The following is a 115343-nucleotide window of genomic DNA, read 5'->3' on the forward strand; positions in this document are numbered from 1 at the left end:
CATCCCTATTATTCCATGATTCGCGGCATTGTATTTCTGAATTATTTAAAAAACCACACCGCTTACCAAAATTATGTGACTGATTTTTTACGTAAACATGGCAAAGCAACCACTTTGAACTATGTTTTCGATATCTTTCGAATCTTAGAGGTCGGCTTCCGATCGTTGCAAAACCAACAACGAGAATTCGTATCGTTCACAGTAGGTCAGTCGGCTGGTTTTGAAACTCTATTTGAACAATTCAGCTTAAACATCACTGCTTATCGCGAAAAATATTCGGTAAAAAAAGAGAATTACGCTGGTATCAAAGCCTGTCCGCTATTGAAATTGAACGACGAGACCTGGCTCGTGCTTAACTGGAGTTTCTTGAGCCATAAACTCTACGATGGCCTCATTTTCGATTTCTATTCAACCTCTGGTATCTCAGCCGAAAAGGAACTTAGCTCATTTTTAAAATTCAAAAAACTCATCGGCGAACAGATTACCGAAAAATATCTTTTCAAATTACTGGCAAAAGCTTGTTGGACAAAAAAGAGCGACACTTTATTATTTGACGAAGGTACAACCCAGGGTTTCCCTGACGTTTATTATCGCACCGGCAACAAATTATTCATCTTCGAAATTAAGGATGCATTCTTCTCATCGGCTGCAATAAATTCATTTTCGTATGAAGCAATTAAATCAGAGATCGATCTCAAACTCAACAGCGCTGAAAAAGGGACTGGTCAATTGATAAAACAGCTTAGAAGCCTTAAAGAGAAACCGTTCGAGTACCCGCAGCGTTACAAAAAGGCCGCCAATTTAGAAATCTACCCCATAATTATTTTTACCGATATCCATTTTAATATGCCGGGTGTCAGTGAATACGTAGGACGCAGTTTCGATCAAATGTTAACAGCCGCTGATCTTAGGCCATCCTTCCGGAAGATATGGCCGCTAACCATGATCAACATTAATTACCTGATTGGCCATTTCAACCTCTTGCAACACCGTAGCACCTCACTGGATAAATTCATCGAATTTTTCCATCAAAAGATCGCCTGCCGCATCAAAAAACATAAACGACTTCAAAAAATAGAATATCATCAGAATATCTATGATTTCTTTGAAAACATTACCAAAGCACTAGTCTCTACTCGGGAAGAAAAGCATTTCATTCAATGGACTTATGATGCCTTAAATCTCAAAGAGGGTTTAATCGACGAGCAAGACAATGCAAGTATTTAATAATCAATAAATTACGTTATAAATATCACAATTTGTTTTATTAACATTTCGCAAAGGGTAAAAATTCATAATTTGTTTGAATCACATAAACGGGCAAAAAGTTGACTACAGCGTATATAAACGCTGATTTCAGCGTAAAAGGAAAATTTCAGAAATTCACAATTCGTTTGAACCGACTCACGATCTAAATAAATCGTAAAAAATCTAACCGAAATCCTCTAACTGTGTACAGTATGAGTTTGGCAAAAATTCAGCATATTATTAAATACATTGAAGAGAATTATCATCAAGATATTTCAGTTCAAAAATTAGAGCAACTATCTAATTATTCTTACAGAAATATCCAGCGCGTATTTAAAAATATCTTCCATGAATCATTAGGGATATTTCAAAAAAGATTAAAGCTTGAAAATGCCTATAAAAAGTTAATTTATACCAGCGATTCCATTACCAATATTTCTTACTCGGTGGGTTTTGACAGCTTACAATCTTTTTCTAAATCATTTAAAAAACAGTTTAATGTTTCACCTGCTAATGCCAGGAAAAAAAGAATACACGTTTTCGAAAGTTTTATCAATAACTGCCTTGAAAAAAATAAAAATATAGATCACGAAATAGTCTTTTTAAAAACAGTTAAAGTGTTTTATATCGGAACTAAAACAAAAAACTATAATAACACCGAAATTGAGTTATTGTGGGATAAAGTTGATGCCGTTTTTGAAGAGAATATTACAGCAGCATATTATGGGATCATAGTTGATCAACCGTTGATTACGGATAAATTAAAATGCAGATATGAGGCGTGCGTTGATAAAAATCCTGCAAATAAAGAATTCTGTTCAACCTATATTTTGGGTGGCAAATACGCTAAATATATTCATGAAGGAAGTTATAGTTTAATAGAAGATACATACAGACGTATTTATATAGATTGGCTTTTTAAATCTAAGCTGGAATTTGATAACTCTCCAATTATAGAACATTATGTAAAAAATGAATTTAACGCAGCAAATACGAATGATTATATCACCGAAATTCTTGTACCGATCAAGAAAAAATAGTTGTCAATTTTGGACAACATACTGATCCGTTATATCCCGTTTTTTGTAAAAAATTAACGGGTAAAATTTAAAATGATAAACAAAATGCAATTCTTAATGATATCACTACTAACTATTTTTTCTTCTTGTCAAAAAGCCGAAAAAAATATTCAACCGGCAGACACTACAGTTGTGTATACCATGCCCGAGGAATCGGCACCGCATGAAGGCACCTGGCTTCAATGGCCGCATGAATATCAGTATGGTGTTACCTATCGTAATAGGCTAGATGCCACCTGGGTGAAAATGACACAGGCGCTGATAGAAGGCGAAAAAGCTCATATTATTGCCTATGATGAAGCAGAAAAGACCAGAATTACAAACTTGCTCCTTAAAGCTGGTATCCCTTTGGCTAATGTAGATTTTAAAATTCGCCCAACTGATGATGTTTGGGTAAGGGATAACGGCCCAATTTATGTTAAAGACAAGAAAGGGCAACTAGTTATAGAAGATTGGGGTTTTAATGGATGGGGTAAAAAAGCAGATTATCAAAATTGTAATCTTATCCCCACAAAAATTGCTGCCGACCAGCATATGGCAAAAGTTGATCTGAATGCCGTTATGATAAATGAGGGCGGTGCTGTTGAAATTGACGGAAGTGGTACTTTACTGGCAACCAAAAGCGCCATACTGAATAATAATAGAAACCCTGGTATGACACAGGCACAGGCGGAAGCTATTTTTACCAAATACCTGGGGGTAACCAAATTTATCTGGCTAAAAGGAAAAGCCGGTTTAGAAATTACCGACATGCATATAGACGGGTTTGCACGGTTTGCTAATGCAAGCACCCTGGTAACGATGGACTATGATGATTTATTAGATTGGCAGGTTCCTGAAGACGATATTAATACACTTTATGCGGCCACTAATAAAAATGGCACACCTTACCATATAGTGAAGCTTCCATTAACCCAAAACAATGTTGAAACAACTTATGGCAAAAAACTGGATTACAAAGGCTCCTATGTAAATTATTATATAGGAAATAAAAAAGTGCTGGTTCCTAATTATAATGACGCCAATGATGCGGTAGCAAACAGGATTATACAAAGTTTATACCCTAACAGAACTGTAGTTGGAATAGACGTAAGAAACTTGTATGCCAATGGCGGAATGATACATTGTGTAACACAGCAACAACCCCGCTAAAATAGTGGAATGAGCCAGTCGACCGTTTTTAAAGGCTGTTTGAGCCTGCTCATTCCATCATAATAAATCTTATTCAACATTTATTTTACACAGCAAAGAAATACTTTAAATCAATTACGCTGTATATTTCAGGCAATTGATAATATATCGTTTCATTCCCCTCATTGGGCATAGAAACAAAAAAGGTAGGTGTAAATTCTATTCCTGTCGTATCACACCAATTTTTCATAGCCTCAACTTTAGCATCCTGCTGTCTCAATTCTCCATTCATCGGATATTTGGCAGCAAATACTTCGTAGTCTTTCTTTTCGGCCAGATACCAGTCATCCAATGCCTGTTTTATAACAGGCTCTTCATTTTTCTCAGCGATGGCTAACAAGTGTTTTACGGGAGGAGCCTTCGTGTCTCCTTCCTGGTTTGTAGCCGTAAATAATATCTGTATCTGAACATCCGGGTTATTTTCTAACAGATCCTCCATTGGCTGGTGGGCTTTAGCGCAGGGGCCACAATAAGGATTACATACTTTGATCAATTTATAAATACCATCAGGGTTACCCAATGTTATGCCAAGTCCAGCGGGAATATTAACTACCCGCTTTTGTTTTTCAAGCAATGCTTCAAATATCTGCCTGTTATGTTTTAGTTTTTGTAGTTCAGTATTAATCTGTTTACTTCCTTTAGCTTTTTGAAAAGCCGGTATTAATAAAGTTGCGGCGATAAACGGAATAACAAGAGCCGTTAAAACTGGTATGATCAATCCAGGTTCAATAACATTAAATGATAGTAAAGTATGCCAACTGCCTAAAAGGGCAGTTGCCAGCTGCAGCACTAATAAACCCTGCACACATAAACACAATACACACCACTGTTTGGCTACACGCCACTGATAGTAAACAGAGAAGATCACATACGGTACGGCTATTACATTTAACCAGGATACAGCAAACAAAGCAGAGGGATTGGTGATACCCGAAAATAACAACAACAGCAATATACCCATGAAATAACTAAAGCCTAAAGCGCTCCAGCTAATACCTCCAATTTTTGCGGCTTTGGATTGTAATATAGCTCCGCAGTTTACTTTTTTACCGGCATTGCAAATCTGCTGCAATACAGGGTTATGCTGATCGATCTCGTACCAAAGCAATAAAGCCCCGGTAATGGCACCCGCAAGCGTTAACAAAGTAAAAATAACCGGCAGTAAAGCATTTACACCCACTTGCGCCAAGGTCAATAGCCCCGCAATAATGGCTATAGCAGGGATACAAAAGGCTATTAGATACTGAATGATACTTTTTCTGTTTTCTTCCTTTGCCTTTTTACCATAATCCTTTTCACCGGCATCATCTTTAGCTTCGGCTAACAAAGCAAAGCCCGACCACCCTTTTAAAAAACTCTGCTTATCAAGAGAAGTCCACCGATGTTTTTCCGGGTCAAAAAAATGGATGGTATTTTCGTCCACGTCTTTTACAACTGTAAAAAGGTTTGCGGGCTTCTTTCCCCACCTTATTTGCGTAATATACGGACAGGGAAGTTCCGTAAATTTATCAGGATCAACCCTTATCCCCATATTTTCAACGCCGTGATTGTTTAACACATCACTTATACTCAACAAGCTGGGGTAATCAGGATGCTCTTCTATTTCCCGGATTAGTGTTGTTGCCGTAACTTTAACATTCAAAATGTCAAGCAGGATTTTTGCCGCCTTGGGGCCGTTAGTTTTAGATTCAAAAAAAGAAAGCATAGGTAGGGTATGTTATTCGGTTTCAGGCTCAATTATTTAATTGCCATGTATTAAATATGTAAAATACATATCAAATATATAAACAAACGCTTGCGTTTTTTATTAAATAATTTACTATTAAAATGAAGTTTCGATTAGCCATATCATGGCTCAATTTGTTTGGGAAACAGGTGCACTTCCACCTCAAAACAAACAGAACGCATCCAATCAAGGACAAAGTGCGATGTTTATAAAAGACTAGCTAAAATGCTGCTTACTACAGAAAATCAGATCAGGTCAATAAATTTATATTTAATTTAAGCTGCAACCAATGTTTTTGCGCGTGGTTTCTTTTTCTTTGTACGATTTAGCCACATCATTACCCCGGTTACCGGGAATATGAGCGATAATGCACAAACCACAAAACTGAGTATTTTAGTAGGTAAGCCATATACGGCACCTGTATGAACCGGTTTCACATATGCCCTTACCCGTTGCCCTAAACTTTTAGAGGCAAAGGTTTGAGAACCAGCTAAGCCGCCACTATACTGATCTATATAATAGATATCCGCAGTGGTTTCGATAGCGCCTTCCGGCCAAACATTTACGGTATAAGTAGCAGACGAATCGCGTGGCAACCGAACGCTATAATATTCAGCGGTAGTAATTGTTTTACCCATATCGGCTAAAATCGCATCAGCAGATAAAGCCTCCGCATCCGGTTTGTATACAGACAATGGGGCTTTGGATTGTTCTTTAACAGGTGGTTTTGAACCCGTAATGGCAAACAATGCCACATTAGCCCACTTAAAGGTCATGATTAGCCCGGTTAGTACTACGACGATCAAAAATACCGAAGTATAAAACCCGGTGACTATATGAAGGTCATGTGTTAATCTTTTAGCACTGCCATCCCACTTAATTTTAAGGCGTTGCCTCATGATGGCTTTTGTTTTAGGCCACCATAGTATCACCCCGGTGATCAATATAAACAGAAAAATAAGCGTAGATAATGATATGATCCAATCGCCAAGACTATTCTTCGCGCCCAGCAAAAAGCGGTGAAACATCTCCACCTTATACATAAAAGTTTGGCGGCGGTTAAACTGCTCTATCACCTCACCTGTATAGGGATTTACAAAAAGGGTAATGTTTGGTTTCTCGTCGACTTTTGGCTTCTTGTCTTTATGGTCATGACCATGATCCTTTTTGCCTTTTCCGGCTTTCTGGGCCGGTTGCTCAGCATCATTCTTTTTCTTCTCAGGAATGATTACCGCTAATTCTGTAGCCCGCCCAGGGTCGTTATATACCATAACCGATGAGAGCTTAGCTTTAGGCACCTGTTTTAGAGCTATTGGAACCAGATTTGCCAAAGCCATTCTGTTCTGTTCTGGTTTTATAGCATAACGTTGCGGATGAAGCGCATGCTGTATCTCTTTTTCAAATACCAGCATGGTACCTGTAAAACACGAGCAAAAAATAACAATACCAGCCACAAGGCTCAGGTAAAGATGTATGGTGCGAAAAAAAACCTTCATTGCCGCTGTATCAGTAAAAACCGTAATATTTTCAATAGCCTAACCAAGCGCAAAAGTAATAACGCGAACTCAATCCACAAACATTATTTAGAATTAGTTTAAATTAATAAAAACTATCTACATACTTCCTAACTATTTCGTTACAAAGCGATTAATAAACCCATATCTTTCCTCACCGTGATTATATTAGCTACATAAACCTTTTTATAATGAAAAAACTGTTCTTGCCAGTTATTGTCGCCCTACTTTTGAGTCCGTTAGCGAAAGCCCAACCAGGTAAAACTCAGGTAACCAAATGGCAATACGGCCGTAACGGGGCGGTATCTATTACCTGGGATGATGGCTCCATTAACCAGTTTAAAGTGGCCCTGCCTATCCTCAACAGACTACAGCTACCTGCTACATTTTTTATTATCACCGGGCAAATACCGGGTTCACAATATCATGGCCGGTTCATTGGTCGCCCGGTAAAAGATATCATCAGGGAAACAGCTACCATACCTACTAATAAGGATAATTTCTTTGAGCGTGCTTCGGCAGCCGGGTATCTTGGGCTGATCGGTCCGCTGGATTATCATTACAAGGCGGGTTCATTAATAGATGCAGGCAAACCCGAAGCAGCTTATAAAGCCATTGATGAGTGTTACGCCAAAGTACGAAATGGCGAATTTAAACCCGGTGTACAACATAACGACGAATATAAAGATGCCCATGGCACTACCTGGGCACAGATTAAAGCCTATGCCGCGCAAGGCCACGAATTTGCCAGCCATATGGTAACGCATCCCCGTCTGGCAGCCCTTGACGAAACCAATTTAATGTACGAAGCCGAAAAAAGCCGGCTGGATGTTTTAAACCACCTGGGCCTTCCATACACCTTTAGTGCCGAGGGGCCATTTGGTACCGAGAATGAACGTGCCGTTGCTTACCTGGCCAAAGTATATCCTGCCCTGCGTAACCGTATGCCCGAACCCTGGCTCAAAGAAATAAGCCGCAGCAGCCGGGATACTCCCGGCAATACCAACAAGGAGTATGTTCAATACCAGCGCGGTGCAACAACCCAAACACCATTGCCCATGATGAAAGCCTGGATTGATACCACCATGAACAGGAAGGATACCTGGCTGGTACTTACCCATCATGGTGTGGATGGTATTGGCTGGGAAGCCCTGCCTCACCAGGAACTGGATCAGTATTTTACTTATATTAAAAACCACCAGGACAAGCTTTGGGTGGCTACTTTTGGCGATGTAACCAAGTACATGCGCGAAAGGCAAAGCGCCAAATTACAAAGCAGCTTGAAAGGCCATCAGGTAACCGTAACTATCAACCACCCGCTTAGCAAAGTTTTTTATAATATCCCGCTTACGCTTAAAACCTATGTACCCGCCGGCTGGAAAAATGTAAATGTTGTACAAGGCAATAAAAAGCAAACCATTACGACTACCATCGATACAAAGGGCACTTATGTACTATATCAGGTTTTACCAAACAGGAACCCGGTGATTTTAACAGGGATATAATTCCACTACTTTTTCTAGGGTTTACTGTTCAGGTATTTCTCTGAAAACTCACCGGTTATTTGTTTTGTTCTCAGATTGTTAACAGCCCAATCTTCTACATCAGTTTCTTTAATGCTGATCTTATCGCCAAGCTTAATATTTTTAAGCATAAATGGCGAATCGATGAATATGGCTTTAAAAAAACCATTGCTATAACCTACTACTTCCGACCACATATGCTCATGGGTATCGCCCTCCACAAAATCAGATTTTACTACAAACCTGTAGCCCTGGGTATCGCTCCCATGTTTTTGCAGGCTATCAATAAACTGGGATATATATTTCTGAGCCGTACGCTTTAAAGCCAGAAACCGGGCATCATCCTTTGGTAATGTTACAGATTTATATAACACATTATTTTCAACCTTAGTTTGCTGACCATAAGCGCCTGTTATAGCAAACAGCAACAAAATAAACAGTAGATTTTTCATGCACTTTTTCACTGATAAAGTTGGGATCTTCAGGTTTTAACTCCAAAACTATAGTTTAACGCAAATCTGGCATTACACCACAACCGTTATTTTTATCCCAGCCCCTTATTGATGCACCGGCAACAAAAACTTTTTAAAGTTTTATTTTAACACTTTTCTGCTCAAAAACAGGGCAAAAACACATCAAAAACTGCTTAAAATTCACTCAAAACCATCGATTTTAACACTTTTTAACAAATTTTAGATGAGTTTTGAGAGGTTTAAAAAGTGTTAATTTTCTGAATATCAAATAACTACCTGCAAAACAGTTGATTTTTGGGCTTATTTTTCCCTTAACCAAACAGCCCGGTTTCTCTCTTTTTCGGAGAAACCGGGCTGCTTGTACTAAGATACAAAATCCTGACCGGTAATACAAGAAAAATCAGCATGATTACACGCTTTACCCCTTATAGTTTCTGTCTGTTGGCACATCAAATCTTTTTGGGATGCCGACTATTTTATATGGTTAATTTGTTTAAATTTAGCTATATGAAAAAAGTAACCGGCATAGGCGGCATCTTCTTTAAATGTAATGATCCGCAGAAAATGAAGGACTGGTATTCTCAAAATCTGGGACTGCCTGTTGAGCAATATGGCACCATGTTTAGATGGAGAGATGCAGATGATCCCGATAAAGAGGGCACTACTGTTTGGAGCCCTTTTGCAAAAGACACTAAATATTTTGAACCTTCGAAAAAGGACTTCATGATCAATTACCGGGTCGAGAACATCGAAGCGTTGGTAGAGCAGCTAAAAAATGATGGCGTAACCATTATTGATGAAATAGCTACTTATGATTACGGCAAATTTGTTCACATCCTTGATCCCGAAGGAAACAGTATTGAGCTTTGGGAAGATATTTAATTTAGCCCATTATCGTTTCTGTTTGCTGGTGCTCAATAGTAAGGTTTACGGATCTTTCCCCTCCGGGACGGGTACGGTGACGCATGTTCTTAGGAATGGTTAACAATTGCCCGGGTTGTAATTCGATAGTCCCGGTCTCCAGGTCGATGAGCAGGGTGCCTTCCAGTACCAGGAAAGTTTCGTCGGAGTTGGGATGCAGGTGCCAGAAATAAGGTTCGGTCATGATCCCTATCCGCACGATATGATCATTCACGCTGCTCAGAATGGTATTAAAATAATCCTGCGGATGTTCTGCCGAGATCACTTTTGTGTCGATAACAGTTGGTTGTAAAAACTCCATATGTAATAAAACAGATTTTATACAAAAATACAATAGTAATCTAACAAGGGACCCATATTATTCATCCTCCTGCGCTTCTTTTTCCCGGCTATCGCTTATCTGTAAATATTTGTTTGCCGGGAACCAGGAATCATGCAGCGGGTAAACATGGTACTTTTTGGCTTCAATCTCAAACCAGGTCCGCAATTCTTTTACCTTTTCGGGATATTTTGCGGCCAGGTTAAAATGCTCATTAAAATCGTGCTGCATATCATATAGTTCCCAGGTATCTTTCAGGTACGATTGCCCCTGGTGATGATAAGCCTCTACTTTCCATCCATCCTTATACAAAGCCCTGGAAGCCCCGCTTTCATAGTATTGCAGCGTGTGCCTGTCTTTAGCAGCAGGATCATTCAGCGTATATACAAAACTTGTTCCTTCCACAGGTGCCTGTTGGTAACCATTGACCGATGCCGGAACCTTCGCCTTTATAAGCTCCATCACCGTTGGCCATACATCAATCAAGTGTACGTATTGATTGCGGATGCCTCCGTTTTCTTTTATAAAACCCGGAGCATACAGGATCATGGGATTGTGCGTTCCCCCTTCCGCATTAGCATCACCTTTCCAGAGTTTAAAGGGAGCATTGGTGGCTTGTGTCCAGCCCAGGGGTATATCACCCTTAAAATTCTTTCTGCCTATTTGATCTATGTTTTCCAATGCCGCTTTCACCCGCTCTTCATGGCTGGCCTTCTCCATTCCTTCGGGCACACCGGGTATGTCGGCGGTATATTTGGTAGCGCCATTATCGCCGATGATGACCATCACCACACTGTTTTCCAATTGCCCGATTTGTTTTAAATAATTAATCACCCGGCCTATCTCGTGATCGGTTTGCGATAAAAAGCCGGCATGTGCTTCCATGGCCCGGGCCATTACCTTTTTTTCATCAGCCGAAAGACTTTCCCAGGGCGCTATTTTTTCATTACGGGGCGGCAGGGTAACGTAGGCAGGTACCACACCCAGGCGTTTTTGATTGGCCAGCACCAACTCGCGGTATTTATCCCAGCCCATATCAAATTTGCCTTTGTATTTATCTATCCATTGCTTATCCGTTTGTAAGGGCGAATGCACCGCACCCGGTGTAAAATACAGGAAAAACGGTTTCTGCGGATTTGCTTTGTGCTGATTGCGAATATAATCAATAGCCCTGTCGGCCAGCATCGTAGTTAAATGCGTCCCTTTCCCGGTATCTACCCGCGCCCGGGTTATGCCTTCCCAAAGTACCGGGTAGTACTGATCGGTCGCCGATTCCAGGAAACCATAAAAACGATCAAAACCGCGCCCCGTAGGCCAGCGATTGAAAGGACCAGCCGCGGTTCTGTCGGCCAATGGGGTTAAGTGCCATTTGCCTACAGCAAAAGTGTTATAGCCGTTTTCGCGCAATACTTCGGCTATGGTGGCTTTTTCAAAGGGCATATAGCTATCGTAACCGGCCGCATCAAAAGCGGTTTCGGTAAAATGCCCCATGTGTACAGAATGATGATTACGCCCGGTTAAAAGCGCGGCACGCGAAGGCGCACACAAGGCTGTTGTATGGAAATTGGTATATTTTAATCCGTTTTTGGCCAGGCTGTCAAACACCGGTGTTTCTGCCAACCCCCCAAAACTGCCGGCGGTACTAAAACCCACATCATCCAGCATAATAATCACGATGTTCGGCGCTTTTACCGGTGCCTTAGGAAGGTAAGCGGTTTTGAAAAGCTTGGTGGTGGTATCATATTTTACCGGGTCCTGTTGATATTTTTTTTCGGGGCTGTGCTGGCCATAGCTTAGTAAAGGGCACAGGAGAATTACCACTGCGGTACAAACTAATTTAGGGATGTAGCTTATTGTTCTCATCGGTATTTATGAGTGATACGATGAAAACACCGACCACAGGTTAAAGTGGGTTTACATGGTTTACACTTTTTATGGTTAACATACATTTAACAAATTGAAGGTGAATGTATTATGAAAAAAATCATCACAATTCACCAGATTTTATGTAAACCCAGATAAAGATACTAAAACCAACTAAAGGCTAAAAAAGGGACTGTCACCCTGAGCCCCGTCGAAGGGTTAAGCGCAGAGGCCCGCCCACCATGCTTCGACAGAGCTCAGCATGACAGCCTTTTAACACGGTCGATAGTTTGCCCTATTCCATTCCCCCTTCCCCAGGGAAGGAATCGCACTATCCTTCACTTTTTAATACCGGATGCTGAATGATAAAATCTTCAGCGTTCAACATTCAGCATCCGGTGTTCGATATTTACATGCTATTCCATCACCCTTACTTTCAAAAAGCTTGGGCTATCTTTTGAGGTATAAACCCGGTGGGTTGCTTTTTTAAAGTCGGTGTCTTTTGCTTTCATAATGTCCTGGAACTGCTGGGTATTCCTGTCAATCAGCGGGAACCAGGTGCTTTGTACCTGCACCATTAATCGGTGACCTTTTTTAAAGGTGTGCAGCACATCCTGCAGTTCAAAATTAACCGGTGTTACCTGGCCTGGTACAAATGGCTCGGGTTTACTAAAATCATTGCGGTATTTGCCACGGATAGCTTCACTGCGTACCATTTGCTGATAGCCCGACAGGTAAACATCCTTGCCTGTCCACTTATTATTTCTAGTCGAATCGGGATAAACATCAATCACTTTAACTACCCAATCGGCATCGGTGCCTGTAGTGGATACTTTTAAATTGGCCCATATATTACCGGCCAATGTCACGTCCTTATCCAGCACATCAGTTGCATAGGTGAGTACATCCGGTCGTTGCGCGGCAAAACGCTGGTCGCCGGTCATGTACTCCCGCTTCATATCCATAGTTGTGCTATTGATAAAAGGCACCGGTTTGTTTGGGTCTGATATAAACTCATCAAAGCTGCCTGCTGTAGCTGCCGGTGCATCAAAAGACAGTTTACCGCCGGGCAGTAGGTACAGTTTCTTTTCAACAGCCTCTTTTGCGGGCCAGGTATTATAGGTTTTCCATTGATTGGTACCTGTTTCAAATGCAGATACCGGCGCCAGGTTCAGATCGGTACCTTTGAGATAATGACTAAAAAAGGCAAACTCAATCTTTTCGCGATAGAATGGCCCGGTTGGCCCACCAAAATCCACATCGCCTAAATGGTCGCCATCACCGCGGGCCCAGCCGCCATGTACCCAGGGACCCATGGTAAAGTAAATGGGTGTTTTAGGATTTTCTTTCACCAGTGTTTTATAGGTATTGATAGCGCCGTACAAATCCTCAGCATCGTACCAACCGCCGGTAACCAGTACGGCGGTTTTAATATCATGCAGGTGGGTCAGCACGTTACGGTCTTTCCAGTGCTGGTCATAGTCGGGATGATCCAGCATCTCGTTCCACAGGCGTATAGTATCTTTATAAAACTTATCGTTGGTATTTTTTACCGATCCCATTCTCAGGAAAAAATCATAGCCATCTTCGGTTCCGGTATTAAGCCCAGGCGACCGGCGTTGCGTAGGTTTATCATCCTGGCGATTGGTAAAAAATGGGTAAAAGCCAAAGTTAGCTACCAGCATAAAGGCGCCGTTATGAAAAGCATCATCGCGATACAGATCGGCCATGGGAGCTTGTGGCGATGCAGCAACCAGCGCCGGATGGCGGCTCAGCAATGAGGCCGTAGTATAAAAGCCAGGATATGATATACCCCATACGCCTACTTTACCATTATTATTGGGCAGGTTTTTCAACAGCCAGTTGATGGTATCATAAGTATCCGTGCCTTCGTCAACATCGTTTTTGGTTTTATGAACCTCTTTTTCGGGTGTCATTTCTTCAAAAATACCTTCGCTCATCCAGCGGCCGCGAACGTCCTGGTAAACAAAAATAAACCCGTCATGCACAAATAACGACGATGGACCCAGACCGCCTTTATACACATCTGTTCCATACGGCGCAACGCTGTATGGTGTGCGGTCCATCATGATAGGATACTTTTTCGACTGGTCTTTGGGTACATATACCGAGGTAAACAGCTTTTTACCATCGCGCATGGGTATCTGGTATTCGTATTTCTGATAATTAGCCTTGATGTACTCGGCATCAGGCGCCTGGGGTTGAGCGTAACCGCTGATGGCCGCTATCGTCAGCCATAAACAGATAAATAATGTTTTTTTCATTTAATAAGTCAATCAAGCGATAAATGTACCTGAATAAAATATAAGAGGCAACTGGTGGAGGGTCTTAAGTTTGGAATGAGCAGTAAGGTATTCCTCCCCTGCGGATTCTTTTCAAGAGACGCTTCATCCCCTTGGAGTTTCCTGAAAGGGACCGGGCTTTCCATTGTTGTAGCCAATAACTCAGGGTCTCTTGCAGCGGACCTTGAGTAGACAACAAGTTAACCCACAAAACTTACCAGCCTAAAATTTCAACAGGAGGCTCCTACGGAGCCAAAAAACATGCTTTTTAGGCCTATAAACACGTGGCCCCGCTGGGGCCGGCAATGCTTTATATGATAACCAGTTAACTTACAAAACTCCCTGACCTAAAACTTCAACAGGAGGCACCTATGAGGCCAAAAAACGTGTTTTTTAGAACTATAACACGCCCCCCTAGGGCCGACAAAGCTTTATACTATAACCAATTAACTTACAAACTCCCCAACATAAAATTTCAACTGGAGGCACCTACGGGGCCAAAAAACGTGCCTTTTAGGCCTATAAATACGTGGCCTGGCTGGGGCCGGCAATGCTTTATATGATAATCAGTATACCTGGTCTGCCGTTCGGCCTCAGAGAGGTCACCTGTTTATAGATAAAAATTAAAGAAATTTGGACTCCTGCGGAGTCTCCTAATCGAGAACCTGCTTTCCGGATGCTCCTTAGTTTAGATGGGGTAACTTAAATATTTAGGAGCCTCTGAGTAAACAACAAACAAAAAGCCCTTAGTTTTATGACCAAGGGCTTGAAGGGGGGAATAATATGGGGATAATAATAAACTTTTTATTAAAATCCGCTCTCCGTAAGCAATAACGCGTGTGTTGCGCGCCTTATCAGTTGCATGGAGTTTTTAACCTCCATTTTTTCAAGCATGTGACGCCTGTGTGTCTCCACGGTGTTAATACTGATAAATAATTTCCCAGCGATCTGCTTGGAGGAAAATCCTTCTCCAATCAAATCGAGCACTTCCATTTCTCTTTTTGTGAATGTTCTAACTTTTTCTGTGTACATACGATTGTCCGTTTCAGGGAATAAAACGTTCTACCTATGTGCTGTGCTGGGCTGATTAGTATTTGTTGTCTTCCCTCGTTATAAAAAATGTGAGCTGCAAAATTGCAGTACCGGCAAGAAAAAGCAGACGGGATATTTACGCGATCGGCATCGTGATTTTACGTTGAATACATCGCGTAAAATCCATCAGGGCTGCGGGGTTTTCACGGATTGTCAGATGCACATTCTTGCGGATGCCGTTGCTATGGAATGAGCATCTGCGAAGACAATTTTAAAAATAGTTTCCCGTTAATAATAAGCCCTTTACCAATACCAAACATCAATTTATCACAATGAAAATAAAACACACCTATCCCGTCCTGATCCTGGTGCTTTTACGGTCGGTATCCATGGCACAGGTAAATTCTTTTACTATCGACAGCAGTAAATTCAACAAACCGGTAATGCTCATGCTGGATACCATTTATAAGGACGACCAGGGAGGCAGGATCAGAATGGGTGAAATTTCGAAAAGTAAGGCCAGCGAAACCCGGATCGATTCTGCAAGAAAAGCATTACGGGCCATCGATGCTAAAAATTTAGTTAAAGTAAAGGGTATCATCAACAAATATGGCTGGCTTGGCCCGCAGGATGTAGGTATGAATAGCAGCCAGGGCTTGTTTTTAGTGATACAGCATGCCGATCTTGCCACGCAGGAAGAATATCTGCCCATGGTAAGGAAAGCGGTAATGGATGGCAAAACACTCTCGAGCAATTTAGCACTGTTAGAAGACCGTGTTGCCATGCGACAGGGCAAAAAGCAGATTTACGGCAGTCAGCTATTCAACAACAAAACAACCGGCAAATTATGCTTTTATCCGATAGAAGATCCCGACCATGTGGACGAAAGACGCAAAGCTGTGGATCTGCAACCTATTGCAGCGTATGCCAAACTATTTAACTTAACCTGGGATATAACAGCCTATAAAAACTCGCTCCCTGAAATTGAAAAGGCAGCCAAAGAACAGAAATTGTAAGTTAGTTGTTCCGGCACAATTTTCCTCGAAAGGGGTGTCATGCTGAGCCTGTCGAAGTATGGCGGGCAGGCCTCTGCGCTCTACCCTTCGACGGAGCTCAGGGTGACAACCGCTTTTAAGATATTATATATTAAATCACCCGCTTAATTAATTCCACAGGATTAAAAAAATGATTCAGCGGGCCATTCCCCTTGCCCATTTGTCCATCTTTCCCGTTCAATATGGCCAGGTGTACGTATTGTTGCGCAAGGGTCACCGCATCTGGCAGTGATCTGCCTATAGCCAGGTAAGCGGCTATGGCCGATGACAGGGCGCATCCTGTACCACGGGTGTTTGGGGTATCGATTTTTTCAAACTTGTATTCCTGTATATTGCCGTCGTTTGTAAAATACAAGGAGGTTAATTGTGCGGCATCCAGGTGACCGCCCTTGAGCAGGACAGATCTTACTCCCAACTCCATGATCCTTTTACCGGCTATTCGCATATCCGCTACAGTATGTACAGACATCCCGGTTAAAACCGCAGCTTCATCTAAATTAGGGGTAACAATAGTGGTTATGGGGAATAATTTTTTAACGATGATTTCCACCGTACTATCTTCCAGGAGCCGGTGCCCGCTGGTTGATACCATGACCGGGTCAAATACCACCGGAACTTTAGGATACTGTTGTAAAGTATTTACAATGACCTCAACCACATCAGCAGAATGCACCATGCCTATTTTGATAGCATCCGGAAAAACATCATCCAATAAGGCTTGCAACTGAGCTTCGACAATAGTGGCGGGTATAGGATAAATGGACCTTACCCCGCAAGTATTTTGAACCGGGAGCGCAGTGAGCACCGAGGTAGCATAGCAGCCCAGTGCCGAGATGGTTTTGATATCGCCCTGCATACCGGCACCGCCGCTACCATCGAATCCTGCAATTGTTAAAACGGATGGATAGCCTTGTGTTTTTTTACTCATCGTTGATCTTTTGATAAAAATTAGGCTTATGGGCTCAGGACTGAGCGGTGTGGATAAAATAAATCCAAACTTTTCCCTCCGCCGGTATCAGCCGGATCAGGTTCAAAGGGTTTATCTCAATTCTTTGCAGAATACCCCTAAAGCCATGGCAAATGTAGTTTTTTTCCTGATGGCATATTACCGGTTACTGCGCCAAATGAGACTATTAAACCATATATGGCGATAATATAGATATTAATATAATTAAATTTTAAATGCTTGTAGGCAATTGTTATTTATTACTTGTCTATATAGCTGTAAACCAATTAAATCATTACGCATATAAACCCATTAATATATGCTCATCAATTTACCGGACATTAAAAAATATTTAACATTTCTTAGTTATTTAACTAAACATATTATAATGCTAAATCGTTTAATACCCTACCCTCCTTATTAATTTATCTCCAATTATCTCTTTATGCCACCAATAAAAAGCCGATATGCCTATGGATAAAACACCGCTTTTGAGCTTACAACCGATCAAAAATTTATAAACCAATTTAAAAACCGACAATGAGAAAAACATCCAATTCAATTACCAAAGCATCTATTGCTTTATTAGGCTTTTCACTGCTGTTTACAGCGGCCTGTAAAAAAGACCTTTCACCCACCCCGCAAGCCGACAACGCCTCATCAAAATTAAATACCAGCGCCATTGGCGTTAGCGGTCCTAAAGGCGTTTGCTACGTAGAGGTTAACAGTAACGATATCCGTAACGTGGGCAAGTATACCCTATCAACCGGGCAGCAGCTGTTTGATATTGCCATTATCTTCGCGGCTAATATCAATTATAACACCACCACCAAAAAGGCCGAGTTATTTTTTAATCCGCAGGTAACTAATGTATTGAGCAACAAAGCTACTTACATACAAACACTGCAGGCCAAAGGCATTAAAGTAATGCTTTCTATTTTGGGCAATCACCAGGGTGCGGGTATCTCTAATTTCCCGAGCCAGCAGGCTGCCCAGGATTTTGCCCAGCTGCTCAGCAACGCCGTTACCACTTACGGCCTTGACGGTATCGACTTTGACGATGAGTATGCCGATTATGGCACCAACGGAACCGGACAACCTAATTCCAGTTCATTTGTTTACCTGGTAACCGCCTTGCGTCAGCTGATGCCAAACAAACTCATTTCTTTCTATTTTTATGGCCCTGCAGCATCGCGCTTAAGCTATAACGGTGTAACCGTAGGCTCAAAAGTTAATTACAGCTGGAATGCTATTTATGGCTCTTATTCGGTACCAAACGTTCCGGGATTAGCTAAAAGCAATTTGGGTCCTGCGGCTATCGATATCCAAAGCACCAGCTCATCAACCGCGGCTTCACTGGCTACACAAACTGTTAATAACAGCTACGGTATTTACCTGTATTATAACCTGCCTAATACAGATGTACATACTTACTTAACCAGCGTTTCCAATGCGCTATATGGTAAAGCTACCGTGAAACAGCCCTAAAGTTTACCCTTGAAAAACTAATAGAAACCGACATGAAAACATCTATCAACTTATTCTTTAACAGGACAGCCATTGCTTTATTAAGCTTTAGCCTGATGTTTACAGCAGCCTGTAAAAAAGACCTTACTCCTACTGCAAAAACAAACACCGCTTCCTCAAAACTGGGCACCAATGCTATTGGCGTTAGTGGCCCTAAAGGCGTTTGTTATGTGGAAGTGAACAATAACGATATCCTTAATGTAGGCAATTATACCCTGTCAACCGGGGAGCAGCTTTTTGATATCGGTATCATATTCGCGGCCAATATTAATTATAACACCACTACCCAAAAGGCCGAGTTGTTTTTTAACCCGCAGGTAACCGCTGTATTAAATAATGCAGCCACCAAAATACAGCCATTACAGGCCAAAGGGATTAAGGTAATGCTGTCCATCCTGGGCAATCACCAGGGTGCCGGTATCTCTAACTTCCCGAGTCAGCAAGCCGCGCAGGATTTTGCACAATTATTAGCCAACGCAGTAACAACTTATGGTCTTGACGGTATTGACTTTGATGATGAATACGCCGATTATGGTACCAACAATACCGGACAACCCAACTCCAGTTCGTTTGTTTACCTGGTAACCGCACTACGCCAGCTGATGCCTAATAAGCTGATCTCCTTTTACTTTATTGGCCCTGCTGCATCAAACTTAAGTTACAACGGTGTAACCGTAGGCTCAAAAATTGATTATAGCTGGCAAGCTTACTATGGCAGCTATGGTGCCCCTAACGTACCGGGCCTGGCTAAAAGCAATTTAGGTCCTGCTGCTATTGATATCCAAAGCACCAGCGCATCAACTGCTGCATCATTGGCTACACAAACGGTTAGTGATGGTTATGGCATCTACCTGTACTATAACCTGCCTAATGCCGATTCGCACACTTACCTGAGCAATGTATCTAACGCGCTATATGGTAAAGCAACGGTGTTTGGCAGCGGCGGCACTACACCACCGGCTACCGGTGTTACTTTTTACCAGGATATCAATTATGGTGGAACCGCCACCAGCACTATAGCCAAAGGCAATTATACCTTATCACAGTTGCAGGCTTTAGGCTTTGTGAACGACTGGGCATCATCGGTAAAAATACCTTCGGGATGGACAGTGACCATGTACAGCGATGATAATTTTACCGGTACATCCTGGACGTTAACCGCCAACACTGCCAATTTCACCACCTTGTCGCCCAATGCTAACGATGTGGTAAGTTCTGTTAAAATTCAATAATCGAATAAGAATTAAGAGTCAAGAATCAAGACATAAGTGAAATGATGTATGATCATTTTCCAGGGCTCTCGATTCTTGACTCTATCAACGCTCTATTTAACTGTTATTAAAAAACCTATTATGAAAAAAAATGCTTTTTTAACGAGGGTAGGGTTGCCTATGCTCTGTATGTTGGCTCTTGCCTTTACTTCGTCCTGCAAAAAGGATAGTGGAAATTCCGCCGAAAAACTACAAACACTTGGCGCCTCCAAGAATAGTTTAAAAACACAGGCGGTCACTTCCAATGCCGACTTAATTGCTTACAAAAACAGTGTACATAAAATATTTGTAGGCTTTTTGGTAGGTGATGGTGCCGATCCTGCAGCCAGTTATAACCCAGCCAATGCACCGGACAGTACCGACTTTTTGGAGTTTTTTGCCGGGAATGATGCCACACGATCACACTGGCGCGCTGCTCAGGCCAAGGGAACCAGGATAGTGGTGTGCCACTTTCTGCAGGATGCCTATTTTGATGGCTCTTCCAAGGATCCGGCTACGCCAACTTCAACCAAGACTGTTGCCAGTTCAACCAGCACTTATGATCATTGGTCGCAGGCGATGTATAACCAGCATATTGTAGCCGACTCTTTAGATGGGATAGACCTGGATATAGAATCCGGAACTATCGACAATAAAAATGTAACCAGCAGCAGTTACCCCAATTTATTAAAATCGGTAGCCAAATGGTTCGGGCCAAACTCTACCTCGGCAGTTACCAAAAGCATGGGCAAAAAACCGGTATTTTTTTATGATACCGACGGATCTCTGGATAATAACAGTTTAACCGGCACCAAAAGCAATTATGACTATATATTATTCCAGTCTTATACTACCGGAAGCCATTACTGGAGCAGCAGTTCCTTCCCACTATCTTCGATAGCTTCTACTTATGGATCGGATAAAACTATTTTGCTGGTTAACGGCGATAGCTTTAAACATGCCGATGGCACTGAAGATCAATCAGGCGGCGATGCTCAGGCAACATCCGATCTATACAATTATGCCACTAATTGGGCCAAAACCAACAAGGTTGCCGGTGTTGGCGCATATCGTATGAGCCGCGATTATAACCACACCCCGCCATTCATCGTTTCGAGGAACGCCATTCAACTGATGAACGGCAGCGGCAGCACCACGCCAACTACAGGAGTAACTTTTTATCAGAATACCAATTATGGCGGTACGGCTACCAGCCTGATACCTAAAGGTACCTATACCTTATCCCAATTACAGGCTTATGGTTTTGTGGATAACTGGGCATCATCGGTAAAAGTGCCATCGGGATGGACAGTGATCATGTATACCAACGATAATTTTGGTGGTACATCCTGGACACGTACAGCAAACACGCCAGATTTCACCACCTTGTCGCCAAATGCCAATGATGTGGTAACCTCGGTTAAAATTCAGTGATCTGAACTCTTTTTTGAGAATAAGGATCTACGAAATAAATAATTAGCTAAAGAAGGAGTCTCACCCTTCTTTGTGTTAAAATTCAATGATCTGAACTCCTCTTTGGGAGTAAAGATCTACGAAATAAATAATGGCCAAAGAAGGAGTCTCACCCTTCTTTGGCTAATTATTCTTTTGGAAAAAGTTCCTATACAATCTGCCTGTTAATATTTATGAATCAATTTTATTAAACATAAACCCTTTAAAAGCCCTCATTATGAAAAAAAAGTTATTCTCCCTTAAAACCGGTCTTTTTATGCTCGGCATATCGGCCCTTGCTTGTACCCAATCCTGTAAAAAAGATAATAGCGGTAACGCGGCTTCCAAATTACAAACGGCAGCAGTATCCAAAAACAACCTCAGTACGCAGGCTACTTCAAATGCCGATTTAATTGCTTATAAAAACAGCGCCCACGAGATTACAGCCGGCTTTTTCAGAACCTGGCGCGACAGAACCGTTTCCGGGAATGCCAATGACCCGATCATGACCGACCTGCCCGACAGCCTGGATATAGCTATTGTTTTTACTGATTATACCCCTCCCAGCTCCCCTTACTGGACAGCTTTAAAAAATACTTACATACCGGCCTTACACGCTAAGGGCACCAAAGTACTTTATACCGGTAGCCTCGCTATCCCTGCAGGGGTAACCCATGATGCTGCGGGTTATGCCACTACAGCAAAAATGATCATGGATAGTACCATTAATAAATATGGTTTAGATGGGTATGATATCGACATTGAAAGCAACCCGTCCGGAACTACCTTAACAGATATGGCAGGCGTTTATAATGCGCTTTCTGCCTACCTCGGTCCAAAATCCGGAACCGGCAAGCTGCTCACCTTTGATACCAACCAAACAGGCAGCAATAGCCTTTTCCAACAGGTATATGCCGATATAAGCTACGTTTTCCTGCAGGCATATGGCAGGGGCGCAAGTACCTTGCAAAGTACCTGGAGTACTTTTTCGTCGCGAATCAGCTCTACACAATTTGTGGTTGGGTTTTCATTTTATGAAGAAAACGGTTACCCAAGCAATTACTGGGATGATGTTATTTATCCGCAAAATGGAACAGGTCGCGCTTATGATTATGCCCGTTGGGAACCTACCTCAGGTAAAAAAGGAGGAACCTTTGGTTACGCCATTGACCGCGATGCGCCACTTACATCACAACATGACAATACCATTAGAACACCAAATTTCAGAGTAACCAATGACCTCATCAAGATCATGAATCCCGTTGCTGGTGGCGGGACCACTACAGGTGTAGTTTTTTACCAGAATTCGAGCTATGGCGGCACGGCTACCCAAAAAATAGCCAAAGGCACTTATACCCTGGCACAACTGCAGGCCAAAGGCTTTGTAGACAATTGGGCATCATCGGTACAAATACCATCCGGCTGGACGGTGATCATGTATGCCAATGACAATTTTGGTGGTACCTCCTGGACGCTTACTGCCAATAACAGTTGGTTTGGTGCCCTATCGCCAAGTGCCAATGATGTAGTGACCTCTGTTAAAATTCAATAATCAATAATTTATTATCCGACACGGTTAAACAACTTATAAGAACTCACCTTCGGGTGGGTTCTTATGAAAACGATTAGTGCACTAAAACTCCAATTACTATTTACCCATCTATCAAAAATCTATGAAAATGAATTCAGTAAAAAAGTTAAACCAGGCTTGTAAACCAGGCCTTGTATTAGCAGGCCTGGCGTTGCTATTTTCTGCCGGTTGTAAAAAATCAGAACAGTTATCCCCGGCATCCGGTAATTCAAACACTACTGTAGCACGTGCTGTTAATTCAACGGCCGTTACTGCCGGTCCTCCTTACAAGGTTGCTTATTACGCTTTTGATAACGGCAGTGTTTCGTTACTGCAGTGTACGCAAAGCGCCAATGTGATGGTATTGTTTGAGGGTACCCCATGGCAAATTGCCGATTCAACCCATTATGATCCCAACCATAACGGCATCATGCTGAGCAACACTTACAAATCATACAAAGCCATTATGGCCGATGTAAGAACGCTGCAAGGCAGAGGCGTTAAGGTACTGATGAATATTGATGATGCGGCCTCATGGAGCACCACAACACCCTTTACCAATAGCGCCGGTACTAAATTAACCTATACTCAATTTGCAGCGTTTGTTAAACAAATTGTAATTGACTCATTGCATCTTGACGGCATTGCTTTGGATATAGAACACGGTGCAACAGTAAATACAAACTATACCAATATGCTGAAAGCTCTCGGCGGATACTTCGGGCCAAAATCATCAAACACCGCTACCATCTACACAGCAGCCATATACAGCGGAGCGCCAGAAGGTAATGCCATAGGCCAAAGCGCCAGCATGGCGGCCTACTTTAATTTTGTGGAGGATATGGGCTATTTCTCTGATAACACATCAAGGTTTAATCAATGGGCCAAATACATAGGCAATGCCAAAACAATGATTGGCGTATCATCCCAATATAACACCTTGACCAATGCCGAAGCAGCAGCCGCATGGCAGCCTAAAACAGGCGGTGCTAAAGCAGGAATTATGGTTTATGCGGCAAATGGTGCGGGTCAGGCTTATACCGATTCTGTTTTTGCCCATCTGAGCCCTATTAAACCTTAATAAGCAGCTTTTATATCAGGGCTCTTTTCAGAAAGTGCCCTGATACATTATAAAACAATAAAACAAATTCACCAAATATAAACCCTTCAAAAAACCAAATTATGAAAAGAAACACATCTTCATTAAAAGCCGGTCTTTTGCTGATTGGCCTTTCAGCTCTGTTCGCAACCCAGGCTTGTAAAAAGAATTCTGGAAACACTGTCTCAAAATCACCAACTACAGGTGCATCTAAAAATGGGCTTACAACCATGGCTTCAAACGCCGACCTGATTGCTTATAAAGCCACAAAACACGAAATTAGCGCAGGCTTTTACCGTGTACAGGGCCCTTGTTATGGGCCTGGCGTAAATGGCTCTAACTTTTCATTGGTACCCGATAGTCTCGACGTACTTATCCTTTTTTGTTTTGACAAAACATCGCCTATTGCCAGCAGCGTCCCGGCATGGGTTAGCTCGTTACATGCCAAAGGCACCAAAGTAATTGTCACAGGCAACCTGAATATTCCGTCGGGCGTACCACATACTACCGCAGGGTACCAAACAACCGCTAAAATGATCATGGATAGTGTGGTTAACAAATACGGTTTGGATGGCTATGATATTGATGTGGAAAGCAACCCATCGGGCACAACCCTCACCGACATGGCTGGGGTTTACACTGCGCTTTCGGCTTACCTGGGTCCAAAATCGGGCACCGGAAAACTGCTTACCTTTGATACCAACCAAACCGGCACCAACAGTCTTTTCAGAAAAGTGTATACCCTGATCGACTTTGTTTGGTTACAGGCTTATGGCAGAGGCTCATCTACCTTACAAGGCACATGGAACACGTTTAAATCTTATATTGCTTCAACTCAGTTTGTACCCGGATTTTCATTTTATGAAGAAAACGGTTACCCAAGCAATTATTGGGATGATGTTACCTACCCGGAAAATGGTACAGGTCGAGCCTATGATTATGCCCGTTGGGAGCCAACAACTGGCAAAAAAGGCGGAGTATTTGGTTATGCTATTGACCGCGACGCGCCGCTAACCTCGATGCATGACAACACACTCCGTGTTCCTGATTACAAAGTAACCAAAGATCTGATCAAGATCATGAACCCATAATTGAGTAAGTTCATAAGCTAAAAAGCTCCCCGAAAAATCGGGGAGCTTTTTAGCTTATGGTCGGTGTTATCCCAGCACCATACTTTTCAATAAACGTAAATAGTGGTACGGTGATAACACCGACCACAGGCTGAATGATTCCTAATGAGGGATGTCACCCTGAGCCCGTCGAAGGGTAGAGCGCAGAGGTCTACACACCATGCTTCGACGGAGCTCAGCATGACATCCCGCAAACCCTACAAAAAACAAAAGCTCCCCGAAAAATCGGAGAGCTTTTGTTTTTATAAAAGATATTTTATTTAGTCGTTGATAGCTTTTACGCCTGGTAATTCTTTACCTTCCATATATTCCAGCAAAGCACCGCCACCGGTTGATACATAACTCACCTCATGGGTAAGGTTAAACTTAGCTACCGCAGCAGCCGAATCGCCACCACCTATCAGGGAGAAAGCGCCATTTTCGGTTGCTTTAACTACTGCCTCGGCAATAGCTTTGGTACCTACTAAAAATGTTTCCATTTCAAAAACACCCATCGGGCCGTTCCATAAAATGGTTTTTGATTCTTCAACCACTTTGCTGAATAAAGCAACGGTTTCAGGACCGATATCTAATCCCATCCAGTTGTCGGGAATTTCGCCGGTTTTAGCAACGCCGGTTTTGGCATCGTTAGCAAACGCATCGGCAATAACGTTATCAACTGGTAAATACAATTTTACGCCTTTATCTTTGGCTTTTTGTTTCAGGCTGATGGCCAGATCCAATTTATCGGCTTCAACCAGCGACGTACCGATGTTACCACCATCTGCTTTAGCAAAGGTATAAGCCATACCACCGCCGATGATCAGGTTATCCACCTTATCCAGCAGTTTTTCGATCAATTCGATCTTATCAGAAACCTTTGAACCACCCATAATAGCAGTGAAAGGTTTAGCAGCACCGTTAAGTATCTTTTCGGCATTGTTTAATTCGGCAGCCATCAGGTAACCAAAATATTTGGCATCAGGGAAAAACTGCGCGATAACTGCTGTAGAAGCGTGCGCACGGTGAGCGGTACCAAAAGCATCGTTCACGTAGATATCACCTAATTTAGAAAGCTTTTCGGCAAAAGCTACATCACCTTTTTCTTCTTCTTTATAAAAACGCAGGTTCTCTAATAAAAGCACCTCGCCTTGTCCTAATTTTTGTGATTTTTCAAGTGCATCGGCACCAATACAATCATCAGCAAATTGTACCTGCTGACCCAGCAGATCTGATAAATGCGAAACAACATGTTTTAAAGAATCCTTTTCGTTGGGACCATCTTTTGGTCGGCCCAGGTGCGACATCAGGATAACCTTACCGCCATCTTTTAAAATCTTTTTTATAGTTGGCAAAGCAGCCGTCATCCGGTTATCATCAGTAATGTTGTAATCCTTATCCAAAGGCACATTAAAATCAACCCTGATCAGGGCTCTTTTGCCTGCAAAACTTATTTGATCTACTGTTTTCATATTAATTATATGGGTCATTTACTGTAAGGCGCGCAAATTCAACATTTTATTCTTAATTCTTAACGAAAAAGTAAAAAAGGTGTTTGAAAACGCCCCAAACTTCATCTTATTTTAACATACATCACATAATGCGGCCCAATTCCGGGCACTTCAAACTCCGGCGAAATGATCTCGAAACCGGCATTGTGATAAAACGGCACTGCCTTTTTACGCGCGTTGCACCAAACGTAATTGGCTTTTTGCCCGCGCAGATAAACCAGGGCAAAATTAACCAGCTGGTTTCCCAGTCCTTTACCTCTGTATTTTTCGGTAGTAGCCATGCCCCTCAACTGGTAAGCTTTGCCCGCAAAGCCTTCATAATTTTGAGGATGAAATGAGGCTATACAGGCCAGCTCTTCGTTCTGGTAATAACCTAAGTGAAATGCCCCTTCTATTTTATCCGTTGGGAAAATACATTCATCCAGGGTGAGTTTCCCTTCACGCAGCACTTCGTTGCGGATAGGCAATAACTCTTCTACAGTTATAAATTTGATCATAGTTTTTTATGAGAAGCAAGAATTAAGAGTTAGGAATCAAGAAAGAACCATTAGCGTATTAGCGATTATTTTCCATTCTTGATTCTAATATCTTGATTCTATTCTTTGGGTTCTATTCCGTTGGCTCTAACGCAGCTATTTCCTCCACCAGATCGGCCAGGCGGCTGCTGTAGCCCATTTCATTATCGTACCAGCCAACCACTTTCACCAGTCCGCCTACAATAGAGGTGAGCTGTGCATCGAAAATACAACTGTGCGGATTATCCAGTATATCTGTTGATACGATAGGATCTTCCGTGTATTCCAGTACATTTTTCATAGGCCCATCGGCAGCCTGTTTAAATGCAGCGTTAATTTCCTGAATAGTGGGTAGCTTTTTAAGGCTGCAGGTAAAATCTGTTAAGGAACCATTGAGCACCGGTACGCGAATACCAGCCCCACCCAAACGGCCTTCCAGATGCGGAAATATAGCGGTAATAGCTTTGGCAGCACCTGTAGTAGTGGGTATAATAGAAGCCGAAGCTGCCCTTGCCCGGCGCAGGTCTTTATGCGGTGCATCATGCAAACTTTGGTCGCCGGTCATGGAGTGAACAGTGGTGATGTAACCATCAATAATCCCCCAGTTCTCATCCAATATTTTCACCATGGCTGCCACATTATTGGTGGTACAGGAAGCATTTGATAATACGGGTGACCGCAAATCAACCAGACCATCGTTAACAGCCAGTACAACAGTGGGTACATTTTTATCAATTGAAGGGGCAGAGATAATTACCTGTTTGGCACCGGCCGCCAAATGCAGTTCGGCACCTTGTCGGGAGGTAAATTTTCCGGTTGATTCAATTACCAGGTCAATACCCAATGTGCCCCATGGCAAGGCTTGCGGATCGCGCTCGGCAAATACTTTTATCTGATGTCCATTAACGTAAAGATTATTGGCATCATGTTCAACCGTTCCTTTAAAGCCGCGGTGAACCGAATCATATTTAAATAAATGAGCAAGCGTTTGTGTATCCGTGAGGTCATTGATAGCCACCACCTCAATACCAGCTTTAGCTAAAATATTTCTTAAAAAAATACGACCAATACGGCCAAATCCATTGATAGCAATCTTCATTCTCTCTGTTTTAAAAACAGGTCAAAGTTAATAATTAAGTCATTGAGGTATTGAGTCATTGGGTCATTTTAATTACATAATGCCCTAATGACTACAAAGTAAATGACCTGATGCCTTAATGAATTTTACACAAATAAGTTTCGTAAAGCTACCTGTTCGCGCTCTTTGGAACGGATGCAGAAAGTGATCATCCAGTTAAAAATAATGGGAATCAACAGGATCACCGAAATCAAAAAGGTATTACTCAGGTCGCTGAAAAGTAATACAAAACCTATAGCGCCCAGGTTCATACCCGCCAGCAACAGCGTGGCCTGTAAATGAGTAAGCCCCAGCTTCAGCATACGGTGGTGCATATGGTTGCGGTCGGCATCAAAGGGTGATACCCCTTTTAATATCCGCAGGGTGAATACCCGCAGCGTATCAAAAACAGGTCCTATCAATATAGCTACCGTAAGCGCAGGGGCGGTAAACAAATGCGGTACATCGGATATGCTGACCTTACTGATCTCGGTATATTTAATAGCCATTACTGCCGATACCAAACCGATGAGTAAAGCCCCCGTATCTCCCATAAATATTTTGGCCGGGGTGATGTTATAGCGTAAAAATCCCGCTACCGCCCCTACCATCGCCAGGCAAATAGCAGCCAGTTCATACTGTTTTACCGACATCAGCATCAAGGCCAGGGTACCATTAACAATCAGTCCGGTGGTGGCGGCAAGGCCATCTATCCCATCTATCAAATTAAAGGAGTTTACAATCAGCATGATCAACAGGATAGAGAAGACAGCGCTGGGGACATAGGGCAAATTAAAAATACCGAATATGCCATACATGCTGGTGATCCGGATATCGCCCGGCAATACCAGGATGGCCGCCACAATAAACTGGATCAGGAATTTGGTACTGGAGTTTACACCCGAAAGATCGTCCTTTAAACCCATGGCAAATAAAATGATACAGGCTATCAGCAAATAACTAATGGGCAGGGCCTTATCTATAATACTGAATAACAGGGTGGTAATAATAAAGCTTACAAATATGGCCACACCACCCAGGCGGGGTATGCCATGGTCATGCTGTTTGCGGAAATGCCCTACATCATCATATAAATGACGCGCCCGTGCCACATGTAAAATGGACGGTATGGCTAACCAAGTTATAAGAGTTGATATTACAAGTATTAAAACCTGATATCCAAAATTGTTAGGATGCAATAGTTCTATCATGTAAGCGCTTTTATAATGTTAGCGGGGGCTATCTTATAAAAACAGTGTAAATTATTCACTCCTTATACGAGTATCAATAATTTAAGTTTAAGTTGAAATTAAAGAAATTGAACTATTTTTCGGAGGGGCTTTAAAACCAGGGTTAGTACAGGAAACGGGATTCTATTTTGACGCATAGCCAGCAAATCAAATTGCCAGGCCTTTACCCTGTTCTTTAAGTTTTTGCTACTAATGCCACCGGCACGCATGTTAACCATTACCATTTTTAAATGATAACTCCTGATCTGATGCCGGTACATCAACCGGAGCATCAATTCATAATCAGCCGCCGATCCATGATCAAGACTGTAGAAGCCAAATTGGTCAAATAAACTACGCCTGCAATAAAAGGTGGGATGCGGCGGCATAAATCCCAGCTTAAAAGAGTTATGGTTACATGTACCGGAGCGCCATTTACGGATAATCTGCCGGTGCTGATCAACAATATCCAGATCGCCATATAATGCTTCTATGTGGTGCTGCGCAAACGCATCTGCTATTGAATGTAAAACATGTTCATCGGCAAAATGATCGTCGGCATTTAGCATACCCACTACATCGCCGGTGGCCAGCCGGATACCTTTATTCATGGCGTCATATATGCCCTTATCCGGTTCTGAAATTAAAATTTGGATATGCTCACGATATTCATCGATGATCTGAAGCGTATGGTCTGTGGAGCCGCCGTCAACAATAATATACTCCAAATTGGGGTAGTTTTGGCTGATGACGGATTGGATACATTGCCTGATGGTATCCTGAGCATTATAAACTACTGTAACCAGGGAGAGCTTCAAAACGTACAAATGGGAAAAGAATTACCGATATATATACCCGCAAATTATGTATTTTTGAAATCAATCCCTAATTATATAGTTATTTAGCTTCTACACGTTTCTATGCGCAATTGTACCCTTACTCTTTTATTTCTCGGGATAATTTTTGTTTTAACCTCCTGTTCCAGCAAACAATACCAATTGCTTTTTGAACAAAAAACCGCCAGCCCGGATAGCAGTTCGGTACAAAAAAATACGGCTGTAACCATGGCTACCTATCGTATAAAACCCCAGGATATACTACAGATCAGGAACCTGCAAAATGTGAAGTATATTGTGGATGATGCTCCGACTGGCAATACCACTTCCGGTGGAAGCACAGGCAACAGTACAGGGCAAACCTTCCAGGTTGATGATGATGGTACCGTAGCCCTGCCCGTTATTGGCCATGTAGCAGTAGCTGGCCTTACCCGGTCTGAAGCGGCTAAACACATAGAAGAACTTTATCGTAAAAGCCTGCTCAAAGACCCTATCATTGAACTAAAAATTGTAAACCTGAAGGTTACATTATTGGGCGAAATTAAAGGACAGGGAAATTATCCGCTAACCAAAGACAGGACCACCCTCGTAGAGATGATTGGCGCGGCTGGTGGTCTTACAGATAAAGCCAATGAAACCAATATTCAAATTATACGGGGCGACCAGCTAAATCCGCAGGTAACAGTTATTAACCTCCGGAATATCCAATCTATCAATGATTCCCGCGCCATTCTTCAAAATGGAGATATTATTTATATTGCCCAAAACAAACGCGCTGTAAGGAACGAGAATCTGCAAAATATATCCGTGATCAGTCAACCGGTGTTGCTTTTGTTGAATACAGCTCTAATTATTTTCACGCTTTCCCATCGCTAATGGAAGAAACAGAAAAAATTCAGCGAAAACTGCCCAACCAGGAAATTGACTATTTTAAGATCGGTAAAATATTGTTGAGCCGCTGGTATTGGATAGCGGCTTCCGTGGGCATACTTGTGCTTATTTCTTATACTTATCTATGGTATACTCCCAAAACCTATTCATCATCAGGAACATTAAAAATTGAAGAAAAAAAATCGGAAATATCGGACCTGGTAACTGTAATGGCTGTTCCCGAACGCGGGCCATCAAAAATACAAAGTATTACCTCCGTACTGCAAAGCCGCAACCTCATCCTCAGCGCTATAAAACACCTGGATTACAGGATAAGCTTTTATATCATGGGGCGGGTACGTACTTCGGAAATCTATCCTTCAAAGCCATTGAACATTGAGCTGATCAGGTTTGATAGCTTAAATTTTTATCATGATCAAATAGGCTTTAAAGCGCTTAATAACAAATCATTTGAGCTCTCCTACAAAATTGCCGGCAAAGAGGTTCAAAATACGTTTAGATATGATACTCCCGTAAATATAGGCCCTACCAGTTTCACCATAAAATACCCGGGAATGCTGAGTAAAAACACCGTTTATCTATTTAAATTCAATATCCCTGAAGATTATATAGACCGTGTAAAAGGAGGTTTATACACTGGCGAAACATCAAAAAACTCCAATATTATCGGCCTGCAGGAAATTGACTCTAACCCTCAGTTTGCCGCCGATATTATCAATAGTATCATGAATGAGTATGTTTCTTTTGATCGTAATCAAAAGGCACAATCGGCTTCGCAAATGATCGACTTTATTGATAGCCAACTGGCTTTTTTGTCAACAGAAGTTAAAGGTTCGGAAAACTCCATTGAAAAATACAAGCAAAAATCAAAGATCCTGGATGTAAGTTCGGCTTCCACCACATCGGTTACAAAAGCAGCCGAAATTGAATCAAACAAGTCGCTGTTAAAAATTCAGTTAATGGCTCTTGATCAACTCAAAGACCAGATCACCAGGGAAAAAGACAATGTCAATTTAAATTTTACCACTGCCGGGGCCGACAATCATTTACTGCAGGCCATGGTTGAAAAACTGGATGCCCTGATACAGGAACGGAACGCATTATTAAAAACTTATAATAATGATTCGCAACCTATCCGCGATATCAACCAGCAAGTATTACAAATAAAGCTGAATGCCCTGAATAATATCAAGATTTTACGTTCAGGAATTGAAAAAAACATTGCTTTTTTAGACAGTCAGCTTTCGCAGATTAATCAAACTATCATGACATTGCCTGCAGCTCAACGCGACCTGGTGAGTTTGCAGCGGGATTTTGAGATCAACGATAAGGTGTATTCATTTTTATCAGAAAAAAAGCTGGAGGCACAAATAAGCAGGGCGGGAATATTGCCGGGGGCTACCATTATTGAACCTGCGCAGCCTAATTTTAATCCAGTAACACCAGATGAGCATAATATTCATCGCTCGGCCATTATCCTGGGTTTAGTTATTGGTTTGGGTCTTATTATTGTTGTGCGGATCATGAACCCTTACATTTACGATAAAGAAACTATCGAAAGTCTTACCTCTGTACCTATATTGGGCATCATCCGCAAATTCCCGGAACCCATTGACGAAAACAACGGACAAATTCTGGCGCTCGTTAAACCCAAATCTATCTTTGCAGAATCGGTGCGTTCTGTTCGTACCAATTTAAGCTTCCTGGCATCCGATAAACAAAACAAAGTTATTTGTATTACATCAGAAGTAGCCGGCGAAGGAAAATCATTTGTGGCCGTTAACTTGTCCAGCACGCTTTCACTTATCGACAAAAAGGTTGTACTTATCGGGGCCGATCTTCGCCGGTCACGCATACACAAGATATTTAATGTATCTAATGATATTGGCCTGAGTAATTACCTGGCCCATCAAAAAGAGCTGGATGATATTATTTTTCATTCGGAACAGGAAAATCTTGATTTTATAATTTCCGGTCCCGTACCACCCAACCCCTCCGAATTGCTGCATAGCGAGCGGATGAAGGTTTTAATAGCCCAGTTAAAAACCAGGTACGATATTGTGATGATTGATACTGCTCCTATAGGCCTGGTGTCTGATGCTATTCCGCTTATCCGGATGAGCGACATCAATGTTTTTGTGATTCGGTCAGGGAGGTCAAAGTTTTATGCGGCTACCGTACCACAGCGCGTAGCGCAGGAGTACCAGCTTAATAACACGGTAATAGTGCTGAATGCCTTTGAAGAAGAGCCTCTGCACTCCAGGTATTATACTACCAAATTTACCGGCGATAGTTCGGGCGTACATTATTACTATTATGCCGATTACAATGGTTATGAAGATTCGGGTTATTATTTGGATGATAACAAAACCAAATGGTGGAATATCAGACGATGGTTTAAATATTAAGTTTTTAATATAATGGACCTGCTAACGAGTGACGCGAAGAACAAATGGTATCCGGTTTATACACATGCACGGGCCGAAAAAAAAGCATACGAGGCGCTTACCAATAAAGGAATTTTAGCTTATCTGCCACTATACCGGCAACTTAGGCAATGGAGTGACCGTAAAAAGTGGGTCGAGGAACCCTTTATCAAATCATACGTATTTGTTAACATCGCCGAACATGCGCAGGCCGAGGTACTGATGACTAAAGGGATATCCCGCTTTTTATATTTTTCGGGCAAACCGGCCACTATGCCCGACCGCCAGATCAATGAGCTAAAGTTATTAATGACAAGTTCAATCGACCTGGAAATTACGGAAGAAGATCTGCAGCCTGGGGAAAAGATTATTATAAAAGCGGGACCTTTAAAGGGAATGACCGGCGAGGTGGTAGTATACCGGTCGCAAAAGCAATTGATATTAAGGCTTGAAAGTATAGGGCGCTCCATTATTGTACATGTTGCAGCCTCCTATATTGAGCGCTTTTAATCAGGATATTATTTTTAACATCAAAGAAAATACAACAAATTACGAGTCAGGAAATCAATAGTCAAGAATCAAGAAAAATAGTGAAAAGCGGTACCTGAATATTTCTTTTGGGGCCGGATATTATTCCATATTGAATTATTTTCTTGCTTCTAGCCCCTTGATTTCTTGACCATTTTAAATAACTGTAAATTAATAAGTTACAAAATAAAATTGTGACTTACGGGGCGAAGCTGTGAAGATATACCAACCATGTGCCGGATAGCAGGAATAGTTGATAAAAGCCTATCGGCCGATGAGATACATCAAAAAATAAAAACCATGTGCCAGGTACTGCAGCATGGCGGCCCAGATGATGAGGGTCTGTTTTTTGACGAAAGCAACAGCATTGGGCTTGGGCACCGTCGCTTATCCATCATCGACCTCAGCAGCAACGGGCACCAGCCCATGACCGATGCCGGGCAAAAGATATGGATAACCTTTAATGGCGAGCTTTATAATTACCAGGAGTTAAAAACAGAATTGTTAACGTTAGGGGCACAATTCAAATCGGTGACCGATACCGAGGTTATCTTATTATCGTACCAGCAATGGGGAACGGCCGCTTTCTCCAAATTCCGGGGAATGTTTGCTTTTGCTTTGTATGATACTGATAAGCATCTTGTTTACCTAGTACGTGATAGCGCAGGTATCAAACCCATATATTATTATGCCCAACACGGAGCCTTAAGCTTCGCCTCAGAAATAAGAGCTTTTACTGCTGCAAATATTATTACAGAAAAAGATCCCAATTGGCCTGTAAGGTTTTTGGCCTTTGGCCATATCCCGGAACCATACACTACTTTAAAAAATGTCTTTAGTTTACCGAAGGGGCATTTCTTACGCTGGGATATTACATCATCTTCCTATAACATCAATCCGTACTATGAAACACCGGTGCGGGAACAGATTACTGATGTAAACGAAGTCCGCGCATTGATCAAAGAAACATTGATAAAAAGTGTGAACCGGCAACTGATAGCCGACGCAACTATCGGTGTATTTTTAAGTGGAGGTATTGATTCCAGTTTACTCACCTTACTGGCAAATCTTAAAAAAGAGCAACAGTTAAAAACGGTATCCATTTACTTTAACGAGCAAAATTATAACGAACAAAACTATCAGCGGGTAATTTTAGATAAGTTACGTGGTCAAAGCTTTTCGCACCTGGTGCAGCAACATGATTTTGATACGTTTTTGCCACAAATTATTGCCGCCATGGACATGCCAACTACCGATGGCATCAATAGCTGGTTTATTAGTAAATACGCTCATGAGGATGGCTTAAAAGCAGTGCTATCGGGTATTGGCGCAGATGAACTTTTTGGTGGTTATCCATCTTTCAAGCGGATAAAATATTTGAAGCATCTCCGAAAAATTAATCCATCATTATTTTCGGCTATTGCCAGATTTTTACCTGATCAGTACAAAAAACTGACATTTTTAGCTAACGACCATTATTTGGCAGATTACCTTCTGCTAAGAGGCTTCTTTTCTCCTTTGGAAATAGCTAAATTTTTGGATACCGACAGTGAGCGGGTAATGGAGATACTTTTTGACACCAGCCATCCCACCAGCCCAAACAGTTACAATGAAGAACATGCCTCCTGGCTCGAAACCAATTTGTATATGCAGAATCAGTTACTCAGGGATACCGATGTGATGAGCATGAATCATGGGCTGGAAGTTAGGGTTCCTTTTTTAGATGAGGACTTTACAAGCATCATCAATCGTATTGCTCCATCTATCCGGTTTGCCAGCAACCCATCTAAAAAATTACTGATTGATAGCTTTGGAGATCTGCTGCCTCCGCAAATATGGAACCGCCCAAAAATGGGTTTTTCCTTTCCGTTGCAGCAATGGATGACGGCCCACCCGCAAATAAGTAACAGTGAATATTACAAAGGAAAAGCGGCTCAGTCAATGATTAAAAAATTTAAACATAAGGGTATGCACTGGTCAAAAGCGTTTGCACTTTATCAGATACAAGGCCATGTCTAAAAAAGTACTCCTGCTTACTTTACAAACGTTTAGCACTACTGGCGGCATCCAAAAAATGACTCGCACCTTAGGCTATACTTTGAACCGGATAGCGCAGAACAATAAATGGAACTTCGAATTATGGTCGGCCTATGACCATACCAGCGATCTGATGCCGGAATACCTGCCGGTCTCAAATTTTAAAGGATTTGGCATTAATAAATTAAGCTTTGCTTTAAAAACATTAAGTAAAAGGTTCTCTTTTCAGGATGTGGTTATACTAAGTCATATTAACCTGGCAGTAATTGGGTTGATCATCAAGGTCATGAATCCCAAATGTCAGGTTTGGTTGATAGCTCACGGCATTGAGGTGTGGAGACCTTTTTCATTCGTAAAAAAACGTTTCCTTAAAAACTGCGACAGAATAATTTGTGTAAGCAATTTCACCCGGCAACAAATGCTTCACTGGCACCATATTGATAAAGACATCTGTACGGTGTTGAATAATGCCATCGACCCATTGATGCAACTGCCCTTCACCTTTTCAAAGCCAACAAGTTTGCTTAATCGTTACCGGCTTAAAAATAGCTATCCCATTGTATTTACGTTAACCCGCATGGCTTCTACCGAAAAGTACAAAGGCCATGAGTTGGTGATTGAAGCTATAGGAAAGTTGAAAAACAAATTTCCGCACATCAAGTACATCTTGTCAGGAAAATATGATGAGCTGGAAGATGTAAGGATCAATAAATTAATAGCCAATCATGATGTGAGCGATCAGATCATTTTAACAGGCTTTATTGATGAAGCCGAATTGACCGACCATTTTTTACTAGCCGATCTGTTTGTTTTACCCAGTAAAAAAGAAGGCTTTGGGATTGTGTTCATAGAAGCTATGGCCTGCGGGCTACCAGTTATCTGTGGTAATGCCGACGGTAGTGTTGATGCCATCCGCAATGGCGAATTAGGTAAATCTGTTAACACAGATAATTCTACCGAATTATATGATTGCATTACCGAATCATTAGCTCAACCGCTAACAGACACTCGTCGCGAGCAATTACAAAAACATAGTTTACGTTACTTTAATCAACCCGATTATGAACACAAACTGCAGGAATTATTAAGCGAATAAGCATGTTGGAAAACGAAGACTGGGACATCAAAATAACCGCACAAAACAGCATTTTCGACCTAAAGCTTAAGGATGTATGGCATTACCGCGATCTGCTATTGTTATTGGTAAGGCGCGATTTTGTTTCATTTTATAAGCAGACCATCCTGGGCCCCATCTGGTTTTTTATACAACCGGCTATCACCATTTTATTTTACACCCTGGTTTTTGGTAACCTGGCCGGGATACCGGTTGATGGCCTGCCAAAGCCCTTATTTTATTTGGCAGGAACCATCGTATGGAATTATTTTGCCGAATGTCTTATCAAAACATCAACCGTTTTTAGGGACAACGCTGCATTATTAGGGAAGGTTTATTTTCCCCGGCTAATTATGCCGCTGAGCATTGTATTATCCAACCTCATCAGGTTTGGTGTACAGTTTTTACTTTTTATGATCCTTTATATGGTGTATCTGTTTAAAGGGAGTGTTATTGTTCCGAATGCTTTTTTATTGCTGTTACCTTTACTCATCATCATGATAGCAGCTCTGGGTTTAGGTCTGGGAATGATCATATCAGCGGTAACAACCAAATATCGCGACCTGGCTTTTATCGTATCATTTGGGGTACCTTTATTAATGTATACAACAACGGTAATTTTCCCTCTGTCGGTAGCCGAAACCAGATATCCGGCTTATAGCTGGCTGGTAAAATTTAACCCGGTAACGGCTATCATTGAAACTTTCAGATATGGATTTTTGGGGCGCGGAAGTTTTAGCTGGGAGCTGATGGGCTATAGCTTAGCAACCACTATTATCATTCTGTTGCTTGGTACTATTATATTTAACCGGGTTGAAAAAACATTTGTCGATACTGTATAAATGAGCACCGTAATTAAAGTTGAAAATCTGTCAAAAGCCTACCAACTGGGCGATTTTGGTACCGGCACTATTTCCCGCGATCTGGAACGTTACTGGGCCAGGATACGTGGCAAAGAAGATCCTTTTTTAAAAATAGGCGAAACCAATGATCGCACAACCAAAGGCGGAAGTGATGTGGTTTGGAGTTTACGTGATATTAATTTTGATATTGAACAAGGTGATGCCGTAGGCATTATTGGCCGTAATGGTGCCGGCAAAAGCACTTTACTTAAAATATTAAGCCGGGTTACTTCGCCCACCGCCGGCTCGGTAAAGGTAAAAGGACGCATAGCCAGTTTACTCGAAGTAGGTACCGGCTTTCATCCCGAATTAACCGGAAAGGAAAATATCTTTTTAAATGGCGCTATTCTCGGGATGCGCAAAACCGAGATCAAACGAAAGTTTGATGAAATTGTAGATTTCTCAGGTGTTGAACGCTATATTGATACACCGGTAAAAAGGTACTCATCGGGCATGTATGTGCGCCTGGCTTTCGCGGTGGCGGCGCACCTGGAATCGGAGATATTAATTATTGATGAAGTGTTAGCTGTTGGCGATGCTGAGTTCCAGAAAAAATGCCTGGGCAAAATAGGCGATGTAAGCAAAGGCGAAGGACGAACCGTTTTGTTTGTTTCGCACAACATGGGCGCCGTTCAGAAACTATGTAATAACGCTATATTGCTTCACAATGGAATAGTTAATGCGATAGGTAACAGCCGATCTATTATCAGTTCCTACTTAACTAATTCAGCACTCAATGAATCTGTCTATGACCTAACCGATCACTTGAAAACGAATGATCTTCCGGGTTATGCTTACCGGCTGCAAATAGAAGATACCAATGCAAATATTATCAATGAGATAGCCGCCGGACAGCCCTGGCAGGTAAGGGTTTACTTTACAATAAATAAAAGAACCGATCATTTTATCATCGCTTTGAACCTGATGAACGCTATGGATGTAAATTTAAGAACAACATGGAGCAAAGAGACCGATCTTGAAAAAGGCAATTATGAAGCAGTTTTTACAGAAGATACATTGATGTTCTCTGCCGGCACTTATAACCTTACATTGGGTTTGTCATCCTATGAAAAATCATTTCAATATATCGAAAATGTAGCCTCCTTTACCATCTCGCAATTAGCACATGAAAGCCTGGATAAAAGCATCATACGTTTAACTGATGCCGGCATACTCATAAATCAAATGAACATTAAAATAACACACTCGGTATAATCATGTTTAACCGTCAGGAAATATTAAATACGGATGTACCCATCAAAAAGGATTTGCTCCGTATTTTTAAGAAAACTGAAAAGCTCCTGATATTTGATATTGGCAGTTGTGAAGGTGAGGATTCAATCAGGTATGCCAAGCTTTTTCCAAACGCTTCCGTTTTTGCATTTGAACCATTACCCAAAAATCAACAGCTCATTCTGGATAATATTACACGCCATCAAGCTTCCCGGGTTCAGCTTTTTAAAATGGCTCTTTCTAAAACAGAAGGATGGCAGGATTTTTATGTATCATCGGGACAACCAGACGGTGCAGACACTTCAAACAATTGGGACTTTGGTAACAAATCAAGTTCATTACTGGCACCAAACCAAGTTTTAGATACTGTAAAATGGCTAAAGTTTGACACCACGATATCGGTTTACACCAACACTTTAAACAACTTCATGATTGAGCATCAAATAAAGGCAATTGACTTTATTCATATGGATGTACAGGGGGCCGAGCTTGATGTATTAACCGGGGCAGGTAAATACCTTCAGAATATAAAAGCAATCTGGCTTGAAATTGCTGAAACGCCCTTATACCGCGAGCAACCTTTACGAACTGATGTAGAAAAATTCATGAATGTTAATTCATTTAAACTCATTAAAACACAAATTGAAAATGAGGTTGGCGATCAGTTATATATAAACACCCGATACTTTAGCGAACGTAGTTTTTTAGGATTAAAAAGATTTAAACAAATACATCCTGATATACATGCATAAACTTTTTAATTAATCAAGTGCCTTTTTTCAAAAACCGTAAAATAAAACAGTGGCGTAAATTATCCTACTCCCAATCTGGCGAGGATCTGATCATCAGGTTTATTTTTGATGAGTTACAGATAAAAAAACCATCCTATATTGACGTGGGCGCCCATCACCCTTTCTATTTAAGTAATACGGCCTTGTTCTATGAGTCAGGAAGTAAGGGGATAAATATTGAACCCGACCCTTTACTCTTTAAACCATTTACCCAATACCGTAAAAGGGATATCAATTTAAACATCGGCATTGGTGAAAATAAGGGAGAAGCGGATTTTTACATTATTTCATCGCCTACATTAAATACGTTTTCAAAACAGGAGGCCGAAAACTATAGCAGTGAGGGCGACTATAAAATTGTGAGGGTTATTAAAACGCCCGTTAATTCCATTGCAAACGTAATACAGGAAAGCAACAACGGCGTTTTTCCGCAGCTTTTAAATCTTGACGCCGAAGGTATTGATGAATTGATTATCAGATCTATTGATTATACAAAAAGCTATCCTCTGGTGATATGTATCGAAACTATATCGTTTTCTACATCGGGGAATGGCATTAAAAATACGGAGATCATCAATTTTATTTTAAGCATGGGATATATCCTTTATGCAGATACTTACATCAACTCCATTTTTGTTAAAAAAGATATCTGGCACAGAAAAGTCCAATGATCATCAGTAAACTGCAGGGAGGATTGGGGAACCAAATGTTTCAGTACGCCGCGGCAAGAAATCTATCGCCCAATAAGCCGGTATACCTTGATTTATCGTTTTTAGAAAAACACACTATATCAACTGACTCGTTTACTCCAAGAGAATTTGGCTTATCTATTTTTAAAAATATTGCCGCAAGCACCATTAGTAAATTGCGTTCCAACGTCATATTAAACCCTACATTGTTTAATCGTTTACTTAAAAAAGTACTATTCCCTAACATACACATAGTTCATGAGAATAATCAGCAAATAAATCTGGATCAAAATATCATTGATCGCAAAGTAATTTACCTCGACGGCTATTTTCAGCACGAAGATTACTTTAAAAATATACGAAGCCAGCTATTAAAAGAATTTACTTTCCCTGCATTAATGGGTGAGGCAAAATCATATGCTGATACAATTTCGCAACTGCCCAATAGCGTAAGTATACATGTACGTCGTGCCGATTATTTAAAAGCGGCCATTGCTGCATATCATGGTGTTTTGCCCCTCTCTTATTATAAAAATGCAGTTGAGCTTATTCATAAGAGTATTTCAAATGCCCATTATTTTATTTTTTCTGACGATACGGCATGGTGCCGGAATAACTTTGATTTTTTGAGTGACACTGCAACCATAATAGATATCAATAATCAGGATTGGATGGATATGGCTTTAATGAGCAATTGTAAACATCACATTATCGCAAACAGCTCATTTAGCTGGTGGGCTGCCTGGTTAAATCCGTCGACAAATAAAATGGTGATTGCGCCAAGAAACTGGTATGCCCATCAGGAAAAAACGGATGGTAACCATCATTTAATCCCCAAAGATTGGATAAGGGTTTAACAAAAAATAATGTTTTAATAAGCGTGTTAATGCCTGCTTATAACGCAGCGGCATTTTTGGCACAATCCATTAATTCCGTACTGGCACAATCGTATAAAGATTTAGAGCTTATCGTTATTGACGATGGCTCAACGGATAACACCGCGGCAATAGTTAAACAATGGCAAAATAATGATAAGCGCATCGTTTATCATTTCCAAAGCAATAAAGGTTTGGGGGCAGCGCGTAATAGCGGCCTTAAATTAGCTAAAGGGCAATGGGTGGCATTTTTAGACTCCGACGATCTTTGGGCAGAAGATAAACTCCGGCTTCAACTGAATGCCGCAATCGATAAAAACGCGGATGTAGTTTTTACCAACGGTTATTATTTAAATAATGATGAGTTAAAAGTGTATGAAAGTTTAACAGGATTCTATTCCGGACATCAACTTTATAAACTGCTTTTGACTCATAACCATATACCAGTTTTGTCGGTATGTATAAAAAAAACGTTGATCGACACCATCGGGTTTATGGATACAATGCCATTAGCCTATGGAAACGAAGACTGGGATTATTGGTTAAGGGCCTGCAAAGCCAACGTCTGCTTTTTGGGTATGGAAGAGAAGCTGTTCCAATACCGTTTACATGATAACAATATGTCAAAAAACAAGTCCAGAATGCTTGGTGGCAGTTATTATGTGATCAGCAAAAACTATGACCGTTCTTTGCTAAACAATGAAGAACAGGTTTATCAAAAATCAAAGCTTTTATCGGCTATACCCTACATCACAAAACAAATATTTAAAAAGCCAGCAAAAGCAGGTATAAGGTATGCGGTTTTAATTTTTAAAATCCTTTTCATTTCCAGATCGGTTATACCGGTCTTTGTTTATAACCTGATTAAAAACGGGCTAAAGAAAACACCACAGCTCAGCAACAATTCTTGAGTAACGATAAAAAGAAATATATCGCTTACAGTTTATGGGGCGATAAGCCCATTTACAATGTGGGTATCATTAAAAATATTGAGCAGGCCAAAACCATATATCCTAACTGGCAGGTAATTGTTTATCATGATCAAACCGTACCGCAGCAAACCATCAATAACATCAAAAAATCAGGAGCTCTGCCGGTGCATGTAACAGGAGATGTTTACGGCATGTTTTGGCGATTTTTCGCAGCTGATTTAAATGACTGCAGCCATGTCATATTCAGAGACAGCGACTCCCGCTTGTCCGTCAGAGAAAAACTGGCCGTTGACGAATGGATCGATAGCGATAATACCATTCACATTATGCGGGATCACCCTTATCATCTGGATCCGGTAGATGGTATAAAACATTATATACTGGGAGGCATGTGGGGAATAAAAGGTAACTCCGTGAATATGCATACCTTGATTGCCAAATACTGTGACAAAAAAGTATTGGGATATGGAAGCGATCAGATTTTTTTAAATGATATCTATGAGCAGTTTAAAGCCTCGGCAACCATTCACGACGAGTTTTTTTCTGGCGCCCCGTTTCCGGTCAAAAGAACAGGGTATCGCTTTATTGGCGAACGTATTGACGAACAAGAAAAACCTATGGGTGATGACTGGAAAGTGATAAAAGATTTTTACACGGCAAAAAAACCGATGAACCGGATTTTAGGAAAAATCAAAAAAGCTATTCGCAGCGCATTACGATAAATACCTTAAAGTTAACCATTGACATTTTCTAAAATATCTGTTATTACACCTTCCTATAATCAGGGTAGGTTTATTGAACAAACTATACTTTCGGTTATCGGGCAGCAATACCCCAACATAGAATATATTATTATTGATGGCGGAAGTACCGATGAAACCCTTGATATTATCAGGAAGTACGAAAACCATATCACTTACTGGATTAGCGAAGCCGATCAGGGGCAAAGCCACGCTATCAATAAAGGTTTTGCTCAAGCTACAGGCGATATTTTATGCTGGTTAAATTCCGACGATTATTATTTGCCCGGCACCTTGCTCGAAGTAAACCAGGTATTATCAAATAGGCGACCGGAGTTGTTGTTCGGCAATAGTATCCATTTAAATGAGGCTACCCATTTTGTACATGGCAGTTATTTCAACCCCTTAAAAAACTGGGACATTAACCATGGCGATTATATTGTACAACCCGGCAGCTTTTGGACCAGACAGGCTTTTGAACAAACCGGAAAACTCCGGGAGGATCTGCACTTTGGTTTTGACTGGGAATGGTTTGCACGCGCGCAGGCCGGTGGCGTAAGCTTTATTCCCTCAGAAAAATATTTTTCTGTTTACCGCGTGCACAATGATCAAAAATCCAACGATAATAATATCGATCGGTTTAAAGAGCTTATACTTATTGAGAAGCAATTAAACCCATCTAAATTTGAGTTTATTGATCGTTACCTTGGCAAACATTTGACCAACATTAACCTGCTATATAGCCTCAGTTCAAAACAGCCATTAAACGTTTTACAATACCAGCTTCTGAAAGCTTTTCACCCGGGTTTAATAAAATTGATAGATAGAGTTAGTTTGAAAAAATATATCAAATATGTCTATCAGCATCAAAAATAAAACAATAAATGCATCTGCCTGATCTGCTTCAGTACCGCGCCGAATTAGAAAAAAATGGAGTGGCATTTCCATTGCAAACGGTATCATCTACAAAACAGGGCCTACTAAATATTTTACCCCAACCAGAAACCCACAAAACAGGCTGGCCCTGGACAGAGGAAACTCAACCGGTTCAATATGATGAAAGCATTACATGGCCAAAGCTTACTATTGTTACACCATCCTTTAACCAGGGACATTTTCTGGAAGAAACCATCAGGTCCGTACTCCTGCAAAACTATCCTAACCTGGAATACATAGTGATTGATGGAGGCAGCACAGATGGCAGCCTTGAGATACTGGAAAAATATTCGCCCTGGATAAGTTATTGGCAAAGCAAAAAAGATAAAGGGCAATCCAATGCTATTAACTTAGGTTTCAGCTTAGCAAGCGGTAAGTACTACGCTTGGATAAACAGTGATGATTATTATCTAAAAAATACATTTCATCTGGTTAATGATATATTTTTAAAAAGTCAAACTGAATTTGTTTACGGATATACCTTTAATAAAAAGAATAACGAATTGGAATTGGTGACTGTACCACCGCTATACGATTACTTTTTAAAGATACCATCATTATTGCAACCTGCCTGCTTTTGGAGCGCAGGCATCCATCAGCCGGTTTGGGAAGAAATGTATTGTGCGCTTGACTATGAGCTTTGGTTGAGGTTGGTAAAAGGCAATAAACGCAAACGGATAAGACAACCGCTGGCTGTAGCTAACGTTCATGACAACGCCAAGACCCATAATGAAGCAACCCAAAATAAATGGCACGAAGATCATGTAAAAATGTGGTCGGCAGAAGGCCACGGACCCGTACCGGAATGGAAACGCATTGTTTTCCTGAACCGGATAAGGCTAAAATTATACAGGTTATTGAAGATTGTTTAAAATGAGAAGCAAGATATGAGAGTCAAGAATCAAGAAAAAATAACAATCTGTTTTTTCGATCTGTCTTGGCTCTTGATTCTTATCTCTTGACTCTTTCCTCCTAATGTTATTTAACTCGCTTCTGTTTCTGATCTTTTTTCTGGTAGTAACCAGCGCGTATTATTTGCTTACACCCAAATTACGCTGGATATGGCTTTTACTGGCCAGCTGCTACTTTTACATGTATTTTAAACCTGTATATATTTTAATTATACTATTCACCATTGTAATTGATTATATAGCCGGTTTATTAATTGAAAAGGCACAAGGCAGCAACAAAAAGTTTTTTCTGCTGGCTAGTATAATAGCTAACGTTGGTGTACTGGCCGTATTCAAATATTTCGACTTTTTTGCGGGTAACATTAATTTTTTGAGTCATCATTTTAATGGTCCGCAGATACCCTTGCTGCATATTTTACTACCTATAGGATTGTCGTTTCACACTTTCCAGGCTATGAGTTATACCATTGAGGTTTACCGGGGTAACCAAAAAGCCGAAAGACATTTTGGTATTTACGCACTGTACGTGCTTTTTTATCCGCAGATGGTTGCCGGCCCAATTGAAAGGCCTCAGCATATTTTACCACAATTGCATCGCGTAAACCAATTTAATACTACAGGTTTTATTACCGGCGTATTTTTAATAGCGATAGGCCTGTTTAAAAAAATGGTGATTGCAGATCGTTTGGGCCTGTTTGTTGACCCGGTATTTAACAATCCGCATGGTCATTCGGCATTTGATCTTTTGGTGGCTGTTTATTTTTTCGCATTCCAGATCTATTGCGATTTTAGCGGATACTCAGACATTGCTGTAGGTGCTGCCCTAACCCTGGGTATTGAATTAATGCGGAACTTTAATATGCCTTATCTATCCAAAAACATTGCGGAGTTTTGGCAGCGCTGGCATATCTCCTTATCTACCTGGTTTCGCGATTATGTTTACATCCCGCTTGGCGGCAGCCGGGTAACTTTCATGGTCACCTGTATCAATATACTTGTTGTATTTATCATCAGCGGTTTATGGCATGGCGCCAATTGGAAATACCTGGTGTGGGGCCTGGTACATGGCCTGTTGCTCATTGGCTATCAGCTATTGAAAAAAATCAACATTCAGGTAAAGGGGTTTAGTTATCTCAAATGGATACTCACCTTTAACCTGGTTTGCCTGGCATGGATATTTTTCAGAGCGAATACGGTTACCGAAGGTTTTTTCATTTTGAACAAAATCCTTACTCTGCCTTCCTTCCATTATACCGCAGCTTCTATTATGCCATGGAACGAAATCTTTTATTGCATTTTCATTATCCTGGCTTTGTTAGCGGGCGAATGGTATCTGCAGCGTAAAGCCATGTGGTCAAAACGTGGCATGTTATTGACTACGGCTATTTTATTTATTGCCTGCTATTTTCTGGGCATATTTAATGAGGCTCAATTTATTTATTTTCAGTTCTGATGAAGAAGATCACTGGTATACTGGTTTTAGTTTTTAGCACGATCATACTATTAACGGCCATGAACCAGTCGTTCATTAACCGGATTAAACAGGACAGGTATTTTGATCATTTAAATACTGATCATACTCCCAGGTCATTATACCAGCGCATCTTTGTAAGATCAGACCGCTGGGCATACGGAGACCTTTACGGCTTATGCTATTTACCTCAATACCGGTTTAGATTGGAACCCTTTAAAAAATACAATTCCACCAACAGAAAGAACTTACAAAAACAGGTGCTTTATATTATTGGCGATAGTTTTTTGGCTGATAAAACATTAACCAATGCCTTTGATAGTTTTGATAATGTCGTTTTCTTAGACAGAAGATTCCCCCTCGGTCCTATTCAGCTAGACACCACCCAACAAAATTTACTGATCATGGAATTTGCCGAGCGTAACCTCAACGGCTATGTTATGAACAAAACCGATGAAATAAAAGCAAATACCCCGGTGCCTGCTTCTCTCCTAAACAGATTAGGAAACATCATTTTTAATAAAGACCTGAGCCGGAACCTGGAGCTTTTGCTATTTGACGATAAGTTATTTACCCCGATAAAGGAATTAAAAGCTTCGCTCAACTATAATTTATTTGGCCGGGTATCAAAAGAGGTTGCAGTGAGTACAGATAAAAAACGGTTATTATTAAACATCACCGTTGATACGAGCGATATACATTCGGCTTTCAGATATAAAACTGCGCAGCAAATTGATACAATAACAGCAAACCTTAAGGAAGCCAGGAACTACTACGAAGCTATCGGGTTTAAAAAGGTATTTTTAAGTGTTATCCCTAACCCGGTGTCCATCTATGATGAAAACCGGATGCCTTATAACCACTTGCTGGAACGAGTAGAGCAACAAACCAATCTATCTGTCATCAGCATCTATAAAACATTTAAATCTGATCAGCATAATCTATACTTTTTAAGTGACGCGCACTGGGACCCACTGGGTTTTGATATTTGGGTACAACAAGTAAATAGAACTTTAAAATTCACTAATTCAATAAATCAATAATTCAATCATTATTATCGGATGACCATTGGTTTAGTTACGCCCTATTACCCGGATAAACAAACTTTTAACAGTGGCATAGCTAATCATTTTTCCATTTTGGCCAATGCATTAGCGCAACAAGGACATCGGGTAGTGATTTTGCATATACGATCTTCTTACGGCGATGGTGATAACATTCAGCATCAACAAATTAATCCTTTAATTACGTTGTTAACTTACCCTATAACGTTACCACCTTATCTCAAAAAGCTTTTCAGAAACAAATGGGCCGTGCTTGACTTTCTGCTTAAACTGCGGTGTATGCTGGTTACTTATAAAAAGCTGAACAGGGTTATCAAACAGTATGGGCTTGATGTGATTGAAACAACCAATTATTACTCACTGTGCTATTTTAATCTTTTAACAAGAAAACCTTCAATACCTGTTATTGTGCGGGTGAGTACCACCTTTTTACAAATCATGGAGGAGTATTATCCGTTTAAATCACGGCTTCAAAAAAGGCTGGGGTACATGGAGATAGCAATGCTAAAAAAAAGCAATTACCTGGTTACCCATACCTATCATCATGCGGCTGAAATGGAACGGTTATATGGTATTAATACCAATAAGTTCCATATCATTCCACATGGTATTCCGTTACCCATTTTATCATCGTCTAAAACCTTAAATAAGGATCAGGTTGAAGTATTGTTTGTAGGCCGATTTGAATACAGAAAAGGCATCGATTTATTGTTAGCAGCCATACCTCAGGTATTGGAAAAATATGAAAAAGTAGTTTTTAAACTGATTGGTATTGATAACGAGAATTCTTACGAAAAAGCCTTCCGGAATCTGCATCCGGTTGATATTACAACTAAAGTAATATTTTGTGGTTCAACTAATCAGGAGGATACGAACAAGGCTTATGCCGGCTGCAATATTTTTGTGGCGCCATCACGATATGAGTCGTTCGGGTTGATATATATTGAAGCAATGGGCTACGGGAAACCCGTTATCGGACTTAAAGCAGGAGGGACAATGGATATTATCAAAGATAAGTACAATGGTTTATTGGCCGAACCGGAGAATGTATCAAGTCTTGTCCATCAACTTTTCGCGCTTATAGAAGATCCAGATCTGAGAAAAGAATTAGGTACGAATGCACGAAAAACAGTTGAGGATAAATTTTCAGATGAGCAACTGGCGTCAAACTCCCTCACTTACTACCAGGAGGTGATCAACAAGTTTAACTAATGGATATCTCGGTTATTATCTGCACTTATAATCCCAATTTAAAAAGACTGAGTCAAACGCTTTCATCGTTGCAAAAACAATCGTTGGATACTTCATCATGGGAACTCATCATTGTAGATAACAACTCTTCTAACAAATTTAGGGATCATCTTGATCTTGGTTTTTTTCCTAATTCCAGGATTGTCCATGAACAACAACAAGGCCTTACCTATGCCCGGCTTAAAGGATTTGATGTGGCCAAAGGGGAGATCGTAATTATGGTTGATGACGATAATGTGCTCCAAAGTGATTATCTGCAAAAAACTATTAATCTATTTAAAGATCATCCGCAAATAGGTTCCGCAGGTGGGAAATCATTACCTGAATTTGAATGTGTGCCCCCTGCCTGGTTAACGGAGTTTTACGGCAACCTGGCTCTACGTGATCTGGGCAATGAGGTTATCATTGACAAATGGGAAAATACCTATCCCAACGCTGCCCCTATTGGCGCCGGCATGGCTATCAGAAAGGTTGCCCTCCAATCATACATCGATACCATGCGTTCTGACAAAAGTATCATAACCGACCGGACTGACACCTCCTTAACATCGGGCGGAGATAATGAGATCAATATTCAGATTTTAAAATGGGGCTGGACAATTGGGTATTTTCCAGAATTGGTGCTATTGCACATTATACCTAAAGAAAGAATGGAGGTTCATTACCTGGCGAGGCTGCTTCGGGATACCAACAGGTCATGGGTTCAGTTACTTGAAAAATATCACATCAACCCATGGAAAAATATCAATAAACAAACACAGTTACCCAGAAAAATAAAAGCTTATATCAGCTATAAAGCCTGGAAAAACAAAGTTAATTTTATTAAATGGCAAGGAGCCTGCGGCATATTTGAAGGGAGGGTAAAATTATAATGCTACAGCAAATGATTAATATCTTTTACAGGCATCCTCTATCCCAGCTAAAAAGATATAGGCGTTTTGGTGGATATTTTAGCTATCGGGCCATGATACGCGGTAGTCGGCAAATGCGGGAAGCATCCCTGCAACTGCCCCCTATTCAGTGTTTTGCTCATGGTTTGCCGGTTTATTTTTTAACCGGTAAAAACTACCTCTATCAAACTTTATTTTGTATCCGGTCGCTCGTAAAGCTCAGCAACGAGGAGTTTCATTTTATATTGGTGGATGATGGCAGCTTTGATAGTACCCTTGTTGCACAGATTCAAAAACAACTGCCGGGTTGTACCATTGTGCTGCAGACTGAAGTGGATAAAAATCTGCAGCAATATTTACCCCCTCATCAGTATCCCCATTTACATCAAAAAAGGAAAGTATACCCGCATTTAAAAAAGTTAACAGATATTCATACCCTCACTGGCTCAAATTGGAAATTGGTATTGGACTCCGACATGTTGTTTTGGGATACCCCTCATGAGATCATTCAGTGGTTACAAAAACCAGAACAGCCCATACATATGGTAGATTGTGTAGAAAGCTATGGCTATTCCAAACAGCTCATGGAAAAACTGAGCGGGCACCCTATCCCTTCTTTACTTAATGTAGGTGCTATAGGATTAAACAGTGCAGAAATAAACTGGTCGGCATTAGATAACTGGGTGAATACTCTGGAAGAAAAAGAGGGATCCAGTTACTACCTGGAACAAGCTTTAACCGCTATGCTCATCGGTGAGCAAAAATCAATTGTTTTGGATAAAGATAAATATAAGGTAAACCCTTCTCTGAGAGACACTACTGCTCTCCATCATTATGTAGATCTTTCTAAAAAATATTATTATACGCAGGCCTGGAAAAAACTAATCAGCTAAATGGGTATCGGGCAATTGATTTACAGGATATTTTTTAAACCGACCTTACAAATCAGGTACCATATCCATCACTTTGGGTTAACCGGCTGGTACAAGCTACAACGGGGTGAGCAGCAAATGAAAAAGGCGGCTAAAAGTATTTATCCCATCCCGCTGACAAAAGATTATTTAATAGAAGTTAATTATTTAACCGGTGCTAAATACTGGCATCAAACTATTTTCTGCGCTCATTCACTGGCCAGAGTTTTGCAGGGCAGGGTTAAAATAAATATATATTCCGACGGCACATTACATCATTCGCATGAAGCTATTATGGTACGCGCCTTTCCTGGTATCGCCTTTATTTCAGAGAAAAGTGTTGATGAGCATCTTGACCGGTTTCTTCCCATTGCCCAATTTCCAACGCTGAATTATTTAAGAAAATGGCACCCGTTTTTCAGGCGCTTAATAGATATTCATGCTACAACATCCTGGGCTATCCATCTGGATAGCGACATGCTTTTTTTTAATCATCCGCAACAGATCATAGATGCATATCAACGTAAAACCGCTATTTACATGCAGGAGCATCTGGATAGTTCCTATTTTGTTGATGACGAAAAAACGCTGAAAAACAAACATGATATCAACTGTCTGGGTAACGTGAATGGGGGGATCATTGCCTATAACGGTGATACTGATTACACGGATTTGGAGGAAAAAGCAAAAATCTTATTAAGCCACTATCCTGATGCAGGTCCGGCACAGGTTGAACAAACTTTAATGAGTTATTTATTATTCAAACAAAGCGCCACTCCGCTCGATAAACAGCTTCATCCCATATTTTACGACAGTAAAATTGAGGTGGAGGATTTACAAATTGTGCGTCATTATATTTTTAAAGCCAAGCTGCCCTACTTTACCGCCGAATGGAAAAAAGTACTCCTTTAGTTTCTGTTTGCATGCCGGCTTATAACGCAGGTGAGTATATTGCCGATACGGTAAAATCAATTACCGATCAATCGTATGCCAACTGGGAGCTCATTATAGTGAATGATGGATCAACGGATGATACCGCTGCTATTGTTAATCAATTAACAGATTCCCGGATCAAAGTATTTCACCAGGAAAATAAAGGGCAATGTGCTGCCGCAAATCAGGCGTTCCGGTTGTCAAAAGGCAAGCTGATTAAATTTATGGATGCCGATGACCTGTTATCGCCCAACTATATCTACAACCAGGTATCGATGATTAATGGTGATGACGATGTTATTGCTTTTGCAGCCTGGGGAAGGTTTTATAGCAATTCATTAGCAACCTTTCACTTAGACGATAGCTTTTTAACGAGTTCTATGAAACCGGCCGAATGGCTCATTGCCTCCATGACGGATAAACAGGTAATGCTGCAATGTGCCTTATGGCTTATTCCACGAAAAATATTAGATGTTTCCGGCCTATGGGATGAAACGCTCTCGCTGATCAATGATTTTGAATTTTTCATCCGCGTATTGTTATGTGCACATGAGTTGCGGTTTACTAATGATGCTGTTTTATATTACCGGAGCGGACTTGCTCAATCCCTGTCAGCTACAACTTCGGCAAAAGGTGCCGAATCGGCTTATCATTCGGTAAATCTGGGTACACAGTATCTTTTAAAACAGGAAACCAGTAACCGGGTAAAAAAAATTGCAGCCGATTGTTTTCAGCGATTGGTTTATACTTTTTACCCTCAGCATAAAGCCATCGTTCACAAAGCCGCCTTAAAAGTAAAGGAGCTTGGCGGCTCATCTATTGCTTTCCCTGCGGGTGGTTATACAAAAATACTGGCATCTATATTAGGGTGGAAAACTACTCAATATCTTAAATTCATATTTAAAAAACGTGCTTAGTTGCCGGGTTTATTTGTTTACTTATAAAAGGAATCATCTGCTACCCAGAGCTGTTGAAAGCCTCATCAATCAAACTTTTCAAAACTGGGTTTGCGAACTGCACAATGATTGCCCGGATGATCCGTTTCCGGCTGCTTACATACAGTCATTAAACGATCCCAGGTTTATTTTAAAAAACCATACAGTTAATATGGGCGCGGTTGCCGGTTTTAATCTTGCTTTTGCGGGTTGTACAGAACAGTATGCCAGTATCCTGGAAGATGACAATTGGTGGGAGCCCAATTTTTTGGAAGAAATGATTGCGCTGATGGAAAACAACCCAGCTGTAAATATATCATGGAGCAACATGAATTTATGGCAGGAGAAAGCGGGGAATGAATGGCAAAATACAGGCAATACCATTTGGCCTGCCGGTGCATATACAACAACATTTTCCTGGCCTGCACAACAACAGGTAACCAGTGCCCTTCATTCAACCGGAGCCATGTTGTATCGGGGGAAATACGCTCATCATTACCTAGCGCCACATGAAACGTTGTTAAATGCTATTGAACTGGTGCGCGAAAGAGCATTTGAGCATCCTATCATTTTAAATAACAAGCCTCTGGCCAATTTTGCCATCACCATAAGCACCAACCGTTCTGCCGATCCATACCCCTGGATCGCATCGCAGGTGATGTTACTGGCCAGTTATATAAAGGCTTCTGGTAATGATGTTGCGATTATAAAGGAAACATTATCCTATCATCGCCAACTAAAACCCAACCCTGTAGCCAGTTTCTTTTTAGCCGATCTTTTTCTGCTGAAAAACAGGTCGCTCTACAAGTATTTCAGCTTATCAGATTGGATGGTGATTGGTAAATGGCTCGTCAGAAACGGGCATAAACTAAACTATATTAAAACCTACCTGGCATCGCAAAAAGAAACATATCATTTTTTACTAAAGCATACCCGGTCACGTTTTCAGGAATCAAAACAAAACCTACATTGAATTGAAAATAGCCCTTATCGTAAACCCTTTGATACCAGTACCTCCGGAACAATATGGTGGTATAGAACGCGTGGTATATGTACTGACTGTGGAGTTGATGAAAATGGGGCACGATGTAACGTTGTATGCCAATCCGGATTCTCAGCCAGGCTGCAGACTTATAGGTTACCGGGAGTCTGAAAATTACGGATTAAAAGATTTTACAAAAATCAATCTGCTAACCTCTTCCCTTCTTTTTAAAAATTTCGACGTTGTACACACTTTCGGCCGGATGAGTAATATAGCGTCGCTCATGCCTTTTAAACAGCCCAAAATCGTTTCGTACCAGTTGCCGCCCACGCTATCGCAGGTAAAAAAAGCGGTAAAAATCGCTGCAAAAAACTCACTTTATTTTACGGCCTGCAGCCATTTTATTGCCGGACAGATCAATCATATCGGTCAGGTAACTGCCATTTACAACAGTGTGGATATGGACGATTATCTATTTAACGCCGAAGTTAATGCAGATGCGCCACTGGTATTTTTAGGGCGGATACAACAGGAAAAAGGAACAGCCATAGCTATTGAAATAGCGCTTAAAACAAACAAAAAACTGATCATAGCTGGTAATATTCCAGACGAGCCAATTCACCAGCAATACTTTAATGAACAGATACGGCCATTTATTGATCAGGACCAGATCAAATACATCGGTCCGGTTAATAATATTCAAAAAAACGAGTTATTAGGTAAGGCCTGCGCCATGCTGATGCCGGTTACCTGGGATGAGCCTTTTGGCATTGTTATGGCCGAAGCCCTGGCCTGCGGTACACCCGTAATTGGATTTAACAGGGGCGCAATACCCGAAGTGGTCACCAACGGATCAACCGGTTTTGTATGCAACAATATCAACGAAATGATGGAAGGGGTGAATAATATATCAGCATTAAGCCGATCACAATGCCGCCAGGTGGCCGAAGAAAAGTTCAGCTCGGCAGTAATGGCTAAGCGGTATGAAGAATTGTATAGATTGGTGTCAAGTAGCTAGTATCAAGTATCACGACAATTAAAATAAATCCGCAATCGAACATCTCAAATCCGAAATAAAAAACATCACCTTCCTTACTACCGGGCAGCCAAGTACCAATCCCAGGTTGGTTAAGGAAGTTGAAACATTAATTAAGCTGGGTTACCAGGTTAAGGTTATCTGCTGCTTTTATCAGGAATGGGCGCGGGAGTTTGATCAGGAGATCGTCAACAGAAACAAAGATGTATACATTTATTGCGGCGGTGATCCTGTGAACGAAAAATTAAGCTATTATAAAACACGTTTGCGGCAAAAAACAAGTTGGCGTCTTTTTAACTATACCAAAGCTTTTGGCATATCCGAAAATGCCATATCCCGTACGCATACAGAAGCGCTGGCTACGGCCAGATCTATAAAAACCGATCTGTATATCGCCCACAATCTTGGTGCATTGCCGGCGGCTGTTATGGCGGCAAAATTTAACGGTGCAAAAGTGGGGTATGATGCTGAGGATATGCATTCGGGACAGTTCAAAACCAAGACTGAAAAAGGCTATCTGCTGAATAAATTTATTGAAGAAAAATACTTCCCTCATACAAATTATTTTACGGCGGCAAGTCCGCTTATTGCGCAGCATTACAAACAAGCTTATCCCTACTTGAATCCTATAGTGATCAATAATGTTTTCCCCAGGATTGATCTTCCGGTTGAATCAAAAATCCATGTAACGCAGCCTTTAAAACTCTTTTGGTTTTCACAAACCATAGGAGTTGAGCGGGGAATCGAAAACATCATCGGGGCCATGACGCTTATTACAAAACAAGCAGAATTACACTTACTGGGAAATTGCTCTGACGAGGATAAGCTGATGATCACGGACCTCGCAAAATACAATCATCTTGCTACTGATCAAATTCATTTTCACCAGCCTATTGCCCCGGATGAGCTTTTTAAATTTGCTGCCCGATTTGATATCGGCATGGCTACAGAAACTGCCCCTAACCTAAACAGGGATATTTGCCTTACTAATAAAATTTTCACTTATATACAAACCGGTCTGGCTATCATTGCCAGCGACACACAGGCCCAGCGCCTTTTCCTGGAACAATATCCAGCCACAGGGAGCTTATATCAAAAAGAAGATATCACCTCCCTGGCCAATTGTATATTGGAATATGCCCAAAACCCGGAAAAGTTACTGCAAACAAAACAAATGAACTATCAGTTGGGACAAACACAGCTGAACTGGGAAAATGAAAGTAAAATATTTAGGCGCATAATAGAGAGTCAAGAATCAGGATAATAAAAGTGCGTTCTAAAATCAAAATAAATCCTATATCAAAAATTCGAATTCCGAAATCAAAAACCTCCTCATCATATCTCCTTATTTTCCACCGGTAAACGCGGCTGACATGCAGCGGGTACGTATGAGCCTGCCTTATTTTGCAGGTGAAGGCTGGAATGCAGAGGTGGTGATGGTGGATGAGCATTATGCGGATATTCAGATGGACCCCTTGCTGCTTCAAAGTATCCCTAATGATATCCCAGTACACCGCGTCAAAGCATTGAATAAACAATGGACATCTAAACTGGGCCTGGGGAGTATCGCTTTACGATCGCTTTGGTTCTATCGCCATAAAGTTAACCGGCTTTTGAAGGACGGAAAATTCGACCTCATCTATTTTTCAACCACTCAATTCCCGGTTTGTATTTTAGGCGCCTATTGGAAAAAAAAGTATGGTATCCCTTATGTTATCGATATGCAGGATCCCTGGCATTCTGACTACTACCGAAACAAACCACGGGTGCAGCAGCCATCTAAATACTGGTTCTCGTACCGTTTAAACAAATACCTGGAACCTATCGCTATAAAAAATGCCGATGGGTTAATCAGTGTTTCCGAAGGTTATATCGATGCTTTGAAAAACAGGTATCCCCTTATAAAAAATAAGCCGTCGGCAGTAATCACTTTTGGTGCGTTTGAACCAGACTTGTCCATCGCCCGTGAAAATCAAACAAAATTTGCGAACTTATTAGAGGCCGGTTTTATCAATATTGTATATACTGGTCGCGGTGGCGCAGATATGCACAAAGCCATGATACCCGTATTTGAAGCGCTTAAAAAGGGGTTATCTGATCCAGAAAACACCTTTTTTACTCGGTTGAAATTTTACTTTATAGGAACCAGCTATGCACAGGCAGGTCAGGGTAAACTAACCATATTGCCTCTTGCTCAACAATACGGAGTAGCAGACCATGTTGTGGAAATAACCGATCGTATCAGTTATTATCATACCCTGCTTACCTTGCAGCAAGCCAGCGCGCTTTTTATTCCAGGCTCGGACGATCCTCAATATACGGCATCAAAAATTTATCCGTATCTGCTTACTCAAAAACCGTTGCTGGCTATTTTTAACGGAAAAAGCTCTGCAATGCCAATACTCAAAGCATATGGAGTAAACCATGTGTATGATTATGAAAATGTAACGGCAACAAATATTAACGAGTTTTTTTCACAACTCAATAACGGCGATCCCGAACCACCTTTGTATAATCGGGAAACGATCAACAAATATTCGGCACAACAAATGACAATGAATCAGTGCCGGCTTTTTAATCAGGTTTTAATTGAGAGACATGAATCAAGAGTTGAGAATCAAGACATAAAAAGTTGAAGTTTAAATATGTCAACAATAAGTAAACGATTTTTTATTTTCCTCCCGACTTTTCACAAACTATGCGCTTAGCCATTATAACCACCCACCCAGTACAATACTATGCCCCTGTTTTTAAATTGCTGGCTGAAAGCCGGAGCATAGAGATCAGGGTATTTTATACCTGGGGCGAAAAAGCCATGGAAAAATTTGATCCCGGTTTTGGGCAAAAAGTTGACTGGGATATCCCGCTGCTGCAAGGGTATAATTTTGAATGGGTAACCAACACCGCATCAGACCCTGGTACACATCATCGTAACGGGATCATTAATCCCGGCTTGATCAATCAGATAAACCAATGGCAGCCCAATGCTTTATTGGTATTTGGCTGGGCCTTCAACAGTCACTTAAAAGCTATTCGTTATTATCACCATAAACTACCCGTATATTTCAGGGGCGACTCCACCCTGCTCGATATAAAACCGGGTATCCGTGCGTTTTTAAGATCTGTTTTTTTAAAATGGGTTTACCGGCACGTTGATCATGCTTTTTATGTGGGGGTCAACAGCAAAACTTATTTTAAAAAATACGGACTAACTGATCAGCAATTAACCTTTGCTCCGCACGCCATAGATAACGAAAGATTTAACATCAACAGAAATCAGGAAGCTTTAAAGCTAAGGCAAAGCCTGGGTGTTACCGAAGAGGATACCCTGATACTTTTTGCAGGCAAGTTTGAGGATAAAAAATCACCACAATTACTCATCGACGCTTTTTTGGCTTTAAATAAACCAGCTGCTCATTTATTACTGGTGGGAAGCGGTATTTTAGAGATTCCCTTAAAAACAAGAGCCAGCATGAATAAGCGGATTCATTTTATGGATTTCCAAAATCAATCAATCATGCCGGTGGTATATCTGGCGGCTGATCTTTTTTGCCTGCCATCCAAAGGTCCCGGCGAAACATGGGGACTTGCTGTAAACGAGGCCATGGCAGCTGGTACACCCGTGCTAGTATCTAATAAAGCAGGTTGTGCTGCCGATCTGGTTATACCAGGAATAACCGGTGATATTTTTGATTCGGAAAATTTATCGGATATTACCCAAAAGCTTGGCGCGCTTTTGAAAGACAAATCCAGATTGAATACTTTAGGCCTCAATGCTCAACATAAAATTGCCGACTGGAGCTTTGACAAGCAGGTAACTGCCATTTTAAATACCGTAAAGCATAACTATGCGAACTAATCAAGCTCCGTTGGAGCGGTTTTTCATATTATTTTTACCCTGGGGGCTCTCCCTTTTATTTAAAAGCGACCCTGTGCTCTCTTATTTTATTGCCTGACTAGGTTCGTTTTTGATATTCTGGCTTACATTAAGCGGATGGGTAAAACCCATACCTGCCGACAGAAGCATTGCAGGCCAGCTCATGCGCCCTATTTTTTTAGTCCAGATCATTTTTGCCGGATACATGGCCTGTACTTCCATTTTTTATTTTATGGATGTAATGGGGTATGAAAACTTTGTAAAACCAGGCTATATTTTAGTCGACCATGAAAAACTGCTGCTCACGGCGCAATGCCAGCGCTATTATTGTTTGGGCCATGCTTCTCTTGTTTTAGGGATGCTCATCTTTATGGATTATCCGGCCCAAAAGATTTATCAGGCAGATACACAAAAACTGGCTAATCTGCTCATGTTATTTGCTATGATTAGTTTTCCTGTATCTGTTTTGTTTTTAAAAGTACCGGGGCTATCACAGTTCTCCTATCAGTTTAATTCGCTCAGCTTCATTGCAGGTACATTGGCTTTGGCATTTGCCATCCCGCTCAAAAAAATTGGCAACACGCTGATATGCATCGGTTTTTACTGTTTTAATTTTTATCAGTCGCTCATCTCGGGCTTTAAAGAGCCTATTATCGTAAGCGTAATGGTATTAGGAATATTCCTGTATCCCAATTATAAAAAGGCAGTTACCTTTACTTTCATCCCCCTATTACTGTTGTTATTTATTTTTTTGCCTACCTACAATCGTGTTTTCAGGCAAAATGCATGGGCAGGTAACAGCAATGCCAGCGAAGCCAGTCAATTAGCTTTAGATGCTACCCTAAACAATGATGGCGAAGGTGATGATTCCAACTGGTCGTTTTTAGTGAATCGCCTAAGCGAAATAGATATGTTTACCCGTTTTGTACAATCAACCCCCAAACAGGTAGATTATTATGGTTTTACATTGCTTAAACAATCCGGCACGGCTATTATTCCACGGATATTCTGGCCCTCTAAACCCATTACCGAAGAAATGATTATGGAACGGGTTTACAATGCCGGGGTTATTAACCGTTTTTCCAATGTATCGGCTAAACCTGCATTTATTGTGGATGCCTATCTTTCGGGAGGAGCTTTAGGTATCATTTTATGTTTATTTGCCTACGGCGCCATCGCTCAGTTGATAGCGCTGCAGGCCGAGAAACTCTTTGGCGGATATATCCTGGGCACAGCGCTCATTTTTAGCGGCTTGTTTCAAATAATGTGGCGCGGACTTAGTTTTGAGTTTTTAATTAACAGTGTATTCTGGAGTTATATTACCATGCTGATCATTCATAAAATACTTACAGCAACCCATATCCTTCAAAAGGTTTGAAAATTTTACAAATCTCGGCTTCTTACAAACCCGCGTTTATTTATGGTGGCCCCATTATGTCGGTATCCATGCTGTGCGAGCAATTGACAAAAGCGGGTTGCGACATCATGGTGTATACCACAACGGCTAATGGGTCAAATGAACTACCTGTAACACCAAACCAGCCTGTAAACATAGATGGAGTAACCGTTACCTATTTTAAACGGATTACTAAAGATCATACCCATTTTTCACCCGCCTTATTAAAGTCGGCTTGGCAAAACGTTAAGAAATACGATGTAGTACATATTCAAGCCTGGTGGAATTTGGTTTCGGTTTTATCATGCCTTATAGCAGTATGGCGCAAAGTGCCCGTTGTGGTTTCGGCCAGGGGCACGTTAAGTCCTTATTCTTTTAAAAACAAAAACGGGATGATAAAATCCCTCATCCATCGTTTGCTTACCAGGCCTTTATTAAAAAGATGTCATATCCACACTACTTCAGAATATGAACAGAACTCGGTTAATAGCATCGTCAGGTATAAAAGCATCACCACCATTTACAATTTTGTAAAACTACCTGATAATACATCTCCGGAGGAGATCCTTATTGCTGACCCAATCAAATTAATTTTCCTTTCCAGAATAGAAGAGAAAAAGGGCCTGGATATTTTGCTGAATGCGCTTGGCATGATAAAAATCCCCTTCCATCTTACTATTGCTGGCACGGGTAATAGTATTTACATCGATCAATTGAAAGCATTAGCTATTCAAAAAAACATTGATGATCACATTACCTGGACAGGCTTCATTAACGATTCCAAATTTGAATTGCTCGGGCAGCATCACCTTTTTGTGCTACCTTCACATGATGAAAATTTTGGCAATACGGTGATTGAAAGCCTGAGTGCAGGTACGGCAGTACTCATCAGCGAAACTGTTGGCCTGGCAGATTATGTAAAAAACAAACAGCTTGGCTGGTTATGCCTGCCCAATCCACAATCCATAAAAGAGGCCATCGGCCGTATCGCGCAACAACATACCGATCTGCTTCGTATCAGAAACTCGGCCGGGGCAATCATACGTGATGACTTTAACGAAAGCCGCTTAGTAAACCAATACCTGAACATGTATCAGCAAATTATATCAGCATGACAACGTACCAAGACTACGGATATCCGAACGATAACCCCTGCCACGCGTTTGATTATATGTTGGCTCCCCTGCTTTCATTGCTCCATAAAACAAATAACTCCTGCATCCTGGATTTAGGCTGCGGTAATGGTTATTTTGTAAATTACCTGATTTCGCAAGGATTTAACGCTTATGGTATCGATGCTTCAGAACAAGGCATTACGATAGCCAATAAAACAAATCCGGGGCGCTTTTTTATACAGGATCTGTCAAGCGGCGGCTTACCACAGCAAATAAGCCATTTACCTTTTGATACTATTGTTTCAACAGAAGTTATCGAGCACCTTTATGATCCATATCTGTTCATCAGCCTTTGTAGAGATATATTAAGTAAAACCAATGGCGAGCTTATTTTATCAACTCCTTATCATGGCTATTTAAAAAATTTATTTATCAGTTTATTTAATAAATGGGATACACATATAAGTCCGCTATGGCAGGGCGGGCATATTAAATTCTGGTCGTTTAAAACATTATCTGCCATATTGCAGGAACATGATTTTAAAGTAACGGACTTTAAAGGCAGCGGACGAATACCTTATTTCTGGAAATCAATGATCGTAAAAGCAAATCTTAGATGAGCGAAAGTATTGACATTGTTATCTTAACGTTTAACGAGGAAAAAAACATTGAGGCCTGCCTGCAAAGCGTATCGAAGTTAAACGCAAAAATATTTATTGTCGACTCAGGTTCTACCGATCGTACTTTAGCTATATGTGAACCCTATAACACCCATGTTTTTCATCATCCATTTGAGAATTATGCCTCCCAACGAAATTGGGCCCTGCAAAATTTACCATTGGAAGCCGAATGGACACTTAACATCGATGCTGATCATCGGGTTACCGAAGCCCTGGCAAATGAACTGACCGATTTATTTAGTCACGATATAGATACCGGGGTCAATGGTTTTTTAATAAGCCGCCAAACCTTATTTATGGATAAATGGATAAAGCATGGCGGTCATTATCCAACATATCACGCCAATTTGTTTCGCAAAGGTTTTGGCCATTGCGAAGAGAAACTGTACGATCAGCATTTTGTGGTCACCGGTAAAACAAACATTCTTAAAAACGATATTATAGATATTATTACCGATTCGGTTAATACTTTTATTGTAAGACACAACCATTGGGCTACGCTCGAGGCCCAATACCTGTTTGCCCAACAAACACAGACCACCGGGAACAATACCTCATTAATTAAACCCAAACTATTGGGCAACCCGATGGAGAGAAGGCGGTATATGAAAAAACAATATGAATCGCTCCCACTGTTTATAAGACCGGTTTTTTATTTTATGATCAGATATTTTATCAGATTGGGTTTTTTAGATGGTACCAGGGGATTTATATTTCATTTTTTACAGGGCTTTTGGTTCAGATTTTTAATTGATGTTAAGCTTTATGAACTTAGGCGGTCAAAAAAACAGCAAACACTTTGAGCGTTAGTTATTGAACATGAAAAACCCGGCAATCAAATTTATAGTTACCTTTCTTTTTCTGTTCCTGCTGTTTTATTACTTCAATTTACTGTTTCTGGGCATTACCAGTCCCGGAAATTATTACAGCCACTTTTTAGCGATAAATTTTAATTATATACAATGGTTGCGCTCACTTTTACTATCAGGCAGCGCCTTAATACTTAGGGCATTTGGTTTTGATGTAATTTACAACCATATCGATTTGTTGGTAGCGGGTAAAGGTACTATCAGATTAGCTTATGATTGCCTGGGCCTAGGGGTGATGAGCTTCTTTACAGCCTTTGTAATTGCCTATCCTAAAAAACTAAGCTCAAAGCTTTGGTTTCTGATTTCAGGACTATTAGGTATCCAGTTTTTAAACATTATCCGCTTTGTGCTGTTAGCCTTGTTTTGGAGTAAAAAAACAAACCAGGTAATTGATCATCATACTATCTTTAATATTATTATCTACATACTGATTATGATCTGTCTTTATTTTTGGGTTAAAAGTAAAGACCGTACCATTAACCATCATGCATAAAACCGATCTATCTACCTATAACAATCATCCTTTTCATCCGGGGGGCAATGCTGTAAAAAGGTTATTGTGGTTTTATGTAAATGCTTTATTCTTTAAAACCAGCTTGTTACCCATCAGCGGGTTTAAGGTGTTTTTACTCCGGATATTTGGTGCAAAAGTTGGTAAAAACGTAACTATTAAACCTTGTGTAAATATCAAATATCCCTGGCACCTGAGCATCGGCGATCAAAGCTGGATAGGTGAAAAGGCATGGATAGATAGTTTGGTTACCATCAGCATCGGCGCCCATGTATGCCTGTCGCAGGGTGCTGTGTTACTCACCGGTAGTCATGATTATAAAAAAACAAGTTTTAACCTCATAACCCAATCACTTATTATTGAAGATGGCGCCTGGATAGGTGCCGGCGCTATAGTAAATCTGGGCATTACAATTGCCAGTCACGCGGTACTAACCAGTGGCTCTGTGGCTACCAAAAACCTCGAAGCGTACAGTATATACCAGGGGAACCCTGCCGTAAAGATCCGCGACCGTATTATCACACATCAACCCTAAACTTAATATGCCAGCACAAAAGTCTCACATCCACCAAATTATTTTAGCTGCCCTGGGTATCCTCGTCCTTATTTTGGGTACGATGATATACCTGTATCCTACTTCAATTTTTCCCGATTCATGCTGGGGTTTCCAGGTATTACGCGCCATGCAAATGGGTGGTGGTTTTAATATGGCCATCAAGCCCGATCATGCCGACGTTGCTAAAAATTCAAGCGAATTTTTAACCTGGTGGTCGCCGGGACAATACCTTGTACCCTATATTTTTAAGTTGATACTGGGTATTAATACCGGCAAAGCGGCTGCAGTTACGGTTACATTATTCACTTTATCTGGTTTAGCTGGCTTTTACCTGTTATTCAAAAAGGTGGGTTTTACGCCTTTGGTTGCCGCTTTCAGCGTGTTGATTATTGCCTGCCAGCAGGCTTTCATCGTTCCTTATGTTTTTTATAACGGTGGGGAAGTTTTGCTTTTCGGCTTCGCCGGATGGTTCCTGTATGGCTGTGCTGCTATTGATAAACCTGGGTGGAAAATAGTAGTTTTTCTGCTGCTCTCCGGCTGGATAGGCTTTTGCTGTAAATCGTCCTTTTTATGGATTTATGGGGCGGGTTGTATTTATCTATGGATAACCTTATCCTTGGGTCAAACCAATATATGGGGATGGATAAAAAAAGGATTTTGGATAGGCATTCCAGCCGTACTATCGCTAGCAATGATTTATAAATTTTATTTATCAAGGGGCGCTACACCTGCCTCCGGAGCAGGAAGCATTAAACTGGCCTGGGAAACTTTTAGCTTCCCGATGGCCGCGCCTATATTAGCGGGCTTCTCGGTTGATGATATCATGAATGGGTTGATATATCATGACGATACACCTATAGTAAACCATTTCTGGGCGGTACTTATAGTAGTATTAGCCGCCTTATTAAGTATTTTACTGGTAAGCAGGATAGTGCGTAAAGCTCCCGGTAAAAAGTACGCTTTGCTGCTTGTTGTTTTTTATTCCGTTGCCATATTGTTCTTTGGATACAACTTTTTGAAGCAAGCTTACATCTCTTATGAAGCCAGGCACCTGCGCTTAATTGGACTGTTAGTTATGCCGGGAGTAGTATATTTAGTAAGCCAGAGCGGCATATTTTACAAAGCTGCGTTTGGCTTTATTTGTATGGTGATTGCCTTTTTTAGCTTTCGCTATTTTGTACCGGGTTATCTGCAAAATAAAAATGTGAATGCCAGGGGTACATCGGGTTTGGCCCAAATGTTTATTGACCAGCCCTCCTTAAACTACATTATGGATCTCGACAAAAAGAATAACAACGCCCTTTTTGTATTTACCAGCCCGGATCTGGGGCTGGAAATTAACCATAACCGTTTTATTACTTTAGAGGCTATCGACTCAGATATCAAAATTGATTATGATAACTACGTACATTACGGCCATGCAGGGCCTATTTTTATCCTCTTACCGGCAAGTTACATGGGCCCGAAATCAAACATTATACGCAAGTGTTTCCCGGGCTATACGGGCTTTAAAATGGATATGCTGAGTAATGATTATGTGCTGTATTCGGCGAAGTAAAAGAGAAGCAAGAAATAAGAGTCAGGAATCAGGATAAAGCACATTGCTCCAGGTAGTCTAGAAACTCCAGACATAGTAATCCGAAGTCAGAGACTTCGGACAGCCCTTTCCTGATTCTTGGTTCTTATCTCTTGACTCTTAATTCTAAGCGCCTTTATTGATTTCCGTCCAGAGAAGATCTTTCAGTTCTGTGAGGTTTTTTTGCGCTACGGAGGATATAAATAAGGAAGGAACGCCCTCAGGGAGTTCTTTTTTCATTTCGGCCTGCAACTCATCGTCAAGCATATCCATTTTAGTAACTGCTAAAACGCGGGGTTTGTGCATCAACTCTGAGTTGTATTGCTGCAGCTCATTCAGTAAAATCTCGTATTCTTCTTTAATGCTGCGGTTAGTGTCGGCAGGTACCATAAATAATAGTACCGAGTTACGTTCAATGTGTCTCAGGAATCTGAAACCTAAACCTTTGCCTTGTGATGCCCCCTCGATGATCCCAGGGATATCGGCCATGACAAATGAGCGGTTATTACGGTACGATACGATACCCAGGTTAGGCACCAGGGTAGTAAAGGCGTAGTCGGCAATCTCGGGCTTGGCAGCAGATACTACCGAAAGCAGGGTTGATTTACCCGCATTAGGGAAACCTACCAAACCTACATCGGCCAATATTTTCAGCTCCAATATATTCCACTCTTCCCTGCCATCTTCGCCGGGTTGGGCAAAGCGGGGCGTTTGCTGGGTAGCAGTTTTAAAGTGCCAGTTGCCTAAGCCACCGCGACCGCCGGGTGTTAATATTTTTGTTTCGCCATCCTGGGTGATCTCGAAAATGATCTCACCTGTTTCGGCATTTTTTACGGTTGTACCCAGGGGCACTTCCAATATCTCGTCGCGCCCGGTTTTTCCACTTCTTAAAGAGCTACCTCCAGAATCACCGTCGCCGGCAATTACGTGCTTACGGTATTTGAGGTGAAGCATTGTCCAGAGCTGTGCGTTGCCTTTGATGATCACATGACCGCCTCTGCCGCCATCGCCACCATCCGGGCCACCTTTGGATGTTAATATATCACGGTGTAAATGAGCAGAGCCCGCCCCTCCGTGGCCAGAGCGGCAACAGATTTTCACATAATCAACAAAATTAGAACCCTGCGACATTGTATTTTGATTTTTAGCCGGGAAGTCCGAAAGTCAGTAAAGTCCGAAAGGCTAAGAATTTTGACTTTCTCAACTTCCGGACTTTACTGACTTACCCGACTTGCGGACTGTCTTTTTACTTAATAATTTTCGATAACAGTATCAATTGCACCATATATCTGGTCAATTGAGCCTATACCATTTATGCTGGTAAACTTAGCCTGGTTTTTATAAAAATTAGCAACCGGTGCTGTTTTATCATTATACTCTTTGATACGTTTGCGGATAACTTCTGGATTGGCATCATCCGGACGACCAGATTCTTTACCGCGTAATAAAAGGCGGTGTTCCAGTTCGTCGTCATTTACCTCCAGGGCTATCATACCAGATATGGCCGATTCTTTCGATTTCAGCAGTTGATCTAACGCTTCGGCTTGTGCCACGGTACGCGGGAAGCCATCAAATATAAAACCTTCGGCATCTTTATTGGCATCCAGCTTATTGCTGATCATACCTATAACTACCTCGTCCGGAACCAGCATCCCCTCATCCATCAGTTTCTTTGCTTCTAAGCCAAGCGTTGTTCCTTGTGCAATTTCGCCGCGTAAAAGGTCGCCTGTTGAAAGGTGTATTAAACCGTGTTTTTCAATAAGCTTTTGCGACTGAGTCCCTTTCCCTGCTCCGGGAGGGCCAAACAATACCAGATTTAGCATGCTCTATACAAATTAAAAGCCTTTCGGTACTACACAGAAAGGCTTAACGTTATGGTGCACTTGAAGGGAGTCGAACCCCTAACCTCCTGATCCGTAGTCAGGTGCTCTATCCAATTGAGCTACAAGTGCTTTTTGAAACGGAATGCAAAAATAGAATTTTTAACCATCCGTTGCAAACTTTTTTAAAATAACTTTCCGATTTATTTTTTATAAGTAGCCAAATAGCTGATTTGATGCTTACTAAGCTATTTCATTTTTTTAACCTGCGGCTCAGCATCAGTCAAAAACTACTTTACTATCTCGGCAATAGCTGCAAAATCGGGCAGTTGACCTGCATCTTCCAGCACTTCTGCATAAATAATATTCTGCTCTTCATCAATTACAAAAGCCGAGCGTTTGGATACACCTTTCAGGCCCAGTGCAAATTCTTCGTACAAAGCGCCATAAGCAGAGGATACTTCTTTGTTAAAATCAGACAGCAGATCAAACTGATAATTATTTTCGGCCTTGAATTTAGCCAGCGTAAAAGGCGAATCGACAGATATACCCAATACCACCGCATTCAATCCGTCGTAATACCCAAAGCTATCGCGCATGGTGCACAGTTGTGTGGTGCAAACACCGGTAAAAGCTAAAGGAAAGAAATGGATAACTACTTTTTTGCCTTTAAAATCAGACAATGATACCGCGTTTACGTCGGTTGAAAATAAGGTGAATTGAGGTGCCGTCTGGCCTGCTTTTAGTGTCATAGTTAATTTTTTATTACAAATAAAAAAAAATTAACGGCTTTATTAGTAATCAACAGGTAATTAATTCGTTCTTCATGTAATTTTGAATCATGAAATATATATTGTTCGCTTTATTCCTGCTATCGTCCGTTTTCGCCAAAGCGCAAAGCAGGCCTTTCCATATTAGTACAAAACATTTAACAGGTAATGTATACGTATATATTTCATACGGATTGCCAGATGATAAAACACCCTTCCCGGCCAATGGCCTGTATATTGTAACACCAGGGGGCATCATACTGATTGATACCCCCTGGGATGAAGATCAGACCCGGCAACTGATAGATACCATCAAACAACGCTATCATCAAAAGATAGTGCTCTGCGTAGCAACTCACTTCCATACCGACCGTACCGCAGGGCTCGACGTATTAAAAAAGAATGGCACTAAAACCTATACCACCGTATTAACCAAACAACTGGCCAAACAACATAACGATAAACAACCCGAGTTTACTTTTACTAAAGACACCGTTTTTAATGTAGGCGGTGTAAAAGTGCAAACGTATTTCCCGGGCGAAGGCCATACTAAGGACAATATTGTGATATGGCTGCCTCAAACCAAAGTATTATTTGGCGGCTGCCTCATCAAAAGCATGGATACCAACGAAAAGGGTTACACAGTAGATGGCAATATTGCTGAATGGCCATTGAGCGTAACCCGGGTTAAAAACCGTTTTCATGATATCAAATACCTTATCCCCGGACATCAGGGCTGGCAGGGCGATACTTTAATGCTGAACCATACCATAGATATAGCCAGGCAGAAGTAATTGTTTTTCTTGAAGAGAGGTTATTTATTAAAGGAACATAAACGCTTTCTGCCTACAAACCTAATCACAGAGCCTTTTCCCTGATGATATTTGCCGGCATCCAAAAAAATTTCTTGTTCCTCTAAAAATAATATATCATAATCTTCAAAATCGGCTATCATTTCTGCTTTGGAAAACAGCATATCCACCTCATTTGGTCCGCCAACTTTAGGATTGATTTTTTTTAAATGCAGATGTTCCTTACTAAATGCCTCGAAAATAACCACTCCGCCTGGTTTCAGATAGCTATTTAATCTTTTATGAATTGCCGATTTTTTATTGGCCGCAAAATGAGCATATATGAGTCCAATGGCATCAAATGAAGCTATTTCAAACTCCAGTTGTTCCAGGTCGCCAACCAGGTATTTCATAATAACATGATGCTCTTTAGCCAACTGCAAGGCCTTTGTTTTCCCTTCTGTACTCAGATCAAAGGAGGTTACCTCCCAGCCCATCGTTGCGGCAAAAACACCATTACGTCCCTCTCCATCGGCAGGCATTAATATAGATCCCTGTGTAAACTTCAGCAGCCATTCTTTAAAGAATACATTAGGAGCGGTTCCATAAACATAGTGTTCGTCTTTATACCGCTCATCCCACATATTTTTGTATTGTTCGTCCCACGATTTTTCCATAGCTATTTATTAATTTTTCAGAGAATCAGTTTTTATACTACAAAGGTATTTTGAATAGCAAGACTGCCGATAGGATAAAAACGGAGTTGTATAGGACTTACCCCAAATTATGGCGGAATGCCTCGGGCGAGTGCCCGGTATGTTTTTTAAAAAACCGGATAAAATAAGAAACATCCTCATAACCAAGTTGCCGGGCTATTTGAGTCACCTGGTTTGATGTGGCCAACAGATATCGTTTAGCCTCAAGTATGATATACTCATTGATTAGTCCGGAGCAGGTTTTGCCAACCGCTGTTTTAGTAATGGCATTAAGCTGGTAAACCGAAAGATTCATCATGGCTGCATATTGGGCTACTTCTTTCTGCTCAAGCGCATGTGTTCTTAAAAGCTCTAAGAATACGTCGAGCTGCTCCTGTACATACAGATTAGCATGATCAGCAGCAGTATGATATTCACGTGCCAGCCCAATAAAAAAAATATCCAGGTTGGCTTTAATTATCTCCTGGTATCCTTGCTGTTTAGCGGTGTATTCCTCAAAAATACCACTTAGTGCCGAGAGTAATTTCTGAAACCGGGTCTCATTAAGTTGGTAATGACTGATATTACCCGCCTTGCGCAACAGGCTGTGCCGGAGAGCGTAAAAGTTGGCGCTGAATTGCAGGAGATAGCCCTCGCTCCCTGCCTTGAGTACCAACCGGTGTACCTGCCCCGGGCGCATCAGGAATACCGTATGACCGGCAACGGTATAAGGAACAAAATCGATATCATGCTCGCCCGTTCCATTTTTCAAGGCAAGAATAAAAAAGAAATCATGCCGATGCAACTCCTGTACCATATCTTCACCAGCCAGCATATCACGAACATTACGAATGCTGAAGCTCTCCGAAAGCTCGGGCTCTTTTCGAGTTGGGTTGATATGCCTTATTGGTATTTTATTCATTCGCTTTACAGGTACAGCTATACGTAATTATTTAGCTAATGTAATTACATTTTGTATATGAAGTTGCCTGCTGGTAATGGCAGGTTTATATACAATATCAGATTACCTCCTGCAAAGTTTTACTCCTAGAGAGCACTCTTTAATTTAATGACATTGGCAGTATACTACCCACCCTATATTTTCCCTATTTTTGATTTTCATATGCACGCCGGATTTGAAGCTTACCTTAAGGAGAATATGCAGCTGCCTGATGACGAGTTCAGGCTGATGTGCTCTTTTGCTGTTGAAAGAAAATTGCACAGAAAACAGATGTTGCTGCAGGAGGGCGAGATATGCCGCTTCAAGATATTTGTGTGCAAAGGCCTGATACGCACCTACCGTACCAGCGAAGATGGCACAGAACACATTATCCAGTTTTCGCCAGAGAATTTTTGGGTTACCGAACCAGATAGTTTACATAACGGCACTCCTTCCCGTTATTATATTGATGTACTGGAAGACAGCGAGATTATCTTTTGGACCAAAAGAGACTTTGATTTTCTGTATGCACAAGTACCTCGTTTAAAAAATTTCACAGAGCGGCTCATTTCCCGCAACGTTACTTTGGGCCGTGATCGCATATTTAGCACCATCAGTGCTACACCCGAAGAAAAATACGATGAGTTTGTACAAACCTATCCCAGCGTATTTGCGCGTGTACCCTTGCATATGATTGCCTCGTATCTAGGGCTTTCGCTCAAAACCCTTAGCCGCGTGCGGCACGCCCAGCTCAAACGATAAATGAAAAACAGCGTCAAATGTCCTCTTTTCCCGAAGCGGCATTGACCAATTTTGAATCGTTAAAACGATTCATTTTTTTTATTTATCTAATTCAAACAAACATGCGTGTATTTGTAACAGGCGCTACAGGTTTTGTAGGTTCAGCCGTTGTTCAGGAATTAATAAGCGCGGGGCACCAGGTGCTTGGGCTCACGCGTTCAGATGCAGGTGCAAAATCTCTTATTGCCGCCGGCGCCGAGGTGCACCGGGGAGATCTGACCGATCTCGAAAGTATACGGTCGGGAGCAGCCATGGCTGATGGGGTAATCCATACTGGCTTTATCCATGATTTTGCACAATTTAAGGCCAGCTGCGAAACAGACCGCCAGGTGATACAAACGATGGGCGCAGCTCTTGCAGGATCCAATCGTCCACTTATTATTACCTCGGGCACCGGATTACTGAGAGGTAACCCCAAAGCTACCGAAGATATTATACCCGATTTTGGCGCCGCATCTTTCCCCCGTGTAGCTACGGAGGAAGCAACAATGGCCGTAGCGGCCCAGGGTGTACATACAATAGTATTACGCTTACCACCTACCGTACATGGTGATGGCGACCATGGCTTTGTGCCGGTATTGATTGGCCTTGCCCGCGAAAAAGGAGTTTCGGCCTATGTAGGCGAGGGACTTAACCACTGGGCGGCCGTGCACCGCCTCGATGCAGCCCGCTTGTATAGGCTTGCCCTGGAAAAAGGAACTGCAGGTGCCAGGTATCATGCGGCTGCCGAAGAAGGTGTACCTTTCCGCGACATCGCAGCTGTGATTGGCCGGCAACTGAATGTGCCTGTTGCGAGCAAATCCCACGAAGAAGCTGCCGATCATTTTGGCTGGTTCGGGCATTTCGCCGGCATGGACAATTTAGTTTCCAGCGCCCAAACCCGCGAACAACTGGGCTGGCAGCCAAAGGGCATCGGCCTTATCCAGGATCTGGAACAGGGAACATATTTCGGATAGCGAACAAGCTGGGATTAAACTTTTATCCCTCTCAAAAAATCGGTATATTTGTAACAACGGCAGCCCGATTCTCTTCAACAAAAAGAGAATCGGGCTGTTTAGTTAAGAAAAAAAGAGCTTTAAAAACCAACCGTTTGGTATCGTGTACTTTTTCTCAAAATCACTAATTCAATAATTGAAATATGAAGGCAGTTGTTATCACCCAGCCCGGTCCACCATCCGTTTTGCAGATCGCCGAAAAACCGAAACCAACCTACGCCCCGAATGAGGTACTGGTAAAAGTAATGGCTGCCGGGGTTAATCGCCCGGATGTAAAGCAGCGTGAGGGTAAATACCCACCTCCACAAGACGCGGTGCAGGATATCCCTGGTCTGGAAATAGCGGGCACCATAGTGGAAATCGGCACAGCCGTTACCCAATGGAAAATTGGTGATAAAGTGTGCGCCCTGGTAACCGGCGGCGGTTATGCAGAATACTGCAGCGCACCGGAAGGTCAATGTTTACCCGTTCCTGAGGGGCTTTCTTTTATAGAAGCAGCCTCGCTGCCCGAAACGTTCTTCACCGTTTGGAGCAATGTATTTGACCGGGCCAACCTCAAAGGCCTTGAAACGCTGCTGGTTCACGGCGGCTCCAGTGGTATCGGAGTTACGGCCATACAAATGGCCAAAGCATTGGGGCATCCCGTTTATGTCACCGCCAGTTCCGACGAAAAATGCCGCTTTTGTGAACAATTAGGCGCCACCAAAGCAATCAACTATAAAACAGAAAGCTTTGTCGATGTCATCAAACAACTAACTAATGGCAAAGGAATTGATGTGATACTGGATATGATAGGCGGTGATTACACGCCGGGCAATATCCAATCGCTGGCAATTGAGGGTCGCCTGGTGATGATCAACACCATGAAAGGTAAAGATGCCCAGGTTGATCTGGCTCAGGTGATGATGAAAAGACTGGTGATCACCGGCTCTACACTCCGCGCCAGGGATGTGGCGTTTAAAGCTGCGATCGCTCAAAATCTGCAAAAAACGATCTGGCCGCTGCTGGCATCGGGCCAAATAAAACCGGTTATCTACAAAGTTTTCAAAGCCGAAGAGGCCGCGCAGGCCCATGAGCTGATGGAAAGCAGTGCCCATACAGGTAAAATTATGCTGAGTTTTGCGGATTAAAAACCTGAAAACAGGTGTGCAGAAAATATATGCAAAAATGTTGACATTGCTATTTAAATATTTGGATAGAAATCTTAACTTTGCGCCTCTGAAATAGCATCTTATATTTTAACAGTAACAACTATTTCGCAGAAAAATTCTTTAAAACACCAGGTTATATATGCCAAACATTGGAAAAATATCACGGATCATTGGTCCGGTAGTTGACGTAAGTTTCGCTGATGATGCTCATCTTCCCAAGATTTATGACGCGTTAGAAATCACGAAAGAAAATGGCCAAAAAGTAATTTTAGAAGTTCAACAGCATTTGGGTGAAGATCGTGTACGTGCGATCGCGATGGATTCGACAGACGGATTGCTACGTGGCATGAAAGTGTTGGATACCGAAGCCGCTATCAAAATGCCGGTTGGCGAAAACATTAAAGGCCGCGTATTCAACGTAGTTGGTGATGCCATTGACGGTATTGCTAACTTAGATAAATCTAATGGTCGCCCTATCCACAATGTACCTCCACGTTTCGAAGACTTATCTACCGAAACTGAAGTATTGTTCACAGGTATCAAAGTTATCGACCTGTTAGAGCCTTACGCTAAAGGTGGTAAAATTGGATTGTTTGGTGGTGCCGGTGTAGGTAAAACCGTATTAATTCAGGAATTGATCAACAATATTGCCAAGGCTTATTCTGGTTTATCAGTATTTGCCGGTGTAGGTGAGCGTACCCGTGAAGGTAATGACCTTTTACGTGAGATGCTTGAATCAGGCATTATTAAATATGGCGATGGCTTTATGCACTCGATGGAAGAAGGCGGCTGGGACTTAACCAAGGTTGATACCGAAGCTTTGAAAGAGTCAAAAGCAACATTCGTTTTCGGACAAATGAACGAGCCTCCTGGTGCACGTGCACGTGTGGCTTTATCAGGCTTAACCATTGCTGAGTATTTCCGTGATGGTGAAGAAGATGGCAAAGGCCGTGATATCCTGTTCTTTATCGATAACATTTTCCGCTTTACACAAGCAGGTTCTGAAGTATCGGCGCTGTTAGGCCGTATGCCATCAGCGGTAGGTTACCAGCCAACACTGGCGACCGAAATGGGTACCATGCAAGAGCGTATCACCTCAACCAAAAGAGGTTCAATTACATCAGTACAGGCCGTTTACGTACCTGCGGATGACTTGACCGACCCTGCGCCGGCAACAACCTTCGCTCACTTAGATGCGACAACTGTACTTTCACGTAAAATTGCCGAGCTAGGTATCTATCCTGCTGTGGATCCATTGGATTCTACATCACGTATCCTTAGCCCTGCTGTTTTAGGCGATGAGCACTACAACACAGCTCAACGTGTTAAAGAAACATTACAACGTTACAAAGAGTTACAAGATATCATCGCGATCCTGGGTATGGACGAGTTATCTGAAGAAGATAAACTGGTTGTATCACGTGCGCGTCGTGTTCAGCGTTTCCTGTCACAGCCATTCCACGTGGCCGAGCAATTTACCGGCTTAAAAGGTGTATTGGTTGATATCAAAGAAACCATCAAAGGTTTCAACATGATCATGGACGGCGAAGTGGATGAATACCCTGAAGCAGCCTTCAACTTAGTAGGCAGCATCGAAGACGCCATTGAAAAAGGTAAAAAACTATTAGCGGAAGCTAATAACTAGTATCAAGTAATTAGTATCAAGTAGCAAGATTAAAACAGCCTTGCTACTTGGTTTAACTTTATTTACTTGATACTTGATACTCAATACTTGATACTAAAAACATGACATTAGAAATTCTTACTCCCGATAAAAAAGTATACGAGGGCGAAGCCACATCGGTAACCGTTCCCGGTACTTTGGGATTATTTGAAATATTAAACCACCATGCGCCTATCATCTCTACTTTACAGGATGGTAAATTAACCGTGCGCGGTGGCAGCGCTGCTAAAGAAGAAGTTTTCTTTATTAAAGGTGGTGTGGTTGAAGTATTAAACAATAAGGTCATTATTCTTGCTGAAGGCATTCAGCACAAATAGTCCTTATACCTACATTTACAAAAAACGTCCGGGTATAATACCCCGGACGTTTTTTTTTGACATTTTTTTCGACAGGGGATTTAACAAACGATGTCAACCAGCAATTGGCCTAGAGTTTTGAGTTGGGGATTAACCCAATTAACAAAAAGTGGGTTTACATGGGTTTACACTTTTTACGGTTAATATACATTTAAACAATTGAAAATCAATTAGTTGCGTTTTATTTTCCCAAAAAAGTGTAAACCATGTTTTTGGGACAATATTATGAACCAAACATCAACTCATAAATAACATATGACATTAACCGGTACTGAACAAAGTGAACCCGTTTTTTATCAGCCCCTGCTTAAAAGTTGTTTAAATTAACGGGGGTAAATTTTAAGGCAAATTATACATAACATAAAGCAACATCATTAAGCAACAATTACACCATGCAAAGCAGTCCCATTTTTACAAATCCGCTAACAGGTTTAGCCATTTCAGGCAGAAAATCGACAACTTACTATGCATGCATAAAAAATGTACCGAATACCGTTTTGAACTTTGGTATATTTTATAACATACATTATTACTATATTTTTATTTTAAACAGAATTAAATTTCATATTTATAATTAAAACGATATAAAATACTTTTTTTGAAAAAATATTTGTAGCTATTGCTATTCTTTATTGCTATATCTACCTTACAAATACAGATTCGTACTGTACGAATAAACCAGGATCAACAGGCAAAATTATTTACAAATCAGTCTATCATACCAAATAAAAATGAGTTCACCATCAGATACTACAGCGGCCATAGAATTGAATAAGTACAGCAAAACTTTTACGCAGGACGAAACACAACCTGCTGCAAAAGCCATGTTATACGGCATAGGTTTAACCGACGATGACATGGAAAAAGCCCAGGTTGGTGTTGCCAGTATGGGTTACGATGGTAATACCTGCAATATGCACCTGAACGATCTGGCTAAGCTGGTTAAGCAAGGCATCTGGGATCAGGATTTGGTAGGCTTGATATTTCATACCATTGGCGTAAGCGATGGCATGAGCAACGGTACTGAAGGTATGCGCTACTCCTTAATGAGTCGTGATATCATCGCCGATTCAATCGAAGCCGTTACCGGCGCACAGTATTATGATGGTTTAATTACCTTGCCAGGCTGCGATAAAAATATGCCGGGCTCCATCATGGCTATGGGACGTTTAAACCGCCCATCAATCATGGTATACGGTGGTACCATTAAACCAGGTCACTGGAAAGGTGAAGATTTGAACATTGTATCGGCATTTGAGGCTTTGGGCAAAAAAATTGCCGGCCAGATAGATGATGTTGATTTTATGGGCGTAATTAAAAACGCTTGTCCAAGCGCTGGTGCTTGCGGTGGTATCTATACAGCTAATACCATGGCTGCAGCTATCGAGGCATTGGGTATGAGCTTGCCGTATTCATCATCAAACCCTGCATTAAGCGAAGATAAAAAAGCAGAGTGCCTTGCCGCCGGTAAAGCGATCAAGATACTGCTTGAAAAAGATATAAAGCCATCAGACATCATGACCCGCAAAGCATTTGAAAATGCGATGGTAGTGATCATGGTATTGGGTGGCTCAACCAACGCGGTATTGCACCTGATAGCCATGGCCAAAAGCGTCGACGTTAAAGTAACTCAGGACGATTTCCAGGAAGTGAGCAACCGTATTCCGGTACTGGCCGATATGAAACCAAGCGGCAAATACATGATGGAAGACCTCCACAATATTGGCGGTGTACCTGCCGTAATGAAATATTGTTTGAGCCAGGGATGGTTGCATGGCGATTGCTTAACCGTTACCGGCAAAACTATTGCCGAGAATCTGGCCGATGTTCCAGAGCTCAGCTTCGAAACACAAAAAATAATTTTCCCGGCTACCAATCCAATTAAAGCTACCGGCCACTTACAAATATTATACGGAAACCTTGCCGAAGGCGGTAGCGTAGCCAAGATCACCGGTAAAGAAGGTACCAGCTTTGAAGGCCCCGCCCGTGTATTTGATGGCGAGTTTGAATTGATACACGGTATACAAAGTGGTCGTGTTAAAGCTGGCGATGTGGTAGTTATTCGTAACGTAGGCCCTAAAGGCGCTCCTGGTATGCCGGAGATGCTAAAACCAACCTCAGCCATATTTGGCGCTGGCTTGGGTAGCTCGGTAGCATTAATTACTGATGGACGTTTTTCGGGCGGCACACATGGTTTCGTGGTTGGTCACATCACACCAGAAGCTTATGATGGCGGCGGTATCGCTTTTGTGAAAGACGAGGATAGGATATTTATTGATGCCGTTAATCGCACCATCAACGTAATCATCAGCGACGAAGAATTTGCTGCCCGTAAAGCAGCCTGGAAACAACCGGCTTTAAAAGTAAGCAAAGGTTTATTATACAGATATGCCAAAACTGTAAGTACCGCGGCCGAAGGTTGCGTTACTGACGAGATGCCGTAGCCCCCTATCCCCTGAAGGGGGAATAAAAGGGCTAATAATAAAAAACTAAAAACAATAAACATACAACATAATACCCAACACTATGGAAGTTGCACAGGAAACACTAACTACACCAGCACCAACAACAGCGGTAGAAGTTTCAGGATCAGTAGCATTATTGGAGGCATTAATTGTTGAAGGTGTTGATACCATCTTTGGCTACCCGGGTGGCGCTATCATGCCCATCTATGATGCTCTGTTTGATTATAATGATAAACTGAACCATATCCTGGTCCGTCATGAGCAGGGCGGCATTCACGCCGGCCAGGGCTATGCACGTACTTCAGGTAAAGTGGGTGTTGTATTCGCAACCAGTGGCCCCGGTGCAACCAACCTGGTAACCGGTTTGGCCGATGCACAGATAGATAGTACACCGGTGGTATGTATTACCGGACAGGTATTTGCTCATTTGTTGGGTACCGATGCCTTTCAGGAAACCGACGTGATCAACATCACCACCCCGGTAACCAAATGGAACTATCAGGTAACTGATGCCAACGAAATTCCGGAGGTTATTGCCAAGGCATTCTACATCGCCAAAAGTGGCCGCCCCGGACCGGTATTGATCGACATTACCAAAAACGCACAGATACAAAAATTTAATTTTGAGGGTTATACCCAATGTAACCACATCCGTAGCTACAGGCCAAAACCTATTGTGCGTACGCAATACATACAGGAAGCCGCCGAACTGATAAACCAGGCTAAAAAACCATTTATCATTTGGGGTCAGGGCGTAATTTTGGGCAGTGCCGAGCAGGAATTTAAAGCTTTTGTTGAAAAAAGCGGTATCCCTGCAGCCTGGACCGTTTTAGGCGCTGGTGCCATACCTACAGAGCATCCTTTAAACGTGGGTATGCTGGGCATGCACGGCAATTACGGCCCTAACGTATTAACTAACGAATGTGATGTACTGATTGCTATCGGTATGCGCTTTGACGATCGTGTAACCGGCCGTTTAGATAAATATGCTAAACAAGCCAAAGTAGTACACCTGGATATCGACCCGGCCGAGATCGACAAAAACGTAAAATCAACTGTACCGGTATGGGGCGACTGTAAAGAAACCCTGCCTATGCTGACCAAGCTGATTGACGAAAAGAAACATACCGAATGGCTGAATACTTTTAACGAATACACGCAGAAAGAAGTTGAAGCAGTAATTCATGACGAATTGAACCCTACCACCCCGGAAATGACCATGGGTGAAGTGATCAAACAGCTTAATGAAATTACAAAAGGTGAGGCCGTTATTGTTACTGATGTTGGTCAGCACCAGATGGTAGCTTGCCGTTATGCCAAATTCAACAAAACACGCAGCAATGTTACCAGCGGTGGGTTAGGTACTATGGGCTTTGCTTTACCAGCTGCTATCGGTGCTAAATTTGGGGCTCAGGATCGTGCTGTTGTAGCTATCATTGGCGATGGCGGTTTCCAGATGACCCTGCAAGAGCTAGGTACCATTATGCAAACCGGCATCGATGTAAAGATCATCATCCTGAACAACCGTTTTCTGGGTATGGTTAGGCAATGGCAAGAGTTATTTAACGAACGCCGTTATTCGTTTGTGGATATCCAGAGTCCTGATTTTGTAAGACTGGCATCAGCATATAATATCCCCGGTAAAAGAATTGATGACCGTGCAGAACTTCCCGCAGCATTAAATGAAATGCTGAGCAACAAAGGATCATTCCTTTTAGAAGTAATGGTAACCAAAGAGAATAACGTGTTCCCGATGGTACCACAGGGATGCAGCGTAGCCGAGATCAGGTTGAAATAATTACAGCCTATAACCTTTAAAATAGCAATCATGAGCAATCAAGATATAGAGAAACAAGAATTTAACATCACGGTTTACACCGAAAACCAGATAGGTTTGCTGAGCCGTATAGCCATTATATTTTCGCGCCGTAAGATCAATATCGAAAGCCTGAATACATCTCCATCAGAGATAGATAAAATTCACCGCTTCAATATTGTGATCACCGAATCGGAAGAAGTAGTACGCAAACTTGTTCGCCAGATAGAAAAACAGGTAGAAGTGCTGAAAGCCTATTATCATACTAATGAAGATGTAATTTGGCAGGAATTAGCGTTATATAAGGTATCAACCGATGTAATTGCCGAGAAAGTGAGCGTTGAGCGTTTGCTACGCGAAAATGGAGCCCGGGCCGTAGTAATCCGTAAAGATTATACCGTGTTTGAAACTACAGGCCACCGTGAGGAAACTGACAATTTGATCAGTATATTGCAACCTTATGGGCTGATTGAATTTGTACGCAGCGCGCGTGTAGCTATTATTAAAGATAGTGATGGCTTTAACCGTAAACTACGCGAATTTGAAAGACTGGAACCAGGAGAAGAAGTGATAGAAAACGAATACCTTAACCAGGGAGAAAAAGTATTTACAATGTAAGTGAAGAGCTGAAAGCTTCTTATCTTTATAAGCAATAAAATTTAAACTTTAAATAAAATCGGTGCAACCATTAAAACACCGGTGTAATCAATAAAATAAACAAAACAATGGCAAAATTAAATTTCGGCGGTACTGAAGAAAACGTAGTAACCCGCGAAGAGTTTCCTTTATCAAAAGCTCAGGACGTATTGAAAGATGAAGTTGTAGCAGTAATTGGCTATGGCGTTCAAGGTCCTGGTCAGGCATTAAACCAAAAAGACAATGGCATCAATGTAATTGTTGGTCAGCGTAAAGGCACTAAAACATGGGATAAAGCAGTAAGCGATGGCTTTGTACCCGGCGAAACACTTTTTGAAATTGAAGAAGCTCTGGAAAGAGGAACTGTAATTTGCTATTTATTAAGTGATGCAGCTCAGATCGCCCTTTGGCCAACCGTTAAAAAGCACTTAACTCCAGGTAAAGCATTATACTTTTCTCATGGTTTTGGTATCACTTTTAACGAACAAACAGGCATTGTTCCTCCTGCTGATGTTGACGTACTTTTGGTTGCTCCTAAAGGATCAGGCACTTCATTGCGTCGTATGTTCCTGCAAGGCCGTGGCTTAAACTCAAGCTACGCTATTTTCCAGGATGCAACCGGTAAAGCATTTGATCGTGTAATTGCATTAGGTATTGCAGTAGGTAGCGGTTACCTGTTTGAAACCAACTTCAAAAAAGAAGTATACAGCGATTTAACCGGCGAGCGTGGCACACTGATGGGTTGTATCCAGGGTATCTTCGCTGCTCAATATGATGTATTACGCAGCAAAGGTCACTCACCATCTGAGGCATTTAACGAAACTGTAGAAGAGTTAACTCAATCATTAATGCCATTAGTTGCTGAAAACGGCATGGATTGGATGTATGCCAACTGCTCAACTACTGCTCAACGCGGTGCGCTTGACTGGTGGAAAAAATTCCGCGACGCTACTAAACCAGTATTTGAAGAATTATACGAAAGCGTAGCTACCGGCAAAGAGTCACAGCGTTCTATCGACTCCAACAGCCAGCCAGACTACCGCGAGAAACTGGATGCCGAATTAAAAGAATTACGCGAAAGCGAATTATGGCAAGCAGGTAAAACTGTACGCAGTTTACGCCCTGAAAACCAGGTTGTAGAAGCGTAATCCAAGTATCAAGTAGTTAGTATCAAGTATCAAGACTTTTGATTTGCTGCTGATACTAACTACTTGATATTATAATGATATACCTGTACCATGTATCAAGATACACTCGCGCAAATTACTTGATACTTGATACTCACTACTTGATACTTTAAAAAACATGGGACAAACATTATTTGATAAGATTTGGGATGCACACGTCGTCAGTAGCAACGAGGGTTTTCCCGACATTTTATACATCGACACACATTTCATACACGAAGTAACCAGTCCGCAGGCATTTGACGGTTTGCGCACCAGAGGGTTACCGGTTTTCAGGCCAAAACAAACCGTGGCCACCGCCGATCATAACGTTCCTACCATTGATCAGCACCTCCCCATCAAAGAAGAACTTTCCCGCTACCAGGTTGATATGCTTACCAAAAACTGTAAAGAGTTTGGTATTGAACTGTATGGCTTAGGTCACCCTTACCAGGGCATAGTACACGTAATAGGGCCCGAGTTGGGTATTACGCGTCCGGGCGGTACTTATGTTTGTGGTGATAGCCATACTTCAACACATGGCGCCTTTGGTGCCATAGCATTCGGTATAGGCACTTCACAGGTGGAGCAGGTAATGGCAACCCAGTGTTTACTGCAATCCCGTCCAAAAAGGATGAAGATCGAAGTGAATGGCAAACTACACAAAGGTGTTGGCGCTAAAGATATCATCCTGTACATCATTGCGCAGATCTCTGCTGCTGGTGGTACAGGTTATGCCGTGGAATATGCCGGCGATACCATCCGTTCATTAAGCATGGAAGGTCGTATGACCATCTGCAACATGAGCATCGAAATGGGTGCACGTTGCGGACTGATAGCTCCCGACGAAACAACTATTGAATACGTAAAAGGCCGCGAATTTGCCCCTAAAGGCGAAGAGTGGGATAAAGCAGTAGCTTACTGGAAAACTTTATACTCTGATGCTGATGCGCAGTTTGATGAAGTATTATCCTTTAAAGCCGAAGACATTGAGCCAATGATCACCTACGGTACAAATCCGGGTATGGGCATTGGCGTTACACAACACGTTCCCGAAACCGCTTCGTTTGAAGCCAAAGAACAAGGATCGTACAAAAAAGCCCTGGAGTACATGGGGCTGCATGATGATGAGCAACTATTGGGAAAACCAATCGACTATGTATTCATCGGCAGTTGCACCAACTCGCGTATTGAAGACCTACGTCAGGTGGCCGAGTTTGTAAAAGGCAAACACAAGGCAGACAACGTTACCGTATGGGTAGTTCCGGGATCAAAACAGGTACAGGAACAAGCCATCCGTGAGGGATTGGATAAAATATTTGACGCGGCAGGTTTCCCGCTTCGCGAACCAGGTTGCAGTGCATGCCTGGGCATGAACGAGGATAAAATACCGGCAGGCAAATATTGCGTATCCACCTCCAACCGTAATTTCGAAGGCAGACAGGGGCCAAATTCCCGCACCTTCCTGGCCAGTCCGCTAACCGCGGCTGCATCGGCCATTACCGGTAAGGTAACAGATATCAGAACAATGTTGTCTGAATCAGAATTTGCAGAATTAGCGAATTAACAGAATGGAAAAAAATGAACTTACATACAAAATAATTGGATGTGCTATGAAAGTTCATAATACGCTCGGTAATGGCTTTCAAGAAGTTATTTATCAGCGCTGTCTCGCGATTGAATTAGCTAATGAAGGAGTAAATTTCGTTAGAGAACAGGAACACCCCATCTTCTATAATAACATAGAAGTAGGAACAAGACGGGCAGACTTTGTAGTTGAAGGAAAAGTATCTGTTGAACTTAAAGCAATTATAAATTTGGAGGACGTGCATTTGGCACAGGCAAAAAATTACACAGTTGCTTATGATTTCCCTATCGGTTTATTAATAAATTTTGGAAGTCAAAGTTTACAGTACAAATTAATATTCAACCCCAAATACAACATAAAGATTAATAATAATTAATAATGTCACCAGGATTCTGAAAATTCTCAAATCCTGAAAATTCTGATTCAGATGACTAAAATATTTAAACACATACAAACCAGCGTAGTGCCTCTGCCTATCGAGAATATCGATACGGATCAGATCATTCCTGCCAGATTTTTGAAAGCTACCACCCGCGAGGGTTTTGGTAACAACCTTTTTCGCGACTGGCGCTTTGATGAGAATGATAGCCCTAAAGAGGATTTCGTACTCAACAACCCTACCTTTAGTGGTAAGGTGCTGGTTGCCGGCAAAAACTTTGGCTGCGGTAGCAGTCGCGAGCATGCGGCATGGGCAATATCCGATTATGGTTTTGACGCCGTAGTAAGCAGCTTTTTTGCCGATATATTTAAAGGCAATGCCTTAAACAATGGTCTGTTACCGGTACAGGTAAGCGACGATTTCCTAAAAAAGATATTCGACGCTGTTTATGCCGATCATAATGCGGAAATCGAGATCGACCTGGACAAACAGCTGATCATTATCTCGGCCACTGGCGAACAGGAAAGCTTTGAGATCAATCCATACAAAAAAGCCTGTCTGATAAACGGCTATGATGATATTGATTACATCCTGAGCAAAAAAGAGCTGATAGCAGAGTTTGAAGAATCTAAATAATTAACACAATCAAAAATTCCCCCTTTAGGGGGGTAGGGGGCTTATGGCACTTAAAAAACATATATTAGTAATACCCGGTGATGGCATCGGTACCGAAGTAACAACCTGGGGTAAGGCTGTACTGGAAGCAATTGGTCAGAAATTTGGTCATGAATTTACCTTTGACGAAGCCCTGATGGGTCACGCAGGTATCGAAGCAACCGGCAATCCGCTACCCGATGAAACTTTAGCCAAAGCAAAAGCCAGCGATGCTATTCTTTTTGGCGCTATTGGTCACATCAAATATGATAATGATCCATCGGCCAAAGTACGTCCGGAACAAGGATTATTAAAAATACGTAAAGAGCTTGGCCTGTATGCCAACCTGCGCCCCATCATGCTGTTTGATGAGCTGCTGGATGCATCAAGCCTGAAACCTGAGATATTGAAAGGGACTGATATCCTTTTCTTCCGCGAACTAACCGGTGATGTTTACTTCGGAGAAAAGAAACGCAGTGAAGACAGGAATACCGCATCAGATCTGATGATCTACTCCCGTTATGAAGTAGAGCGTATCGCTATAAAGGCGTACGAAGCAGCCCGTGTTCGTAGCAAAAGATTATGTTCTGTAGATAAGGCCAACGTACTGGAAGCATCACGCCTGTGGCGCGAGGTGGTTCAGGAAATCGCTAAACAATATCCGGATGTAGAAACCGAGCACATGTTTATTGACAATGCGGCCATGCAGCTGGTTAAAAACCCTAAAAAGTTTGATGTGGTATTAACCGCCAATCTTTTCGGTGATATTTTAACCGACGAGGCTTCACAAATCGCAGGCTCCATGGGTATGCTGGCATCGGCATCGGTTGGTGATGGCACTGGTTTCTTTGAGCCTATCCACGGTTCGGCACATGATATTGCCGGGCAGGACAAAGCCAATCCGTTGGCTTCTATCCTATCGGTAGCCCTGATGCTCGAGATCAGTTTCGGCCTCAAAGAGGAAGCCAAACTGGTAACATCAGCCGTTGATAAAGCGTTAAAAGATGGTTACCGCACCGGAGATATCGCTGACGCGGATACCGACAAAAGCAAAATTTTAGGCACTAAGGCCATGGGCCAAAAAGTGCTGGAATACTTGTAATAAGTCAAAATTAAAAAGTCAAAAGTCAAAAATGTAATGACATAATGACCAATGACACAATGACTACAACGATGAAATGGAACGCTGATTTATACGACCAAAAGCATGCCTTTGTATTTCAATACGGCGAGGATGTGCTGGAGTTACTGGATGCAAAACCTGGTGAATATATATTGGACCTGGGTTGCGGTACGGGCCATTTAACGCAACAGATAAAAGATAAAGGCGCCCGCGTAAAAGGCACCGATTTTTCGCCAGAAATGATTGAGCAGGCCAGGGCAAAATACCCGGAGGTTGAGTTCGCGGTTGATAACGCTGCCGACTTTTTTACCGACGAAAAATATGATGCCGTATTTTCAAACGCGGCGTTGCACTGGGTACTTGATGCCAACGGTGCTGCCCGCAGTGTATACAATAGTTTGAAACATGGCGGCCGTTTTGTAGCCGAAATGGGTGGTAAAGGTAATGTGGCCCATTTAATTGAAGCTATTCAACTGGTATTACAAAATCATGGTTACCATGTACAGGCCGATACCAAGCTGTGGTATTTTCCTTCTGTAGGCGAATACGCTACCTTGTTGGAAGAGCATGGCTTCAGGGTAACTTACATGGTGCATTATGACCGTAAAACACCGCTGCAGGATGGTGACGCGGGTGTAGCCAAATGGGTAACCATGTTTGGAGCGCAATTCCTGGAAAATATCCCCGAAGAGGAAAAAGCGGAGATATTGAAAGAGATCACTCACAAACTGGAACCCTTTTACAACGAAAACGGCCAATGGTATGCCGATTATAAGAGGCTACGGTTTGTGGCGATAAAAGAATAATTTAAGTAGCAAGTAATTAGTATCAAGTATCAAGACTTTTTATCTGTTTTGATTTAGATACTTACAGATAACGAATTGAAATGAGTAAAAAGTAAACGATGGGTCTTGATACCTGATACTCGCTACTTGATACTAACAAAAATTTAAAAACTAAAAAAGATATGTTACACGATCCCAACCGCGTTTATGTTTTTGATACTACGCTTCGCGATGGCGAGCAGGTACCGGGTTGCCAGTTAACAACCCCCGAAAAAATTGAGATAGCAAAAGAACTGGAGCTGCTGGGCGTGGATATTATTGAAGCAGGTTTCCCGGTTTCAAGTCCGGGCGATTTCAACAGCGTTGTTGAAATTTCAAAGGCTGTAAAAGAACCCACTATTTGCGCATTAACCCGTGCCAACAAAGGCGACATTGACGCTGCTATCGAATCGTTAAAATACGCCAAGCGTCCGCGTATCCATACGGGTATCGGTTCGTCTGACATGCACATCAAGCATAAATTTAACAGCACCCGCGAAGAAATTCTGGAACGTGCCGTTGAAGCCGTAAAATATGCCAAACGTGGTGTAGAAGATATCGAATTTTATGCTGAAGATGCAGGCAGGGCCGATGTGGAATACCTGGCTAAAATGGTAGAGGCTGTAATTGCTGCAGGCGCTACCGTAGTGAACATTCCGGATACCAACGGCTATTGCCTGCCCGATCAATACGGCAGCAAGATCAAATTCCTGAAAGAGAATGTTAAAAATATCGACAAAGCCATTATCTCGGTACATTGCCACAATGACTTGGGTTTGGCTACAGCTAACTCTATCGCCGGCTTACAAAATGGTGCCCGTCAGATAGAAGGCACTATTAATGGCATTGGCGAACGTGCAGGTAATACTTCTATTGAAGAGGTGGTCATGATCCTGAAAACACACCAGGTACTGGGTTTACATACCCAGATAGACTCTAAAAGATTTTATGAGCTTAGCCAGATGATCCGTACTCAAATGCGCATGCCGGTACAGCCCAATAAAGCTATTGTAGGCGCCAACGCATTTGCGCACAGCTCCGGTATACACCAGGATGGCTTCTTGAAAATGCGCGAAAATTATGAGATCATTCGTCCAGAGGATGTAGGTTTCCCAAGCGCAAGTATCGTGCTTACCGCTCGCAGCGGCCGTCACGCGCTTAAATTCCACCTGGAACGCCTGGGCATCAACCTGAACAAAGAAGAACTGGCCGAAGCTTATACTAACTTTTTAACCCTTGCTGATGCTAAATTAGACATCAACGATAACGACCTGTTGAGCCTGGTAGCATACAAGTTGGTAAAAAACTAATAATGGAAACTGATACGAAGAACCAGCTGGATTTTGAAGCTGCACATGAACGCCTGAAAGGTGTTGTTAAACGCACTCCGCTGGAATATAATGCCGGCTTATCGGCAAAATACGAATGTGAGGTATACCTCAAACGTGAAGATTTACAAGTTGTACGCTCCTACAAATTACGTGGGGCATACAACATGATCAGTCAGCTAAGCGCCGAAGAATTAAGTCGCGGCGTGGTTTGCGCCAGTGCAGGCAATCATGCACAGGGCGTGGCATTTAGCTGTAATGCTTTAGGTACCAAAGGCGTAATTTTTATGCCCGAGATCACCCCCAAGCAAAAAGTTACCCAAACAGAAATGCATGGGCATGGCAACATTGAGATTGTTTTAACCGGCGATACTTTTGATGATTGCCTGCGCGAAGCATTGATCTATACCGAGGCTCACCAAATGACCTTTATCCCGCCGTTTGATCATTACCGTATTATTGAGGGTCAGGGAACGGTGGGGTTAGAGATATTGGAAGATCTGCCGGATGTAGAAGCCGTAATTATGCCCATTGGCGGCGGCGGTATGGCATCAGGTACCAGCAGCTATTTAAAACAACATGTTCCGGGAATTTACCTGATAGGTGTTGAGCCCGAAGGCGCACCATCCATGCTGAAAGCATTTGAACACGGAGAGCCGATCACATTACCCGAGATAGACCGTTTTGTTGACGGTGCCGCGGTAAAACGTGTAGGAACGCTAACCTATCAGATCTGTCGTGAATTGCTTGATGAGATGCTAGTAGTACCCGAAGGAAAAATTTGTACCACTATACTCAAGCTATACAACGAGGATGCTATTGTAGTTGAACCTGCAGGAGCTCTTTCTGTGGCTGTATTGGACGCCTGTAAAGATAAGATCAAAGGTAAAAAAGTAGTTTGTGTAGTAAGCGGAGGTAATAATGATATTGCCCGTATGCAGGAGATCAAAGAGAAATCACTCCTATATGAGGGACTTAAACATTACTTTATTGTACGCTTTCCGCAACGCCCCGGTGCTTTAAAATTATTTGTGACCAATGTATTAGGTCCGCATGATGATATTACCCGGTTTGAGTTCATCAAAAAAAACGACAAAGAGAACGGCCCCGCCCTGGTAGGTATCGAGCTTCAATCGGCCGATGATTATCCAGCCCTGTTAAAACGCATGTTGGCCCATCGCTTTAACGTGATCGAATTGAATAAAGACCGTACTTTGTTTGAGTATCTGGTGTAAAGAAAATCAAGGGTATACCTTCCACCAAACTTACGAAGTTTTAAAAACTTCGTAAGTTTTCATGCACAATGCCATTTTCGGTTATAAACAAAAACATCAGTTCATATCCCTAAAAAACAGCTATTGATGCTATAGATAATATCATAATTAAAGGACTTCCTACGATCTCCAACGATGAAATCTCATCACCACGAGACTTCGTATCCATAATAAACTCCTGTTTAATGGTATACAATGAGATTTGCCTGAATAATTGGTAAAGTATCAGGAAAACAAACAAACAGACCAACGAGCCTAAACAAGTTCGCCCATTTATTTTAAATGCATCATTCCCTTTATTGAGTATATAAACCAAAAATTGTATAAAGCCTATTCCTAACCAAAGCAAATAAATTTTATAGTCTTTAATTGACTTATAATAATACATAAATAAAAAGGTAAACATCATGTAATAACCTAATATGGCAAATCCTAAGAAACTTGATGACAACCAGTTAAATTTATAGCTTATAAATAAAAACAGACTCACACAACAGTGTATAATTGGAAGTTTTAAAATTCCTTTATAAGGAGATGTTGAGATCGATTTTATTTTTTTCCTTTGCATCGCCTTGCTTTAATACTCCAGCCATTTCCCTACCCTTACAGCAACCTTGTCACCCTCGGTATACTTGCCAGGCTCCTCATTCACGATGCGTATTAACACACCTTTTTGTTCCAGTATCAAGTCCTCGTAAAAGCCTTTAAAAAGTACCTGCTTTACTGTCCAGCCTTTGTTTGGGGTGATCACTTTTACTTTGATCCATTCCGGATATATAACTGCGTGCTCTTTTTTAATATCCACACCACAAAGCTTTGCTTCAGGAGCAGTAAGCACATTGCAGTTACTTAGCAATTGAGCGGTATACAGATTTTGGGGCGATTGGTATAAAGTTTTAGGATGGCCATGCTCAATAATCTCCCCGTTTTGCAGCACAATCAATTCATCGGCCATGGAGAGCACCTCGGCAGGGTCATGCGATACCATGATCACCGTTAGTCCCGTCTCTTTTACTATCTGCCTGATATCGCTTTGCAAACCCTCCCTGAAAGAAGTATCCACCTGGTTAAAAGGCTCATCCAGCAACAAAACCTGCGGACGGGTAATAATAGCTCGCGCAATAGCCACACGTTGCTTTTCACCACCACTCAGGTCGGCCACACGCCTTTCGGCCATATGCAGCATATTCAATTGCTTTAATACCTGTTCTGTTTTTTGTTGTTTGGCAGCCAAATCTGTAGCAGGTAGCATAGCGGCTACGTTATCCCACACTTTGGCAAACAGGTTCAGATCGTCGGTATGCTGGGTAACCATTTTCATAGCGTCATGCCCAGGAATCAGCTTTTCTTCAGGTCCCCAGATGCGCTCCCCTTTAAATTGCACTTCGCCGGTATCGGGCGATAGTAAACCATAAAGCAGTTTCAGTAAAGTACTTTTACCACTGCCGCTTTCGCCAATAATAGCCGTTATTTTACCAGGTTGCACCACCATATTGGTTGGCTTTACACCCGAAAGCTGTTTACCAGGATATATTTTACTTACCGCAATAGCCTGCAAAAAAGGAGTATCTGACATCGACGGCAAAGATACACGATTTTGAGGATTCAGCCAGAGCGACAAAATTTGATTAGGAACTTAACAAGTTGGCTTGTGCTTAACATCACACTTGCCAGTCCTGTGAATAACCCTCGCGGTAGTGGCGATTGTATTCATTGCTAATCTACTTTTATAAACTTCCAGTATCCTACCAATGATACTGGATTATTTTTCCTTATAGCTTTTCTACTTTCAATTTTACAGGTGATTATACTATCTGGCGTTCCGTGAAATCTACCAATAAGGCCTTCTCCGGAGGCACAAGCGAAATAATTGTTATCGCCTGCGCTAATTAACCATTGTTCGAAACAGTCCTTTAAGCCCGCTTTATCCGTTATAATAATCAAATTAACAAAATCGCCGTCGATTTCTGCTTTTTGGCTCCACAAACCAGAATATTTCCAGGAATGTTCTATCCAGACAGATTTTATATTGAAATGTAAACTATCCTTAATTCCAGGATTTATTAAGGGCCGATACTCAGAAATAAAAACACCCAACTTTTTTGATTGACCAATACTCCCTGCAAAACCTGAGTTACCGTTTTTGGCACAGGAAAATAAGCAACAGGTTATAATAAACACAAATAATTTTGTCAAAAGGGATATCCTGATATTTAGTAAATAGCTATTTTTTTTCTTCACGATTTCAAACTTCATTTTATGGGGTAATAATCTTTACAGGAGGGTATTCCCAGCCAAGGTTCAGCTATTGTGACAATCCTAATGTTAAATAATACTGCTTGTATATCACCATAGACTACAAGAGAAATTTAACATCATTATTGTGATTAAATAAATAATATTATTTCTCATCATTGATTAGTATACCAATAGTAAGATCTGCTAGGGATTACCCCCTTAAAGCTATGAAAATTAGATACATCTGGAATTGCATTATGAGAAAAATATCGAAGCTTTCTGAGTTGAACGCATTCACCAATAATCATTAAGTAAAGCTTATAAAATTCCTTTTAAAAACCCAGCGTCAACCCGAACGAGAAATTCCTCAATCCATTCTGCGCAGGACTGTTCTCAAACATATCGCTAAAGTAGTATTTGGCATAAATACCCATAATGCCATAACCCACACGTACAAACGCGCCTTTGCGCAGCCTGGTAAAGTGGTAATCGTCGTTAAACTTTTGTTTGCCGTTTTCCTCGCTTATTTGTTTTACACGGCCATTGAGTAATACGCCAATTTCGGGGCCGGCAACAACACGGAAGTAATTGCCCCGCTCATCTTCATGGCTACGGTAGTAAAATGAAAGGGGTATACGCAGATAACTGGATGAAAAACGGTTCTTGCTGTAATGGATATTATCTTCAGTATAAGTTAAAACCGGTGCATTCCGTTGTATAGTAATATCCTTACGCAAACGGATCAACGTCCAGTCGAACCCACCCGAAACATATATTTTAAAAGCACTGTTAAAACGATAGCCAAACTGTACCACATCAAATCCAACATTGCTGGTTTTCCATTGGCGATAACTCAAAAACTGATTTTGGGGCGATAAGGTGAAGCTACCATGATCAACCAGTGTGGCCAAACCCAGGTCGATACGGGAAAACGTTACCCCGAAAGAAAAGCCCGGCGCTTTGTGCGCATGATAAGCGGTATCCCGCTCGCCGCTTGCTATAACTGTAGCATCATCCCCTACACCCAGTTTTACGTGTACTCGTTTTTTATGAAGATTCTCGGCAGTAACATGAGTGGAGTCGGACGTAGTTTGTGCAAACGTTGTGCTTACAGCAAGGCATATGATGATGGTAAAAATTAAGCGTTTCATATAGTAACAGTAAATATATTATTTTTCTTTCTTCACTTTGATGATACCCAGGTTTATACCGGTAATAGTAGCATCATCCTCATCGGTATTGGAAAACTCTATAAATTTATCCTTTCGTTTATCAACAGCTGCTATCACTACGTTAAACACATCACCCATACTACGGATACGATGTTTTTTAACCGGGGTTTTAGCAGGTTTTAAAGACAAGGCAGCCAGCTGGGGCTTATTTTCCGACAGATTCAAATCATGCATAACCGGCTTTACTGATATTTCGTCATTGGTATTGTCGGGTATAACCGCGCTAGCCAAATCGTTTCCGCGGCCCGTTAAAACAACCTGTGAATCATTGTTTTCCGCTGCTAGCCTATCCTGCTGTGCTTTTATTTTTTTCGTTCTATCAGCATCTATCCTGTTATTCGTCCTTTCAATCTTTACAGCTGCCAAATGATTAGCTGGGGTGATAACTGCCTTTTCTGCTTTTTTGTTTTGTTGTTCGTTGGATAGAACAGCCAGAACTGTTTTAGTAACCGGGAATGTCTTTTTAACTATCCGATTAACCAATGGATTCTGCTTGTTTACTTTCATCTGTTTAGGAATAAACAGTATCCCCATAGTAAGCATCAGTACAATACCTGCCGCGATACTTAAAAAGGATACCAGCGATCTTTTGCGTTTGCCTGCGTCTAACTCAGCGGATATGCCAGTCCATACCTGGGCTGATGGCTGTATTTCCAACCCATCAAGCGACGACCGAAAAAACTCATCCAATTCATTACCCTGCATATCCATAACTTTTACCCTCCATTTTTGCAATTTGTTCTTTTAATATACCTCGCGCCCTTGAAAGCTGCGATTTAGACGCGCCCTCACTAATGCCCATCATCTCTGCTATTTCTTTGTGCGAATAGCCTTCCAGGGCGTAAAGGCTAAATACCATCCGATAACCTGGCGCCAGTTGTTGTATCAACCTCAATAATGCCTGTGCATCTAAATTTGACGAGGCCAGTGGATTTACCGATGGCTCATTTCCAACGTCGTCAGTATTAACCACCTGCAGCATTTTATGATGTTTACGGTAATATTCGATGGAACTGTGTACCATAATGCGCCTTACCCAGCCTTCAAAAGATCCCTCGCCCCGATAATCGGCTACTTTTTGAAATACGCGGATAAACCCATTCTGCAGCATATCCTCCGCCTCCATTCTATCCGTAGCATAACGCATGCACACCGCCAGCATTTTGCTCGCGAATTGTTTATATAACAACTCCTGTGCTTTACGTTCGCCCGCTTTACAGCGGTCTATTAATTGTTGAATGGTAAACTTTGGCTCCAAAAACATCATTTATAACAGTAAGATGTGATGCTTTGGTAATTGGTTGCATGGTTTAAAAAATATATTTTTAAAATGCTCTGCTGCCGCGGGCTTTCAGCCCGTGGTAAACATGGCTTCAGCTTTCAGCTGCCCACGAGATACGCTGCGCTAATCTCGCGGAGCGGAAGGGCCTTGGAGAGGCTATTGCTTGCTCTTCATCCTATACCGCTTGTATATTTTCACGGCTATCATCAGGATCACAGCTAGGGCAACCAGGCCTACTACACCAAATATCCAGTTGAGGGCGCTTTTAAGTACTACCAGGAAAACTATGGCAAACAGCAATAAGGTAGCCAGCTCATTCCATAGGCGTAATTGGGTAGATGTCCACTTGAATACTCCATTGGCCATTTGCTTTATTTTATTCTGGCACATATGGTGATATATGCCCAACACTACTACAAAAGTAAGCTTTAGGTGCATCCAGCCAAAATGAAGCCATATTGGTCTCATGATCAGCATGGTGATACCGGCAGCAACGGTAAGGATCATGGAAGGAATGGTAATGATATTCCAGAGCTTACGCTCCATAATAGTAAATTGCTCTGATAATATTTTACGATCGGGCTCCGGTTTTTCCTGGGCCTCGGTATGATAAATAAACAGGCGTACACTGTAAAACAGGCCCGCCATATAACAAACCACAAAAATAATGTGTACCGCTTTTACGTAATCGTACATAGGTAGTATATTTAATTACGGATTAACAAATTGAACTTCATGAAATTAATTAAATTCCATGAAGTTCAATTTATTTATTAAGCAAGTTGGTGATATTCGCCTATTGCCCTTAGTTCCTGTATTCTTTGATCACCTCTACCGCGTACTTCACGTTATCAAACGGAATATCGGGCATAATACCATGGCCCAGGTTAAAGATGAAACCTTTTTCGTCCTTCATCCTGTCGAACAGGCGATGAATCCGTTCTTTGATCACCTTTTTATCGGCATATAAAATATGCGGATCAAGATTACCCTGAACGGCAATATCCGCAGGTAAACGTTTTTTAATATCGAGCAGATCAACGTTCCAATCAATCGAGATCACATCCGGTTTGGCTTCGGCCATCAGCGGCGCAAATACCGAACTGCCTTTGCAGAATGATATTACCGGGATATCCTTACGGTTCAGTTTACTGATGATCTCGGCAATGTAGCGGTGACTAAATTCCTGATAATCATCCCATGCCAAAGCTTGTGCCCAGCTATCAAATATCTGGACGGCATTTACACCGGCAGCTATCTGCATATTCAGGTAATCGGCAGTAACGGTAGCTATTTTTGATAACAGCTGATGAGCCAGTTCGGGCTCATTGTGCAGCATCAATTTGGTTAGTTTAAAATCCTTGGTCGATCCGCCTTCTACCAGATAGCTCATCACGGTAAATGGCGCACCGGCAAAACCAATAAGCGGTATACGGCCATTTAAACGCTGCTGGATTACCTTGATAGCATCGGCAACATATTGCAGCTTATCCAATACGTTGGTTTGCAGATTATCCACATCGGCTTGTGTACGTACCGGGTTGGCAAATTTTGGCCCAACACCGTTGGTAAAACTCAGATCGCCGCCCATGGCTTCGCCGGTAACCAATATGTCCGAAAACAGGATGGCTCCATCTATACCCAACAAATCAACCGGCAGCATGGTAACATCAGCAGCCAGCTCCGGGGTTTTACACATTTCCAGGAACGAATACTTGTTTTTGATATCCCAATATTCTTTCATGAAACGGCCAGCCTGACGCATCATCCACACCGGCGGGCGTTCTGTTTTTTCGGAAAAAGCTGCTTTTATTAATAACGAATCTCTCATATTTTTTTGAGTATCAAGCAGCTAGTACCAAGTATCAAGACTTATAAAAGAGCTTATTAATGTCCGATTACAAAAATCTTGATACTTGATACTAACTACTTGATACTATATTTCAATGTTTTTTCAATTCCTGATGAAGGCGGTTGATCACTTCCTTCATTTTGGCTGTCATTTTTTCTGTATGTTTTTCGGCCAGGCCCAAATAAGCTTTGGCTTTTTCATAGTTACCAAACCTGATGTTAAGATTGGCAACCGTAACCAGCGCGGCTACGTGGTCATTCAGCGTGTGCAGCGGGTATTGCGCGGCCAGCTCATAATGCTGTTCTGCAGCTTCAAACTCCTGCCGCTGGATGCAAACACCACCGTATATATATTCATAAAACCCACGGCGTTTTTTGCTCAGCCATTTAGGGTTACTGATCTCCTTTAATGAAGCCTCGGTTTTTGCATAATCCTTGGCATGAAAATATTTGGCCGCTACTACCAGGGTACCTTGTTTAAAGTAATCCCAGATGAGCAGCAATATCATCATCACCGCTACTGCTGCCAATTCATATATGCGCAGATACAGTAACAGGCCCAACGATAACAGGAAAATAAATGCTATAAATAAACGTACCCTGTTACTGAACATTAATGCTGATTATCGGTAAACTTATAACCTACACCACGGATAGAGTGAAAATAAACCGGGTTTTTAGGATCTGGTTCAAAATACTTGCGGAAGGTTAGGATAAAGTTATCGATAGTACGGGTGGATGGATATACATCATAATTCCAAACCGTTTCCAGGATCTGTTCGCGTGATACGGCATCATTTCTGCGTTCAATAAGCAGTTTAAGCAGCATGGTTTCTTTTTTGGTAAGCGCGGTGATAGATTCATCGGCATTTACCAGTTCAAAAGAATTAAAATGGATGGTTTTATCACCAATTTTATAGCTGTTAAACTCTTTCAGATCTTCGCCTTTCAGACTGCGTTTTACCAGGTTATTCACCCTTAAAATCAACTCTTCCAGGTTAAATGGCTTGGTCAAATAATCGTCGGCGCCTTTTTTAAGACCTGCTATCTTATCTTCATTGGTATTTTTAGCAGTTAAAAACATAATGGGCACTTCGGTATTTTCCAGCCTGATGGTTTCGGCTACTACAAAACCGTCAATCTCGGGCATCATCACGTCTAATATCACCAGGTTAAAACGCTCTTCTTTAAATAACTGCAAAGCTTTTTTACCATTTTTAGCTGTAGAAACTTTATAACCTTCCAGCTCCAGGTTAAGTTTGATGGCTTCCAACAAATGTTCTTCGTCTTCGGCCAATAAAATTCTTTTCTTATTAAGCATGTTATTTTTTTAAATTTAGGTTCATCCAAATACTACTTCAAAAACACTGCCCGCCGGACGGTTATCCCGTACCTTAATACTGGCCTGGTGTTTATCAAGCACTTCTTTTACAATATAAAGCCCCAGTCCGGTACCTTTGGTATTACGGGTATCCTCGCTGCCTACGCGGTAAAACTTATCGAAAATACGTGTTTTTTCGTTATCGGCTATACCAATGCCCTGGTCGGCTACTTCCAGGTAAACCTTATCGTCTTTTGAAAACAGCTTTACAGCCACTGCCGAGCAGGGACTGGAGTATTTTACCGCATTCTCGATCAGGTTAGTTACCACCGATGTCAGCGCGAACTTATCGCCGGTGATCTCTATTTTAGGTTCAATTTCGGCATCAATGATCTGCTGGTTGCAATCGCACTTGGTGATCTGCAAACGGTTCACAATGCTATCTACCAACACCGAAAGGTTAAATGTGTTTTTGGGGAAGGTGTAGGAGCGGTTATCAATTTTTGATGCCAGCAGCATATTCTCTACCATATCATCCAAACGCTCCACATCCAGCAATGATTTGCTTACAAAATCAAGCAGCTGTTCTTTGGTTAGGGAACGCTTCTGGATAGTTTGCAATAATATTTTAATAGAAGCCAGCGGCGATTTAAGCTCATGCGTAACCGAAAGCAGGAAATTCCTTTTCTGCTCCTGCAATTTACGCTCCTTATTGATCGACGCATGCAGGCTATAAGCCCCCACCACTAGTATCAATATGAACATAGAGCCTTCGCCCAGGATCATCCCAACGCGTTGCGGTTGCAGTTTCATCAACATATAACCCCACCAAACCAGTTCGGATACGGCGTATATGATGAGCGCATAGAAAATAATAAATGGCTTTTTCATTTCTTTATCAGTTTCAATATTTGGTATCAAGTAGCTAGACTACCACGTTTTTTCACTTAACAGGTTAAAGTCTTGATACTTGATACTAGCTACTTGCTACTAAATACCAGGTCAAGACTATCAAAGATAGCACGTTTTGCTTTCTCGAGGTCTATTTTTGTATGTGCCGATGATATAAAACCTACTTCATAGCCCGATGGCCCCAGGTAAATACCCCGGTTGATCAATTCGCGGTGGAATTTTTTGAATTTTTCCATGCTGGAAGCATCAATATCTTCAGCTTTACGAATATACTCTTTATCTGTAAAAGCGAACCAGAATATGGAGCCTATACCAAACACCTTAAACTTGTAGTTACGTGCTGTGGCAAAGCGTTGTACCGCCTCGCGGAACTCCTCTGTCTTGTTATTCAGATCACGGTAAAAGCCCATTTTCAACAGCTCGCTCAGTTGTGCGATGCCTGCTGCCATGGCTACAGGGTTACCCGATAAGGTACCTGCCTGGTAAACCGGGCCTTCGGGTGATATATTACCCATAATAGCGGCCGATGATCCATAAGCTCCAACAGGCATACCGCCACCGATGATTTTACCGTAGGTAATAATATCCGGCTTGATACCGTAATGGCCCGATGCGCCTTCAAAACCTATCCTGAAGCCCGATATTACCTCATCAAATATGAGCAGGGTACCGTTTTGAGTACAGATATCGCGCAAAAACTGCAGGTATTCTTTTTCCTGCAACAGCAAACCATTGTTGGCCGGGATAGGCTCAATGATAATGGCAGCTATCTGGTCTTTAAAATCTTCAAAAGCTTTGGTTAAAGCTTCTTTATCATTTAAGGATACAACGATGGTTTCATCGGCAAAGGCTTTGGGTACGCCTGCCGACGAGGTTTCGCCGAAGGTTACCAGCCCCGAGCCTGCTTTTACCAGCAAGGCATCTACGTGGCCGTGGTAGCAGCCTTCAAACTTTAATATTTTGTCGCGTTTGGTATAGCCACGGGCTAAACGGATAGCCGACATCACGGCCTCGGTACCAGAGCTTACAAAACGCAGTTTTTCAATCAGCTTATTATTTTTCAGGATCAGTTCGGCCAGTTCATTCTCCAAAGCGGTGGGCGCGCCGAAAGACATACCATTTTGCATTACCTCGGTAACCTTCTCGCGTACTTTGGTATTGTTATGACCAAGGACAAGCGGTCCCCAGGAACAGCAAAAATCCACAAACTCGTTACCATCAGCATCCCAGATATGGCTGCCATCGCCTTTTTGTATGAACAGCGGCGTACCGTAAACAGACTTAAAAGCCCTTACCGGCGAGTTTACCCCACCCGGAAAATAGGTTTTAGCCTTGGCATATAATTCTGCAGATTTCTCCCTGCTAATATCAGGCTTGCCTGTAGTATTTAAAGGCTCATTGGCCTCACCCGAAAATATTTTCTTTATTGAATCTAACATGTGCCCCCCAACCCCCTAAAGGGGGAGTGTTTTAATTTCTTATTATTTATAAATCAAGCCTCCTTCGCTCCCCCTTCAGGGGGCCGGGGGGCTTTATATCCATTTATTCTCCAACACCTCTTTGGCGTGATAGGTTAGTATCGCGGTAGCTCCTGCCCTGCGGATGCTGGTGAGCACTTCGGTAATGGCGCGCTGCTCGTTCAGCCAGCCTTTTTGTATGGCTGCTTTAATCATGGCATATTCGCCGCTTACATTATAGGCCGCTACCGGCAATTCGGTATTGTCTTTTATTAGTTTTATTACGTCCAGATAAGGCAAGGCTGGTTTTACCATTAAAAAATCGGCACCTTCCAGTTCGTCCAGATTGGCTTCTATCAATGCTTCGCGCTGATTGGCGGGATTCATTTGGTATGTTTTTTTATCGCCAAACTTAGGGGCCGAATTTAAGGCATCTCTGAAAGGACCATAAAAAGCGCTGGCATACTTGGCCGAGTATGACATAATAGAAACGTTGGTAAAGCCGTTTTCGTCCAGTACATTACGAATATATCCTACACGGCCATCCATCATATCAGAAGGAGCAATAATATCGGCACCGCATTGCGCATGAGCCAGGGCCATTTTGACCAATACTTCCAGCGTTTCATCATTCAGGATCACGCCATCTTTCACAATACCATCATGGCCATCGCTGCTATAGGGATCCATCGCCACATCGGTAACCACACAGGCCTCCGGGAAGTTCTTTTTAACCTCACGTATGGCCCTCAGGTACAAGCTGTCATCACGGTAGCTTTCGGTAGCCAGGGGATCTTTTAATGAATCCTCGATATTCGGGAACAGGTCAAAAGAGTTTAAGCCCAGTTTAAGGCAGCTTTCAATCTCGCGTAACAGATTATCAACAGAATAGCGATAAATACCTGGCATGGAAACCACTTCTGTTTTTTGAAACGTACCATCCACAATAAACAGTGGGAATATCAGGTTAGCCGCGCTAACGTGTGTTTCCTGCACCATTTGGCGTATCACTTCACTTTTCCGGTTTCTACGTGGTCTTTGTAACATGAGCCCCCCAGCCCCCTAAAGGGGGAGTTTTTTTAATTTCTTATTTTAATATTAAATATAAGCTTACCCTATCGTCCCCCCTTTAGGGGGTTAGGGGGCTTATAATCCAAACACAGCCTCTGCCAGCCCAACTTCGTCGGGCGAGTAAGGCAGGGTATATTTTACACCCATTTCATCAAATTTTTTGCCGGTTGATTTACCGATGACCACTACCTTTTGGTAAGGGTCCAACAAATTATCAGTAAAGTAAGCCTCCACGTTTGATGGACTGGTAAACACCATCACATCGGCGCCGCTGGGCTCTACATCTTCTACCAATACGGTTTCATATACCGGCAAGTCGATAATTTTGGTATCGGCAGATAGTCCTTGCTGTATGCTCCTCATGGGGCTTTCGGCACCGGGGAACAATACGATCTTGCCATTGGCCAGCTTGGCAAATTCTTCGGCTACTTCGGCAGTATCGGTGCCTTCGCCTACATAATCAGTAAAATGACCTTTGCGGCGCAACATCTCTTCACTGCCGCTACCCATTACGCCAAACTTTACCTTTTTAGGAAACAGCGGATTCAACTGAAAAAAGTAATCCACCGCGTTTTTACTGGAGAAAAATACCCAGTCGATATTTTTTAATATGTAGGAATCAAACTTGGTGATCACCGGTACGGTGCGGATAAGTGAACGCGCCTCTACCTCAATACCCAAATGTTCCATCGCTTTCTTAAAGTAGCTTTGCTCAGACAATTCGCGCGATATAAATACTTTCGATGGATGTTTCCGATCTTTAGCATATTTCGCTATAACCTTTTCGGCCAGACCTTCGCTGGTTGGTGCTTCTAAAAACAGCCGGTTCGGAAATTCATCCCCTTCATCAGCTTTGGAAGTAAATACCTGGAACATACCCTCATCGCGCCTGCAGTAACAGCCCAACGGCAGGTGACAGCCGCCGCCGAACATTCTCAGCACGGTTCGTTCCACCGCCAGCTCTTCAGCTACGTCGGGGTGGTGCAGCGTCTGCAGTATATCAAAAACTTCCTGGTTACTTTCGCGGATCTGGATAGCCAACGCTCCCTGTGCCGGGGCCGGGATCAGCTCCACCGGGGTAATCTCCTCTACATGGAATTCGCTCAGATCTAAACCTAAACGTACCACCCCCGCTTTGGCTATCATAATAGCATCGTATTTTTCGTCGCGCAATTTACCTATACGGGTAGGCACATTGCCGCGCAAGTCTTCTATCTCCAGGTCGGGGCGGTGTGCCAGCAGCTGCGCTTTGCGCCGGTTTGATGATGTACCTACAATGGCGCCGTATTTTACTGACAGCTTCTGATGCACATCTACACAATCCTTCAAGATCAACAACAGCTCAGATGGGTCCTCCCGTTCTGAAACTGCTGCGATGATGAGTCCCGGAGGGTTTTCAGTTGGCAGGTCCTTGTGCGAGTGTACCGCGATATCAATGGTACCGGCCAATAATTCTTCTTCTAATTCCTTGGTGAAAAACCCTTTTCCTTCCAACTTATCAAAGCTCAGGTTTAGTATACGGTCGCCCTGGGTTTTTATGATTTTCAGTTCGGCATTTACGTTGATGGCGGCAAGGCTGTCTTTTACAAAATTAGCCTGCCATAGTGCCAATTCACTGCCGCGGGTTCCTATTATCAGTGTTCTGTCCAAAAGAATGATTTTTTACGGTGCAAATTTAATTTTTTACAGGCATGAATTTAACATTAATTCATGTTATGAAAGTAGAGTGACTAATAATTGTTAATTATTGAATTAGTGAGTTAGTGAATTAGTGATTTTTCTTGAAAATAAACCAGGGAGAGATTGATGAATAGGGGTTTCCAAATATTAAATTTCATCCGGGCGTTGCCTTCGGCCCGGGCTATCCGCTCATACGCCTGCAGGCATTAGGCACAGGGCCGGTATCCGCTGCTATCCCTAACGCTTTTAATTATTGAATTAGTGATTTAGTGAATTATTGAGTTTTTGTCTGAACCTTGATTTTTCACTTATCGTTTATTTTCATTGGAGTTCAAGAGGGGGCTGCGCCGTTTATAGGATTAAGGGATTGCCACGATTTCTTTTTCCCGTCAGCAGAACAGCTTCGGGCGAAAGCAGGCAGAACGATGACAGGTGGTGCAGCTGCAGGGGCATTAGCAAACCTTGCCGAAGCATGGGAATGAGCAAACGAAGTTGGGGTAAGGTTTAGCAGCCCGTGGTTCTGACGGCTTTGCAGGGTAAAGGCCTTGCGCGCAAAGAAGCATTTATGCTGACTTGATTTTTGGTTACTTTTCATCAAGGAAAAGTGACTGGCCCTCCCGCGGCCAAGAGCGGGTATACACCAAGCAAATGAAGAGATTGCCACGCTGCGCTCGCAATGACATATTTTTTAAATTATCCGGGAAACAGTTGAAATTAATTTTCGTTGATCAATATATCCTTCGCCATAATCATCGGCACGCTGATATATTTTTTCTCCATGTAATTGATCACCTTTTCCAAAATCTCGCGCGATTGTTCATCCAGTCCCTGTACCTCATCGGCAAAAACAGAATTAATGGCTGTGTTGCGGATCTCTTTGATCTTTTCGGGTACCTGGCGCATGGCCACTTCAATACGGCGTTGTTTCAGCTGCGTACAAAACTCGGCGATGTTTTGATCAATGATGGCTTCTGCATGTACCAATTCCTGGTAACGTTCCTGCAGGTTACGTTTGGCAACCTCATTAAGTGAGTGTACCTCGATAAAGTTAACAGGAAACTGCTCCAATACTTCCGGAGCGGTGTCATTAGGAATAGCCAGATCGACAATAGTTTTACGACCGGTTTCGCCGTTAAGAAGCGATTGATATATTTCGGTAGTGATGATAGGCTCTACTGCCGATGTGCAGGTAATGATCACATCAAAACCTTTATTGTATGTTTTTAAAGCCTCCAGGTCAAAAGCTTCACCACCCAGGTCGGTTGCCAGTTCGGCTGCCTTTGACAGGGTACGGTTAAATACCGCGAAATTGGTGAATTTATGCTTTTTAAGGTATTTGGAAATGTTACGATTGGTTTCGCCGGCACCGATGATCAGTACCCGGGCATCAGTAGCACACAGGTTAAGATCTCGCAGTTTGCGATAAGCCAATGATACTACCGAGATTGGATTTTTAGAAATATTGGTATGGGTATAAACCTCCTTGGCCGTTTTAACCACACAGTTCATCACCATGCGTAAACCGTCGGCAGTAAGACCTGCCTCTTTGCAATGCTCATAAGCTTTGCGCAGCTGAGCCAGAATTTCCTTTTCACCAACTATCAAACTTTCCAGTGAGCATGAAGTACGTAAAAGATGTATCATAGCCTCCTGCTCTTCGTAGATAGATGCGCTATCCATAAAGGTACTCAGGGAATGATCACACAATTCGGTATTAAATGATTCGATGAACTTACGGGCAAAATCCTTGTCGACCTTATGCGGGGTTGTCATAACAAACTCAACACGGTTGCACGTAGCCAGATAAAATATTTCCGGAATTCCAAATTGAGCTTTTACCTGTTGAAGTTTTTCTGTCAGATTTTCCTGGCAAACCACCAATCTACCTAATTCCTTCAGTTCAATCTGTTTGTGTGTAAAAGCAATAACCTTTAAATACTTCAAAGCAGTTTTAAATTTGACCGAACAAAAATATCACTATAAATGAGATCCCGTGTCAATACTTTGTCATACAGGGCTATTTAGAATGTTTATAAATTACGAAAACTGACCGTAAAACAACATTAAAACTGCTTAAAACAATATTTAACAAAATAATGTATATTACATAATGCATCTTATCAAAAATATAAGCCTGATTATACTGGTAATTGGGTACGCGCTTGCAGGTATCAATCATTTTATCAATCCAACATCGTATTACCGCATCATTCCGCATTACCTACCCTACCCGGTAGTTATTAATATCATAGCGGGTGCTGCCGAAATATTGCTGGCTCTGCTGCTGATCCCAACACAAACCAGACCGATGGCGGCTTATACTATAATATTAATGCTGATTGCTTTTTTACCGGTACACATTAGTATGATAAGTGATGCACCACTAAGATTGGGCAAGCTCACCGTAACTCCATTACTGGCCTGGATACGCCTGATGCTGCAGCCAGTGCTGATGGCCTGGGCATGGTGGTATACTAAATCGTAGTTGGGATTTTTGGAGCAAAGATATTTGGAACAAGGAACAAAGATATTAGGACTAAAGATTTGAAGAACAAAGAGCAAGGATATTAGCAAGGAATAGCAAAAGAAAAATCATTGCTCCTTATTCCAAAAATCTTTGCTCCCCTTAAAATATAAAAACAACCTATGGATCTGCAAAGTGTTGAAATGCGTAACCTGGAAGTACAGGACTACCAGGAGCTTAAAAAATCGATGAAATCGGCCTATATGGATATGGACGAGGACTATTGGGATGCCAATTCTATCCGAAGACTCATCAAGCTATTCCCCGAAGGCCAGATCTGTATCACTGTGAATGATGTGGTGGTAGGCTGTGCGCTATCGATTATTGTCGATTACCAAAAGTTCGGCGATAACCATACCTACAAACAAATAACCGGCGACAGTACTTTTAAAACGCACAACGATAATGGCGATGTGTTATACGGCATCGATATTTTTATCCACCCCAACTATCGCGGTCTGCGCCTGGCTCGCCGGTTGTATGAAGCGCGTAAGGCTCTTTGCGAAAAGCTGAACCTCAAAAGCATTATCGCTGGTGGTCGCATCCCCAATTATCAGAAATATCAGAATGATCTGACACCCCGGCAATATATCGACAAGGTAAAGTATAAAGAGATCTATGACCCTACCCTGTCGTTTCAGCTGGCTAATGATTTTCACGTGCGCAAGGTGCTGCGCAATTACCTGCCCGAGGATAGCCGCTCCAAAGGTTTTGCCACCCTCATTGAGTGGAACAACGTGTATTACGAAGAGATCAGCACGGCCATCAATCAAAAAACGGTGGTGCGCATAGGCCTGGTACAATGGCAAATGCGGAGTTATAATAACATCAGCGAACTGTTGAAACATGCCGAATATTTTGTTGATGCGGTAAGCGATTACCAGGCCGATTTTATTCTCTTCCCCGAGCTGTTCAACACCCCGCTGATGGCCGATTATAATCACATGGATTCGGCCAAGGCCATGCGCGAGCTGGCCAAATACACGCAGCCCATTATCGAAGAGTTCTCCAAACTGGCCGTATCCTACAACGTAAATATTATTGCGGGCAGCATGCCCGTTATTTTTGAAGATTCACTGTACAATGTATCCTACCTGTTCAGACGAAACGGCAGTATGGAAGAGGTTTACAAGATACATCCTACTCCGGCCGAGATCAGCTCATGGGGTATGCGCGGAGGCGATGAAGTAAAAGTATTTGAAACTGATGCCGGTAAAGTAGGTATCCTGATCTGTTATGATGTGGAGTTTCCCGAACTATCGCGCATATTGGCCAGTCAGGATATGCAAATCTTATTCGTACCCTTTTTGACCGATACGCAGAACGGTTACAACCGGGTTAAATTTTGCGCTCAGGCCCGTGCTGTAGAGAACGAATGTTATGTAGCCATTGCAGGCTGCGTGGGTAATTTGCCTAATGTAAACAATATGGGCATCAGCTACGCACAATCGGCGGTGTTTACGCCGTCAGACTTTGGCTTCCCCACCAATGGTATCCAGTCTGAAGCTACGCCTAACAGCGAAATGATTGTGATCGCGGACGTAGATCTTTCCCTGCTGGATGAGTTACATGAATACGGCAGCGTACAGAATCTGAAAGATCGCCGAACTGATTTGTATAATATTACATTTAACGGCAAAAAAGTGTAATATTAGGTAATGAAATTTACACGGGTTATACCTAAAGCTTACATCAAACTGCGCATACTGACCACGCTAATTGATTATACCATTTTTGGTACTTTCTATTTTACCTACCTGTATGTATTTAACGAGTCAGCCCAACCGGGCCATATGGAAGTTAATGGGATAATGACATGGCCAATACCCATTGTTTGGATCCTTTATTTTGTACTGTTAGAATCCATAAATGGCACCCCCGGACATGATCTGTGTAAATTAAAAGTAGTAAAAACCGATGGATCAAAGGTTAGCTTTACGGATGCGCTGAAACGACGTATTTGTGACCCCATTGACATATTTATTTATGGGATACCGGCACTGATCCTGGTTTCAAAAACAGAAAAACACCAACGCCTGGGCGATTTGCTGGCTAATACCGTTGTTGTAAAGGCAAGCGATATCGTCATAACCGAAGCTACTTTTTAATCGCTACCACAAAGCGGGACACTTGCGGCAGCATGGGGAAAACTATGGGCTTTCAACACCAACATATTCTATGTATTGATCCGGAAAACGCTTTGAAATACGAAGCCTGACTTTTTTATACTGCTTCAGACTATCTAGTGCAGCCCGGTTATAGGAAGAATAATTCTCGTTAAAAACCTTTCCATTATACTCATATCGCACATGAACAAATGTAGCTCCTCTTGTGTATTCAACATCGGTAACCTGTGCAACAGTTATTATGGAATTTCTCATGACAATTGATTGTTTGTAATCGTAGTATACTTTATATACTACGATTACAAACAATACAGAAGATACAAAATACAGGGCTCTTTTATCTCTTGTTTCCATCAGCCAATACACGCATGTTACGTATGCATATAAATGTATAAAAATTATTCATCCAAGATATAGGAAAGCATACGTAAGTATTAGTGAAATGGATGACTTGTACGAATACCGCGATACCCCTCATGCCCAAGCAAGCGTCAACGCTTGATTGATATTTTAGAGTAAATGTCTACGCTCACAATCATTATAGTTTAAGCGAAAGAAACTTGAACTAGCGGGGTTTTAAATTAAATTTGCTATCGCATGAAAAAAAATCTCCCCCTAATTATATGCCTGATCATTGCTCTTTTATTCATAAGGCTGGTTTTTTTTATTAAAAATACAGGCGACAGAGATGTAAAATCGATGCAAAATGAAAACGTAACAATAAGTCAAACTATTCCGGTCGATTATGGAGACCTATTTAAATACAAAAACAACCTGTCATCCGATGGAACGATAAATACCAGATTCCGGAATGCTGTTGCCGACATCAGATATGACAACAAATATTTTATCCAGGTGTATAAAATAGATACCTCCTTCAATCATTCTTTGTCAGATTTTATCACAGAAAGCCATCAGGACAAGCACATTACTTATGATCAATCTTATAGAGAGATTAATGATCATAAGCTTTTCTCCATTAGCTACAAAGTGGGGCAACCAGAAAAGATATCGGCCATTTTTCTTAATATATTTGGTAATGACGCACAAACAATTGAAAAAAGGGACTCTATAGCGGGCTACTATTCAGATCTTAAAAATCTTTCTATTCAATATGGACAGAATCAGGCACAGGATATCTATATCAAACCGAAAGATGACAAGGCATCTATGCCAATTTCCATTTATTTTATCAAAAAAAACCAGGCCCTTTACTTGATTATTTTAACTGCAATCAATAACGAGCCAGTTACATCAACTACTTTAAAAGAGTTGCTGGCAAAATAAAATTCGGAGCAGAGTTCTTCGCCCAATCAAGCGTCCACGCTTACATTTTTCGATCTGGTAAGCGTAAACGCTTACCAGCATTGTGGTTTAAGCGAAAAACGCTTGAACTGGCGGACATTTATTTTAGAGATTTATAATACCTTTAACTAGATTGTTCACTTAGATTTTATAATAAAGTTCAATGAAATTAAAAATCATATTGATGGTTATTATCTGGATTTCGATATACATTGTTTTTTTTCAAATCTTGCCTGGTCTAAACGAAAAGTATCATGAATGCAATATATTTCACGAAATAAACAACCAACAAATCCACTCCAAAGTGCTAAGAAAATTTATTGATTCTGTTAATCATAATTATAAAACAATTAGTTACTTAAATGATAATGGAGTAGAAGAGACTATGATGTTTCCCGCTAAGCTCGGTGATATGTATGATTTCTTAAATGTTGGCGATTCAATAATTAAAAAAGAAAACTCCATTTACTATAAAGTAAAAAATAAAGCAACAGGAAGGGATACATCATTTAAACTCGATACTAAATGCAAGGATAGTTTAAAGTAATATCCCACTGCCAGTGCATGTGTACCGCGTATACATCCACCCATTACCGCCAAAAAAGTGTAATTTTCACCCATGATCCGTAAAGACAATTATACACTGCCCGGCGCTAAGGGCCGCCCGATGTTGATAGATGTAACGTATGACGATGCACTTAAAAACGCGCCGGTAGTGATCTTTGCGCATGGGTTTAAAGGCTTTAAAGATTGGGGCACACATAACCTGGTAGCCGATTATTTCGCCCGTAACGGTTTCCGGTACCTCAAATTTAACTTCTCGCATAATGGCACTACGCCAGATCATCCTACCGATTTTGCCGATCTGATTGCCTTTAGTGATAATACCTTTTCCATCGAGCTGGAAGACCTGGATACTATTATTGATTTTGCCTGCAGCGGCTCGGGTATGGCCGCAGCCAATGGTGTATTTTTAATAGGGCATAGTATGGGTGGCGGCATCAGCATCATCAAATCAGCAGAGGACAGTCGCATCAAAAAACTGGTCACCATGGCTTCCATATCCAGCTTCCGCAATCTGTGGCCGCAGCAAAGCGAAGCGCAATGGTATCTGCAGGGCGTCATTTATATGCACAACTCCCGCACCGGGCAGCAAATGCCGCTCAAATCAACCTTGCTGGATGACCTGGACAAACACCCTTTACGGCTGAATATCCCAGCCAAAGCCGCCGAAGTACAACAGCCCTGGCTGCTGGTGCATGGCGACATCGACCCAACGGTTCCCCTTGATCATGCCAAAGAACTGCATACAGCCCAACCCAGGTCCGAGCTGGTGATCATCAAAGGCGGTGACCATGTTTTAGGCGCCTCGCATCCTTACACCGGGGATACGCTCCCCGCTGCCCTACAGGAATTTTGCGACAGGACAATAGCCTTTTTTAATTATTGAATTTGTCTCATTAAACTATTACCTTTTCTCCCCGTCAGCAGATAAGCTTCGGGCGAAAGCGGGCAGAACAATGATGGCTTGTGCGGCTGCGGGGCATAGCAAGTTTTTGCTGAAGCGCAGGAAAAATGAGGGAACGAAGTGGGGCAAAATAATTGCAGCCCTAGTTCTGTCCGATTTGCAGGGCAAAGGCTATGAGCGCAAAGAAGCATTTCTGCTGACAGCCTTTTGGTTACTTTGTGGCGACAAAGTAACAGCTACAGCGGCAACTGAGCGTTCTAAAATAGATAACCCGCTCATCCTCCCAAATAAACCCAACCGTCATTCCACAGTCAATAAACACCCCATTACCGTAACTTTAAACACTTAACCCTATCTTAAACCAAAATACTATTAGCTTACCATGAGTTTAGAAGGATCACGAAAAGAAGGAAAAAAATATATTAACGTTATACCAACCGACGAAGGCGGCTTTGGTAAAATACTACCGATACTGGGCGAATACATCAACAACAAGGCCGAGAATACCCCTCTTAAAACACTAGGCCCTTTTAAAACCGATACAACTGCATACCAAAATCCGCCGGCCAGTGGCCTGCGCATCACCTGGATTGGCCATACCAGTATATTAATTGAGATTGATGGCAAACGTATCCTCACCGATCCGGTTTGGAGCCAGCGTGTTTCGTTTTCCAAATACATTGGCCCTAAGCGCTTTTTTCAGCCACCGCTTTCATTAAGTGAATTGCCCCCGCTGGATGCTATCATTATATCACATGATCATTATGACCACCTGGATAAAGATACTATTCAATTTTTCGCCGGTTCTTCAACGCCGTTCTATTGTTCGGTAGGTGTAGGCCAACACCTGATTAAATGGGGTATTGCCGAAAACCGTATCACCGAAATGGACTGGGGTAATAGCGTAGTGATCGGTAATGATCTGGTAGTTACGGCTACCCCTTCGAGGCATTTTTCGGGCCGGGGTATCACTGGCCGTAATGAAACCTTATGGTCGTCATTCGTTATCAGAGGCACAAAACACAATATTTATTTTGGTGCCGATTCGGGCTGGTCGCCCAGTTTTGCGGAAATCGGCGAAGCCTTTGGCCCGTTTGATCTCACGATATTGGAAATTGGCGCTTATGGCAAATACTGGCCCGATATACACATGGGCCCCGATCATGCCTCCAACGCGCACCTGGCCCTCAAAGGCAAGCTGATGATGCCCGTACACTACGGCACTTTCAGTCTGGCCCCGCACGCCTGGTATGAACCTATTGAACGGTTAACCGATTTGGCAAAAGATAAAAATATTAACCTGTTTGTCCCCAAACCCGGCGAACCAACCGAAGTAAAAGAAGCCTACAACAGCAATTGGTGGAAACCATATTTGTCGTAAGGTTCATAGTTGATGGATCATAGTTCATTGCAAAAGAGATTGTCATCCTCTCCCTAATTTTTCGTATCTTTATACCAATAACCAGCCCGGTTTTCTCTAAACCAGAAAACCGGGCTGTTTTGTTAAACAAGAAAAGGGATCAAAAACAAGTCAATTTTAAGTTAAAACAATAACAATCAATAAATTAACACTTTTTAAACCTTTCAAAACCCATCAAAAATTTGTTAAAAAGTGTTAAAATGGCGTTAAAATTTAGTTAAAGTGAGTAATAACTAAGCTTTTTCACCCTGTTTTCGACCGAAAAAGTGTTAAAATTTGAGGTTTAAAAAGTTTTTCTGTCCAACAAAGTAACTTCGGGCGTTTGCGATAATCAAACAAAGTAAATATCCCACAAAAAACCTGATCAATGGCTCAAACCTTTATATTGGTAATTGATGGTAAACCACAAGGCCCTTTTAGCATCGACCAGCTAAAAGACCACAAAGTAAAACCTACCGACTTTATAAAAACCCCAGAAATGGACGATTATAAAGAAGCACAGGAAATTGCCGAACTACGCGCACTTTTCGGTTTTGCTAAACCAGCATTGCTCATGCAATATTATGGCAGTTTTGATCAGCGGCTGCTGGCTTCGGTATTGGATTGGTTTATCCTCTTCGGCGTGTTTGTGATTATCGCTTTTATTGTAGTACTGTTGTTTATTCAGGATAAAGAAACGCGTATTATTGTATCCTTCAGTATTTTGGGCGTTATCCCCCTGGCTAAAGTGATTTATCATATTGTGATGGAAAGCTCCGCCAAACAGGCCACCTACGGCAAACAAATGCTCAAGATTAAAGTGGTAGATATGAATGGCGACCGTATCAGTACAGGTGTGGCTATCAGCCGTAATTTACTCAAACTGCTTTCTGCACTGCCCTTTTGCTTGGGTTATGTAATAGCTTTCTTCAACAAGAAACAGCAATGCCTGCATGATATGCTGGCTAATACCCTGGTGATCAAGGAAAGGTTATTTTAATTTCCGGATAAGCAGCTCATAGAAATTTAAATAGCTATTCGACTATATTCACTAAATTTGCATCTTATTAATTCATCCATTGCATGAATACTGATGCTGTTAAATTGCTGCAAGGCCGCTATTGTAATTCGTTAATCGAATATTCGCGTTTTGTTACCCGCGAGGTAAACATTGGCGATGTGCCCATGGGCGGCAATAACCCAATCCGGATCCAAAGTATGACCACTACCGATACCATGGATACTATTGGTACGGTTGAGCAATCTATCCGAATGGTTGATGCAGGCTGCGAATATGTGCGCATTACCGCACCCAGCATCAAAGAGGCCCAAAACCTGGCCGAGATCAAAAAGCAGCTTCGTCAGCGCGGCTATAACGTTCCGTTGGTGGCCGATATACATTTTACCCCCAACGCTGCCGAAGTAGCTGCACGCATAGTGGAGAAAGTAAGGGTAAACCCAGGTAATTACGCCGATAAAAAGAAATTTGACCAGATAGATTATACCGATCAGGAATACCAGGGCGAGCTGGAGCGCATCTATAAAAAATTTGCCCCTCTGGTTAATATCTGTAAAGAATATGGCACTGCCATGCGTATCGGCACCAATCACGGCTCGCTGAGCGATCGTATCATGAGCCGTTACGGCGATACTCCGCAAGGCATGGTAGAATCGGCCATGGAGTTTATGCGGATGTGCGAAACGCTGAACTACTATAACCTCGTAATCTCCATGAAATCGAGCAACCCGCAGGTAATGGTGCAAGCCTACCGTTTACTGGTAGACACCATGGTAGCCGAAGGCATGAACTACCCACTGCACCTGGGGGTTACCGAAGCCGGCGACGGTGAAGATGGCCGTATCAAATCGGCGGTAGGTATCGGTACATTGTTAGAGGATGGCTTAGGCGATACCGTACGTGTTTCCCTTACCGAAGAACCGGAAGCGGAAGCACCGGTAGCTATTGAATTGGTAAAACGCTACGCTTTAAGGGAAAAGGCGAAAGGCGAAGGGTTAAAGGCCGAAAGCAATAAAGACCAGGAAGAAAAAAACCTTTCACCTTTCGCCTTTCACCTTTCACCTGCCCAACACTCCCCCTACGAATACAAAAAGCGGCATACCTACGAGGCCAACGCCTTTATAGGCGGGCATATGGTACCAAGGGTGGTGGTCGATCTGTCGGCTAAAAACCTGAAAGATCCGGCTGTTTTGAAGGACGCAGGATATATCTACTCGCCCCTGCTGGATAAATACAATATGGCCGAGCAATCGGTAGATTTTGTTTACCTGGCCGATGAGTTACCATCGTTTGTATTCCCAAGCAACTTAAAACAATTATACAACTATAAAACCTGGCAAAAACTAGCTGACAAAACCAATTGTCATCCGGTATTTTCTTTAGCCGAATATATTGCTACGGGCACCGATCGTTCATCCAAATTAAACCTCGTGAGGATATTACCTGCCGATATTGATTCTGATGAGTTTGGCTCACTGCCTTTTGATAACTCATTGGTATTTGTGCTGGAAACTGAGGCATTACACGGCATGGCCGATCAGCGTAGTTTCTTCTTCAAACTGGAAGAACTTGGACTCGAGGTTCCGGTGATAGTGAAAAGAAGCTACTTGTTTGAAAGTCAAAAGTCAAAAGTCAAAAGTCAAAATGATTCCGCTACTGAAGACTTAAGACTTAGTACTCAGAACTTACAACTGTACGCTGCTACCGATCTGGGCGCCCTCCTAGTTGATGGCTTTGGCGATGGAATATGGATCGATGCGCCAGAGCTACCCGCCAATGTCATTACATCCACAGCCTTTGGTATTTTGCAGGCTACCCGTTCCAGGATCTCCAAAACGGAGTATATATCGTGCCCAAGCTGTGGCCGAACCTTGTTTGATTTAATGGTAACTACCCAGATGATCCGCAGCCGTACCAGTCATCTTAAAGGCCTTAAAATTGGCATCATGGGTTGTATTGTAAACGGCCCGGGCGAAATGGCCGATGCAGATTATGGGTATGTAGGTTCTGGTACCGATAAAGTGACACTTTATCGTGGTAAAGAAGCCGTAAAGAAAAACATCAGCTCGGTCAACGCGCTTGATGAACTCATTGGCATCATTAAAGAAGATGGCAATTGGGTTGAACAGGAACAAGCATAAAACAGAACAGGGCAGGCCTCGCGCCAACCCTTGTTCAAAGTATAATTAAAAAAGATCATTTATCTATTCAGATTGAACGCAAGTGCGATCAGCTTCTTGTTTTCGGAATTGCCCTTCCCTTCATTCAGCTTGTCAGACAACTGATTTAAAGCCAGCTTTGTTTTTTCGCGCTTCAAATTCAGTCTGGCGTTAATAGTTTCTTCATAAATCAGTTTCGATTCATCTGTATAAAACCTAATGATTTGCACTTTCGATTGATGAGGGTTGCTTTCTACTACCCAAAAGCCGTGTTCGGGTGTTTTTGTTTGAGCCTGGCTGCATACAGCGCTTATCAGGATCAATGCTGTTAACATAATTGTTTTCATAGCCCATTTTCATTTAGTAATCTAAATTAGCCGGGCCGTATATTATTAAAAAACAACGTTGTTATTCAGCCATCATTTGCATACCAACTGCATTTATTACCATTCAATCAACACTGGTCAAAAATAATTACTCGTACTAAATATTTTTTTGTTGTATATCGATGAAAATATGCAGTTTATCGCATTTAGATAAAAGATTTTACATCTTTCGGCCTATATCAGGTAAATTAGCTTTATGAACAACAGGCTCGACATCAGGCTGCAAAACATCAAGATACCAAGGGTTTACCAACACCTGTTGTTTTGGGGCGTGGGTTACTTACTGATTGCCAGCATGTATTCGGTGCAAACCAACTTTGAAATATCTTTAAGAAACAACCTGGTTTTTATGCCGGTTCAGATAGCTTATTATTATGCTATTGCCTATTGGGTAATTCCGCGTTATTTGTTTGTCAACCGGTATCTGATGTTCACACTTCTGCTGTTGCTATTGGTTGTTATTTCAACATTGGCTACGCGATCTGTGGGTTTGTTGTTTGTGCACCCTTACTTAATCCGGGTGATGCCGGTTACCTTTCATGCATACATTCAATACAGCCGTCTACCCTTTTTTACCAGACTGTTTGATATAGAAAGTCTCGTAAATGCATTTAAAGGCGTAAACCTTATTATTGGTTTTGTATTAGCTATAAAACTGTTTAAAATGTGGTACGAGCGCAAGCAGGCTTCATTAGAGGCTGAGTTAAGTGCTCTGAAGGCGCAGGTTCATCCCCATTTCTTATTCAATACTTTAAATAATCTGTATGCGTTGAGTCTGGATCAGTCGCCAAAATCGCCTCAGCTGATATTGGGGTTATCGGATATTTTACGGTATATGCTTTATGAATGCAACGCCGATGAAGTACCGCTTGAGCGGGAAATACTCATGATGCAGCAATATGTAAAGTTGGAAAAACTGCGTTATGAAGATCGCATCGATATTAATTTTACCGTTACCGGCGATCTGAAGAATAAACTAATAGCACCATTGCTCATACTCCCATTCATTGAAAATGCCTTTAAACACGGCACCAGCGAAAAAACCGGGCAAGTTTGGATAAACATCAATGCAAATGTTACCGGTAACCGTTTTAAACTAAAAGTGGCCAATAACAATCCCGAACACCGGATAGAAGAGGAAGAGAACACCCGTGGTCACATCGGTTTAAAAAATGTGATGAAAAGGCTCGAC

The 115343-nt window shown here is 41.9% G+C and carries 107 protein-coding genes, 1 tRNA gene, 1 pseudogene and 1 riboswitch (2 of these 110 cut by a window edge); of the genes and pseudogenes, 73 read left to right on the forward strand and 36 right to left on the reverse strand.

The annotated features are described in order from the left end of the window. The 3 genes from G7092_RS13970 to G7092_RS13980 all read left to right on the forward strand — a co-directional run. On the forward strand, window positions 1-1227 hold the 3' portion of the coding sequence (locus tag G7092_RS13970; protein WP_166090305.1) for a hypothetical protein. 612 nt of this gene lie to the left of the window's left edge; the window shows 1227 of its 1839 coding nt (coding positions 613-1839); the start codon falls outside the window, past its left edge; its stop codon occupies window positions 1225-1227. A 233-nt stretch (window positions 1228-1460) separates the two neighbouring features. Beyond that, a complete protein-coding gene (locus G7092_RS13975) occupies window positions 1461-2288 on the forward strand; it encodes an AraC family transcriptional regulator (RefSeq protein ID WP_166090307.1) in 828 nt (275 codons plus the stop codon). Window positions 2289-2384: 96 nt separating this feature from the next. Continuing rightward, complete coding sequence (locus G7092_RS13980; protein ID WP_235953823.1) at window positions 2385-3479, forward strand: agmatine deiminase family protein; 1095 nt, start codon at window positions 2385-2387, stop codon at window positions 3477-3479. 85 nt (window positions 3480-3564) lie between these two features. On the opposite strand, the gene G7092_RS13985 is transcribed toward G7092_RS13980, so the two are convergent. Continuing rightward, window positions 3565-5223 (reverse strand): vitamin K epoxide reductase family protein, encoded by a 1659-nt coding sequence (locus tag G7092_RS13985; protein ID WP_166090311.1) that lies wholly within the window; start codon window positions 5221-5223, stop codon window positions 3565-3567. Between the two features lie 296 nt (window positions 5224-5519). Next, window positions 5520-6740 carry a PepSY-associated TM helix domain-containing protein gene (locus tag G7092_RS13990; protein ID WP_166090313.1) on the reverse strand — a complete coding sequence of 407 codons (1221 nt, stop codon included), beginning with the start codon at window positions 6738-6740 and terminating at the stop codon, window positions 5520-5522. Between the two features lie 209 nt (window positions 6741-6949). Here G7092_RS13990 and G7092_RS13995 point away from each other — a divergent pair, with 209 nt between their 5' ends. Further along, entirely contained in the window at window positions 6950-8263 is a 1314-nt protein-coding gene (locus G7092_RS13995; RefSeq protein ID WP_166090315.1) for a polysaccharide deacetylase family protein, read from the forward strand. 14 nt (window positions 8264-8277) lie between these two features. On the opposite strand, the gene G7092_RS14000 is transcribed toward G7092_RS13995, so the two are convergent. After that, window positions 8278-8733 carry a DUF2314 domain-containing protein gene (locus G7092_RS14000; protein WP_166090317.1) on the reverse strand — a complete coding sequence of 152 codons (456 nt, stop codon included), beginning with the start codon at window positions 8731-8733 and terminating at the stop codon, window positions 8278-8280. Window positions 8734-9261: 528 nt separating this feature from the next. On the opposite strand from G7092_RS14000, the gene G7092_RS14005 reads away from it, so the two are divergent. Further along, window positions 9262-9636, forward strand: coding sequence for a VOC family protein (locus G7092_RS14005; protein WP_166090319.1), 375 nt, complete (start codon window positions 9262-9264; stop codon window positions 9634-9636). Window position 9637: 1 nt separating this feature from the next. On the opposite strand, the gene G7092_RS14010 is transcribed toward G7092_RS14005, so the two are convergent. The 4 genes from G7092_RS14010 to G7092_RS14025 form a co-directional block, all read right to left on the reverse strand. Next, window positions 9638-9976, reverse strand: a complete 339-nt coding sequence (locus tag G7092_RS14010; RefSeq protein ID WP_166090323.1) for a cupin domain-containing protein — start codon at window positions 9974-9976, stop codon at window positions 9638-9640. A 57-nt stretch (window positions 9977-10033) separates the two neighbouring features. Further along, entirely contained in the window at window positions 10034-11857 is a 1824-nt protein-coding gene (locus G7092_RS14015) for an arylsulfatase (RefSeq protein WP_166090325.1), read from the reverse strand. A 416-nt stretch (window positions 11858-12273) separates the two neighbouring features. Further along, window positions 12274-14142, reverse strand: coding sequence for a CocE/NonD family hydrolase (locus G7092_RS14020; protein ID WP_166090327.1), 1869 nt, complete (start codon window positions 14140-14142; stop codon window positions 12274-12276). An 825-nt stretch (window positions 14143-14967) separates the two neighbouring features. Beyond that, on the reverse strand, window positions 14968-15192 hold the full coding sequence (locus tag G7092_RS14025) for a response regulator transcription factor (protein ID WP_076374738.1): 225 nt from the start codon (window positions 15190-15192) through the stop codon (window positions 14968-14970). 332 nt (window positions 15193-15524) lie between these two features. Between G7092_RS14025 and G7092_RS14030 the strand changes: the two genes are divergently transcribed. Further along, window positions 15525-16208, forward strand: coding sequence for a DUF6624 domain-containing protein (locus G7092_RS14030; protein WP_166090329.1), 684 nt, complete (start codon window positions 15525-15527; stop codon window positions 16206-16208). A gap of 130 nt (window positions 16209-16338) precedes the next feature. Here the strand turns inward: G7092_RS14030 and thiD are convergent, their stop codons facing one another. Next, complete coding sequence (gene thiD / locus G7092_RS14035; RefSeq protein ID WP_166090332.1) at window positions 16339-17175, reverse strand: bifunctional hydroxymethylpyrimidine kinase/phosphomethylpyrimidine kinase; 837 nt, start codon at window positions 17173-17175, stop codon at window positions 16339-16341. Window positions 17176-17231: 56 nt separating this feature from the next. Further along, a riboswitch (TPP riboswitch) is annotated at window positions 17232-17324 on the reverse strand. Between the two features lie 409 nt (window positions 17325-17733). On the opposite strand from thiD, the gene G7092_RS14040 reads away from it, so the two are divergent. The 6 genes from G7092_RS14040 (at window position 17734) to G7092_RS14065 (ending at window position 25182) form a co-directional block, all read left to right on the forward strand. Then, window positions 17734-18681, forward strand: coding sequence for an endo-beta-N-acetylglucosaminidase H (locus G7092_RS14040; protein ID WP_166090335.1), 948 nt, complete (start codon window positions 17734-17736; stop codon window positions 18679-18681). 32 nt (window positions 18682-18713) lie between these two features. Further along, entirely contained in the window at window positions 18714-19952 is a 1239-nt protein-coding gene (locus tag G7092_RS14045) for an endo-beta-N-acetylglucosaminidase H (RefSeq protein WP_202985273.1), read from the forward strand. Window positions 19953-20072: 120 nt separating this feature from the next. Further along, on the forward strand, window positions 20073-21404 hold the full coding sequence (locus G7092_RS14050) for an EndoS/ChiA family endoglycosidase (protein ID WP_166090337.1): 1332 nt from the start codon (window positions 20073-20075) through the stop codon (window positions 21402-21404). A 256-nt stretch (window positions 21405-21660) separates the two neighbouring features. Continuing rightward, window positions 21661-22974: an EndoS/ChiA family endoglycosidase gene (locus G7092_RS14055; protein WP_166090339.1), complete on the forward strand. Its 1314-nt coding sequence runs from the start codon at window positions 21661-21663 to the stop codon at window positions 22972-22974. A gap of 127 nt (window positions 22975-23101) precedes the next feature. Then, the gene (locus G7092_RS14060; RefSeq protein WP_166090341.1) at window positions 23102-24073 is read left to right on the forward strand and encodes an EndoS/ChiA family endoglycosidase; all 972 of its coding nucleotides are present in this window, start codon (window positions 23102-23104) and stop codon (window positions 24071-24073) included. Window positions 24074-24174: 101 nt separating this feature from the next. Then, a complete protein-coding gene (locus G7092_RS14065) occupies window positions 24175-25182 on the forward strand; it encodes an EndoS/ChiA family endoglycosidase (RefSeq protein ID WP_166090343.1) in 1008 nt (335 codons plus the stop codon). A gap of 299 nt (window positions 25183-25481) precedes the next feature. Here G7092_RS14065 and G7092_RS14070 read toward each other — a convergent pair whose 3' ends face one another. The 5 genes from G7092_RS14070 to G7092_RS14090 form a co-directional block, all read right to left on the reverse strand. After that, window positions 25482-26672 (reverse strand): phosphoglycerate kinase, encoded by a 1191-nt coding sequence (locus G7092_RS14070; RefSeq protein ID WP_166090345.1) that lies wholly within the window; start codon window positions 26670-26672, stop codon window positions 25482-25484. Between the two features lie 101 nt (window positions 26673-26773). Then, window positions 26774-27208, reverse strand: a complete 435-nt coding sequence (locus G7092_RS14075; protein ID WP_166090347.1) for a GNAT family N-acetyltransferase — start codon at window positions 27206-27208, stop codon at window positions 26774-26776. Window positions 27209-27320: 112 nt separating this feature from the next. Further along, window positions 27321-28325, reverse strand: a complete 1005-nt coding sequence (gene gap, locus G7092_RS14080) for a type I glyceraldehyde-3-phosphate dehydrogenase (RefSeq protein ID WP_166090350.1) — start codon at window positions 28323-28325, stop codon at window positions 27321-27323. A gap of 125 nt (window positions 28326-28450) precedes the next feature. After that, window positions 28451-29554, reverse strand: coding sequence for an MraY family glycosyltransferase (locus G7092_RS14085; RefSeq protein ID WP_166090352.1), 1104 nt, complete (start codon window positions 29552-29554; stop codon window positions 28451-28453). 98 nt (window positions 29555-29652) lie between these two features. Continuing rightward, the gene (locus G7092_RS14090; RefSeq protein WP_166090354.1) at window positions 29653-30390 is read right to left on the reverse strand and encodes a glycosyltransferase family 2 protein; all 738 of its coding nucleotides are present in this window, start codon (window positions 30388-30390) and stop codon (window positions 29653-29655) included. A 102-nt stretch (window positions 30391-30492) separates the two neighbouring features. Here G7092_RS14090 and G7092_RS14095 point away from each other — a divergent pair, with 102 nt between their 5' ends. From G7092_RS14095 to G7092_RS14255, 33 genes and pseudogenes are all read left to right on the forward strand, one after another. Beyond that, window positions 30493-31284, forward strand: a complete 792-nt coding sequence (locus G7092_RS14095; RefSeq protein ID WP_166090356.1) for a polysaccharide biosynthesis/export family protein — start codon at window positions 30493-30495, stop codon at window positions 31282-31284. Further along, window positions 31284-33707 (forward strand): GumC family protein, encoded by a 2424-nt coding sequence (locus G7092_RS14100; RefSeq protein ID WP_166090358.1) that lies wholly within the window; start codon window positions 31284-31286, stop codon window positions 33705-33707. The genes G7092_RS14095 and G7092_RS14100 overlap by 1 nt, the downstream gene beginning before the upstream one ends. A 12-nt stretch (window positions 33708-33719) precedes the next feature. Further along, window positions 33720-34235, forward strand: a complete 516-nt coding sequence (locus tag G7092_RS14105; RefSeq protein ID WP_166090360.1) for a UpxY family transcription antiterminator — start codon at window positions 33720-33722, stop codon at window positions 34233-34235. Window positions 34236-34484: 249 nt separating this feature from the next. Next, the gene (gene asnB / locus G7092_RS14110) at window positions 34485-36272 is read left to right on the forward strand and encodes an asparagine synthase (glutamine-hydrolyzing) (RefSeq protein ID WP_166090362.1); all 1788 of its coding nucleotides are present in this window, start codon (window positions 34485-34487) and stop codon (window positions 36270-36272) included. Beyond that, window positions 36265-37386, forward strand: a complete 1122-nt coding sequence (locus tag G7092_RS14115) for a glycosyltransferase family 4 protein (protein WP_166090365.1) — start codon at window positions 36265-36267, stop codon at window positions 37384-37386. The genes asnB and G7092_RS14115 overlap by 8 nt, the downstream gene beginning before the upstream one ends. A 2-nt stretch (window positions 37387-37388) precedes the next feature. After that, the gene (locus G7092_RS14120; protein WP_166090367.1) at window positions 37389-38246 is read left to right on the forward strand and encodes an ABC transporter permease; all 858 of its coding nucleotides are present in this window, start codon (window positions 37389-37391) and stop codon (window positions 38244-38246) included. Continuing rightward, window positions 38247-39521 carry an ABC transporter ATP-binding protein gene (locus tag G7092_RS14125; RefSeq protein ID WP_166090369.1) on the forward strand — a complete coding sequence of 425 codons (1275 nt, stop codon included), beginning with the start codon at window positions 38247-38249 and terminating at the stop codon, window positions 39519-39521. Window positions 39522-39523: 2 nt separating this feature from the next. Beyond that, complete coding sequence (locus G7092_RS14130; RefSeq protein WP_166090371.1) at window positions 39524-40291, forward strand: FkbM family methyltransferase; 768 nt, start codon at window positions 39524-39526, stop codon at window positions 40289-40291. 17 nt (window positions 40292-40308) lie between these two features. Further along, on the forward strand, window positions 40309-41001 hold the full coding sequence (locus tag G7092_RS14135) for an FkbM family methyltransferase (protein ID WP_166090373.1): 693 nt from the start codon (window positions 40309-40311) through the stop codon (window positions 40999-41001). Next, on the forward strand, window positions 40998-41876 hold the full coding sequence (locus G7092_RS14140; protein WP_166090375.1) for an alpha-1,2-fucosyltransferase: 879 nt from the start codon (window positions 40998-41000) through the stop codon (window positions 41874-41876). Before G7092_RS14135 ends, G7092_RS14140 begins: the two co-directional genes overlap by 4 nt. Window positions 41877-41905: 29 nt before the next feature. Next, window positions 41906-42805: a glycosyltransferase family 2 protein gene (locus G7092_RS14145; protein WP_166090377.1), complete on the forward strand. Its 900-nt coding sequence runs from the start codon at window positions 41906-41908 to the stop codon at window positions 42803-42805. Next, window positions 42802-43548: a hypothetical protein gene (locus tag G7092_RS14150; protein WP_166090379.1), complete on the forward strand. Its 747-nt coding sequence runs from the start codon at window positions 42802-42804 to the stop codon at window positions 43546-43548. The genes G7092_RS14145 and G7092_RS14150 overlap by 4 nt, the downstream gene beginning before the upstream one ends. 18 nt (window positions 43549-43566) lie before the next feature. Continuing rightward, window positions 43567-44442 (forward strand): glycosyltransferase family 2 protein, encoded by an 876-nt coding sequence (locus tag G7092_RS14155; protein ID WP_166090381.1) that lies wholly within the window; start codon window positions 43567-43569, stop codon window positions 44440-44442. Window positions 44443-44450: 8 nt separating this feature from the next. Next, window positions 44451-45374, forward strand: a complete 924-nt coding sequence (locus G7092_RS14160) for a glycosyltransferase family 2 protein (RefSeq protein ID WP_166090383.1) — start codon at window positions 44451-44453, stop codon at window positions 45372-45374. Between the two features lie 103 nt (window positions 45375-45477). Continuing rightward, complete coding sequence (locus tag G7092_RS14165; protein ID WP_166090385.1) at window positions 45478-46866, forward strand: MBOAT family O-acyltransferase; 1389 nt, start codon at window positions 45478-45480, stop codon at window positions 46864-46866. Beyond that, window positions 46866-47927 (forward strand): alginate O-acetyltransferase AlgX-related protein, encoded by a 1062-nt coding sequence (locus tag G7092_RS14170; protein WP_166090388.1) that lies wholly within the window; start codon window positions 46866-46868, stop codon window positions 47925-47927. Before G7092_RS14165 ends, G7092_RS14170 begins: the two co-directional genes overlap by 1 nt. 18 nt (window positions 47928-47945) lie before the next feature. Beyond that, a complete protein-coding gene (locus G7092_RS14175) occupies window positions 47946-49160 on the forward strand; it encodes a glycosyltransferase family 4 protein (RefSeq protein WP_166090390.1) in 1215 nt (404 codons plus the stop codon). Continuing rightward, window positions 49160-50071 carry a glycosyltransferase gene (locus G7092_RS14180; RefSeq protein WP_166090392.1) on the forward strand — a complete coding sequence of 304 codons (912 nt, stop codon included), beginning with the start codon at window positions 49160-49162 and terminating at the stop codon, window positions 50069-50071. Before G7092_RS14175 ends, G7092_RS14180 begins: the two co-directional genes overlap by 1 nt. An 11-nt stretch (window positions 50072-50082) precedes the next feature. Continuing rightward, on the forward strand, window positions 50083-50982 hold the full coding sequence (locus G7092_RS14185; RefSeq protein WP_166090394.1) for a glycosyltransferase family protein: 900 nt from the start codon (window positions 50083-50085) through the stop codon (window positions 50980-50982). After that, window positions 50983-51912, forward strand: a complete 930-nt coding sequence (locus G7092_RS14190) for a hypothetical protein (RefSeq protein ID WP_166090396.1) — start codon at window positions 50983-50985, stop codon at window positions 51910-51912. Further along, on the forward strand, window positions 51891-52850 hold the full coding sequence (locus G7092_RS14195) for a glycosyltransferase family 2 protein (protein ID WP_166090398.1): 960 nt from the start codon (window positions 51891-51893) through the stop codon (window positions 52848-52850). The genes G7092_RS14190 and G7092_RS14195 overlap by 22 nt, the downstream gene beginning before the upstream one ends. Further along, entirely contained in the window at window positions 52843-53841 is a 999-nt protein-coding gene (locus tag G7092_RS14200; RefSeq protein WP_166090400.1) for a glycosyltransferase family 2 protein, read from the forward strand. The genes G7092_RS14195 and G7092_RS14200 overlap by 8 nt, the downstream gene beginning before the upstream one ends. A 1-nt stretch (window position 53842) precedes the next feature. Further along, entirely contained in the window at window positions 53843-54868 is a 1026-nt protein-coding gene (locus tag G7092_RS14205; protein ID WP_166090402.1) for a glycosyltransferase family 4 protein, read from the forward strand. A gap of 106 nt (window positions 54869-54974) precedes the next feature. Continuing rightward, on the forward strand, window positions 54975-56150 hold the full coding sequence (locus G7092_RS14210; RefSeq protein ID WP_166090404.1) for a glycosyltransferase family protein: 1176 nt from the start codon (window positions 54975-54977) through the stop codon (window positions 56148-56150). 109 nt (window positions 56151-56259) lie between these two features. Further along, window positions 56260-57522 carry a glycosyltransferase gene (locus G7092_RS14215; protein ID WP_235953824.1) on the forward strand — a complete coding sequence of 421 codons (1263 nt, stop codon included), beginning with the start codon at window positions 56260-56262 and terminating at the stop codon, window positions 57520-57522. A gap of 62 nt (window positions 57523-57584) precedes the next feature. After that, window positions 57585-58745: a glycosyltransferase family 4 protein gene (locus G7092_RS14220; protein WP_166090406.1), complete on the forward strand. Its 1161-nt coding sequence runs from the start codon at window positions 57585-57587 to the stop codon at window positions 58743-58745. Continuing rightward, window positions 58735-60141, forward strand: a pseudogene (locus G7092_RS14225) (exosortase Y-associated Wzy-like protein). Before G7092_RS14220 ends, G7092_RS14225 begins: the two are co-directional and overlap by 11 nt. Then, a complete protein-coding gene (locus G7092_RS14230) occupies window positions 60138-61274 on the forward strand; it encodes an XrtY-associated glycosyltransferase XYAG1 (protein WP_166090409.1) in 1137 nt (378 codons plus the stop codon). The pseudogene G7092_RS14225 and the gene G7092_RS14230 overlap by 4 nt, the downstream one beginning before the upstream one ends. Continuing rightward, window positions 61271-61894, forward strand: coding sequence for a class I SAM-dependent methyltransferase (locus G7092_RS14235; protein ID WP_166090411.1), 624 nt, complete (start codon window positions 61271-61273; stop codon window positions 61892-61894). Before G7092_RS14230 ends, G7092_RS14235 begins: the two co-directional genes overlap by 4 nt. Continuing rightward, window positions 61891-62757, forward strand: coding sequence for a glycosyltransferase family 2 protein (locus G7092_RS14240; RefSeq protein ID WP_166090413.1), 867 nt, complete (start codon window positions 61891-61893; stop codon window positions 62755-62757). Before G7092_RS14235 ends, G7092_RS14240 begins: the two co-directional genes overlap by 4 nt. A 16-nt stretch (window positions 62758-62773) precedes the next feature. Next, window positions 62774-63316 carry an exosortase Y gene (gene xrtY, locus G7092_RS14245; RefSeq protein WP_166090416.1) on the forward strand — a complete coding sequence of 181 codons (543 nt, stop codon included), beginning with the start codon at window positions 62774-62776 and terminating at the stop codon, window positions 63314-63316. Continuing rightward, window positions 63309-63869, forward strand: a complete 561-nt coding sequence (locus G7092_RS14250) for a putative colanic acid biosynthesis acetyltransferase (protein ID WP_166090418.1) — start codon at window positions 63309-63311, stop codon at window positions 63867-63869. Before xrtY ends, G7092_RS14250 begins: the two co-directional genes overlap by 8 nt. Before the next feature lie 7 nt (window positions 63870-63876). Continuing rightward, window positions 63877-65448, forward strand: a complete 1572-nt coding sequence (locus G7092_RS14255) for a hypothetical protein (RefSeq protein ID WP_166090420.1) — start codon at window positions 63877-63879, stop codon at window positions 65446-65448. Window positions 65449-65592: 144 nt separating this feature from the next. Here G7092_RS14255 and obgE read toward each other — a convergent pair whose 3' ends face one another. The 4 genes from obgE to G7092_RS14275 form a co-directional block, all read right to left on the reverse strand. After that, complete coding sequence (obgE, locus tag G7092_RS14260) at window positions 65593-66597, reverse strand: GTPase ObgE (RefSeq protein WP_166090423.1); 1005 nt, start codon at window positions 66595-66597, stop codon at window positions 65593-65595. A gap of 119 nt (window positions 66598-66716) precedes the next feature. Further along, window positions 66717-67289: an adenylate kinase gene (locus G7092_RS14265; protein WP_166090425.1), complete on the reverse strand. Its 573-nt coding sequence runs from the start codon at window positions 67287-67289 to the stop codon at window positions 66717-66719. 52 nt (window positions 67290-67341) lie between these two features. After that, window positions 67342-67418 (reverse strand) — tRNA-Arg (locus G7092_RS14270). Window positions 67419-67576: 158 nt separating this feature from the next. Beyond that, window positions 67577-68038: a redoxin domain-containing protein gene (locus G7092_RS14275; protein WP_166090427.1), complete on the reverse strand. Its 462-nt coding sequence runs from the start codon at window positions 68036-68038 to the stop codon at window positions 67577-67579. An 89-nt stretch (window positions 68039-68127) separates the two neighbouring features. On the opposite strand from G7092_RS14275, the gene bla reads away from it, so the two are divergent. After that, complete coding sequence (gene bla / locus G7092_RS14280; RefSeq protein WP_166090429.1) at window positions 68128-68850, forward strand: subclass B1 metallo-beta-lactamase; 723 nt, start codon at window positions 68128-68130, stop codon at window positions 68848-68850. Between the two features lie 20 nt (window positions 68851-68870). On the opposite strand, the gene G7092_RS14285 is transcribed toward bla, so the two are convergent. Together G7092_RS14285 and G7092_RS14290 are read right to left on the reverse strand one after the other, a co-directional pair. Next, window positions 68871-69524: a class I SAM-dependent methyltransferase gene (locus G7092_RS14285; RefSeq protein WP_166090431.1), complete on the reverse strand. Its 654-nt coding sequence runs from the start codon at window positions 69522-69524 to the stop codon at window positions 68871-68873. A 97-nt stretch (window positions 69525-69621) separates the two neighbouring features. After that, the gene (locus G7092_RS14290) at window positions 69622-70464 is read right to left on the reverse strand and encodes a helix-turn-helix domain-containing protein (protein WP_166090433.1); all 843 of its coding nucleotides are present in this window, start codon (window positions 70462-70464) and stop codon (window positions 69622-69624) included. A gap of 147 nt (window positions 70465-70611) precedes the next feature. Between G7092_RS14290 and G7092_RS14295 the strand changes: the two genes are divergently transcribed. The 16 genes from G7092_RS14295 to ilvA all read left to right on the forward strand — a co-directional run bounded on the left by G7092_RS14295 (window position 70612) and on the right by ilvA (window position 88683). Continuing rightward, entirely contained in the window at window positions 70612-71244 is a 633-nt protein-coding gene (locus tag G7092_RS14295) for a Crp/Fnr family transcriptional regulator (RefSeq protein WP_235953826.1), read from the forward strand. Window positions 71245-71345: 101 nt separating this feature from the next. Then, window positions 71346-72239: an SDR family oxidoreductase gene (locus tag G7092_RS14300; RefSeq protein WP_166090435.1), complete on the forward strand. Its 894-nt coding sequence runs from the start codon at window positions 71346-71348 to the stop codon at window positions 72237-72239. A 182-nt stretch (window positions 72240-72421) separates the two neighbouring features. Further along, a complete protein-coding gene (locus G7092_RS14305; protein ID WP_166090437.1) occupies window positions 72422-73408 on the forward strand; it encodes an NAD(P)H-quinone oxidoreductase in 987 nt (328 codons plus the stop codon). A gap of 160 nt (window positions 73409-73568) precedes the next feature. Beyond that, on the forward strand, window positions 73569-75074 hold the full coding sequence (gene atpD / locus G7092_RS14310) for a F0F1 ATP synthase subunit beta (RefSeq protein ID WP_166090439.1): 1506 nt from the start codon (window positions 73569-73571) through the stop codon (window positions 75072-75074). 101 nt (window positions 75075-75175) lie between these two features. Continuing rightward, complete coding sequence (atpC, locus tag G7092_RS14315) at window positions 75176-75430, forward strand: ATP synthase F1 subunit epsilon (protein WP_076374640.1); 255 nt, start codon at window positions 75176-75178, stop codon at window positions 75428-75430. Between the two features lie 770 nt (window positions 75431-76200). Further along, complete coding sequence (ilvD, locus tag G7092_RS14320) at window positions 76201-77913, forward strand: dihydroxy-acid dehydratase (RefSeq protein ID WP_166090442.1); 1713 nt, start codon at window positions 76201-76203, stop codon at window positions 77911-77913. A gap of 82 nt (window positions 77914-77995) precedes the next feature. Continuing rightward, window positions 77996-79732 carry a biosynthetic-type acetolactate synthase large subunit gene (gene ilvB, locus G7092_RS14325; protein WP_166090444.1) on the forward strand — a complete coding sequence of 579 codons (1737 nt, stop codon included), beginning with the start codon at window positions 77996-77998 and terminating at the stop codon, window positions 79730-79732. Window positions 79733-79762: 30 nt separating this feature from the next. Further along, on the forward strand, window positions 79763-80368 hold the full coding sequence (ilvN, locus tag G7092_RS14330) for an acetolactate synthase small subunit (RefSeq protein WP_166090446.1): 606 nt from the start codon (window positions 79763-79765) through the stop codon (window positions 80366-80368). A 107-nt stretch (window positions 80369-80475) separates the two neighbouring features. Further along, a complete protein-coding gene (gene ilvC / locus G7092_RS14335; protein ID WP_166090448.1) occupies window positions 80476-81534 on the forward strand; it encodes a ketol-acid reductoisomerase in 1059 nt (352 codons plus the stop codon). 157 nt (window positions 81535-81691) lie between these two features. Then, the gene (gene leuC / locus G7092_RS14340; RefSeq protein ID WP_166090450.1) at window positions 81692-83119 is read left to right on the forward strand and encodes a 3-isopropylmalate dehydratase large subunit; all 1428 of its coding nucleotides are present in this window, start codon (window positions 81692-81694) and stop codon (window positions 83117-83119) included. Between the two features lie 4 nt (window positions 83120-83123). Continuing rightward, window positions 83124-83516: a GxxExxY protein gene (locus G7092_RS14345; RefSeq protein WP_166090452.1), complete on the forward strand. Its 393-nt coding sequence runs from the start codon at window positions 83124-83126 to the stop codon at window positions 83514-83516. A gap of 51 nt (window positions 83517-83567) precedes the next feature. After that, complete coding sequence (leuD, locus tag G7092_RS14350; protein WP_166090454.1) at window positions 83568-84155, forward strand: 3-isopropylmalate dehydratase small subunit; 588 nt, start codon at window positions 83568-83570, stop codon at window positions 84153-84155. Between the two features lie 43 nt (window positions 84156-84198). After that, complete coding sequence (gene leuB, locus G7092_RS14355; protein ID WP_166090456.1) at window positions 84199-85275, forward strand: 3-isopropylmalate dehydrogenase; 1077 nt, start codon at window positions 84199-84201, stop codon at window positions 85273-85275. Between the two features lie 44 nt (window positions 85276-85319). Beyond that, window positions 85320-86102, forward strand: a complete 783-nt coding sequence (locus G7092_RS14360) for a class I SAM-dependent methyltransferase (protein WP_235953827.1) — start codon at window positions 85320-85322, stop codon at window positions 86100-86102. A gap of 161 nt (window positions 86103-86263) precedes the next feature. Continuing rightward, window positions 86264-87430: a 2-isopropylmalate synthase gene (locus tag G7092_RS14365; RefSeq protein ID WP_166090458.1), complete on the forward strand. Its 1167-nt coding sequence runs from the start codon at window positions 86264-86266 to the stop codon at window positions 87428-87430. 2 nt (window positions 87431-87432) lie between these two features. Further along, window positions 87433-88683, forward strand: a complete 1251-nt coding sequence (ilvA, locus tag G7092_RS14370) for a threonine ammonia-lyase IlvA (RefSeq protein ID WP_166090460.1) — start codon at window positions 87433-87435, stop codon at window positions 88681-88683. Window positions 88684-89299: 616 nt separating this feature from the next. On the opposite strand, the gene G7092_RS14375 is transcribed toward ilvA, so the two are convergent. From G7092_RS14375 to hemA, 15 genes are all read right to left on the reverse strand, one after another. After that, window positions 89300-90298, reverse strand: a complete 999-nt coding sequence (locus G7092_RS14375) for an ABC transporter ATP-binding protein (RefSeq protein ID WP_166090461.1) — start codon at window positions 90296-90298, stop codon at window positions 89300-89302. A gap of 140 nt (window positions 90299-90438) precedes the next feature. Beyond that, window positions 90439-90978 (reverse strand): hypothetical protein, encoded by a 540-nt coding sequence (locus G7092_RS14380; protein WP_166090462.1) that lies wholly within the window; start codon window positions 90976-90978, stop codon window positions 90439-90441. Between the two features lie 314 nt (window positions 90979-91292). Beyond that, window positions 91293-92111 (reverse strand): outer membrane beta-barrel protein, encoded by an 819-nt coding sequence (locus G7092_RS14385; protein WP_166090463.1) that lies wholly within the window; start codon window positions 92109-92111, stop codon window positions 91293-91295. An 18-nt stretch (window positions 92112-92129) separates the two neighbouring features. After that, a complete protein-coding gene (locus G7092_RS14390) occupies window positions 92130-92927 on the reverse strand; it encodes a hypothetical protein (protein WP_166090465.1) in 798 nt (265 codons plus the stop codon). Beyond that, window positions 92887-93456: an RNA polymerase sigma factor gene (locus G7092_RS14395; protein ID WP_166091016.1), complete on the reverse strand. Its 570-nt coding sequence runs from the start codon at window positions 93454-93456 to the stop codon at window positions 92887-92889. Before G7092_RS14395 ends, G7092_RS14390 begins: the two co-directional genes overlap by 41 nt. A gap of 174 nt (window positions 93457-93630) precedes the next feature. Beyond that, window positions 93631-94170, reverse strand: a complete 540-nt coding sequence (locus tag G7092_RS14400; protein WP_166090466.1) for a CopD family protein — start codon at window positions 94168-94170, stop codon at window positions 93631-93633. A 109-nt stretch (window positions 94171-94279) separates the two neighbouring features. Further along, window positions 94280-95305, reverse strand: a complete 1026-nt coding sequence (gene hemE / locus G7092_RS14405; protein WP_166090467.1) for a uroporphyrinogen decarboxylase — start codon at window positions 95303-95305, stop codon at window positions 94280-94282. Window positions 95306-95417: 112 nt separating this feature from the next. Next, a complete protein-coding gene (locus tag G7092_RS14410) occupies window positions 95418-95939 on the reverse strand; it encodes a hypothetical protein (protein WP_166090469.1) in 522 nt (173 codons plus the stop codon). Next, window positions 95939-96646 carry a response regulator transcription factor gene (locus G7092_RS14415; RefSeq protein ID WP_166090471.1) on the reverse strand — a complete coding sequence of 236 codons (708 nt, stop codon included), beginning with the start codon at window positions 96644-96646 and terminating at the stop codon, window positions 95939-95941. Before G7092_RS14415 ends, G7092_RS14410 begins: the two co-directional genes overlap by 1 nt. A gap of 21 nt (window positions 96647-96667) precedes the next feature. After that, window positions 96668-97537, reverse strand: coding sequence for a sensor histidine kinase (locus tag G7092_RS14420; RefSeq protein ID WP_166090472.1), 870 nt, complete (start codon window positions 97535-97537; stop codon window positions 96668-96670). An 89-nt stretch (window positions 97538-97626) separates the two neighbouring features. Continuing rightward, window positions 97627-98997: a glutamate-1-semialdehyde 2,1-aminomutase gene (gene hemL, locus G7092_RS14425; protein ID WP_166090473.1), complete on the reverse strand. Its 1371-nt coding sequence runs from the start codon at window positions 98995-98997 to the stop codon at window positions 97627-97629. A 93-nt stretch (window positions 98998-99090) separates the two neighbouring features. Continuing rightward, window positions 99091-100062, reverse strand: a complete 972-nt coding sequence (gene hemB / locus G7092_RS14430; RefSeq protein ID WP_166090474.1) for a porphobilinogen synthase — start codon at window positions 100060-100062, stop codon at window positions 99091-99093. A gap of 99 nt (window positions 100063-100161) precedes the next feature. After that, window positions 100162-101736, reverse strand: coding sequence for a hydroxymethylbilane synthase (gene hemC / locus G7092_RS14435; protein WP_166090475.1), 1575 nt, complete (start codon window positions 101734-101736; stop codon window positions 100162-100164). A gap of 361 nt (window positions 101737-102097) precedes the next feature. After that, window positions 102098-102361 (reverse strand): hypothetical protein, encoded by a 264-nt coding sequence (locus G7092_RS14440; RefSeq protein WP_166090476.1) that lies wholly within the window; start codon window positions 102359-102361, stop codon window positions 102098-102100. Between the two features lie 119 nt (window positions 102362-102480). Beyond that, window positions 102481-103710, reverse strand: coding sequence for a glutamyl-tRNA reductase (hemA, locus tag G7092_RS14445; protein WP_166090477.1), 1230 nt, complete (start codon window positions 103708-103710; stop codon window positions 102481-102483). A gap of 166 nt (window positions 103711-103876) precedes the next feature. Here hemA and G7092_RS14450 point away from each other — a divergent pair, with 166 nt between their 5' ends. The 3 genes from G7092_RS14450 (at window position 103877) to G7092_RS14460 (ending at window position 106398) form a co-directional block, all read left to right on the forward strand. Beyond that, the gene (locus tag G7092_RS14450; RefSeq protein ID WP_166090478.1) at window positions 103877-104251 is read left to right on the forward strand and encodes a DoxX family protein; all 375 of its coding nucleotides are present in this window, start codon (window positions 103877-103879) and stop codon (window positions 104249-104251) included. A gap of 161 nt (window positions 104252-104412) precedes the next feature. Further along, a complete protein-coding gene (locus G7092_RS14455) occupies window positions 104413-105939 on the forward strand; it encodes a carbon-nitrogen hydrolase family protein (RefSeq protein WP_166090479.1) in 1527 nt (508 codons plus the stop codon). A gap of 9 nt (window positions 105940-105948) precedes the next feature. Then, window positions 105949-106398: an RDD family protein gene (locus G7092_RS14460; protein WP_166090480.1), complete on the forward strand. Its 450-nt coding sequence runs from the start codon at window positions 105949-105951 to the stop codon at window positions 106396-106398. Window positions 106399-106440: 42 nt separating this feature from the next. Here G7092_RS14460 and G7092_RS14465 read toward each other — a convergent pair whose 3' ends face one another. Next, a complete protein-coding gene (locus G7092_RS14465) occupies window positions 106441-106671 on the reverse strand; it encodes a hypothetical protein (RefSeq protein WP_166090481.1) in 231 nt (76 codons plus the stop codon). Between the two features lie 342 nt (window positions 106672-107013). Here G7092_RS14465 and G7092_RS14470 point away from each other — a divergent pair, with 342 nt between their 5' ends. The 7 genes from G7092_RS14470 to ispG all read left to right on the forward strand — a co-directional run bounded on the left by G7092_RS14470 (window position 107014) and on the right by ispG (window position 113747). Further along, window positions 107014-107703: a hypothetical protein gene (locus G7092_RS14470; RefSeq protein WP_166090482.1), complete on the forward strand. Its 690-nt coding sequence runs from the start codon at window positions 107014-107016 to the stop codon at window positions 107701-107703. A 181-nt stretch (window positions 107704-107884) separates the two neighbouring features. After that, the gene (locus G7092_RS14475) at window positions 107885-108268 is read left to right on the forward strand and encodes a hypothetical protein (RefSeq protein ID WP_166090483.1); all 384 of its coding nucleotides are present in this window, start codon (window positions 107885-107887) and stop codon (window positions 108266-108268) included. Window positions 108269-108340: 72 nt separating this feature from the next. Continuing rightward, on the forward strand, window positions 108341-109171 hold the full coding sequence (locus G7092_RS14480; RefSeq protein WP_166090484.1) for an alpha/beta hydrolase family protein: 831 nt from the start codon (window positions 108341-108343) through the stop codon (window positions 109169-109171). Between the two features lie 70 nt (window positions 109172-109241). After that, entirely contained in the window at window positions 109242-109538 is a 297-nt protein-coding gene (locus G7092_RS14485; RefSeq protein ID WP_166090485.1) for a hypothetical protein, read from the forward strand. 33 nt (window positions 109539-109571) lie between these two features. Beyond that, complete coding sequence (locus tag G7092_RS14490) at window positions 109572-110570, forward strand: MBL fold metallo-hydrolase (protein WP_166090486.1); 999 nt, start codon at window positions 109572-109574, stop codon at window positions 110568-110570. Window positions 110571-110976: 406 nt separating this feature from the next. Continuing rightward, complete coding sequence (locus tag G7092_RS14495) at window positions 110977-111588, forward strand: RDD family protein (RefSeq protein WP_166090487.1); 612 nt, start codon at window positions 110977-110979, stop codon at window positions 111586-111588. Between the two features lie 83 nt (window positions 111589-111671). Further along, window positions 111672-113747 (forward strand): (E)-4-hydroxy-3-methylbut-2-enyl-diphosphate synthase, encoded by a 2076-nt coding sequence (gene ispG / locus G7092_RS14500; RefSeq protein ID WP_166090488.1) that lies wholly within the window; start codon window positions 111672-111674, stop codon window positions 113745-113747. A 59-nt stretch (window positions 113748-113806) separates the two neighbouring features. Here ispG and G7092_RS14505 read toward each other — a convergent pair whose 3' ends face one another. Then, a complete protein-coding gene (locus G7092_RS14505) occupies window positions 113807-114112 on the reverse strand; it encodes a hypothetical protein (RefSeq protein ID WP_166090489.1) in 306 nt (101 codons plus the stop codon). 235 nt (window positions 114113-114347) lie between these two features. Here G7092_RS14505 and G7092_RS14510 point away from each other — a divergent pair, with 235 nt between their 5' ends. Beyond that, window positions 114348-115343, forward strand: the 5' portion of a protein-coding gene (locus G7092_RS14510; protein ID WP_166090491.1) for a sensor histidine kinase. 120 nt of this gene lie beyond the right edge of the window; 996 of the gene's 1116 nt are visible here — the first part of the coding sequence; the start codon lies at window positions 114348-114350; its stop codon lies beyond the right edge, outside the window.

It is taken from the genome of Mucilaginibacter inviolabilis (assembly GCF_011089895.1).
GTDB lineage: Bacteria > Bacteroidota > Bacteroidia > Sphingobacteriales > Sphingobacteriaceae > Mucilaginibacter > Mucilaginibacter inviolabilis.

What these genes read in the sequence shown, in the direction of transcription:
- G7092_RS14490 (WP_166090486.1), top strand. Translation starts at nt 109,572, where the DNA reads ATGAGTTTAGAAGGATCACGAAAAGAAGGAAAAAAATATATTAACGTT.
- G7092_RS14130 (WP_166090371.1), top strand. Translation starts at nt 39,524, where the DNA reads ATGTTTAACCGTCAGGAAATATTAAATACGGATGTACCCATCAAAAAG.
- G7092_RS14070 (WP_166090345.1), bottom strand. Translation starts at nt 26,672, where the DNA reads ATGAAAACAGTAGATCAAATAAGTTTTGCAGGCAAAAGAGCCCTGATC.
- G7092_RS14100 (WP_166090358.1), top strand. Translation starts at nt 31,284, where the DNA reads ATGGAAGAAACAGAAAAAATTCAGCGAAAACTGCCCAACCAGGAAATT.
- G7092_RS14290 (WP_166090433.1), bottom strand. Translation starts at nt 70,464, where the DNA reads ATGAATAAAATACCAATAAGGCATATCAACCCAACTCGAAAAGAGCCC.
- G7092_RS14475 (WP_166090483.1), top strand. Translation starts at nt 107,885, where the DNA reads ATGAAATTAAAAATCATATTGATGGTTATTATCTGGATTTCGATATAC.
- G7092_RS14030 (WP_166090329.1), top strand. Translation starts at nt 15,525, where the DNA reads ATGAAAATAAAACACACCTATCCCGTCCTGATCCTGGTGCTTTTACGG.
- ilvN (WP_166090446.1), top strand. Translation starts at nt 79,763, where the DNA reads ATGAGCAATCAAGATATAGAGAAACAAGAATTTAACATCACGGTTTAC.
- G7092_RS14050 (WP_166090337.1), top strand. Translation starts at nt 20,073, where the DNA reads ATGAAAAAAAATGCTTTTTTAACGAGGGTAGGGTTGCCTATGCTCTGT.
- G7092_RS14345 (WP_166090452.1), top strand. Translation starts at nt 83,124, where the DNA reads ATGGAAAAAAATGAACTTACATACAAAATAATTGGATGTGCTATGAAA.
- G7092_RS14115 (WP_166090365.1), top strand. Translation starts at nt 36,265, where the DNA reads ATGTCTAAAAAAGTACTCCTGCTTACTTTACAAACGTTTAGCACTACT.
- G7092_RS14450 (WP_166090478.1), top strand. Translation starts at nt 103,877, where the DNA reads ATGCATCTTATCAAAAATATAAGCCTGATTATACTGGTAATTGGGTAC.
- gap (WP_166090350.1), bottom strand. Translation starts at nt 28,325, where the DNA reads ATGAAGATTGCTATCAATGGATTTGGCCGTATTGGTCGTATTTTTTTA.
- asnB (WP_166090362.1), top strand. Translation starts at nt 34,485, where the DNA reads ATGTGCCGGATAGCAGGAATAGTTGATAAAAGCCTATCGGCCGATGAG.
- G7092_RS14190 (WP_166090396.1), top strand. Translation starts at nt 50,983, where the DNA reads ATGGGTATCGGGCAATTGATTTACAGGATATTTTTTAAACCGACCTTA.
- G7092_RS14250 (WP_166090418.1), top strand. Translation starts at nt 63,309, where the DNA reads ATGCATAAAACCGATCTATCTACCTATAACAATCATCCTTTTCATCCG.
- atpD (WP_166090439.1), top strand. Translation starts at nt 73,569, where the DNA reads ATGCCAAACATTGGAAAAATATCACGGATCATTGGTCCGGTAGTTGAC.
- G7092_RS14235 (WP_166090411.1), top strand. Translation starts at nt 61,271, where the DNA reads ATGACAACGTACCAAGACTACGGATATCCGAACGATAACCCCTGCCAC.
- G7092_RS13980 (WP_235953823.1), top strand. Translation starts at nt 2,385, where the DNA reads ATGATATCACTACTAACTATTTTTTCTTCTTGTCAAAAAGCCGAAAAA.
- G7092_RS14125 (WP_166090369.1), top strand. Translation starts at nt 38,247, where the DNA reads ATGAGCACCGTAATTAAAGTTGAAAATCTGTCAAAAGCCTACCAACTG.
- G7092_RS13975 (WP_166090307.1), top strand. Translation starts at nt 1,461, where the DNA reads ATGAGTTTGGCAAAAATTCAGCATATTATTAAATACATTGAAGAGAAT.
- xrtY (WP_166090416.1), top strand. Translation starts at nt 62,774, where the DNA reads ATGAAAAACCCGGCAATCAAATTTATAGTTACCTTTCTTTTTCTGTTC.
- hemE (WP_166090467.1), bottom strand. Translation starts at nt 95,305, where the DNA reads ATGAGAGATTCGTTATTAATAAAAGCAGCTTTTTCCGAAAAAACAGAA.
- G7092_RS14120 (WP_166090367.1), top strand. Translation starts at nt 37,389, where the DNA reads ATGTTGGAAAACGAAGACTGGGACATCAAAATAACCGCACAAAACAGC.
- G7092_RS14025 (WP_076374738.1), bottom strand. Translation starts at nt 15,192, where the DNA reads ATGTACACAGAAAAAGTTAGAACATTCACAAAAAGAGAAATGGAAGTG.
- G7092_RS14470 (WP_166090482.1), top strand. Translation starts at nt 107,014, where the DNA reads ATGAAAAAAAATCTCCCCCTAATTATATGCCTGATCATTGCTCTTTTA.
- G7092_RS14485 (WP_166090485.1), top strand. Translation starts at nt 109,242, where the DNA reads ATGATGGCTTGTGCGGCTGCGGGGCATAGCAAGTTTTTGCTGAAGCGC.
- G7092_RS14420 (WP_166090472.1), bottom strand. Translation starts at nt 97,537, where the DNA reads ATGAAAAAGCCATTTATTATTTTCTATGCGCTCATCATATACGCCGTA.
- G7092_RS14020 (WP_166090327.1), bottom strand. Translation starts at nt 14,142, where the DNA reads ATGAAAAAAACATTATTTATCTGTTTATGGCTGACGATAGCGGCCATC.
- G7092_RS14045 (WP_202985273.1), top strand. Translation starts at nt 18,714, where the DNA reads ATGAAAACATCTATCAACTTATTCTTTAACAGGACAGCCATTGCTTTA.
- G7092_RS14285 (WP_166090431.1), bottom strand. Translation starts at nt 69,524, where the DNA reads ATGGAAAAATCGTGGGACGAACAATACAAAAATATGTGGGATGAGCGG.
- G7092_RS14195 (WP_166090398.1), top strand. Translation starts at nt 51,891, where the DNA reads ATGGAAAAAAGTACTCCTTTAGTTTCTGTTTGCATGCCGGCTTATAAC.
- G7092_RS14165 (WP_166090385.1), top strand. Translation starts at nt 45,478, where the DNA reads ATGTTATTTAACTCGCTTCTGTTTCTGATCTTTTTTCTGGTAGTAACC.
- G7092_RS14385 (WP_166090463.1), bottom strand. Translation starts at nt 92,111, where the DNA reads ATGAAACGCTTAATTTTTACCATCATCATATGCCTTGCTGTAAGCACA.
- G7092_RS14465 (WP_166090481.1), bottom strand. Translation starts at nt 106,671, where the DNA reads ATGAGAAATTCCATAATAACTGTTGCACAGGTTACCGATGTTGAATAC.
- ilvB (WP_166090444.1), top strand. Translation starts at nt 77,996, where the DNA reads ATGGAAGTTGCACAGGAAACACTAACTACACCAGCACCAACAACAGCG.
- G7092_RS13990 (WP_166090313.1), bottom strand. Translation starts at nt 6,740, where the DNA reads ATGAAGGTTTTTTTTCGCACCATACATCTTTACCTGAGCCTTGTGGCT.
- thiD (WP_166090332.1), bottom strand. Translation starts at nt 17,175, where the DNA reads ATGAGTAAAAAAACACAAGGCTATCCATCCGTTTTAACAATTGCAGGA.
- G7092_RS14055 (WP_166090339.1), top strand. Translation starts at nt 21,661, where the DNA reads ATGAAAAAAAAGTTATTCTCCCTTAAAACCGGTCTTTTTATGCTCGGC.
- obgE (WP_166090423.1), bottom strand. Translation starts at nt 66,597, where the DNA reads ATGTCGCAGGGTTCTAATTTTGTTGATTATGTGAAAATCTGTTGCCGC.
- G7092_RS14095 (WP_166090356.1), top strand. Translation starts at nt 30,493, where the DNA reads ATGCGCAATTGTACCCTTACTCTTTTATTTCTCGGGATAATTTTTGTT.
- G7092_RS14075 (WP_166090347.1), bottom strand. Translation starts at nt 27,208, where the DNA reads ATGATCAAATTTATAACTGTAGAAGAGTTATTGCCTATCCGCAACGAA.
- G7092_RS14240 (WP_166090413.1), top strand. Translation starts at nt 61,891, where the DNA reads ATGAGCGAAAGTATTGACATTGTTATCTTAACGTTTAACGAGGAAAAA.
- G7092_RS14010 (WP_166090323.1), bottom strand. Translation starts at nt 9,976, where the DNA reads ATGGAGTTTTTACAACCAACTGTTATCGACACAAAAGTGATCTCGGCA.
- G7092_RS14505 (WP_166090489.1), bottom strand. Translation starts at nt 114,112, where the DNA reads ATGAAAACAATTATGTTAACAGCATTGATCCTGATAAGCGCTGTATGC.
- G7092_RS14360 (WP_235953827.1), top strand. Translation starts at nt 85,320, where the DNA reads ATGACCAATGACACAATGACTACAACGATGAAATGGAACGCTGATTTA.
- G7092_RS14380 (WP_166090462.1), bottom strand. Translation starts at nt 90,978, where the DNA reads ATGAAGTTTGAAATCGTGAAGAAAAAAAATAGCTATTTACTAAATATC.
- G7092_RS14410 (WP_166090469.1), bottom strand. Translation starts at nt 95,939, where the DNA reads ATGTTCAGTAACAGGGTACGTTTATTTATAGCATTTATTTTCCTGTTA.
- G7092_RS14255 (WP_166090420.1), top strand. Translation starts at nt 63,877, where the DNA reads ATGCCAGCACAAAAGTCTCACATCCACCAAATTATTTTAGCTGCCCTG.
- G7092_RS14460 (WP_166090480.1), top strand. Translation starts at nt 105,949, where the DNA reads ATGAAATTTACACGGGTTATACCTAAAGCTTACATCAAACTGCGCATA.
- G7092_RS14215 (WP_235953824.1), top strand. Translation starts at nt 56,260, where the DNA reads ATGCAGCGGGTACGTATGAGCCTGCCTTATTTTGCAGGTGAAGGCTGG.
- G7092_RS14040 (WP_166090335.1), top strand. Translation starts at nt 17,734, where the DNA reads ATGAGAAAAACATCCAATTCAATTACCAAAGCATCTATTGCTTTATTA.
- G7092_RS14440 (WP_166090476.1), bottom strand. Translation starts at nt 102,361, where the DNA reads ATGAAAAGTAACCAAAAATCAAGTCAGCATAAATGCTTCTTTGCGCGC.
- leuB (WP_166090456.1), top strand. Translation starts at nt 84,199, where the DNA reads ATGGCACTTAAAAAACATATATTAGTAATACCCGGTGATGGCATCGGT.
- bla (WP_166090429.1), top strand. Translation starts at nt 68,128, where the DNA reads ATGAAATATATATTGTTCGCTTTATTCCTGCTATCGTCCGTTTTCGCC.
- G7092_RS14105 (WP_166090360.1), top strand. Translation starts at nt 33,720, where the DNA reads ATGGACCTGCTAACGAGTGACGCGAAGAACAAATGGTATCCGGTTTAT.
- G7092_RS14145 (WP_166090377.1), top strand. Translation starts at nt 41,906, where the DNA reads ATGCCTGCTTATAACGCAGCGGCATTTTTGGCACAATCCATTAATTCC.
- G7092_RS14015 (WP_166090325.1), bottom strand. Translation starts at nt 11,857, where the DNA reads ATGAGAACAATAAGCTACATCCCTAAATTAGTTTGTACCGCAGTGGTA.
- G7092_RS14275 (WP_166090427.1), bottom strand. Translation starts at nt 68,038, where the DNA reads ATGACACTAAAAGCAGGCCAGACGGCACCTCAATTCACCTTATTTTCA.
- G7092_RS14295 (WP_235953826.1), top strand. Translation starts at nt 70,612, where the DNA reads ATGACATTGGCAGTATACTACCCACCCTATATTTTCCCTATTTTTGAT.
- G7092_RS14160 (WP_166090383.1), top strand. Translation starts at nt 44,451, where the DNA reads ATGCATCTGCCTGATCTGCTTCAGTACCGCGCCGAATTAGAAAAAAAT.
- G7092_RS14305 (WP_166090437.1), top strand. Translation starts at nt 72,422, where the DNA reads ATGAAGGCAGTTGTTATCACCCAGCCCGGTCCACCATCCGTTTTGCAG.
- leuD (WP_166090454.1), top strand. Translation starts at nt 83,568, where the DNA reads ATGACTAAAATATTTAAACACATACAAACCAGCGTAGTGCCTCTGCCT.
- G7092_RS14480 (WP_166090484.1), top strand. Translation starts at nt 108,341, where the DNA reads ATGATCCGTAAAGACAATTATACACTGCCCGGCGCTAAGGGCCGCCCG.
- G7092_RS14220 (WP_166090406.1), top strand. Translation starts at nt 57,585, where the DNA reads ATGCGCTTAGCCATTATAACCACCCACCCAGTACAATACTATGCCCCT.
- G7092_RS14060 (WP_166090341.1), top strand. Translation starts at nt 23,102, where the DNA reads ATGAATTCAGTAAAAAAGTTAAACCAGGCTTGTAAACCAGGCCTTGTA.
- G7092_RS13995 (WP_166090315.1), top strand. Translation starts at nt 6,950, where the DNA reads ATGAAAAAACTGTTCTTGCCAGTTATTGTCGCCCTACTTTTGAGTCCG.
- G7092_RS14400 (WP_166090466.1), bottom strand. Translation starts at nt 94,170, where the DNA reads ATGTACGATTACGTAAAAGCGGTACACATTATTTTTGTGGTTTGTTAT.
- atpC (WP_076374640.1), top strand. Translation starts at nt 75,176, where the DNA reads ATGACATTAGAAATTCTTACTCCCGATAAAAAAGTATACGAGGGCGAA.
- G7092_RS14365 (WP_166090458.1), top strand. Translation starts at nt 86,264, where the DNA reads ATGTTACACGATCCCAACCGCGTTTATGTTTTTGATACTACGCTTCGC.
- G7092_RS14265 (WP_166090425.1), bottom strand. Translation starts at nt 67,289, where the DNA reads ATGCTAAATCTGGTATTGTTTGGCCCTCCCGGAGCAGGGAAAGGGACT.
- G7092_RS14415 (WP_166090471.1), bottom strand. Translation starts at nt 96,646, where the DNA reads ATGCTTAATAAGAAAAGAATTTTATTGGCCGAAGACGAAGAACATTTG.
- G7092_RS14300 (WP_166090435.1), top strand. Translation starts at nt 71,346, where the DNA reads ATGCGTGTATTTGTAACAGGCGCTACAGGTTTTGTAGGTTCAGCCGTT.
- hemB (WP_166090474.1), bottom strand. Translation starts at nt 100,062, where the DNA reads ATGTTACAAAGACCACGTAGAAACCGGAAAAGTGAAGTGATACGCCAA.
- hemL (WP_166090473.1), bottom strand. Translation starts at nt 98,997, where the DNA reads ATGTTAGATTCAATAAAGAAAATATTTTCGGGTGAGGCCAATGAGCCT.
- G7092_RS14065 (WP_166090343.1), top strand. Translation starts at nt 24,175, where the DNA reads ATGAAAAGAAACACATCTTCATTAAAAGCCGGTCTTTTGCTGATTGGC.
- G7092_RS14005 (WP_166090319.1), top strand. Translation starts at nt 9,262, where the DNA reads ATGAAAAAAGTAACCGGCATAGGCGGCATCTTCTTTAAATGTAATGAT.
- G7092_RS14185 (WP_166090394.1), top strand. Translation starts at nt 50,083, where the DNA reads ATGATTAATATCTTTTACAGGCATCCTCTATCCCAGCTAAAAAGATAT.
- G7092_RS13985 (WP_166090311.1), bottom strand. Translation starts at nt 5,223, where the DNA reads ATGCTTTCTTTTTTTGAATCTAAAACTAACGGCCCCAAGGCGGCAAAA.
- ilvD (WP_166090442.1), top strand. Translation starts at nt 76,201, where the DNA reads ATGAGTTCACCATCAGATACTACAGCGGCCATAGAATTGAATAAGTAC.
- G7092_RS14140 (WP_166090375.1), top strand. Translation starts at nt 40,998, where the DNA reads ATGATCATCAGTAAACTGCAGGGAGGATTGGGGAACCAAATGTTTCAG.
- ilvA (WP_166090460.1), top strand. Translation starts at nt 87,433, where the DNA reads ATGGAAACTGATACGAAGAACCAGCTGGATTTTGAAGCTGCACATGAA.
- leuC (WP_166090450.1), top strand. Translation starts at nt 81,692, where the DNA reads ATGGGACAAACATTATTTGATAAGATTTGGGATGCACACGTCGTCAGT.
- G7092_RS14395 (WP_166091016.1), bottom strand. Translation starts at nt 93,456, where the DNA reads ATGTTTTTGGAGCCAAAGTTTACCATTCAACAATTAATAGACCGCTGT.
- ispG (WP_166090488.1), top strand. Translation starts at nt 111,672, where the DNA reads ATGAATACTGATGCTGTTAAATTGCTGCAAGGCCGCTATTGTAATTCG.
- G7092_RS14000 (WP_166090317.1), bottom strand. Translation starts at nt 8,733, where the DNA reads ATGAAAAATCTACTGTTTATTTTGTTGCTGTTTGCTATAACAGGCGCT.
- G7092_RS14170 (WP_166090388.1), top strand. Translation starts at nt 46,866, where the DNA reads ATGAAGAAGATCACTGGTATACTGGTTTTAGTTTTTAGCACGATCATA.
- ilvC (WP_166090448.1), top strand. Translation starts at nt 80,476, where the DNA reads ATGGCAAAATTAAATTTCGGCGGTACTGAAGAAAACGTAGTAACCCGC.
- G7092_RS14175 (WP_166090390.1), top strand. Translation starts at nt 47,946, where the DNA reads ATGACCATTGGTTTAGTTACGCCCTATTACCCGGATAAACAAACTTTT.
- G7092_RS14180 (WP_166090392.1), top strand. Translation starts at nt 49,160, where the DNA reads ATGGATATCTCGGTTATTATCTGCACTTATAATCCCAATTTAAAAAGA.
- G7092_RS14495 (WP_166090487.1), top strand. Translation starts at nt 110,977, where the DNA reads ATGGCTCAAACCTTTATATTGGTAATTGATGGTAAACCACAAGGCCCT.
- G7092_RS14455 (WP_166090479.1), top strand. Translation starts at nt 104,413, where the DNA reads ATGGATCTGCAAAGTGTTGAAATGCGTAACCTGGAAGTACAGGACTAC.
- G7092_RS14375 (WP_166090461.1), bottom strand. Translation starts at nt 90,298, where the DNA reads ATGTCAGATACTCCTTTTTTGCAGGCTATTGCGGTAAGTAAAATATAT.
- G7092_RS14085 (WP_166090352.1), bottom strand. Translation starts at nt 29,554, where the DNA reads ATGATAGAACTATTGCATCCTAACAATTTTGGATATCAGGTTTTAATA.